The organism is Xaviernesmea rhizosphaerae (assembly GCF_001938945.1).
Classification (GTDB): domain Bacteria; phylum Pseudomonadota; class Alphaproteobacteria; order Rhizobiales; family Rhizobiaceae; genus Xaviernesmea; species Xaviernesmea rhizosphaerae.
This window is the reverse complement of record NZ_MKIO01000047.1, coordinates 1-111419: the sequence shown is the minus strand read 5'-3', so window position 1 is coordinate 111419 and position 111419 is coordinate 1. Positions and strand designations below refer to the sequence as shown.

The following is a 111419-nucleotide window of genomic DNA, read 5'->3' as shown; positions in this document are numbered from 1 at the left end:
CGGCTGACCGGCGCCAAGCTCGCCGGCCAGCTCGGCTTCGACCAGGCCTTCCTCTACCTCACCCGCATCGAGGGGCTGGACCTGTCCCAGGCGAAGGGCCTGACACAGGAACAGGTCGATCTCGCTTGCGGCGACGCCAAGACAAAGCTGCCAACGGGCCTGACTGCTCCGGGCGGCTGGCCCTGCGCGGACGATCAATAGCCGGCAATCGTTCGCGCAATCCGGATCAGAAGCCCTGAAAGAGGAAGTCAAGGGCGGCGGTGATGTCGTCACCCCGCTGCTTCAAATTGGCGATCGTCGCGCTGACGGCGCGCTCTGGCACCGTTCCGATGAATTGCGTGGCCATCAGGTAGGACGTTCCATCGACCGTGATCATCGGATTGAGACGCGCGATGGGATATGCCAACGCTCCCAGCGGCAGGAGAGGAACGACAACACGCGTATCCAGGCCATCAAGAAGAGAGGATTGAACGTCGACCACAAGTGCGCCGTCTGCCTTCATCTGATAGACATCGAACCGCGCCATCGGAACACCTCCAGCCAAAGCACCCCTTCACCGGCCACAATAGGCAAAGCGGTCGAATAGCGCTGACCCGGTTGACTTTAGAATTGGCGATACCGCGCCAGTGGCAGGCCATGTTTGGCGACATAGTCGTTGCATGCAGCAATCGCCTCAGCATTCTCGATCCGCCAGAGACGCTCCTTCTCCGCCTTCACGGCCTGGGCGACACCCTCGGCGGCCGCGCGGGGCACGTCGATCTTCAGCGCCTCGGCTTCTGCCAGGAGGCGCTCGTCCAGAGCGAGATCGGCGGTTCTGATGGCTTGGGTCATGCGGGATCTCCCAGAGCGAACGGCGATAAGGCCGGGCTTCAAGGCGAGGCCGGCCTTATCGGGCATTGCACATGATAAACCGATCCTGACGGCCCGGAAAGACCGGCGCGTCAGGCCGCGACCGTCTCGTCGTCGACAGGCGCCTCGGGCGCGTTCTTCTTCAGCGATTCGATGCAGTTCTTGGCGCTGGCCTTGGACGCATAGCGTTCCGACTGCACCATCACCTCGCCATTGGAGGCCCGGAAGCGGACGATGAACTGGTCCTTGCTGTCGGCGATCTCGAAGCGGTAGCCTGAGCCCGTCTCCTCGCGCGTGAGGTCGACGACGGCGGCATCGGGCACATTCTTCTTCAGCGATTCGATGCAGTTCTTCGCGCTGGCCTTGGACGCATAGTTTTCCGACCAGACCATGACCTCGGCATTATAGGCGAACTGCACGCGAAACTGGCCGTTCGCCGCCTTGACGATCTTGAACTTGTGCATGGCAACCTCCCGGAGAAGCGGCAGGACGCGGATGCCCTGCCGGCCTCGGGGACAAGCCTGACGAAATCAGGCGACAAGATCAAGAAGAAGCTGAGAGCTTCCTATTCGTCGCCCATCTTCAGCGCAGCGATGAAGGCTTCCTGCGGAATTTCCACCTTGCCGAACTGGCGCATGCGCTTCTTGCCTTCCTTCTGCTTTTCCAGAAGCTTGCGCTTGCGGGTGGCGTCGCCGCCATAGCATTTGGCGGTCACGTCCTTGCGCAGCGCGCGCACGGTCTCGCGGGCGATCACCTTGCCGCCGATGGCGGCCTGGATCGGGATCTGGAACATGTGCTGCGGGATCAGGTCCTTCAGCTTCTCGCACATGGTGCGGCCGCGCCGGTCGGCGGCGGAGCGGTGGACCAGCATCGACAGGGCATCGACGGGCTCGCCATTGACGAGGATCGACAGCTTGACCAGGTCGCTCTCGCGATAGTCCGAGAGATTGTAGTCGAAGGAGGCATAGCCCTTCGAGATCGACTTCAGCCGGTCGTAGAAGTCGAACACCACTTCGTTCAGCGGCAGGTCATAGGTCAGCATGGCGCGGCTGCCGACATAGGTCAGCTCGGTCTGGATACCGCGGCGGTCCTGGCAGAGCTTGAGGATGCCGCCGAGATATTCGTCCGGGGTCAGGATCGTCGCCTTGATCCAGGGCTCGCGGAACTCGCTGATCTTGACGACATCGGGCATGTCGGCCGGATTGTGCAGCTCCTTCTCCGTGCCGTCGGTCATTGTCAGCTGATAGACGACCGAAGGTGCGGTTGCGATCAGGTCAAGGTCGAACTCACGGCTCAGGCGCTCCTGGATGATTTCCAGGTGCAGGAGGCCGAGGAAGCCGCAGCGGAAGCCAAAGCCGAGCGCGGCCGAGCTTTCCATTTCAAAGGAGAAGGAAGCATCGTTGAGGCGCAGCTTGCCCATGGCCGAGCGCAGCTCTTCGAAGTCGGCGGCATCGACGGGGAAGAGGCCGCAGAAGACCACGGGCTGGGCCGGCTTGAAGCCCGGAAGGGCTGCGGCCGTCGGCCGCTTGTCGTCGGTGATGGTGTCGCCCACACGGGTGTCGGCCACCTCCTTGATCGAGGCGGTGATGAAGCCGATCTCGCCCGGGCCGAGGCTGTCCATGGCCACCATCTTCGGGGTGAGCACGCCGACGCGCTCGATCGTGTAGCGGGCATCGGTGCCCATCATGCGGATGGTCTGGCCCTTGGAAAGCCGCCCCTCGATGATGCGCACGAGAACCATGACGCCGAGATAGGTGTCGTACCAGCTGTCGACCAGCAGTGCCTTCAGCGGCGCGGCTTCGCCGCCGTCGCTCTTGGGCGCCGGCAGGCGATTGACGATGGCTTCGAGCACGTCGGGAATGCCGAGGCCCGTCTTGGCCGAGATCAGAACCGCGTCGGAGGCGTCGATGCCGATCACTTCCTCGATCTGCTGCTTGATCCGGTCAGGCTCGGCGGCCGGCAGGTCGATCTTGTTGAGAACGGTGACGAGCTCGTGATTGTTGTCCATCGCCTGATAGACATTGGCCAGCGTCTGCGCTTCCACGCCCTGGCTGGCATCGACCACCAGCAGCGAGCCTTCGCAGGCCGAGAGCGAGCGCGAGACTTCATAGGCGAAGTCGACATGGCCTGGGGTGTCGATCAGGTTCAGAACATAGGTCTCGCCGTTGTTCGCCTTGTAGTGCAGGCGCACGGTCTGGGCCTTGATGGTGATGCCGCGCTCGCGCTCGATATCCATGCTGTCGAGCACCTGCTCGCTCATCTCGCGCTCGGCCAATCCGCCTGTCGTCTGGATCAGCCGGTCGGCAAGGGTCGATTTGCCATGGTCGATATGGGCGACGATGGAAAAATTGCGGATATGGTCGAGGGGCGTGCGCGTCGTGGTGCTCATGGGGGCGGCATATAGCAGCGCATATCCCGGGCGCAAAGCGGGAAATGCCGGGCTTCCGGGCTTCTTCGCCCTGTCCCCGCCCGATGCCGCGGCAGGAATCCCGCAGCGATCCGCTTGACTCCACCAAAAGAGAATTTATTCTCTTATCATGGAATTGGGCAAGGACACCTTTGAAGACAGCATCGACAGCCGCTTGGGCGAGCGGCTGAAGGCGCTGCGCCAGGCGCAGCGGCTGACGCTGGACGCGCTGGCCGAGCGCGCCGGCGTTTCCCGCGCCATGATCTCGCGCATCGAGCGCGGCGAGGCGAGCCCGACGGCGCAGCTGCTCAACCGCCTCTGCGCCGCGCTCGACACCACCCTGTCGCGCTTCTTCGCGGAGGAGGAAACGCAGGAGGATCCGCTGTCGCGGCGCGACCGCCAGCGCGTCTGGCGCGATCCGGCCACAGGCTATCGCCGCCGCTCGGTCTCGCCGGAGCGCACGGGCTCGCCCGTCGATGTGATCGAGGTGGAGTTTCCGCCCGGCGGACGCGTGGTGTTTGATCCCCATGTGTTCGACAGCGGCGTCAGCCAGCATGTCTGGATCCTCGAAGGGGCGATGCGGCTGACATCGGGTGAGACCACGCATGCGCTGCAGGCGGGCGATTGCCTGTTCATGCGGCTGAGCGACGGCCAGATCTTTGAAAACCCTCATGCCGAGCCGGCGCGCTATGCGGTGATCCTGCACCGGCACGAAACCTGACCATCTCCCCCTTTTCTCAAGAGGCCTTCATGCCATCCTCGCCCTCCTCGGCCGCGCCGTCCACTGCGCCTTCCAAAGACCTTGGGGCCGCCGAGCGGCTCACCCACTTGTCCGCAAAGGAGGCGCTGGCCGCCCTTCCCGATCTTGCCGGGATCCTGCTCGATTGCATCGACGGCGGCGCCTCCGTCGGCTTCATGGCCGGCTTCTCGCAGGCGGAAGCCGAAGCCTATTGGCGGGAGGTCGCTGCCGGCGTTGACGCCGGTGCCATCGTTCTTCTCGGCGTGGAGTGGGCGGGCCATATGGTCGGCACGGTGCAGCTCGGCCTGAAGCAGCCGCCCAACCAGCCGCATCGCGCGGATCTCAAGAAGCTGCTCGTTCACCGTTCAGCCCGTGGCGCCTGCCTCGCCCGCCGGCTTCTGGCGGCGGCGGAAGCGCGGGCGCGCGATGCGGGCAAGAGCCTGCTGGTGCTCGACACGGCGACGGGCAGCCCAGCGGAGACACTTTATGAGAAGCTCGGCTGGAGGAAGAGCGGCGTGGTGCCGAATTACGCGCTCTGGCCCGATGGGCGCTTCTGCGACACGACCATTTTCTACAAGGCGCTCTGATCCGCTTGCCGGCGCGCGGCGATCGATCGCACATCGCGCAAAAGACGCGGCCCGAAGGAATTTTCCGTCACGCCATGATCACGCCATCGTGCAGGGTTCATCTTCCCGCCGCAATCGATGCTATGAACGGCCATGTATCCATCGGGGGACCCTTGATTCGATGATGAAGAGAATTGCCATCCTGGCCGTTGCGGCCGTCTATCTTTCCGGCTGCACGACTGTCGATCCCTATACGGGCGAACAGAAGATGTCGAACACGGCCGGCGGCGCGCTGATCGGCGCGGGCCTGGGCGCTGCCACCGGCCTTCTGATCGGCAAGGATGCGCGCGGCCGGCGCAATGGCGCCCTGATCGGCGCCGGCATCGGCGCGCTCGGCGGCGGCCTGATCGGCAAGTACATGGACAACCAGGAGTCGGAGCTGCGCGCGCAGTTGCAGGGCACCGGCGTGTCCGTGACCCGCGTCGGCGACCGCATCGTCCTGAACATGCCGTCCAACGTCACCTTCGCCACCGACCAGGATCAGGTCAATCCGGGCTTCTACGCCACGCTGAACTCGGTCGCGATCGTTCTGAACAAGTTCAACAAGACCCTGATCGACGTCGACGGCCACACGGACTCCGTGGGCAATCCCGCCTATAATCAGGGCTTGTCGGAACGCCGCGCCGCCTCGGTCGCCAATTACCTGGCCAGCCAGGGCGTCGACCAGCGCCGCATGTCGGCCATCGGCTACGGCCAGGAGCGCCCCATCGCCTCCAACGCCACCGAAGCCGGCCGCGCCCAGAACCGCCGCGTAGAAATCTCCATCGCGCCGATCCAGGAAAACTGATCAGGCGAAGGCCATCGGTCACACGTGCGAAAACCGGCTCGAAAGGGCCGGTTTTTTCGTGCGCGCCTCACGCACCTTTCGGCGGATAGGCATGGACCTGCCCGCGAAAATCGCGCACCAGCATGCCGCCCTCCCCATCCGGCTGAACGGAAGACGCGGCGATCACCGCCTTGCCGTGGCCGCCGGGGATATCCAGCACATAGGTCGGCTGGCAGAGGCCTGAAATGCGGCCGCGCAAGGCGGCGACCAGCGCCTGGCCCTCCTCGATCGTCAGGCGGAAATGGCTGGTGCCCGACGCGAGATCGGGATGGTGGAGGTAATAGGGCGTGACCCGGGCCTCGACGAAGCCGCGCATCAGCGCCGCCAGCACCTCCGGATCGTCATTGACGCCCTTCAGCAGGACGGACTGGCTGACCAGCGTGAGGCCGCCCTCGGCAAGGCGCGCAAGGGCCGCGCGCGCCTGAGGCGTCAATTCGCGCGGATGGTTGGCATGCAGTGCGACATAGACGGTCTTGCCGCTTTCCTTCAGCGCCGCGATCAGGGCGGCATCGATGCGGGCGGGCTCGACCACCGGCACGCGGGTGTGGAAGCGCACGATCTTGACGTGCTCGATGGCTGCCAGCCGGCGCATGAGATCGGCGAGGCGGCGGGGCGACAGCACGAAGGGATCGCCACCCGTGAGGATGACTTCCCAGATCTCCGTGTGATCGGCGATATAGGCGAAGGCGGCTTCGAGCGCGGCACCCGACAGCGTTCCTTCTCCGCCGGGGCCGACCATTTCCCGGCGGAAGCAGAAGCGGCAATAGACCGGGCAGACATGCACCGCTTTCAGGAGCACCCGGTCGGGATAGCGATGGACGATGCCTTCGACGGGCGAATGAGCATGGTCGCCGATCGGATCGGCGCGCTCCTCGGGGAGTGTGTCCAGTTCCGCCGCCTGCGGAATGAACTGGCGGGCGATAGGGTCCTCGGGGTCTGAGGGATCGATCAGCGCGGCGATGTCGGGGCTGACGGCCAGCGCATAGCGGGCCGTGACGGGGGCGAGCGCGGCGTGGTCGGCCTCCGGCACAAGGCCGGCCTGTGTCAGCGCGGTGAGCGTGGTCAGCGTCGCGGCGGCCATCAGGGGGCAAGCTCCGGCTGGTCAGGCTGGTCCGCCGGATCGGCGACAGGCGCCCAGAGCACCTCCTCGATCCGCCGCGCGCCCGAGGCCAGCATCACCAGCCGGTCGAAGCCCAGCGCGGCGCCGCTCGCCTCTGGCATGCGCTCCAAAGCCTTGAGGAAATCCTCGTCGATCGGGTAGGTCTCGCCATAGATGCGCTGCTTCTCGGCCATCTCGATCAGGAAGCGGCGGCGCTGCTCGGCGGGGTCGGTCAGCTCGCCAAAGGCATTGGCCAGTTCGACACCGCAGGCATAGAGCTCGAAGCGCTCGGCCGTGCGCGGATCGCCGGCGCTGCGCCGGGCGAGCGCGGCTTCCGACACGGGATAGCCATAAAGAATCGTCGCACGGCCGAAGCCGAGCCGCGGCTCGATCCGCTCCACCAGCACCCGGCTGAACAGATCCGCCCAGAGATCGTCCGGCGCCACGCGCAGCCCGGCCGCCTGCAGGGCGCGCGACAGCGCCTCGCGGTCGGTCTCCCCCGTGGGGGAGACGGTGGCCAGCAGATCGATCCCGGCATAGCGCGCGAAGGCTTCCGCGACGCTTAAGCGTTCCGGGTCGGCGAAGGGGTCGCATTCTGCGCCGCGCCAGCGCAGCATCTCGTTGCCGGCGGCCTCGGCGGCTAGCGCCAGCAGCCGGGCGCAGTCGGCCATCAGCTGATCATAGGCCTCGCCGACGCGATACCATTCCAGCATGGTGAATTCGGGATGGTGCAGCGGCCCGCGCTCGCGGTTGCGCCAGACATGGGCGAAGCAGGAGATCTTCGTCTCGCCGGCAGCCAGCAGCTTCTTGCAGGCAAATTCCGGCGAGGTGTGGAAATGCATGGGATGGCCTTGGCCATCCGGACCGATGGCGCGGGTGGAAAAGGCGTGCAGATGGGCCTCGTTGCCGGGAGAGATCTGGAGCGCGGCGGGATCGACCTCGACGAAATCCTGGCGTGCGAAGAAGCCGCGCAGTGCCGCCTGGATGCGGCCGCGCGCCATCAGGAAAGGCCGGCGGTCGGCATGCCGGTCGCGGCTCCACCAGGGCGAGATTGCGGCCATGATCGTTCAACTCCTTCACCGGCATCGCGCCCCGCACGCAAGGGGGGCGAGGCCCTGACCACCGGGCGTCTGACAGCGCTTTTTTGCCGGCTTTCGGATCTCATACGGGCGGATCGGCCCATCTTCCTGCGGCCAGACCCCGCTTTCGCCGCGAGACAGCTGGCCTTTTTGCTTGAGATGGGGTAGGTGCGGCCCGAAACCCTGGGCCCGAACGCCCGGGCAAGGCGCCCGCGCCGTCCCGTCGGCCCTGTCGGCCGCTTCCTAGACGGTCGGGCCGCCAGAGACAAGTATTCGCGAACACGACAATTCTGAACAAGGAAGACTTATGGTCAAGGTCATCGCCTCCTCCGTGCGCAAGGGGAACGTCCTCGATGTCGACGGCAAGCTCTATGTGGTGCTGACGGCGCAGAACTTTCACCCGGGCAAAGGCACCCCGGTCACGCAGGTCGATATGCGCCGCATCTCCGACGGCGTGAAGGTGTCCGAGCGCTACCGCACCACCGAACAGGTCGAGCGCGCCTTCGTCGAAGACCGTCCGCACACCTTCCTTTATGAAGATGGCGAAGGCTTCCACTTCATGAACCCGGAAAGCTACGACCAGCTGGTCATGAGCTCCGACGATATCGGCGACCAGAAGGCCTATCTGCAGGAAGGCATGGTCTGCACCCTGTCGACTCACGAAGGGGTGGCGATCGCCATCGAACTGCCGCGCCATGTCACGCTCGAAATCACCGAGACCGAGCCGGTCACCAAGGGCCAGACGGCGTCTTCGTCCTACAAGCCGGCCATGCTGTCGAACGGCGTGCGCACGCTGGTGCCGCCGCACATCACCGCCGGCACGCGTGTGATCATCGCCACCGAAGACGGCTCCTATGTCGAGCGCGCCAAGGACTGATGGTCTGCAGCTGAAAAATTGACGAACGAAAGGGCGCTGCCGCAAGGCCGCGCCCTTTTCTTGTTCTCGCTGTTTCGCTCTCTCTGGCAAGCCGTAGCTCACCTCTCTGGCAAGCCGTAGCTCAGTGAGACGACAGCTCGGGATAGGCCTCGGCGGCCTCGCCCTCGCCGCCCTTCAGCGCCTCATAGCCTTCGAGCGCGACCGCAATCGGATCCTCTACACCCACGCCGCCTTCATGGCTGACCTTCACGCGCGAACCATTGTCGCGCACCAGCGTCGCCTCGCCGGAAAAGCCCTGCTTCATCAGCCAGTCGCGCGGCGCCATCAGGCGGATGCGCACGCTGCGCGTTTCGTCCTCGTCGCGCGCCATGATCACCTCATATGATACGGGCTGCGACTGGCCGTTGATTTCAAGGATACCCTTGCCATTGCCTTCGGCATCATGTGTCAGCATCGCCATCTCCTCTTCAAATCTCGTGATGGTCATCGAGCCCAGCGTCGAAGCGCCTGTGCAACGCGGCCCGCATAGGCTCCAAACGGACGAAAGCCGCCTTTGTTCGAGGCGGCTTTCGTTTCAATCCCGATTTACCGGGCCCGATGTACCGGCCGGTTAATGCCTGACGGCTCGACCCACGGCGATCAGCAGGCAAGCGCCGATGAAGCCGATGACGAGATAGGCGAGCCAACCGGCGAAGGAGAGGCCGGCGAAGGACAGGATAGCATTGAGGACGACAGCGCCCAGAATACCCAGGATAATGTTCATGAACAGGCCCATATTGGACTTCATGAACTGTTCCGCCATCCAGCCTGCGAGACCGCCGATGATGATTGCTGCGAGCCAGCCAACGCCATTTACATCCATGATCGTCTCCCTTGGTTCAAAAGATCTACTTTAAAACTTCGCCGGCTAGTGGTTGCTCGGCGTTGTTCTTGTGCTGGTAACGACCGGGTGGATTTTTTGTTCCCTCCGCCTGCGATCCTGCTCCTTTTTCCTCGGGCGGCAGACGGGCGGCACGGCGAGCGGCAGATGGGCGCGAGACCCCCAGCTAGGAAAGCCCTTGCCATTTTCGCACCGCGATATAGATTAGAATTATTCTAAACTAACGGATCCCCGTCATGCTGACGCAGCTTTTCTCCGGCGCCCGCCGCCGTCCCTTGTCGTCCTTGAGCGAACAGGAAGTGCTGGCGCTCGCCATCGCCTCCGAGGAGGACGACGCCCGCATCTACCTTGCCTATGCCGACCAGCTGCGCGCGGCCTATCCGCATTCGGCCAAGGTCTTCGAGGACATGGCCGAGGTGGAGAACACCCACAAGAACATGCTGATCGACATGCATCGCCGCCGCTTCGGCGAGCGCATTCCGCTGATCCGGCGCGAGCATGTGCGCGGCTTTCTCGAGCGCAAGCCAGACTGGCTGCAGAAGAACCTTTCGCCCGACGCCATCCGCCGCGAGGCGGAGCTGATGGAGCAGCAGGCCTATCGCTTCTATGTCGAGGCGGCCAAGCAGACATCCGATGCCGGCACCCGGGCCCTGCTGCACGATCTGGCTCTGGCCGAGCAGGGGCACGAGGACATCGCCCGCATGCTGGACGAGCGCCACCGCCCGGAAGAGGTGCGGGAGGAGGAGCAAGAGACGGCCCATCGTCAGTTCGTGCTGACCTATGTGCAGCCGGGTCTTGCCGGGCTGATGGACGGCTCGGTCTCCACCCTGGCGCCGATCTTCGCCGCCGCCTTCGCCACGCAGGACACCTGGCAGACCTTCCTGGTCGGCCTCTCCGCCTCCGTCGGCGCCGGCATCTCCATGGGCTTCACCGAAGCCGCCCATGACGACGGCAAGATTTCCGGGCGCGGCTCGCCGCTCAAGCGCGGGCTCGCCTGCGGCATCATGACGGCGCTGGGCGGCCTGGGCCACACCCTGCCCTACCTCATCCCGAACTTCTGGACCGCGACGATCGCCGCCGTCATCATCGTCTTCTTCGAGCTCTGGGCGATCGCCTTCATCCAGAACCGCTATATGGAAACCCCGTTCCTGCGCGCCGCCTTCCAGGTGGTTATCGGCGGCGGCCTGGTTCTGGCGGCCGGCATCCTGATCGGCAGCGGCTGACAAGCGGCGCGGCAGGCCCATTTACGAAATGCAAAAAGGGCCGGCGGTTGCTGAACCGCCGGCCCTTGTCCGTTTGAAGTGTCCGTTTGAAATACTCACATCTGCCGTGCGGCAGAGGGGCTGGCCGGCTTAGCGGCCGACCGAACCGACCATGACTTCGTCGCCATTCTCGATGGTGACCCAGCGGCCCGTGTTGAACGAGGCCTGGCGCTTGAGATAGCGATACGGCGTCTTGGTCCAGATCTTTACCTCGTCATCGAGGTTGTCGAGGATGAAGTCGCCCTGCGCGGTGCGCACGGTCAGGACGGCATGACCCTCGCCATCAGGCTTGCGCACCACCGTCATCAGCAAGTCGGCGGGCGAAAAGCCCCGCTCCAGCAGATCGCGGCGCTTCAGCAGCGCATAGTCTTCACAGTCGCCGGCGGTTGTCGGATAGGTCCAGAACTCCTCGCGGCCATAAAGCTCCATGTCGGTCATCGGGGTGATGGCATGGTTGACGCTGGAATTAATCTCGCGAATGAGCTTCCAGCCATATTCCGTCACGCGCGGCGGCGGCGAGGAGGGCGAGGTGATCGAGCATTCGCTCTGATGCGTCTGGCAGAATTCGTAATGGCCGATGGGCTGGGAGGTGACGCTGCCGGTCTGCATCCACAAGCTGCCATTGGCCGGCGCCGGAATGGCCGCGCCTGCGGACAGGACGAGGGCGGCGAGTGCCGCTGCCACACTGAAAAGCCCCTTGATCTGCGCCATGCGCGTCCCCTGTGGCGAAGCGCCCGCGGAAAAACCCCGCGCGGACCACTCCGCTTGCCTGTGACATTGACGACAGCTGGTGAGACGCCTCATGCGCTCGCTGTTCTAATCGTTAAGAAAACGTTAACCGGCAGGGGCAGCCCAAGTCAATTGCGGCAGCGCGGCACGTTAAGACATGGTTAAGATTTGCGGCGAAACCGCATCAGATTCGCGCCTTCTGATAAAAGATGAGAAGAAGCTATCTTTTTGATATAAATTGTTTTTCTCGAAAAATTCGGCAGCTTTCCGCAGGCGCGGCCGCCACAATGTGGCAGAGCCTATCCCCAGGGATCGCCAGGCCTGCGGCCGGCAAGCAGCACTGGCCGTTAAGCTCTATGGCAGCGCGGCGAGAGGCGCGCCGGCAAGGGAAGCCGGCTCAGGAGAGCCGGAGCCAGCATGGTCCGCCGGATGCCGCCGCGGCTGCGTCCAAGCTTATAGAGGCAGAAGAGGCCGCTCAGGCCTCCGTCAGCATGGCCGAAACGGCGGCCAGGATGCGCTCGATATCCTCGGGGCGCGACAGGCGATGGTCGCCATCGCGGATCAGCGTCATCACCACATCGTCGCAGGCCAGATGCTCCATCAGCTTCAGCGCATGCGCATAGGGCACATCCGGATCCTTCATGCCCTGGAGCACATGAACAGGGCAGCCGGTTTCGATCGTGCCGGTCAGGACGCGATTGTCCCGGCCGTCCTCCATCAGCTTGCGGGTGTAGATATAGGGGTCCGCCCCGTAAGCCGAGGGCTCCTCGAAATAGCCCTTCTCGTCGAGCGCGCGGCGTTCGGCTTCGCCGAGCTGCGGCTCGATCAGGTCGCTGGTAAAATCCGGCGCCGGGGCAATCAGCACGAGGCCGGCCAGCCGCTCTGCCTGACCGTGGCGGCGAAGTTCCTCGGCAAGGCGCAGGGCGATCCAGCCCCCCATCGACGAGCCGACCAGGATCATGCGGCCGATCCCGGTCGTGGCAATCACGCCCTCGGCCTCCTCCCGCCAACGCGAGATCGTTCCCTCGGCAAAGGCGCCGTCGGAGATGCCATGGCCGGAATAGTCGAAGCGCAGGCAGGCAAGCCCCTTCGCCCGGGCGAAGCCTTCGAGCTCCAGCGCCTTGGTGCCCTCCATGTCCGAGCGATAGCCGCCAAGCCAGACGATGGCGGGCTTTTCCGGGGGGGGATTGGCGGCCTCCGTCGCGGGGAGGAAGCGATAGGCGATCTCGCGCGATTCGGCGCCCTCGCCGACGAGGACACGGGAAACGGGCGGCGCTGCGATCTCGGCCATGGGATGAGGGGTCCTTTCGTAAGGTTTTTTCCATCTAAACGGAATTACAGCGCGGTGACAGAGGGTGATTTTCCTCCCGGAAGATGCTATATACGCGCCTTGACGATTGAACGGGCAGCGTGACGGCCTCACGGACCGGAAAACGCCGATGCCCTGATCGACCAAAATCCTTCAACAATGCGAGGAGAATACGACCATTCGCAGACCCTTTAAATCGGACGCACCGGTCAAGGACGGCCCCCGATCCAACAAGGAAATCCGGGTTCCCCGGGTGCAGCTCATCGATGCCGAAGGCGGCAACCAGGGCATCGTTCCGACCGACCAGGCGCTCCGCCTTGCGGAAGAGGCCGGTCTCGATCTCGTCGAAATCTCGCCCAACGCCGAACCGCCGGTGTGCAAGATCCTCGACCTCGGCAAGCTGAAATACGCGACCCAGAAAAAGGCCGCCGAAGCCCGCAAGAAGCAGAAGATCATCGAGATCAAAGAGATCAAGATGCGTCCCAACATCGACACCCATGATTATGAGGTGAAGATGCGGGCGATGAACCGCTTCTTCGAAGAGGGCGACAAGGTGAAGGTGACGCTGAAGTTCCGTGGCCGCGAAATGGCCCACCAGGAACTCGGCATGAAGCTTCTCCTGCAGGTCAAGGAAGACACGACCGCCATCGCCAAGGTGGAAGCCGAGCCCAAGCTCGAGGGACGGCAGATGATGATGGTACTCGCACCGCGCTGATCGCGACACGGCCCCCGCCGACCTGCAGGGCTCACGCGCAAGAGGCTTGCCTTCAGAAGGACGAAGCCTCTTGGCAAGAGCCGCGCCGCAAGATTGCGTGCGCTCTGTCGACCGGCGATGTCAGGAACGACGAAGAACAGCAAGGCCGCTTGCAGCCCGACCGGCGCTGCGGGCGGCCTTTCGCATGTGCGGGACCTCGGCACTTTCGCAGGACCTCGGCGGATTTGACGGCGGCCCCGTCGGGCCATGCCTTGGCGCCCAAGGCTGCAAGGAATCGCACCGAACCCGGTTGCGCTTTCTCCCGGCTTCGGCTACAAGCCGCCGTCCGAACGGTCCGGCAGGGCATGCCGTGGCCGTTCTTTACGCTGGAGCCGGTCTCGTCAACCGGTTCGACACGAAGAAGAATGGAGTAGCAAAATGCCCAAGATGAAGACGAAATCCTCGGCCAAGAAGCGGTTCAAGATCACCGCGACCGGCAAGGTTCTGGCAGCTGGCGCCGGCAAGCGCCACGGCATGATCAAGCGGTCCAACAAGTTCATCCGCGACGCCCGCGGCACGATGGTTCTCGCCGAAGCTGACGGCAAGAAGATCATCAAGAACTACCTGCCCAACGGTCTCTGAGACCTTCAGGCTTTTTGGATTTTAAGGAGATCATTCCATGGCACGTGTAAAACGCGGCGTTGCAGCCCACGCCAAGCACAAGAAGACGCTGAAGGCCGCCAAGGGCTTTTACGGCCGTCGCAAGAACACCATCCGCGCCGCCAAGGCCGCCGTCGATCGTTCGCGTCAGTTCGCCACGCGCGACCGCCGCGCCAAGAAGCGCAATTTCCGCGCCCTGTGGATCCAGCGCATCAACGCCGCCGTCCGCGAGCATGGCCTGACCTATGGCCGCTTCATCGACGGCCTGAACAAGGCCGGCATCGAAGTGGACCGCAAGGTTCTCTCTGACATGGCCATCCACGAAGCCGCTGCCTTCGGCGCGCTCGTCGAAGCCGCCAAGTCCGCGCTCGCCTACCTCAAGGACACGGGCACGGCCAACGAGTTTGAAAGCGCGGTTCGCTAAGACCAGCGCTTCCCAAGCTATCGTCACTTTTTGGGAAACCCGCGCTGGCGCTGAGCCGGCGCGGGTTTTTTCTTGGATCACGGCAGGACGGGCAGGAGATGCTCCAAGGGCTGAAGGATGCGGATGTCGAGACGATGCTGGCAGCGCTTGCCGGCTCGTCCCGGCGCGTCCAGCGCGTGGCGCTGTCCGACCGGACGATCTGGATCAAGCGCTATGGCCGGCGCGCGCCCTGGCGTGGGCATCATCTGCGCCTCATCGCCGCGCGGCTCGGCCCGACCGCCCGCGCGCTCGCCCCTTCCCCGCGCGTTCCGGCCGAGGCGATGGTCGCGCGGGAAATCCGCCAGATCGACAGGTTGACGCGCGCCGGCTTCCGCACGCCGGAGGTGCTCTATCGCAGCCCGACCGCGCTGGTCCTGTCGGATCTGGGTCCGAACGTGCTCGGCCAGATGAAGGCCCTGCGTCTGATCGATGCGCAGGGTCACGACGCGCTTCTGGTCCGCTCGGCTGGCGAACTCGGGCGCCTTCATAGCGCGCGGCTCTGCCATGGGCGACCGCATCCGCGCGATTTCTCGCTCGGCGCGGAGGGGTTCGGCTTCATGGATTTCGAAGAGGATCCCGTTGCCGTCATGCCGCTGCCGCTGGCACAGGCGCGCGATCTCTGGCTCCTGTTCCTGCAGGTGGCGAGCCGTGCCCTCCTGCCGGAGACACGGTGGCAGGCGCTCTGCGCCTGGCGGCAGCACCGGCCGCAGGACGCGGAGACTGCGCTTGCCCGCCTCGTGCCGATGTTTGCCCGCGCCCTGCCGCTCGCCCGCCTGGTCGATCGCCTCCGCCAGGGCGCCGATATCACCCGCTTCATTCTGGCGACCGATTTCCTTCGGTCCGCCCTTCTCACCCCGATAGACCACCCTTGCGGCCATAACGGCCAGAACAGGTTCCCCTCATGAGCGATCTCGCGCTTCTGGAAAGCACCCTGCTGAACGACATCGAGACGGCCGCCGACGAAGCGGCGATCGAAGCCGTGCGCGTCGGCGCCTTGGGCAAGAAGGGGTCGGTCTCCGACCTTTTGAAAACGCTGGGCACCATGTCGCCGGAAGAGCGGCAGACGCGCGGCGCAGCGATCAATGCGCTGAAGACGCGCGTGAGCGACGCCATCGCCACGCGCAAGGCCGCGCTGAAGGATGCCGCCATCGCCGAGCGGCTGGTGCGCGAAACCCTCGACGTGACGCTGCCGGTGCGCTCGTCCCCGGCCGAGCGTGGCCGCATCCACCCCATCAGCCAGATCGTCGACGAGATCACCGCGATCTTCGCCGATATGGGCTTCTCCATTGCGGAAGGGCCCGATATCGAGACCGACTATTACAACTTCACCGCCCTGAACTTCCCCGAGGGCCATCCCGCGCGCGAAATGCACGACACCTTCTTCCTGCAGGCCGGCGGCGACGGCAATGAGCAGAAGGTGCTGCGCACGCATACCTCGCCGGTGCAGGTGCGCACCATGGAAGCGCAGGAGCCGCCGATCCGCATCATCATTCCCGGCAAGACCTATCGCCAGGATTCGGACGCCACCCATTCGCCGATGTTCCATCAGGTGGAAGGCCTGGTGGTCGACAAGACGGCCAATGTCGCCAATCTACGCTGGGTGCTGACCGAATTCTGCAAGGCCTTCTTCGAGGTGGAGGACATCACCATGCGCTTCCGGCCGTCCTTCTTCCCCTTCACCGAGCCCTCCTTCGAGGTCGATATCCAGTGCGACCGCTCCTCCGGCCCGATCGTCAAGTTCGGCGAGGGCAAGGACTGGATGGAGATCCTCGGCTGCGGCATGGTCCACCCGAACGTGCTGCGCGCCGGCGGGCTGGACCCGGATGTCTACCAGGGCTTCGCCTGGGGCATGGGCCTCGACCGCATCGCCATGCTGAAATACGGCATGCCGGATCTGCGCGACTTCTTCAATGCGGATGCCCGCTGGCTCAGCCACTACGGCTTCCGCCCGCTGGATATGCCGACGCTGTTCGGGGGGCTGAGCCAGTAAAGACAGCTGCTTTCGCTCCAGCCCATTGGCAGAGGTCCAGCAGCATCCAATTTATTTGTGCCCACAAATAAAGAGTTGTGGTAGAGATGGATCTCGAATGGGATGAAGAGAAACGCCAGAAGACGCTGCGTGAGCGTCGGATCGACTTTGCGGACGCGCCGCTTTGATGGATCCTGCAGCGGCCTTGACCGTCATGGATTCACGCGAAGACTACGGCGAACATCGTTTCGTATCCCTGGGCAAAATCCGCGAACGCCTGCACGTGATGTGCTGGACCATGCGCGGCAGCAAGATGCGGATCATCTCTCTGAGGAAGGCCAATGAGCGAGAGCAGAAAATCTTTTCCGATGCAAAACGAGATCCGTCCGCCGCTCACTGATGCGGAGGGCGAGGTGCGCGAAGTGACGGCAGAAGATCTGTCGGATGCCCAGCCGATGCAGGGAAGCTTCGCTGACATCGCCCAGGCTTTAGAGCGCAGCCGTGGCCAACGAGGCCCGCAAAAAGCACCCGTGAAAGAGCGTGTGGGCCTTCGGCTGGACAAGGACGTGATCGAGCACTTCCGCAAGACGGGGCCTGGCTGGCAAAGCCGGATCAATGCCGTTCTGGCCGATTACGTAAAAACTGGCCAGCAATAGGCGATACTCGCGAGGGCGACGAGGAACGACCGGCTGGCCATGGGGCTCACCCATCCAGCACTTTGAACGACAAGACCGTTGTTCGGGAAAATGTCCTGCAGCGGCGAACCCAGCTTACGGCGTTGAGCACATCGCGGCCCATGCCATTTTCGAAACGAGAACGAACCGATGAAATTCACCCTTTCCTGGCTCAAGGATCATCTTGAGACCGACGCCACGCTGGACGAGATCTGCGAACGCCTGACCGCGATCGGTCTCGAAGTGGAGGATGTCGATGACAAAGCGGCATTCAAGCCCTTCCTGATCGCCAAAGTGGTCTCGGCCGAGAAGCATCCGCAAGCCGACAAGCTGAAGGTGCTGATGGTCGATACCGGCGCCGGCCAGCCGGTGCAGGTGGTCTGCGGCGCGCCCAATGCGCGCGCGGGACTCGTCGGCGCCTTTGCCGCGCCCGGCACCCATGTTCCCGGGCTCAATGTCACGCTCTCGGTCGGCACCATTCGCGGTGTCGAAAGCCGGGGCATGATGTGCTCGGAGAAGGAGCTGGAAATCTCCGACGACCATAACGGCATCATCGAGCTGCCGGAGGATGCCCCCGTCGGCACCAGTTTCGCCTCCTATGCCGGCATTGACGATCCCGTCATCGAGATCAACCTGACGCCGAACCGGCCGGACTGCACCTCGATTCACGGCATTGCCCGCGATCTCGCCGCCGCCGGCCTCGGCCGGCTGAAGACGACGCCTGCTCCGGCGCTCCCGCTTTCGGGCGAGACACCGGTCAAGGTGACGCTCGATCTCGACGATCCCGCGCTCTGCCCCGGCTTCGCGCTGCGTCTCGTCAAGGGTGTGCGCAACGGCCAGAGCCCGGACTGGATGCGCCGCCGGCTGACCGCGATCGGCCTGCGCCCGATCAATGCGCTCGTTGACATCACCAACTACATGACCTTTGACCAGGGCCGGCCGCTGCACGTCTTCGATGCCGCCAAGGTCAAGGGCGATCTCACCGTGCGCCGGGCGAAGGAGGGCGAGACCGTGCTCGCACTCGACACCCGCGAATACAAGCTCTCGCCGGCCAATGTCGTCATCGCCGACGAGAACGGCGTGGAATCGATCGGCGGCATCATGGGCGGCGAGCATTCCGGCTGCGACGAGACCACGACCGAGGTGCTGATCGAATCGGCCCTGTGGGATCCGATGAACATCGCCAAAACCGGCCGCAGCCTCGGCATCATCACCGACGCCCGCTACCGCTTCGAGCGCGGGGTCGATCCGGCCTATATGATCCCCGGCCTCGACCGCGCGACCGCGCTGGTGCTTGAGCTGTGCGGCGGCAGCCCTTGCGAGGCGGTCATTGCCGGCAGCGGCGAGACGGCGGCCAGGGTGGTGGACTTTCCCTATTCCGAGGTCAGCCGCCTGACGGGCCTGACGATCGAGCCGGCTCAGTCGCGCACGATCCTGGAAAAGCTCGGCTTCACGGTCGAGGATCAGGGCGCGCGGGCACGCGTCACCGTCCCCTCCTGGCGGCCGGATGTCGAGGGCAAGGCCGATCTGGTGGAAGAGGTCATGCGCATCCACGGCGTCGATCGCATCCGTCCCGTGGCCCTGGAGCGGATCGATGCCGTTAATGGCCGTATCCTGACGCTCCTGCAGATCCGCACCCGAGCCGCCAAGCGGGCGCTGGCCGCACGCGGCATGCTGGAAGCCGTCACCTGGTCCTTCATCCCCAAGGACCAGGCCGAGCTGTTCGGCGGCGGCAAGCCGGAGCTTTCGCTGGTCAACCCGATCGCCGCCGACATGTCGGACATGCGCCCCTCGCTGCTGCCAGGCCTTTTGACAGCCGCCCAGCGCAATGCCGACAAGGGCCATGGCGATGTCGCGTTGTTCGAGGTTTCGGGCACCTATGAAAGCGACAAGCCGGAAGGCCAGCGGCGCGTGGCCGGCGGCTTGCGCCGCGGCACGGCCAGCCTTGCCGGCGCCGGGCGCTCCTGGTCGAACGGGCTGAAGGGCGGCGGCAAGCCGATCGACGTCTTCGACGCCAAGGCCGATGCGCTGGCGGTGCTGGAAGCCTGCGGCGTGCCCATGGCCAATGTCCAGATCGAGGCCGGCGGCCCGTCCTGGTACCATCCGGGACGCTCGGGCACGATCAAATACGGCCCGAAGATCACGCTCGGCTATTTCGGCGAATTCCATCCCAAGGTTTTGGCCGCGCTGGATGTCTCGGGCGCGCTAGCCGGCTTCGAGGTCTTCGTCGATGCGCTGCCAGAGCCGAAGAAGAAGGCGACCCGCACCAAGCCGGCGCTCGATCTCTCGCCCTTCCAGGCCGTGCGCCGCGACTTCGCCTTCGTGGTCGACCGCGCGGTGGAAGCCGGCGCGATCCTCAAGGCCGCCTCGACCGCCGACCGCAAGCTGATCGCAAGCGTCAATGTCTTCGACGTGTTCGAGGGCGGAGCGCTTGGCGAGGGCAAGAAGTCGGTGGCAATCGAAGTCACGATCCAGCCGGCCGAGCGCACGCTGACGGACGAGGACTTCGAGGCGCTCACCGGCCGCATCGTCGCCAACGTCACCAAGGCCACAGGCGGCACGCTGCGCGCCTGAGGCCCTTCGGCAGAACCGAACAAGGCCCGGCGGCTCGCCGCCGGGGTCGACTGTCTCAAGGGGCGCAGCCTCGGCCTGCATCATTGCACGCCGGACCGCGACCTTCGGTCACGCCGCCGGCAGCTCCAGCGCGCGGCGGTCGAGAATGCGGTCGATCAGCCCCCATTCCAGCGCCTGCTCGGCGGTCATGAAGCAATCTCGGTCGAGCGTGCGCTCGACCTCCTCCTCGCTGCGCCCGCAATGCTGTGCGTAGAGCCGGATCATGCGGCGCTTGGTCTGCTGCATTTCCTCGGCATGGATCATGAAATCCGACGCCTGCCCCTGGAAGCCGCCGAGCGGCTGGTGGACATGCAGGCTGGCATTGGGAAGTGCTGCGCGCTGGCCCGGCTCGCCGGCCATCAGCAGGAAGGAGCCCATGGAGCGGGCCGTGCCCATGCACAGCGTATGCACCGGCGGCCGGATGTAATGCATGGTGTCATACATGGCGAGGCCAGCCGTCACCACGCCGCCGGGTGAGTTGATGTAGAGATGGATCGGCCGCGTCGGATCCTCCGCTTCCAGAAACAGGAGCTGGGCGCAGACGAGCGCGGCCACCGTGTCGTTCACCTCGCCATTGAGGAAGATGATCCGCTCGCGCAGGAGCCGGGAATAGATGTCGAACGACCGTTCCCCCCGGCTGGACTGTTCGACGACCATGGGGACAAGTTGCATCGCTTCGCGCATCGGCGAATTCTCCTGCTGTTGGAGTGTAAGCTGTCGGGAACGCGGTCAGGCGGCGCTCAGCAGGGCCGCTCTGTTGGCATTGGCCGCCACCGGGCCGGCCGCGCGCGGCCTGGCCAGTTCGTGAAGGATGCGGATATGCGTGCCGCCATCCTCGCCCGGCGTCAGGCGGATCGTCACATGGCTCTCGAGGAAGGGCGGCGTGCGCTCGCGCATCCTGTAGCGCATCGTTTGACCGGGAACCACCTCCACCCCGTCCGGCTCCATCAGATCCCCTGAGGGAAGCCATTGCGCACGCAGCGCCGGGATGCTCAGGGCGCGCCAGACTTTCGGCAGCGGTGCATCCAGCGTCTCCTCGAACAGGAGAGCGGCATCCACAGGGGTGTCCTCGGTCATTGATCCATCTCCCGCAACAGGGTCTTGAGCGCGTCGATTCGCTCGGGCCAGTAGGCGCGGTAACGGGCCAGCCATTCGGCCATCCGCGCCAGCCCCTCCGGTTCGACCTGATATTCGACGAAACGGCCCTTGCGCGCCTCCCGCAGGAGCCCGGCCTTGCGCAGCACCGCAAGGTGCTGCGACATCGCCGGCTGGCTGATCGCCATGCCCTCGCGCAGCGCGCTCGCGGTGCGCCCGCCCTCGGCCAGCTTCTCGAAAATCCTGCGCCGCGTCGGGTCGGCCAGCGCCTTGAAGAGATCGTCCGTCATCATGTGCTTGAGATAAGCGCAGACTTATGCGTTGTGCAAGCGATTTTCGCGCGATCGCACTAAGGGCGGCTGGCTTGACATCATTCGATGGACAGGCACACTGTTGATGCTGATCGTCTGGATCAGGCACCGCGAAAGACCATTCTCTCTCGAACGACCGGGGGTCCCAATGCGCCGACTCACTTCTCACGAACTTCACATCCGACTTTCTGAGAAGCTGAGGCATCATGCGCAGTTTGAATTTGGGCATCCTCGCCCATGTGGACGCTGGCAAAACCAGTCTGACTGAACGACTTCTTTTCGATGCAGGCGTGATCGATCGCCTCGGGAGCGTCGATAAGGGCAGCACGCAAACGGACACGCTGGCGCTTGAGCGTCAACGCGGGATCACCATCAAGGCGGCGGTTGTCTCGTTCAAGATCGGGGACCGTATCGTCAACCTGATCGACACACCCGGCCATCCGGACTTCATCGCGGAAGTCGACCGGGTTCTCGGTCTGCTTGACGCGGCGATTGTCGTCGTTTCCGCCGTCGAAGGCGTGCAGGCGCAGACGCGGGTTCTGGTGCGTGCGCTTCAGCGCCTGCGGGTGCCCTTCGTGTTCTTCATCAACAAGATCGATCGCCGCGGGGCAGACGTTCCGGCGGTGATCGCGGCGCTTCGCTCTGCGCTGCCCGTGCGCCCGATTGGCGTGTCGCGTGTCATCGAAGCGGGCACGAAAAACGCCCGGGCCGAACCGCTCGATCTTCGAGATCCCGCACTCTTCGACACAGCTTGCGAGGCGATGGCGGATCACGATCCCGATCTGCTTGCGGATTATCTCACGGCGCCGCAGACCCTGACCGCGCAACGCCTGCAGGACGCCCTGCGCGAGCAGGTTGGTCAGGGACTGCTGCATCCGAGCTTCGCCGGCGCGGCGATGACAGGCGTCGGTGTGCCGGCGCTGATGTCCGCCATCGCTACGATCCTGCCGGCGCCGCTTCGCGATCCCGCCGCTGCCGTAGAAGGAACGATCTTCAAGATCGAGCGCGGCTGGGGCGGAGAAAAGCTGGCCTATGTCGCCTTGACCTCCGGCACGATTGCGCTGCGCCAGACACTTTCCCTGCCGAGAGGTCCTGAGCGGGTCACTGTAATTCAGGTCTTTGACAATGGGCAGACCCGTCCGGCCTCCTGCCTGCAGGCGGGGCAGATCGGCCGGATCTCGGGTCTGTCCCATGCGCGCATCGGCGACAGCGTGGGAGACATGCGCGACTCTGCCGTCAAAACGGCCTTTCCGCCGCCGACGCTCGAAGCGAAAATCGTGGTCGCCAGAGCCGGCGACCATGGCGCCCTGTGGGTGGCGCTCAGCCAGCTTGCCGAACAGGATCCCTTCATCGCCCTGCGCAAGACAGCGGACACGGGCGAAATCTACCTGTCGCTCTATGGCGAGGTGCAAAAGGACGTCATCCGCGACACGCTGCTGGCCGATTTCGACCTTTCGGTCGCGTTCGAAGAGAGCACGATCGTCCATGTGGAACGGCTGCTCGGCATTGGCACGGGCCTCGAACTCATTTTCAGGCCGCCCAACCCCTTCCTCGCCACGGTCGGCCTGCGCGTCGAGCCGCGCAAGGAGGGCGCCGGAAACAGTTTCGCGCTTGAAGTGGATGTCGGCCAGATGCCGGCGAGTTTCTATCGCGCCGTGGAGGAAACCGCGCTGGAAGCCCTCGAAGACGGCCTCTTCGGATGGCCCATTGTCGATTGCCACATCGCCATGACCGATGCAAAACACACCTCCCCCTCCAGCACAGCCGGCGATTTTCGCCAGTTGACGCTCTGGGTGCTGGCCAAGGCGGTGCAAGAAGCGGGCACGGTTGTCTGCGAACCCGTGGAGCAATTTCGGCTGGAAGCGCCAAGCAACGCCTTTCACACCTTGCTGACCGTGCTGGGCAAGGCCGGGGCTGCCGTGACGCATTCGGCAGTGGAGGGCGAAACCCTGTTGCTTGAAGGCACGATCGCTTCGGCGCGCGTGCAGGGCGTCCTGCGGGAGCTTGCGGGCCTCACCGCCGGCCAGGGTCTGATGGAAACGACGTTTTCCCATCATGCCCCGGTCTCAGGTCCGCCGCCCTCCCGCGCACGCGCGGGCTCCGCGCCATTCTTGTCCCATAGAACAAGTTTGCCCATTCCATGAGACGGGCGCCTTCCTACAAAAGGCTCCCGCCACAGGAACCCGCACCCCATGCCCCAGTTTCCCTTCGTCACGCTCGATGTCTTCACCGAACGCCGCTTCGGCGGCAATCCGCTGGCGGTCGTCACCGATGCCTGGGGGCTCGATGGCGCGGCGATGCAGGCGATTGCGGCGGAGTTCGGCTATTCGGAAAGCACCTTCATCCTGCCGCCCAAGGACCCGGCCAATACGGCCGAGGTGCGGATCTTCACGCCCACCATGGAGATCGGCTTTGCCGGCCATCCCAATGTCGGCACGGCGCAGGTGGTGGCCGAAAGGATCCAGGCGGAGACAGGGGCGCTGCCGGACCGGCTGCGCTTCGAGGAGGGCGCCGGGCTGGTGATCGTGGAGATCCTGAAGGCCGGCGACGGGACGCTTGCCGGCACGCGCATCACCGCGCCGCAGCCGCTCATGCTGGGAGGCGAGGTCGATGTCGAGACGGTCGCGGCCTGCATCGGGCTCGGTGCGGAGGCGATCAGGACGGACCGCCACGCCCCAGTCTTTGCCTCCGTCGGCCTGAAATTCGTGATCGCCGAACTGGGCAGCCTGAAGGATCTGGCCGCCGCCCTGCCAGATATGGCCGCTTCGCGCCGGGCGCAGGCGCTCCATGCCGAGGAGACCGATCATTTCCCGATCTTCCTCTACGTGCGCGAGGAGAGCGCTCCCGACGCACCGATGGCCATCCGCGCCCGCATGTTCGCGCCCCTGGACAAGATCCCGGAAGACCCTGCCACCGGCAGCGCCTCCGGCGCACTCGGCGCGCTTCTCGCCACGCTGGACCCGCGCGCGGATGCGTGGATCGAGGTCCGCATCCGCCAGGGGGTGGAGATGGGCCGCGAGAGCATCATCGATGTCGCGGCCGAGAAGCGGCAAAGGGTGGTCGAACGCGTCACCATTGCCGGGCGCAGCCTGCGGGTGATGGAGGGCTTCATCACAGTCTGACGACCCCTAGAGCATCGGACCGAAAAGTGGGAACCGGTTTTCGGAGAAATCCGATGCAAAAACAAAATCCTAGATCACCAGACTGCGTATGATTTTCAGTCCGATGCTCTAGAGCCGGAGCACCTGCCTCCGGCCTGTGCCATCACACCCGGCTGGGCAGCACCCGGTCCGGCGGGCGGTGGCCGTCGAAGAAGGTACGGATGTTGATGATCACCTTCTCGCCCATGTCGATGCGGCTCTCCAACGTGGCGGAGCCCATGTGCGGCAAAAGCACGACGCGGCCTTCGGTGGCCAGCTTGAAGAATTTCGGGTTGATCGCCGGCTCGTTCTCGAACACATCCAGCCCGGCGCCGGCGATGCGGCCCTCGCGCAGGCACTTGATCAGCGCGGTTTCGTCGACGATGCCGCCGCGCGCGGTGTTGACGATGTAGCTGGTCGGCTGCATCAGCTGCAGGCGCCGGGCCGAGAGCAGATGGTAGGTGGCCGGGGTCGAAGGGCAATTGACCGAGACGATATCGACCCGGGCCAGCATCTGGTCGAGGCTGTCCCAATAGGTCGCCTCCAGCGCCTCCTCCGTCTCGGCGCTGACGCGCTTGCGGTTGTGATAGTGGATCGACAGGCCGAAGGCTTTGGCCCGCTTCGCCACCGCCGTGCCGATGCGGCCCATGCCGACAATGCCGATGCGCTTGCCGGAAATGCGCCGGCCGAGCATCCAGGTCGGCGACCAGCCGGCCCATTCATGGCGCCGGTCGGTCAGCACGGTGGCGCCCTCCGTCAGCCGGCGCGGTACGGCGAGGATCAGCGCCATGGTCATGTCGGCCGTGTCTTCGGTCAGCACGTTCGGCGTGTTGGTGACGGTGATGCCCTTGGCGGCGGCGGCGTCCACGTCGATATTGTCGACACCATTGGAGAAGCTGGCGATCAGCTTCAGCTGCGGCCCCGCCTGCTCGATCAGCGCGGCATCGATCCGGTCGGTGACGGTGGGCACCAGCACGTCGGCGCGCTGCACGGCCGAGACCAGTTCGGGCTGGCTCAAGGGCCGGTCGTCAATGTTCAGCTCCGCCTCAAAAAGTTCACGCATCCGTGTCTCCACCTGATCCGGCAGCTTGCGGGTGATGAAGACCTTGGGCTTTTTCTTCGCAGTCATGGCGGATCTGTCCGGTCTCGTGTTGACGGCTTGTTAACCAGGATCGGTAATGGTCACGTAACGGCGCATTGTCTAGCAGACCGCCTCGCGAACTCAATCAAAACTCTCGACGGCGTCTGGACCCGCGCCGTGGAGCGCGCCCTATGACGGGTCGCCCTTCGGGGCGAACCTGCCGGCAGGCGGAGGACCGCGCGAGAGGCAATGGGCCGAACGTGGTCTGATTTTGACATTTGCCGTCAAGGGCGCTGCGACCGGTGGCAAATGTCGAAATCAGACCGCTGGAGCCGCATCACGGGCCTCCGCTCCATGAGGGACGGCGGCTGCGGATGCGCGAGATTTGCAAGGCGCGCGACGGCGGCCCCTCAAGGGGCGCGGCCGGCAGCGTCGATCGAAAGTGGATGTCCATGCGCCGGATCCCTGTCATCTTGCTGAAAGGCACCGTGCTCGCCGGCATTCTGCTGGGCGGGATTGTTTCGCAGGCGCCGCTGGCCAAGCCGGCCGCCGCCCAGGCGACGCGCGGCGCCAGCGGCCTGCCGCTGCCCCGCTTCGTCAGCCTGAAATCGCGCAGCGTCAATCTGCGCGTCGGCCCGAGCCTCGATTACGCCGTTTCCTGGCGCTATCTCAAAGCCGGCATTCCGGTGGAAATCATCCAGGAATACGAGAACTGGCGCCGCATCCGCGATGCCGAGGGCACGGAAGGCTGGGTCAACCAGGCGCTGCTTTCGGGCGAGCGCACGGCGCTGACCGCGCCCTGGATGCGCGGCAAGGGCTCGGGCGTCTTCGTCAACATGCGCCGGGAGCCGGCCTCGGGCGCGGGCATCGTCGCGCGGATGGAGCCGGGCGTGATCGTGCATGTGCGCGAATGCAATGGCGACTGGTGCCGTGCCGAGACGCAAGGCGTCAGCGGCTGGATCGCCCAGAACGAACTCTGGGGCGCCTATCCCGGCGAGGCATTCAAGTAGGGCACGCGCCCCGGGAATTGACGCGGCCGGCCGGGCGGATGCTCCGCTAGAGCATCGGACTGAAAACAGTCCTCAGTGCGATGCTTTAGCTTTTTGTTTTTGCATCGGATTTTTCCGAAAACCGATTCCCGCTTTTCGGTCCGATGCTCTAGGCCGGATCACAGATCATCAGAGCAGGCCGGCACGCTCGGCTTCGGTCTTGAGCGAGACCATGGGCCGCGGCCCGATCTGCTGGATGACGATGCCGGCGGCAAGGCTGCCGAGCCGGCCGCAATCGGCCAGGCTGCGCCCGGCGGTGTAGCCGAACAGGAAGCCGGCAGCATAGAGATCGCCCGCGCCGGTCGTGTCCACCAGCTGGGCGATTTCAAGCGGCTCCACCGGCACGCGTTCGCCATCCTTCAGGATCACCGAACCCTCTTCGGACATGGTGACGACGGCCAGCTTGCAATCGGCCGCAATCGCCGCGAGCGCCGCCTCGAAATCCTCGGTCTCGTAGAGCGCCAGCGTCTCCGCCTTGTTGGCGAAAACGATATCCACCGTGCCTGAGCGCATCAGATCGAGGAACTCGGCGCGGTAGCGGTGAACGCAGAAACTGTCCGAGAGCGTCATCGCCACTTCGCGGCCATGGGCATGGGCGATGCGGGCGGCGGCGCGGATGGCATCCTTGGCGCGCGGCGGATCCCAGAGATAGCCCTCGAAATAGGTGACGGCGGAGGCGGCCACCACCTCCTCTTCGACATCGTCGGGCCCCAGCTCCACGCAGGCGCCGAGATAGGTGTTCATCGACCGCTCGCCATCCTCGGTCACGAAGATCATCGAGCGTGCGGTCGGCGGCGCTTGCGTCAGCGGGGCGGTCTTGAAGTGAACGCCCTGAGCGCGAATGTCATGGGCGAAGATCTCGCCGAGCTGGTCGTCGCAGACCTTGCCGAAATAGGCGGCGCGGCCGCCGAGGCTGGCCACACCGGCCGCCGTGTTGCCGGCGCTGCCGCCCGAGGCTTCCACGGCCGGACCCATGCGGTCATAGAGCAGCGTGGCGCGTTCGGCGTCGATCAGATTCATGGCCCCCTTGATGATGGCGTTTTCCTCAAGGAAGGCATCCTCGCAGCGCGCGATGATATCGACGATGGCATTACCGATCGTCAGCACGTCGAAACTGGTCATTCAATCCGATCCGCTCTTGGGCCGCCGGTGGTGCCGGCCATGGGGAAACTTCTTTCGCGCTAGCGCATAATCACGGCGGAGGGAATCCCTTTGTTTCGCCGGCATACGCATTGCTTCACCGCCGCTGGCGCAGGACGCAGGCCGCGCCCCGCCGCATCCCCCACCGGCCGCCCCCCCGGCACGACACGCCGCCCGCAGGCGGACCCAGGCCAGAATTTGCAGGGCGTGGCCCGGACCGGAATGCTTGCCTGCAACGGGCTCGCCATGTCATGCCTGCGGCATTGCGGGAGGAGCGGCGCAACAACCGCTGCAGGCTGGCCGGGCGGCGTCGCTTCGGCATCGGACTGCCGTGGAACAGGAAAGGCACGGGGCCTTTTCCGTGATTCGGTTTTCACGGGAAACACCCCGCGTGACAGAGGCAGGCATGACCGGTTCGGTTCAGGACGCACGCATCCCCATGCGGCTCACTCTCATTCTGGCGGCGGCCTGCGGGCTGATCGTCGCCAATCTCTATTACGCCCAGCCGCTCGTCGGGCCGATCAGCCGCGATCTCGGCCTGTCGCCGGCCGCCAGCGGCCTGATCGTCACGCTGACGCAGATCGGATATGGTCTCGGCCTGCTCCTGATCGTGCCGCTCGGCGATCTCATCGAGAACAAGCGGCTGATCCTGACCATGCTGCTGCTGGACGCCCTCGCCGTGCTCGGCGCCGGTCTGTTCAATCAGGCTGCGCCCTTTCTCTCCGCCGCTCTTCTGATCGGCCTGTGCTCGGTTTCGGTGCAGATCATCGTGCCCTATGCATCGGCCATGGTGGCGCCCGAGGCACGCGGCCGCGTGGTGGGCAATGTGGTGAGCGGGCTTCTGGTCGGCATCATGCTCGCCCGGCCGGTCTCCAGCCTGATTGCCGGCATCGTCTCCTGGCATGCGGTCTTCTTTCTGTCCGCAGCCGTTCTCCTGGGCCTCGCTTTGCTTCTCGCCCGCACCCTGCCGGAGCGCCGGCCGGCGGGTAGCCTCGGCTATTTCGCGCTGCTTGCCTCGATGAAGGATCTGGCGCTGCACACGCCCGTGCTGCAGCGGCGGGCAGCCTATCAGGCCGGCCTGTTTTCCGCCTTCAGCCTGTTCTGGACGGTGACGCCGCTGGAACTGGCAGGTCCCGAATTCGGCCTGTCGCAAAGCGCCATCGCGCTCTTCGCGCTGGCGGGGGCAGCCGGCGCCATCGCTGCGCCGATCGCCGGGCGCCTTGCCGACCGGGGCCTGAGCCGGATCGCCACGCGCGTGGCGCTGGTCATGGCGACGCTGTCCTTCGCCCTGACCTATCTTGTGCCCTCCGGCTCGCTCGTCTCGCTGGCGCTGTTCACGCTCGCCGCGATCCTGCTCGATGCCGGGGTCTCGACCTCGCTGGTGCTTGGACAGCGGGCAATCTATACGCTGGGCGAGGCGGAGCGCGGCCGGCTGAACGGGCTGTTCATGGCCACCTTCTTCCTGGGCGGGGCGCTAGGCTCGGCCGCGGGCGCCTATGCCTATGCCCATGGCGGCTGGCTCGCCGCCTCGCTGCTCGGCCTGGCGCTGCCCGCCGCAGCCTTCCTCTTCTCGCTGACGGAGAAGCGGTAGAGCGTCACCCCACGCTCTGGGCTTTACGGCTGCCCTTCATCCGCCGCAGCATTGGCGCCCGTCCATTCGACAAGCGGCGCCGGCACGTCGCAGCTCTTCTCGTCCGCCTTGCACAGGTCGGCGATGATGCAGCGCTCGCATTCCGGCCGGCGCGCCTTGCAGACATAGCGCCCATGCAGGATCAGCCAGTGATGGGCGTGGAAGAGGTAGTGGTCGGGAATGACCCGGATCAGGCGTTCCTCCACCTCGTCCGGCGTCTTGCCGGGTGCGAGCTTCAGCCGGTTGGCAAGGCGCAGGATATGGGTGTCGACAGCCAGCGTCGGCTGGCCGAAGGCCATGGAGAGCACGACATTGGCGGTCTTGCGCCCTACGCCGGGCAGGCGCACCAGTTCCTCGCGCGTGCGCGGCACCTCGCCGCCGAAATCGCGCACCAGCATTTCGCTGAGCGCAATCACATTTTTGGCCTTGTTGCGGTAGAGGCCGATGGTCTTGATGTAGTCGCGGACCTTCTCCTCGCCCAGCGCCAGCATCTTTTCCGGCGTGTCGGCCACGGCAAAGAGCGCGCGGGTGGCCTTGTTGACGCCGACATCCGTGGCCTGGGCCGAGAGCGCCACGGCGACGACCAGGGTGAAGGGGTTCACATGCTCCAGCTCACCCTTGGGCTCGGGCCGCTGGATGGAGAAGCGGCGGAAGATCTCCTCGATCTCCGCGCGGCCATAGGCCGTGCGTACCCGCGTCTTCGCCGCCCCGCGCCGCGGCGCCGGGCGGGCCTTCACCTTCGGCGGAGCCTTGACGGCCTTGTCGGCGTCGGCAGGGCCGGTAACGGGTGACAGGGTCTCTGAGGGGTCGGAAAGGGCGGTGTTCTGGGTCGTGATCTTGGCCATGCTCCCTCATACAGGATCGTCCCGCCGCCCGCATCGCCGTTTTGATCAGGGCCGGCAGAGAGCCCTGTCCGTCATCCACCGCAGCACAGCGAGACGATGCGCCCTCCCTCTGCTGCCGTCTCCCTCACCTTCTTCTGATGGCTCCCCGCAAAAGCCGCGCGCCGAGGCCGGTTCTCGTCTATGCTGCCGGGCCATGATCGCCAGCACGCGCGCGGACAATCCCAGTGAAAGGCCGGTCTTCACGGCCGAGCTCAGGCCCCATCGTTCGCTGGGGCCCAAGGGCACGCGCGTGCTGCTGGTGCTGGCGATCCTCCTGGGCCTGGGCCATGCGACGCTGTTTCTCGCCATCGGCGCCTGGCCTGTCCTGCCCTTCTTCGGGCTCGATATTCTGCTGCTGCTCGGCGCGGTGTGGATGAGCCACCGGGCTGGGCGCCGGCGCGAGGAGGTCAGCATCTCGCGTGTCGATATCCGCCTGCGCAGCTTCTCGCCTGAAGGCGCCATGGTCGAGCATCGCTTCAATCCGCTTTCCGCCCGGCTGGAGATTGCCCGCCATGCCGAGATCTGCATCACCGCCCTGCACATCGCCGAGCGCGGCCGCATGGTGCCGGTCGCCAGCTTTCTCAATCCGCAGGAGCGGGAAAGCTTCGCCGCCGCCTTCTCGCAGGCGCTGGCCCGCGTCAGACGCTGAAGCTGCTTGGCCAAGAAACGGGTGGCGAGCCCCGCGCGGTGTCTTTACGCTGCCCCCCTGATCGATGCTCGGAGAGACCCTTATGACGCTTGCCGCCACGCTTGACACCGAAATCCTTCCCGGCGCCGGCGATTACGAGACGGTCTGCCGGATCATCGAACGCCTGACGCTGGACTATCGGGCGCAGCCGGGCCTGGAGGAGCTGGCCCGCCAGCTCGGCCAATCGCCGACCGAACTGCAGAAGACCTTTTCGCGCTGGGCGGGCCTGTCGCCCAAGGCCTTTCTGCAGGCGGTGACGCTCGACCATGCCAAGCGCCTGCTCGGCCAGGAGGGCCTGCCGCTGCTCGAAGCCAGCATCGAGCTCGGCCTGTCCGGGCCCGGCCGGCTGCACGATCTCTTCGTCACCCATGAGGCCATGTCGCCGGGGGAATGGAAGGCGCGCGGGGCGGGGCTGACGATCCGCACCGGCTTTCACCCCTCCCCCTTCGGCCAGGCGCTCGTGATGATCACCGAGCGGGGCCTGGCGGGGCTTGCCTTCGCCGATGCCGGGGGGGAGGCTGCCTGTTTCGAGGATATGGCGCGGCGCTGGCCGGAGGCCCGCTTCGTCGAGGACGGACCGGCGACCGCGCCCTATGTCGGCCGCATCTTCGACCCCGCCCGCTGGCGGCCGGAAGAGCCGCTGCGGGTGGTGCTGATCGGCTCGGACTTCCAGGTTCGCGTGTGGCAGGCGCTGCTCGACATTCCGCTCGGCCGGGCCGAGACCTATTCGGCCATCGCCGCGCGCATCGGCAGCCCCAAGGCCTCGCGCGCGGTGGGCGCGGCGGTGGGGCGCAATCCCGTCTCCTTCGTCGTCCCCTGCCACCGCGCGCTCGGCAAGGGCGGGGCACTCACCGGCTATCACTGGGGCCTAACGCGCAAGCGCGCCATGCTCGGCTGGGAGGCCGGGGCGCTCGGCGCGTGAGCGAGTTGCACGCGAACACGAAAAAGCCGGCCCCTCGCGAAGCCGGCTTTTCTGTTCCTAGAGCATCGGACTGCACATCTTGCGCAATCCAATGCTCTAGGATTTTGTTTCCGCATCGGTTTTCTCCGAAAACCGGTTCCCACTTTTCGGTCCGATGCTTTGGTGTGCAATGGCTCAGTGCGCGCCGGACATATCGCCCAGCACCGTCTTGGTGGCGACGCTGGAATCGGCGTTGAGCGTGTAGACCATCGGCACGCCGGTGGCGAGGTTGAGCTTGAGGATCTCCTCGCGGCTCAGGCGGTCGAGAACCATCACCAGCGCGCGCAGCGAATTGCCATGGGCGGCGACCAGAACCTTCTGGCCGGAGAGCACGCGCGGCAGGATATCGGTCATGTAATAGGGCCAGACGCGGGCGCCGGTGTCGCGCAGCGATTCGCCGCCGGGAGGGGCGATGTCATAGGACCGGCGCCAGATATGCACCTGCTCCTCGCCCCACTTGGCGCGGGCATCGTCCTTGTTGAGGCCGGAGAGATCGCCATAGTCGCGCTCGTTCAGCGCCTGGTTGCGGATGGTTTCCAGATCGCTCTGGCCGACCGCGTCGAGCACGAACTGGCAGGTCCGCTGGGCGCGGGTCAGCGCCGAGGTGAAGGCGATGTCGAACTTGATGCCGGTTTCGGCCAGCGCCTTGCCGCCGGTCTTGGCCTCTTCCACGCCAAGCTCGGTCAGATCCGGGTCGCGCCAGCCGGTGAAGAGGTTCTTCAGGTTCCAGTCGCTCTGGCCGTGACGGACGAGCACAAGGGTTCCGCTCATGAATGACTTTCCTTCGAGGTGTTGACGGTTAAAGCTTGAAGTCCGGCCTGTCGCCCTCACCCGCCGGGAGGCGCGGGAAGGGTCAGTTCAGTCCGAGAACGTCGGGCATCGTATAGAGGCCGGGCTTTTTGTCACGTGCCCAGAGCGCGGCCGCAACCGCGCCGCGGGCAAAAATCGCCCGGTCCGTGGCGCGGTGCGACAGGATCACCTCCTCGCCCTCGCCGGCGAGATAGACCGAATGCTCGCCCACCACCGAGCCGCCGCGCAGCGTGGCGAAACCGATCGTGCCCTCGGGGCGCGGGCCCGTATGCCCATCGCGCACGCGCACGGACTGTTCCTTGAGGGAAATCGCCCGGCCGCGCGCGGCCGCATCGCCTAGAAGCAGTGCCGTGCCCGAGGGGGCATCCACCTTGTGGCGGTGGTGCATTTCCAGGATTTCGATGTCCCAGTCGCGGGCCGGCAGAGCGCGCGCCGCCGTCTGCGTCAGCGCGGCCAGGAGCGTGACGCCGAGGCTCATATTGCCCGACTTGACCAGCCGCGCGTGGCGGGACGCCGCCTCGAACGCCGCATCGTCGGTCTGCGAGCAGCCGGTGGTGCCGATGACGTGGACGATGCGCGCCTGGGCCGCAAGGCCGGCAAAATCGACAGAGGTTTCCGGCTTCGTGAAGTCGATCACGCCATCGGCATCGAGAAAGGCCTTGAGCGGATCATCGGTCACCGCCAGGCCTATGGGCCCCAGGCCGGCCAGCTCGCCGGCATCCCGGCCGACAAAGGCCGAACCGGAACGGGCGACCGCTGCATGCAGCACGACGCCGGGCGTCTGATGAATGACGCGGATCAGCGCCTGGCCCATGCGGCCGGCGGCGCCCGTGACCACGAGCTTCATATCGGACAGGCTCATCGGGCTTGCTCCTCGCTGGCGGGCTTTTCGATTGCGGGCGTTTCGCTGGGAGGCGTTTGCTTGGCCGGCGTCTCGCCGGTCGATGCATCAAAGGCAGCGGGATCGGAGGCAGGGCCGGACGCCGCAGAGGACGGCGCGAGTGGCGCCTGAAGATTGTGCAGACGGGCATAAAGGCCCTCGCGGCGCCCGGCGAGCGCATCATGCGAGCCCTCCTCGACCACCATGCCGTCGCGCATCACCACGATCTTGTCGGCATTGACAATGGTGGACAGGCGGTGGGCGATGACGACGACGGTGCGTCCCTCCATCGCATGGTCCAGCGCCTTCTGCACGGCGGCTTCCGATTCCGTGTCGAGCGCGGAGGTGGCCTCGTCGAGCAGCAGGATCGGCGCGTTGCGCACCAGGGCGCGGGCGATCGATAGGCGCTGGCGCTGGCCGCCCGAAAGCGTCACGCCGTTTTCGCCCACCGGCGTGTCATAGCCCTGCGGCTGCGCCAGGATGAAGTCATGGGCATAGGCGAGCCGGGCGGCTTCTTCCACCTCGGCATCGCTCGCCCCCTCGCGGCCATAGCGGATATTGTCGCGGATCGTGCCTTCGAACAGATAGGGCTGCTGCGAGACATAGGCGAGCTGGGCGCGCAGCGAGGCCTTGGTCACGTCGAGAATATCCTGTCCGTCGATCAGGATCTGGCCAGCGGTGGGATCATAGAAGCGGGGGATAAGGCCGATGACCGTGGTCTTGCCGGCGCCCGAGGGGCCGACCAGCGCCGTGGTCTTGCCGCCCTCGGCCGTGAAGCTCACACCCTTGAGGATCATGTCGCCGCCTTCGGCATAGGAGAAGGCGACATCGCGGAACTCGATGCTGGCCATGCCGACATGCAGCGCGGTGGCGCCGGGTTTGTCGCGCTGGTGGGGCACCGTATCCAGTACCTCGTAGATCATCCGCGCATTGACGACGGCGCGCTCCAGCGAGACCTGCAGGCGGGCAAGCCGCCGGGCCGGGTCATAGGCCATCAAAAGCGCGGTGACGAAGGAGAAGAAGGCGCCCGGCGGCACATTGTCATAAATCGCGCGGAAGGCGGCATAGGCCAGCACGCTCGAGATCGCCAAGCCGGCAAAGGTCTCGGTCATGGGCGCGGTGCGCTCCGACAGACGCGCAATGCGGTTGGCGCGGTTTTCGGCGCGGTCGATGATCGATTCCACCTTGCCGCGCAGCTGGTCCTCCATGGTGAAGGCCTTGACGATCGAGATGCCCTGGATCGTCTCCTGCATGGCGCCGAGCACGTGGCTGTTGATCTCCACCGATTCGCGCGTGGCCTGGCGCAGCCGCCGCGAGACATAGCGCAGGCCGAGCAGAAGCGGCGGCGCCACCACGAAGACGATCAGCGTCAGCAGCCAGTCCTTGGAGATCATCACGCCGATCAGCGCGATCAGCGTCAGCAGGTCGCGCGCGATCGAGGTGACCGTCATGTTCAGCACATCGCGGATGCCCGAGACGTTCTGGCTGATCTTGGCGGAGATACGGGCCGAGCGGGTGTCGGTGTAATAGCCGACCGACAGCGCCATCAGATGGGAATAGAGGCGGCGCTGATAGCTGGCGACGATGCTGTTGCCGATCTTCGACAGCGCCACGGCCTGGCCATAGGTGGCGAAACCGCGAATCAGGAAGGAGAAGAAGATGGCGGCGCAGATGATCAGCACCATGTCGGCGCGCTTGTTGGCGAAGGCCTCGTTGACGACCGACTCCATGATCCAGGCGGCAAAGGCGGTGGAGCCGGCGATGATGCCGAGACAGATGATGGCGAAGACATAGCCCTTGATGTGGGCCCGGCCATTCTCGGCCACGACCCGCTTGAGCACGCTCGTGATCGTCTCGGCGTCAACGGCGGGCTGCTTGATCTTTTTGTCTTTCAATGCGCCTATCCTTGAGGGCTTGCGGGCCTTGAGAGCTTGCCGGCGGGCGGGCCGCCACAGCATCCTGAACGCGCCGAGCGAGACGATGGGACTGGACAGGCTGACGGGCGGGGCAGCGCGTACCGGACGGACCGGCCGATTGCTTCGGCCACGATGTCCCCGGGCGCTTGCTTCAGGCGCGCTCCGTCTGCCAATCCCAGCCTTCCGTCCCGCGAAAGACACGCTTGGTCGCCGCTCCTATAATCGCTTGGCTTGGATTTGGCGAGTCTTGCGCCAAGGCCTTCGGCATGCACCCGGCAAAGGGTTTGCCGATTCAAGGGCCCGCTCGTTCAAGGGCCCGCACGGGCAGGCCCTTTGGATCGCGGATGGACGAGCCGGCGCTTAAGGCCGCCAGCAGCGGCCTTCCGTGGTCAGGCCGAAACGCTGCGGCGCGCGGGCATAGGCCGAAAGCCCGGAAAGGGCGGCGGCAGGATGAGTGACGACGAAGGTCGGGATCGTCTTCAGAAGGGCCGAATGCGGCGCCTTGTCCTCGAAGCCCGCGCGGAATTCGGGGCCCTGCAGCGCCGGCAGGATCTTCTGGGCGATGCCGCCGGCGAGGAACACGCCGCCGCGCGCCATGAACACCATGGCCATGTCGCCGGCGATGCGGCCGAGATAGGTGGAGAACAGCTTCAGCGTCTCGTCGGCTGCGGCATCTTCATGGGCGAGCGCGGCCTGGGTCACTTCGGCCGGATCGGCATAGAGGGCCGGCTTGCCATCGGCCGCGCAGATGGCGCGGTAGAGATTGAGCAGGCCGCGGCCGCAGATGACCTGCTCGCCGGAAATGCGCCCCTCGATGGTTTCCAGATGCGGCCAGATGGCAAGATCGCGCGCCGTGCGCGGCCCGAGATCGACATGGCCGCCTTCGCCGGGAACCGGAAACCAGGTCTGACGCGCATGGACGAGGCCGGCGACGCCGAGGCCGGTGCCCGGCCCGAGAACGGCGCAGGAATGGTCCGCCAGCACTTCGCCGCCGCCGACCTTGACCCGGTTCTCGTCCGACAGATCGGCGATCGCCAGAGCCTGGGCCTCGAAATCGTTGATGACGATCACTTCCGTCAGATCGAGCGCCGCAATCATGTCAATTGGGCGGATGATCCAGCCGGCATTGGTCAGCGGGATCTCGTCGCCCTTGATCGGGCCGGCAACCGCGATGATGGCCGAGCGCGGGCGCGCCATGTCCTTGGGCAACACGCCGGAAATCAGCGCTTCTTCGATGCTCTTATAGCCGCCGGTGGGAACGATCGGAAACAGATGCGGCTGCGACCCGGCATCGGGGATCAGGCCGAAGCGGGCATTGGTGCCGCCGATGTCGCCGATCAGGATCGGAAAAGCGAGGCCGGCGGTGAGGTCTTCGTCGGTGGGCAGGGACATGGGCGGTTCCGTGAAGTGGGACTGGCTTAAGCTCTATCAGGACTGTGCGAAGACGATCAACTGCTCGGCCGTGGCGCGGTTCAACGCCATGGGAATGTCGTAAACGGTGGCAAGCCGCATCAGCGCCTTGACGTCGACATCATGGGGCATGGCCGTCAGCGGATCGGTGAAGAAGATCAGCATGTCCACCTCGCCGGTCGCGATCAGCGCGCCGATCTGCTGATCGCCACCCAGGGGACCGCTCTTCAGCCGCGTGACCACAAGGCTCGGACAGGCCTCCTGCACCCGGCCGCCGGTCGTGCCGGTGGCGACGATGCGGTAGCGCGCGAGGACAGCCTCATGCGCGCGTGCGAAATCCGCCAGGTCCTGCTTCTTCTGGTCATGGGCGATCAGTGCGATGCATGGTGTATCGGCCATCCCGTTCCCCTCCCGGCGGCCATGCCGAACAGCGGCCACCTCGACATAAGTCGGTTGAGACCACAGCTTCTAATCGTTTTAAAGCGTCTGTCGAGGGGGATGGCGCACGAAAGAGCGCCGGCAGCGGCAGGCTACCGGCGCTTTTTACCCATAATCTAAAAAGCAGACTATATTACTCCTCGCCACCTTCGGCGTCGGGCACGCTGGCCGGCGGCACCAGGCCGGACTTGACCGGCGCGGGCTGGACCTTCACGCCAGCCGCGGCGGGGGCGGCCAGAACGGCGGAGCAGGCCTTCGGCAGGTCGGCGAGCGTGGTGAAGCGTGGCTTCACCGGCTTCTGGTCCGGCGCGGGCTTCGGCTGGGGCTTCGGCTTGGCCCAGGGCTCGGGCGTGAACCACCAGGCGAGCGACTTGTCGCAGCCATCGCCGGCGGCCACGGCGGCCTGCGGCTTGCAGGATGTGTCGCCGGCAGGGCATTTCAGGCGAATGTGGAAATGCTCGTCATGGCCGTACATCGGCCGAATCTTGCCGAGATTGCTGCGGTCGCCGGTCCAGGTGTCGCAGAGCTTCTTCTTGATCGCCGGATTGACGAAGATCCGCTCCACCTCCGGCTGGGCCGCCGCTTTCAGCAAGAGCTTGGCATGGGTGGGCGTCCAGCGCTGCGAATCGACGGTGAGGAACTTCGACTTGTCCAGCATGGAGGCGAAGGGATAGGTCTCGCGCGCCTCGGCCGAGAGCGTCTTGGCCGGCATCGGCCGGAACCAGATGTCGACGTCGAGTCCGATCTGGTGGGAGGCATGGCCGTTGAGCATCGGCCCGCCGCGCGGCTGCGACATGTCGCCGACCAGGACGCCGCGTCCCCAACCCAAGCTGGCCGCCTGACCCGAGAAGCGCTCGATGAAGCTGACGAGTTCCGGCGTGCCCCAGCGCCGGTTGCGCGACAGGCGCATGGCCTGCCAGGTCGGCCCGTCCGCCGGCATTTGCACGCCGCCGGCGAGACAGCCCTTGGCATAGGAGCCGATCGGCGCCGTGGCGCCCGCAGAGGGCAGCGTCACCGCGCCGAAGAGCTGCTTGGCCGGCGTGGGATCCTGGGCATGGGCAGACAGCGGCAGAAGCGCCGCAACGAGGGCGCCGGCAAACAGGTGGCGGAAGGAGCGGGAGGATCGCAAGGCCATGGGGAATATCCGATGATCGGCCGGCCTCTGTCCTCAGAAGCCGGGCGCAAGCCCGAGGGAATCGACGCCTGCGCGCCGTGCTTTCCTCCTGCTAGAACATCGCCTTTGTGTCAGACTTGCGTCATGCGCGCCGGCGGGGCGGCAAAAGCAGTCAGGCACAATACATTTGCAGCTATGGAGATTTGCCCGCGCGCAAGCGTGATCGGGCATTGCAGCATGCGGCCTGTCTTTTGCCGCAGTTTCCCCTATTCTGCCGCATGTCGATTTGATGACGCCCGCCCCCTGGTTGCCGCCATCTGACAGATGACTGCCGCCCCATAACATGGAGAGATGTTTGGCCCCGACCGCCCTGCTCGACCGGATGACGCTGCGCGTGAGACGTCCTTTTGCCTGCCTTCTGCAGGTGCTCGCACTTGGAGCCACCATCGCGCTCGGTGCCGCGCCGGTGCTGGCGCAGGATGCGGCAGGCCAGACCGGGAAACAGGCGCAGACGGGCGGGCAGGCAGCGGCGCCGGTCTGGCGCCACGGGCTGTCGATGGTCGGTCCGCTGAAATATGCCGAAGGCTTCCAGCGCTTCGACTATGTCAACGCCGCAGCACCTCAGGGCGGCGAGGTCAGGCTGAACATCATGGGCAGCTTCGACAGCACCAATCCGCTGCTGGCCAAGGGCGATCTGGCCGTTGGCCTCGTCGGCCCCGCCGCGGATGCCTCGGGAATGTCCATGGGCCTGGTCTTCGAAACGCTGATGAAGCCCTCGATGGACGAGATCTCCTCCACTTATGGGCTGATCGCTGAGGCCGTCTCCTTCCCCGAGGACATTGCCTGGGCGAAATTTCGCCTGCGCGCCGAGGCCCGCTGGTCCGACGGCACGCCGATCACGCCGGAGGATGTGATCTTCAGCTTCGAGCAGACCAAGGCGCTCAATCCCCAGAGCGAATTCTACTACAAGCATGTGGTCAAGGCCGAGAAGACGGCCGAGCGCGAGGTGACCTTCACCTTCGACGAAACAGGCAACAAGGAGCTGCCACACATCCTCGGCGGCCTCCTGATCGTGCCCAAACTGTGGTGGCAGGGCCAGGGGCCCGATGGCAAGGCACGCGACATCTCCCGCACCACGCTGGAAGCGCCGATGGGCTCGGGCCCCTATAGGCTGGTATCGATCGCGCCCGGCTCGGCGCTGCGCTACGAGCGTAACCCGGATTACTGGGGCAAGGATCTGCCCGTCAACATCGGCCAGAACAATTTCGCTGCGATCAGCTTCACCTATTTCGCCGATCTCGACGTGGCCTTCGAGGCCTTCCGCTCCGGCAATGCCGATTATCGCTGGGAGAATTCAGCCCGACGCTGGGCGACCGCCTACGACTTCCCCGCCGTCAAGGATGGCCGGATCGTGCGCGAATCGCTTGAGAACGACAACCGCAACTCCGGCGTCATGGTCGGCTTCATCTACAATCTGCGCCGGGACAAATTTCAGAACCCGAAGCTACGCGAGGCGCTGAACTATGCCTTCGATTTCGAGGAGCTGAAACGGACGATCTTCTTCGGCCAGTATGACCGGATCGACAGCTTCTTCTACCGCACGGAGCTGGCCTCCTCGGGCCTGCCCCAGGGCAAGGAGCTGGAGATCCTTCAGGGCCTCAAGGATCAGGTTCCGGCCGATGTCTTTACCAAGCCCTATCTGAACCCTGTCGGCGGCGACCCCACCAAGATGCGCGAAAATCTGCGCCAGGCGATCGCGCTTCTGAAAGAGGCGGGCTACGAGCTGAAGAACAACCGCATGGTCAATGTGAAGACCGGCGAGCCGCTGACCTTCGAGATCCTGCTCGACGGCAACACGATCGAGCGGGTCGCCCTGCCCTTTTCCCAGAACCTCAAGCGCATCGGCATCGAGGCCAGCGTGCGCTCGGTCGATTCCGCGCAGTTCACCAACCGCTGGCGCGGGCGCGATTTCGACATGCTCTATCTGGGCTGGGCGCAGTCGCTCAATCCCGGCAATGAGCAGACGGAATATTGGGGTTCGCAAGCGGCCGCACGCGAGGGCTCGCAGAACTTCTCCGGCATCAGCAATCCCGGCGTCGACGCGCTGATCCGCAAGGTGATCTTCGCGCGCGACCGCGAGGAGTTGGTGGCCGCGACCCATGCGCTCGACCGCGTGCTGCTCGCCCACCACATCATCGTGCCGACCTATGCCTCGAAGAATTCCAACATCGCCTATGCCAAACGGCTGAAGCACCCGGACCCGCTGCCGGAATATGCCGTCGGCTTCCCGGCGCTGTGGTGGTCGCAGCCGTAATCCGCCCGCGCCCGCCCTTCACAAAGACAGCCTCGTGAAAGCTTGGACCGCCAGTGTCGGGGACTCCTGTCCTGGGCGACACGGGTGGCCGATCCCTCCGGCCCGGCGGGAGGCTCGACGAGAACAGGCGGCGCCGCTGCGCGAGCGCCCCGACCGAGACAGAAAGACACGACATGACCCGCCCGGCCGCACCATGGATGTTGAAACCGCACGCCGTGCCTTTGGCGCCTGAAGGCCATCGCCATCTGCCCGCCCCGGCTGTCAACCCGGAGCGGCCCTGCTGATGGGCGCCTATATCCTGCGCCGTCTGGCGCTGATGATTCCCACCATCCTCGGCATCATGGCGATTTCCTTCGTCGTCGTGCAATTCGCGCCCGGTGGTCCGGTGGAACAGGTCATCTCCGACCTCTCCGGCCAGAGCGGCGACCGTCTGTCGGGCGGCGGCAATGATTTCGGCGCTTCCGCCATGGATGAAGGCGGCGGCCAGTATCGCGGCGCCCAGGGCCTCGACCCGGAATTCATCGCCAAGCTCGAAAAGCAGTTCGGCTTCGACAAGCCGCCGCTCGAACGCTTCCTGACGATGATGGGCAATTATATCCGCTTCGATTTCGGCGAGAGCTTCTTCCGCAACACGCCCGTGATCGACCTGATCCTCGACAAGATGCCGGTGTCGATCTCGCTCGGCGTCTGGATCCTGATTCTCTCCTATGCGATCTCGATTCCGCTCGGCATCAAGAAGGCGGTGGAGGACGGCTCGCCCTTCGATGTCTGGACCTCGGGCATCATCATTGTCGGCTATGCGGTGCCGAGCTTCCTGTTCGGCATCCTGCTGATCGTGCTGTTTGCCGGCGGCTCCTTCTTCAACTGGTTTCCGCTGCGCGGCATCGTCTCGGACAATTTCGCCGATCTTTCCTGGTGGCAGAAGATCCTGGACTATCTCTGGCACATGACGCTGCCGCTGGTGACGCTGCTGCTCTCGGCCTTCGCCACGACGACGCTGCTCACCAAGAATTCCTTCATCGACGAGATCCGCAAGCAATATGTCGTCACCGCCCGCGCCAAGGGCCTGTCTGAGCGGCGGGTGCTCTATGGCCATGTGTTCCGAAATGCCATGCTGATCGTCATCGCCGGCTTTCCGGCCGCCTTCATCTCCGCCTTCTTCACCGGCTCACTGCTGATCGAATATATCTTCTCGCTCGATGGGCTGGGCCGGCTCGGCTATGAATCGGTGGTCAAGCGCGACTATCCGATCGTCTTCGCCACGCTCTATATCTTCTCGCTGCTCGGCCTTGTCGTCAGCCTGCTCTCCGACCTGATCTATACCTGGGTCGATCCGCGCATCGACTTCGACCGGAGGGATGTGTGATGAACGCGATGGTCTCCGATCCGGCAATCGTGGCGCCGATCCCGGACGGCGGGCGCCGGCGCGGCCTCTCGCCCGTCAGCCGCCGCCGCTGGGAGAATTTCAAGGCCAACCGGCGCGGCTACTGGTCGCTGATCCTGTTCCTCATCCTGTTCGGCCTCAGCCTGTGCGCCGAATTCATCGCCAATGACAAGCCGATCCTCGCCTCCTACAAGGGCGAGCTGCTCGTGCCTGTTCTCATCGATTACCCGGAAGAAAAGTTCGGCGGCTTCCTCGCCCAGACCGACTATCGCTCCGACTTCATCCGCGCGGAGATCGAAGCGAATGGCTGGATGATCTGGCCGCCGATCCGCTATTCCTACCGCACGGCCAATTCCAACGTGCCGCATTCCGCGCCCACCGCCCCCTTCTGGCTGATGAGCCCTGAGGAGCGCTGCGCCGGCTATGCCGGCGGCGTCAGCGATCCGCAATGCATCCTCGGCAATCTTAACTGGCTCGGCACCGACGATCAGGCGCGCGATGTCGCCGCGCGGATGATCTATGGCTTCCGCATTTCCGTGCTCTTCGGTCTGGCGCTGACCTTGCTTTCCGCCCTCATCGGCGTCACGGCCGGCGCCATCCAGGGCTATTTCGGCGGCTGGACCGATCTGTTGATGCAGCGCTTCATCGAGATCTGGTCGTCCATGCCGGTTCTCTACATTCTCCTGATCATCGCCGCGATCCTGCCGCCCGGCTTCTTCGTTCTGCTCGGCATCATGCTGCTGTTCTCCTGGGTCGGCTTCGTCGGCGTGGTCCGGGCGGAGTTTCTCAGGGCGCGCAATTTCGAATATGTGCGAGCGGCCCGCGCGCTTGGCGTCGGCAATGCCACGATCATGCTGCGCCATCTCCTGCCCAATGCCATGGTGGCGACGCTGACCTTCCTGCCCTTCATCCTCTCGGGCTCGATCACCACGCTGACCTCACTGGACTTCCTCGGCTTCGGCATGCCGCCGGGCTCGCCCTCCCTCGGCGAGCTGATCGCCCAGGGCAAATCCAACCTGCAGGCGCCCTGGCTGGGGCTCACCGCCTTCGTCGTCATGTCGGTGATGCTGTCGCTCCTGATCTTCATCGGCGAGGCCACCCGCGACGCCTTCGACCCGCGCAAGACCTTCCGATGAGGGCGAAAGCGCGTAGAATAGGCCCGGCGCGGCCGGTCAACCGCGTGGGCACAGGAGCGGCATCATGAACAAGATCGTGCGTGAGCATTACCCTGCCTCGAAACTGCCGGAGGATCTGCGCGAAGGCCTGCCCGAGGGCGCGATGGTGCGCATCGTTATCGATGAGGTGCCGGATGCAGCGAGTTCGGACGAGGCACCGAGCACGAGAGAAAATCTCGAACGCATCGGGAAAATTCAGGGGTCGCGCTTCGCAGTGCTTGACCGGATCGCCTCGCCGCAGTCCGCTCCCCGCAATGCTGAAGACACACTTGAAGCCATTCGCCGCCATCACGCCTCCGGAGCGGAATCCGTCTCCGTGGAGGAGGCAGTGCGCCGTATCCGTGCCCTGCGCGATGAATGGGACGATGAATGACCGCATCGACGCCGATCTATCTCGATACCAATGTCCTGATCCTGTTGCTTGAAAGTCAAACGCCTGAAAGCAAAGCATTGCAGGAATTGCTGAAACGGTCTCGCGACCATGAAACGCCGCCCTTTATCACCAGCGCGTTGACCTTCTCGGAGCTGCTCGTTCGGCCCTACCGCCTCGGGCAAACCATTATCGCACAGGAATATCGGTACTTGTCGCACGGCAATGCTTGGCTCTCCGTAGCGCCTGTGACAGCCTCAATCCTTGATGTCGCTGCACTTCTTCGGGCTGAACGCAGAGCCTTGAAGCTGCCAGACGCAATTCACGTAGCCAGCGCGCTCAGCGCGGGCTGTAGTCATTTGATGACAGCCGATACCGGCATCGGCCCCGTATCAGCTCTGACGCACCCTCTTGTTGGCGCCATCCAGATCGAACCTCTCACTCTCCTGCGTCCCGATCTGCCCACCCTGACCAGCCTCCTGCAAAGCATCGCCCCATGACCGAACCGCTTCTTTCCGTCCGCAATCTTTCCGTCGCCTTTCACCAGGGCGGGCGGACCGCGATGGCGGTCGAGGGGGTGTCCTTCGACATCCTGCCCGGCGAGGTGGTGGCGCTGGTGGGAGAATCGGGGTCGGGCAAGTCGGTGACGGCCAATTCGATCCTGAAGCTCCTGCCCTATCCGGCCGCCAGCCATCCCGCCGGCGAGATCCGCTTCAAGGGGCGCGATCTCCTGGCGGCGCCCGAGCAGGAGTTGCGCGCCGTGCGCGGCAACGACATCACCATGATCTTCCAGGAGCCGATGACTTCGCTCAATCCGCTCCACACGATCGAGCGGCAGATCGCCGAGATCCTGACGCTGCATCAGGGGCTGGAAGGCCCGGCGGCGCGGGCGCGCGTGCTGGAGCTCCTCAACCAGGTCGGCATTCGCGAGCCGGAAAAGCGGCTGGCCGCCTATCCACATGAACTCTCCGGCGGCCAGCGCCAGCGGGTGATGATCGCCATGGCGCTGGCCAACCGGCCGGACCTGCTGATCGCCGACGAGCCGACCACCGCGCTCGACGTCACCGTGCAGGCGCAGATCCTGGCGCTTTTGAAAACGCTCAAGGATGAGCATGGCATGTCCATGCTCTTCATCACCCATGATCTCGGCATCGTGCGCAAGATCGCCGATCGCGTCTGCGTGATGACCAAGGGAAGGATCGTCGAAACAGGGCCGACGGCGGAGATTTTCGCCAATCCGCAGCATGCCTATACTCGCCATCTTCTCGCCGCCGAGCCGAAGGGCGAGCCGCCGGTGGCCGATGCGGCGCGGCCCGTCGTGATGGAGGGCAACGAGGTCAAGGTCTGGTTTCCGATCAAGGCCGGCTTCCTGCGCCGAACGGTCGATCATGTGAAGGCCGTCGACGGCATCGACCTCACCTTGCGCGCCGGGGAAACGCTGGGGGTCGTAGGCGAATCCGGCTCCGGCAAGACCACGCTCGGTCTGGCGCTGACCCGGCTGATCGGCTCGAAGGGGCGCATCGCCTTTCTCGGCCAGGAGATCGGCGGGCTGAATGCCGGGGGCATGCGGCCCCTGCGCCGGCGCATGCAGGTCGTCTTCCAGGATCCCTTCGGCTCCTTGAGCCCGCGCATGGCCGTCTCGGACATCATCGCCGAGGGGCTGCAGGTGCATGAACCCTCGCTGTCTTCCGCCGAGCGCGACCGCAGGGTGGCGCAGGCGCTGGAGGAGGTCGGGCTCGACCCCGCCACCCGCTGGCGCTATCCGCACGAGTTCTCCGGCGGCCAGCGCCAGCGCATCGCCATTGCCCGCGCCATGGTGCTCAAGCCCGAATTCGTGATGCTGGATGAGCCGACCTCGGCGCTCGACATGAGCGTTCAGGCGCAGGTGGTCGATCTCCTGCGCGATCTGCAGGCGCGCCACGGGCTCGCCTATCTCTTCATCAGCCACGATTTGAAGGTCGTGCGCGCGCTCGCCAACGAGGTGATCGTCATGCGCGGCGGCAAGGTGGTGGAGCAGGGCCCCTCCCGGCAGATCTTCTCCGCCCCGCGCGAGGACTATACCCGCGCGCTGATGGCGGCCGCCTTCAACATCGAGGCGGTGGAAAGCGCCACCGTCAGCCAATAGAGCATTGGACCCAAAAAGTGGGAACCGGTTTTCGGAAAAATCCGATGCAAAAACAAAAATCTAGAGCATCGCACTGAGTACTATTTTCACTCCGATGCTCTAGGCCGGCGATAGCTTGTGGGGCCGCCATAGAGCCGCTCGACCCGTTCGATGGCATCGATGAGCGGCTCGCGCGCCACTGTCATGGAATGGCCGTTGGCGTGCAGGATCGTGGTGTCGTCCTCCATGATCGCCACATGCCCCTTCCAGAAGACGAGGTCGCCCCGGCGCAGCGCCTCGCGCGCGATCGCCTGGCCGAGACCGGCCTCCTGCATGTCGGTATCGCGCGGCGCGGCCTGTCCCGCCATCATCAGGCAGAGCTGGACGAGGCCCGAGCAATCGATGCCGAAGCCCGAGCGACCGCCCCAGAGATAGGGCGTCTCCAGAAACCGTGCGGCCACCGCGACATAATCGGGCGCCGGCGGCGCCTCCAGCGGCGCGACATGGGCCGCCACCACGGCGCTGCCATCCGGCAGGGTGCGGTAGAGCGTGCCGCGGGTGGAATGCTCGCCGACAAGCGTCAGCCGGCAGCCCATGGAAAGCGCCTGCACCGTCGGCAGGCGCAGGTCCGGGCCGGAATAGACGAAGCTGCGCGGGACGGTGACGATATGGGTCGGCGCAGGGCCATCGCTCACCACGGCATAATCGGGCACATAGCCGACATAGCCATCGCGGTCGGCCTTGATCCAGGCCCAGCCCTGGGCAACATCGAGGATGCGCAGTGTTTCGCCGAGCAGAAGCTCGGTATCGGTGCCGGCGAAAAGATCCGGCGTCGACCGAAGCTGGACCACCGGGACGGTGATCATGCCCGGATTGCCTTCGACGAAGGCGAGCGCTTCCACCCGGCCGCGCAGAGCCTCCTCGGCAAGGTCGGGACGATAGGCGTGAAGGCGGCGGTCTAGTAGGTCGGACATCGGCAGGTCGGGCATGGGATCTCACATCGGGGGAAGGGTCCGCCCGCGATCTATGATGAGGTCGCCGAATTTTTCAAGGTAAAGCGCGCCGGCGACCGTGCGCTTGATCACGACGTTGCGCAGGTCGCGCTCATCGCGCGCGCGCGTCACCAGCCCGAGCGCCCCCATGGTATCGAGCGCGCGGGTGATCACAGGCTTGCTGACGCCGAGCGTGGCGGCAAGGCCGCGCACCGTGTGCGGCGGCGGCTTGAGATAGATGTGCAGGAGAATGGCCATCTGCCGGAGCGTCAGGTCATGGGGATCGACATGCACCTGCTCCAGCGACACGTCGTGCCACAGCGTGAGCGCCTGTGTTGCGGAGAGATCGACCGGCATCAGCTTTTCGCAAGAAGGAGGAAGGTCGTTAAGACTAGATTGAGACAGGTTACCGATTGCTTTGCGAAAGAGGTTAATGCGCACTCAACCCGTGCGAAAACTGCCCATTCCTCCCGACGGCGCCTAGCGAAGATTGGCCAGCAGCCTGTCCACGCGGGCAAGATGCGCCTGCCGGCGCTTCAATGTTGATGCCTCGATGCCATGGAGCGTCAGCATGCGAAAGCGGGCCTGCGGCGCGCAACCGCTCAGAATCCCGCGCTTGAGCAGACGTCGGACCGGCTCACCCATCACCAGCCGCGCCATCCACCAGGGCGATCCCGTCGAACTCAGCGCCACGAGATGGCGCAGCCCTTTCAGCTTCGGGCGGATCGGTCCGCCCTCGATCGTTTCAAAGGCGACGCCCGGCGCCAGCACCCGGTCGAAATAGCCCTTGAGGATCGCCGGAAAATCGAACCACCATTGCGGAAAGACCAGCACGAGGATCTCGGCTTCGGCCAGCTGCGCCGCCATCGCCTGGCAGTCGGGCGAGGCACCCGTCGCCGTGGCATGGGTGCGTCGTTCCTCGACCGTCAGGCGCGGATCGAAATTCTCGGCATAGAGATCGAGGCAGGAGACCTGATGGCCGGCGCGGGTCAGCGCCGCCTCGGCAGCCCTCGCCACCGACGCCGCGAAGCTTTCCGGCAAGGGATGGGCAAGAACGATAAGAGCCTTCATGCCGCTGTCTCCGGTGATCCGTTCAGGGGTGATCGGTCAGGGGTGATCCGCTCAGAACAGGCTCCCCTGCGGGGTCTCCTCCTCCGCCTTGCGCTTGCGGCTGCGGGCGGGCTTCGCCGGTGGGGCGGCGTCAGCAGAAGGCGGGGCGGCAGGTTGAAGGTCGGGCGGGATCAAAGCGTCCTCCTCGGTCAAAGCGGCGAGGCTGCCATCGGCAAATTGCAAGGTCACGGCCCGGCCGGGCCCGGTTTCCGCCGCCGTCTTCAGCGGCGCGCCGGCCTCGTCGCGCACCAGCACATAGCCGCGGCCGAGCACGTTGACATAGGAGAGCGACTGCAACATGCGGTCCTGCGCCTGGATCAGGCCGCGCAGGCGGCGCAGATCGGCTTCGACCGCGCGCTCGCCCTTAGCCGAGAGCGTCACCACCCGCTCCCGCGCATGGCGGATCTGGCCTGTCGCGCGCGCGGGGAAGCCACGCAGGGCGACGTCTGCCGCCGAAAGCCTGCGACCGGCACGCTCGCCGATGCGCTCGACCAGGCGTTCGGCCAGCGCCATTCGCTCGGAGACATGCCGGCGGCGGTCGCGAAGGCGGACGGAGACCAGCTCCGGGCGCAGATGGGCGCCGACGCGCTCGAAGCTGCGCCGCTTGGCCGCCGTGTTCATCTGCAGCGCCCGGCCAAGCCCGGCGGCGGCCTCATCGAAGCGGCGGCGCGGCAAGGCCAGCAGCTGGTCGAGCGAGGGCAGCGCGCGGGCGAGCGCGCGGGCAGCCTGGCGGCGATTGTCCATCTGCCGGCGCATGGCGGCTTGCAGCCGGGCGCCGAGACCCGAGACGAGGCTTTCCAGCTCCGCCCGGACCGGGACCGCCATTTCCGCCGCACCCGTCGGCGTTGGCGCACGCCGGTCGGCGGCATGGTCGATCAGCGTCCAGTCGGTCTCGTGCCCGACGGCCGAGATGAGCGGAATGCGCGAGGCGGCGGCCGCGCGCACCACGGCCTCGTCGTTGAAGCCCCAGAGATCCTCCAGCGAGCCGCCGCCGCGCGCGACGATCAGCACATCCGGCCGGGGCATGGGGCCATCTGATGTCAGCGCGTTGAAGCCGGCAATGGCGCGCGCCACTTCTTCTCCCGACCCCTCGCCCTGAACGCGCACCGGCCAGACCAGCACATGCAGCGGAAAGCGATCGTTGATGCGGTGGAGAATATCGCGGATGACGGCGCCGGTCGGCGAGGTGACGACGCCGATGATGCGCGGCAGGAAGGGCAGCGGCCGCTTGCGCTCCGGGTCGAACAGGCCTTCGGCCGCGAGCTTGCGCCGCCGTTCCTCCAGAAGCGCCATCAGCGCGCCGGCGCCGGCCGGCTCCAACGTCTCGATCACGATCTGATATTTGGACGAGCCGGGGAAGGTGGTGATCCGCCCGACGGCGATCACGTCCATCCCCTCCTCCGGTTTGAAGCGGAGCCGGCTCATCGTCCCCTTCCAGACGACGGCATCGATGCGCGCCTTGTCGTCCTTCAGGGTGAAATAGGCATGCCCGGAGGAATGCGGCCCGCGATAGCCGGAGATCTCGCCGCGCACGCGCACCTGATCGAAGGCCTGCTCCACCGTGCGCTTGATCGCGCCGGAAAGTTCCGAGACCGAGAATTCCGTGAGGTTGGACGGTGCGTCGCTGTCGAAAAGCAGACCCATCGGCATGCAGCTCCTGTCGGCGGCCCTCTTGCCGCCCGCGCCCGCGCCAGGCACCGAAGGGCATGCGCGCGGGAAAGCTGCGACAATAGGGGCTTACGACGCATATGGCAAAGTGCGGGCGCCGTCACCCACCGCTTTTCCGCCGGCCATGGGCCTGAGAACGCAGGAGACAGGCAAAAGACCGGTATTTGCCGCAAAGCCGCTTAAGGGACGGGCGTCTGGCCGGAAGGAACCTCCCCGCCCGGATCGATGCGGGGAAGATGAGCGGCCACAGAGCTGACGCTTCGGACTGCCTGAGCGTTTCAGTCCGAAGCTCCGTTGCGAAAAACCAGGATTCACCCGAAGGAGAGCTTCATGCCCGACCGCTTCAATGCCCATGCCCCCTCCATGACCGGCCCGGCCACGCGCGGCTTCGCGATTACGCCGAGCGACAGCGCGGCGCTGCCGGAGATCACCCGCGCGGTTTATGTCGGAGTTTCCGGCACGCTGGCGCTGCGGCTCAGCGAGGGACAGACGGTGACGCTCGCCAATGTGCCGGCCGGCTCGATCCTGCCGCTGCGCGCCGATCTCGTGCTGGCCACCGGCACCACGGCCGGCGGCCTTGTCGGCCTGCTCTGAAGCTTGCGGGCCGCGAAGGCGCAGGCGCGCGCCGTCGCGGCCATTCCGAAGGGCTCAGACGGCTTCCCAGCCGTCCTTCTCGCTCGCGCGGTAGATGGCGTCGATCAGCGCCTGATTGGCGCGCGAGCTTTCCAAGGACACGACCGCATCGCGCGCACCGGCCACGGCCTTCACGAAGGCTTCCGCCTGCAGCTTGTACTGGCGCGAATCGGGGAAGCGGAAGATCTGTGACTGGGCATGGTTCTGGCTGGAAAGCTCCAGCTCCTCCGCGCCATAGCGGTTGGCGTTGAAGGGCGACTTGACCTCGATGACGCCATCCACCCCGTGGAACACCATGACCTGGCGCGCCGCCATCTGGGTGGAAATATAGAAGGACAGTTCGAAATCGCCAAAATCGGCACGCACGCTCGAATAGATGTCCGTGCCGAAGGCAGGATCGCGCTCGGTTGTCGCCTGGACGCGCACAGGCTCGCACCCGGTGACGAAGCGGGTGGTGATGGTCGGATAGACGCCGATATCGGGCAGGCCGCCGCCGCCGAGCTCCGGCTTGTTGCGCATGTTCTCGGGGTCGCGGTTGAAATAGCTGAAGGCGCCCTGGACATGGCGCAGCCGGCCGATGGCGCCCTCGGCGATCAGGCTTTTCACCTGGGTCCAGACGGGGCTGTAGGTGACCATATAGGCTTCGCTGACCACCACGCCATTGCGGTCGCGCGCGGCGATGATCGGGTCAATCTCCTCGGCCTTCAGCGCGATCGGCTTTTCGCAGAGCACATGCTTGCCGGCATCGGCCGCCTTGATTGCCCATTCGGCATGGTCCGATGTCGGCAGCGGAATGTAGACGGCGTCGATCTCGGAACTGGCCAGCAGCTCTTCATAGGAGCCGAAGGCATGGGGCACGGAGAAGCGGTCGGCAACCGCCCGGGCGCGCGACAGATCGCGGCTGGCAATGGCGGTGACCACGCAGCCCTCGGCATCCTGAATGGCGGGGATGACCTGGTCGCGGCCGATCTTGGCCGTCGAGAGAATTCCGAAACGCAGCATGTCCTGTCCTCCTTCATGACGCGGCGCATTGGGCATGGCAGGCGGTGCCAAGGCAAGCCAAAGCGCGCGCGAGGGCGCGCTTTTCCCGTCGGCATTTCTGGCCCCGCGAAGGGGCCGCGCCCGAACGCAGGGTCCATTGTCGTAAATTTTTCATTGCGGCAAGGCTTGCCGCTAATCGATTTAAGACCCATGCTTTCCCACTGACAGAGCAAGTGAGGTTCACGGATGGAAAAGCGCAGGCTCGGCCGCACCGGCCTTTCGATCGCGCCGCTGGTCTTCGGCGGCAATGTCTTCGGCTGGACCGCCGACGAGGCGACCTCGTTCCGCCTGCTCGACGGCTTCGTCGACGCCGGCTTCAACGCCATCGACACGGCCGATGTCTATTCTTCCTGGGCGCCCGGCAACCAGGGCGGCGAATCGGAAGCCGTCATCGGCCGCTGGCTCAAACAGTCCGGCCGTCCGCGCGACGCGGTGGTGATCGTCACCAAGGTCGGCTCGGATCTCGGCGAGGGCCGCAAGGGGCTTTCGCGCCGCTGGATCCTCGAGGCGGTGGAGGCCTCGCTCACCCGGCTCAAGACCGACCATATCGATCTTTACCTCTCCCACTGGCCGGATGCCGAGACACCCTACGAGGAGACGCTGTCGGCCTATGATGCGCTCCTGACCTCAGGCAAGGTGCGCCATATCGGCGCCTCCAATCTCGATGCCGCGCAATTGCGCGAAGCGCTTACTGTGTCGCGCGACAAGGGCCTGCCGCGCTACGACGTGCTGCAGCCCGAATATAATCTCTATGACCGCGCGAGCTTTGAGGGGGCGCTGCGCAATCTCTGCATCGAGGAGGAGATCGGTGTCATCAGTTATTTCGCGCTCGCCCGCGGCTTCCTCTCGGGCAAATACCGCTCGCACAAGGATCTCGGCCAGTCGCCGCGCGGCACCAGCATCGACCGCTATCTGAACGGGCGCGGCATGCGCATTCTCGGCGCGCTGGATGCCGTGGCGGACAAGCATGGCGCCAAGCCGGCGGAGGTGGCGATCGCCTGGGTGATGGCCCGGCGCGGCGTGACCGCGCCGATCGCCAGCGCCACCAGCCAGGAACAGCTCGACAGCCTGATCCGCTCGGCGCAGATCACGCTCGACGACGAGGATTGCCGGGCACTGAACGAGGCGAGCGAATAGGCGCTCCGACGCCGGCCCGCGCAGAGCGCGCTTCTCATACGGCTTCCGGTCTGATCAACCGGAAACCGCATCAGTCCAGTACCTTGCTCATCTCCACGGAGGTGACCCTGTCATAGCCGGGATGGGCGTTTTCCGCCGTGCGGACGAAGCCCCAGGCCGCGAAGGTCTGGTGGTTGCGGACAAGCTCGATGCGGGTTTCCAGCCTCAGCCGCCGCAGCCCGGTCTCGCGGGCGATCGCCTCCGCCCGCAGGAGCAGCGCCCGGCCGATGCCGCGCCCCTGCACCTCGGGCGCAATCGCCAGCTTGCCGATATAGAGCGCGTCGGGCTCGGGGCGGAGGAAGGCGCAGCCGATCAGGGCATCGCCGGCCCCTCGATCAAGCGCCACCAGCCCGATCTCGTCGCGCACCTTCTGGGCCAGGTTCTCCACCGTCAGCCGATGGGCGGAAGAGGGCGGATCGATCACGCCATCCATGGAGGCGAAGGCGGCACGGATCAGCGCAAGCAGTGCGTCGTGGCGAGTGAACCCGGAATCGATGCGGACAAGGTCGATCCCACCCCCGACCCCATCCATTATCACGGGGCGCTCCGCCGGCGGCGATAGCGGATGGTCTCGAAACGGGCGGCCAGGCCGTCATACATCAGCAGGCGGCCGATCAGCGGCTCGCCGGCGCCGGTCAGCAGTTTGATCGCCTCCATGGCCTGCAATGTGCCGATCACGCCCGTCAGCGCGCCCATGACGCCGGCCTCGGCGCAGGCGGGCACCACCCCCTCCGGCGGCGGCTCGGGGAAGAGATCGCGGTAGCGCGGCATCCGCGTGCCGTCCGCCGCTGTGGCATAGGGGGTCAGCACCGTCAGCGAGCCGTCGAAACGGCCGACTGCGCCCGTCACCAGCGGCTTTTCCAGCCGCTCGGCGACATCGGCCACCAGATAGCGGGTGGTGAAATTGTCGGAGCCGTCGATCACGAGATCATAGGCGCCGATCAGCCGCTCGGCATTGTCCGCCGTCAGCCGCTCGGCGTGGGCGATAAAGGCGACATGCGGATTGATCGCGCCGACGCGATCGGCCGCGCTCTCGACCTTGGGGCGGTCGAGATCGGGGGTGGCGTGGATCACCTGGCGCTGGAGGTTGGAAAGCGAGACACGGTCGTCATCCGCGACCCCGAGCGTGCCGATGCCCGCGGCAGCCAGATAGAGCAGCACCGGCGCGCCGAGGCCGCCGGCGCCGATCACCAGCACCCGCGCCGCCTTCAGCCGTTGCTGCCCTGCCCCGCCGATTTCGGCCAGAAGCAGATGGCGGCGATAGCGCTCGATTTCCTCGGAACCCAGCCGACGGTCATCGGCAGCGGAAGCGATGGGAGAGGTCATGGGCTCACCTGTCCGTTGGCGACATGGAAGAAGCGGGCGCGTGCGCCGAGCGCGGAAAACATAGCCGCATCCGTGCCGGTCATGAAGGCCTGGCCGCCGAGCCCGTCGACCAGATCGAACAGAGCGGCGCGGCGGCGCTCGTCGAGATGGGCGGCGATTTCGTCGAGCAGCAGCAGCGGCGCATGGCCGGTCATATCCGTAACCAGCCGGGCATGGGCGAGGATCAGGCCGACCAGCAGCGCCTTCTGCTCGCCGGTGGAGCAGCGGGCGGCCTCCATGTCCTTGGCCCGGTGGCGGATGAGGAGGTCTGAGCGGTGCGGCCCTTCCAGCGCCCGGCCGGCGCTCGCATCGCGCCAGCGCCCGCCTTCGAGGCGATCGACGAATTCCTCTTCGAGATCGATGGCGGGACGGTGATCCTCGCCGTCGAGAAAGCCTTTCAGTGCCAGGCCGGCAGCCGGAAAGGCGCCGCCCTCGTCCATGCCCCTTACGATCAGCCCTTCGAGCAGCGCGATCATCTCGCGCCGGGCGATCGCCATGGCGATGCCGAGCTCGGCCATCTGCCGCTCCAGCGCGGAGAGCCATTGCGGATCGGGCCGGGGATCGGAAAGCAGCTTGTTGCGCGAGCGCATGGCCCGCTCATAATCGCTGGCGCGCCGGCCATGCTCGGCATCGAGCGAGAGGACGAGGCGATCGAGAAAGCGGCGGCGGTCGCTGGCGCTGCCGGTGAAGAGCCCGTCCATCGCCGGCGTCAGCCAGAGAATGCGGCTATGGTCGAGCAGCTCGTCCACCGTGCGCGCCGGTGTACCATTGACGCGCAGCCGGCGGGATTGCCCCTCCTCGACGCCCAGCGTGCCCGTGCCGATTTCCGCCTCGCCCGCCATGCCGGAAAGAGCGGCGAAGACCGAGAAGCCATCGGGAGATTCCTTGCGCGCCACCTCGCCATAGGGCGCGCGGCGCAGGCCACGGCCGGGCGAAAGGAAGGAAACGGCTTCGAGCAGATTGGTCTTGCCGGCGCCATTGTCGCCGGTCAGCACCACATGGCGCTCGTCGAGCGCGAGCGACAGCGTGTGGTAATTGCGAAAGTCGGTGAGCGCCAGGCGCTCGATATAGACCTTCTGCGGCATGTGCCTTCCACGTCCCGCGCGGCGCGGCGCGCTCTTTTCGACCGGCGGGATGCGCATCGGTGCGGCGCGCCCGATCGCGCGCCGCACCTGACGTTTACGCCCTTGAGATCAGCCCTCGAAGAATTCCTTCATCCGGGTGAAGAAGCCCGTCGATTCCGGATTGTTGTCCTTGGAGGAAATCTCCTCGAACTCTTTCAGCAGCTCGCGCTGGCGCTTGGTCAGCTTCTGCGGCGTCTCGATCTGGATCTGGATGTAGAGATCGCCGACCTGCGAGGACCGCAGCACCGGCATGCCCTTGCCCTTCAGGCGGAACTGCTTGCCGGCCTGCGTGCCCTCGGGCACGGAAACGCGCGACTTGCTGCCGTCGAGCGTCTGCACGTCGAACGTGCCGCCCAGCGCCGCCGTGGTCATGGAGATCGGCACGGTGCAATAGAGATCCGCGCCGTCGCGCTGGAAGAACTCATGCGGCTTGACCGACAGGAAGATATAGAGATCGCCCGCCGGACCGCCGCGCACACCGGCCTCGCCCTCGCCCGACAGGCGGATGCGGGTGCCGTCCTCGATGCCCGAGGGAATGTTGACCGAGAGCGAACGCTCTTCCGTGACACGGCCGGAGCCATGGCACTTGGTGCAGGGATCGGGGATCACCTGGCCGCGGCCCTGGCAGGTCGGGCAGGTGCGTTCGATCGAGAAGAAGCCTTGTGCGGCGCGCACGCGGCCGGAACCCTGGCAGGTGCCGCAGGTCTTCGGGCTGGTGCCGGGCTTGGCGCCCGAGCCGGAACAGACATCGCAGGTGATCGAGGTCGGAACCCGGATCTGCGCCGTCTTGCCGGTGAAGGCTTCCTCCAGCGAGATTTCCATGTTGTAGCGCAGATCCGCGCCACGCTCGCGTCCGCCGGCTGAGCGCTGGCGCTGGCGGCCGCCGCCCATCATCTCGCCGAAGATATCCTCGAAGATATCGGAGAAGCCGCCTGCGCCCATGCCGGCGCCGGCGCCACCGAAACCGCCCGGCCCCATGCCGCCCTGCTCGAAGGCCGCATGGCCATAGCGATCATAGGCCGCGCGCTTCTGCGGGTCCTTGAGCGTCTCATAGGCCTCGTTGATTTCCTTGAAGGTCTTTTCCGCTTCCGGATCGCCCGGATTGCGGTCCGGGTGATATTTCATGGCGAGCTTGCGGAAGGCGCTCTTCAGTTCTTTTTCGTCGGCCGTCTTGGCGACGCCGAGCGTTTCGTAAAGATCCCGTTTCATCCGTTGAGCAAGTCCCGTTGATGTGGTGCGGCAGGCCGGCGGCGGTTCCCTGCCTCACGAAAATTTTTCTCGCAACAGGATTTAGTGAAGCTTCTGCTGCGATGCCATAGCTTCAGGCCCGGCGCGTGCATTTTTGTCGAAAAAGGCGCATCTGCCCGGCCCGCGGCGCAAACACTACCCGGCAAAGCTTTCGCCGGCATGGCCGATGACGGTCGGCGCGCGACCGCGGCCTGTCTTGAGGCCGGGAATCAGCCGCCCTCGACAGCATCTCCGAACGAAAAAGGGGTGCGGTCGCCCGCACCCCTTCCCGTCCTGAAGCTCAGGCGATCACAATCAGGCCGACTTCTTGCGGTCGTCGTCCTTGATCTCTTCATAGTCGGCATCCACGACATGGTCGCCGTCGCGGGCCGCATCACGGGCCGCATCCGCATGGGCGGCATCGCTCTGGTTGGCCTCGTACATGGCCTGACCGAGCTTCATGGAAGCTTCCATCAGCGTCTGCGTCTTGGCCTTGATGTCCTCGCCGTCCGGCTCGGATGCCTCGACCGCACTCTTCAACGCAGCGATCGCGTCGGAAATGGCGTTGCGGTCGGCTTCGGTGACCTTGTCGCCATAGTCCTTCAGCGACTTTTCCGAGGAGTGAATCAGGCTTTCGGCCTGGTTCTTGGCTTCCACGGTATCGCGGCGCTTCTTGTCGGCCTCGGCATTGGCTTCGGCGTCCTTGACCATCTTCTCGATGTCGGCGTCGGACAGGCCGCCGGAGGCCTGGATGCGGATCTGGTGCTCCTTGCCGGTGCCCTTGTCCTTGGCCGAGACCTGCACGATGCCGTTGGCGTCGATATCGAAGGTGACTTCGATCTGCGGAATGCCACGCGGTGCCGGCGGGATGCCGACCAGATCGAACTGGCCGAGCAGCTTGTTGTCGGCAGCCATTTCGCGCTCGCCCTGGCTGACGCGGATGGTCACGGCGTTCTGGTTGTCTTCGGCGGTCGAGAAGACCTGGCTCTTCTTCGTCGGGATCGTCGTGTTGCGCTCGATCAGGCGGGTGAAGACGCCGCCGAGCGTTTCGATGCCGAGCGAGAGCGGGGTCACGTCGAGCAGCAGAACGTCCTTGACGTCGCCCTGGAGAACGCCGGCCTGGATGGCGGCGCCGAGTGCGACGACTTCATCCGGGTTGACGCCCTTGTGCGGCTCCTTGCCGAACAGCTGCTTGACGACTTCCTGCACCTTCGGCATGCGGCTCATGCCGCCGACCAGAACCACTTCGTCGATCTCGGAGGCCGAGACGCCGGCATCCTTCAGCGCGGCCTTGCAGGGCGCGATCGTGCGCTGGACCAGATCGTCCACCAGGCTTTCGAACTTGGCGCGCGACAGCTTCATCGTCAGGTGCTTCGGACCAGAGGCATCCGCCGTGATGAAGGGCAGGTTGATTTCGGTCTGCTGCGAGGACGACAGCTCGATCTTGGCCTTTTCAGCGGCTTCCTTCAGACGCTGCAGGGCCAGCTTGTCGTTCTTCAGGTCGATACCCTGGTCCTTCTTGAACTCGTTGGCGAGATATTCGACCAGGCGCATGTCGAAGTCTTCACCACCGAGGAAGGTGTCGCCATTGGTCGACTTCACTTCAAAGACGCCATCGCCGATTTCGAGCACCGAGATATCGAAGGTGCCGCCGCCAAGGTCGTAGACCGCGATGGTCTTGCCGTCCTTCTTGTCGAGACCGTAAGCGAGCGCTGCCGCCGTCGGCTCGTTGATGATGCGCAGCACTTCGAGGCCGGCGATGCGGCCGGCATCCTTGGTGGCCTGGCGCTGGGCGTCGTTGAAGTAGGCCGGAACGGTGATGACCGCCTGGGTGACCTTTTCGCCGAGATAGGCTTCGGCGGTTTCCTTCATCTTCTGAAGGATCATCGCGGAGATCTGCGAGGGAGACTGGGCCTTGCCGCCGGCTTCCACCCAGGCATCGCCATTGTCGCCCTTGACGATCTTGTAGGGCACCAGGCCCTTGTCCTTCGTCACGGTCGGGTCGTCATGGCGCCGGCCGATCAGGCGCTTGACGGCGAAGAGAGTGTTTTCGGGGTTGGTCACAGCCTGGCGCTTTGCCGGCTGGCCGACCAGACGCTCGCCATCCTCGGTGAAGGCCACCATGGACGGCGTGGTGCGCGCGCCCTCGGCATTCTCGATCACCTTGGCGTCCTTGCCGTCCATGACGGCGACGCAGGAGTTCGTCGTTCCCAGGTCGATACCAATTACTTTAGCCATATCGTCATCTCCTTGCAGCGGGCTGTCGGAACCCGGTCAGGCGTTCATAAGACAGCCCCTCGGGGGGTCTTGGGATTGCAGATGCCACAGCCATCCGGCGTGGCGATGGGGGGTATATAAGGACGTGTTTTTCCCACTGCAAGGCGGCGAAAGATCCGGTTGAGGGCAAAAGAACGCGGATTTTTCCAGCACGCCCCTGATGATGCGCAACGCGCAGCAGAGGGGTCCACGATCTGCGCCGACGACGCTTGCGCGAGGCTTTCGCGCCGTGCCGGGCGTCGCCGCATCCGACACCCCTTCCTCCCGGCGCGGGCGAAGAGGTGCTGCATCCGCCAGCCAAACTCATCCGCCCGTGAGGAAGTCGAGAAGCGTGTTGCGCCGCGGCGCAGGCGGCGGAGCTCCGCCGACATCGGCAGGAGGAACCGGGCCGGAGGGGTCGAAGCCGCCCCAGCCATCGCCGCGCGGCGCGCCGCTCCCGGCACTGCCGGCCTGCGGATCGGGCATGCCATCGGCGCCGGGAATGCCCGAGACCGTCTCGCCCGAAACCGGCCCGCCCGGCGACACAGCCCCGTCCGGAACGGCTGCGACCGGCTGACCCGCGCCGGGATCGAGCATGGGCGTGACGGCATCCGTACCAAAGAGCGGGCGCGGCGTGAGGCCGCGATGGGCCACCGTCATGAATTCGGCCCAGGCCTTGGCCGGAAGGCCGGCCCCGGTCACCTTCTTCATCGACTTGCCGTCATCGTTGCCGAACCAGACCCCGGTGGTGAGATCGGCGGTGAAGCCGACGAACAGGGCATCGCGGAAGGACTGGGTGGTGCCGGTCTTGCCGGCCACCTGCCAGCCCTTGATCTGCGCATTCTTGCCGCTTCCGTGCTGGACAACGCCGAGCATCATCTGGTTCATTTCCGCGACCACGGCCGGATCGAGAACGCGCGGCGGGCTGTCATAGCTGTTCTCGTAGAGCACCTTGCCATCGGTCGAGGTCACCCGGCGGATGATGTGCGGCGTGGCCTTGAAGCCGCCATTCATGAAGGGCGCGTAGGCCGAGGTCAGTTCGAGCAGGCTGACCTCGGAGGTGCCCAGCGCGATCGAGGCATTGTTCTGCAGCTCGGATTCGATGCCAAGGCGATGGGCGAGCTGAATGACGTTGGAGGGGCCGACCTGCATGACCAGCTGCGCCGCCACCGTGTTCAGCGAATTGGCCAGCGCATAGGCAAGCGTCACCGGCCCGCGATATTTCTGATCGTAATTTTCCGGTGTCCATTTGCCGATGCGCACCGGGCCGTCAACGATGGTCGAAACAGGCGTGCTGCCGGCCTCCATGGCCGTGGCGTAGACGAAGGGCTTGAAGGCTGAGCCCGGCTGGCGCTTGGCCTTGACCGCGCGGTCGAACTGGCTCTCGGCATAATCGCGCCCGCCGACGATGGCGCGGATGGCGCCGGTACCATCGACCGAGACGAGCGCGGCCTGGGAGGCGCCGAGCTTGCCGCCCTCCTTCTTCAGCACGTCGTTCAGCGCCTTGTCGGCCGCCTTTTCCAGCGTCGAATCCAGCGTCGTCTCGACGACGACATCTTCCTTGATCGGCCCAATGAGCTTGGTCAGCTCATCCATCACGAGATCGGCCGCATAATATTGCGCCCCAGACCAGAAGCTGCGCGCCTTGGCCGGCGGCTGCGACATGGCGGTCTTGACCTCCTCGTCGGTGATCAGCCCCTGCTCGCGCATGGTGCCGAGTACCACCTGGGCCCGCGCCTCCGCCGCATCGGGATCACGCGCTGGCGACAGGCGCGAGGGCGCCTTCAGCAGGCCGGCCAGCGTCGCCGCCTCGCCCAGATTCACGTCGCGCGCCGACTTGTTGAAATAGCGCCAGGACGCTGCCTCCACCCCATAGGCATTGGAGCCGAAGAACATGCGGTTCAGATAAAGGGTGAGGATCTGGTCCTTGGTGTAGGTCTGCTCCAGCCACAGCGCCAGCAGCACCTCCTGCACCTTGCGCTCCAGCGTGCGTTCCGGCGAAAGAAACAGGTTCTTGGCAAGCTGCTGGGTCAGCGTCGAGCCGCCCTGCACCATGCGGCCGGAGGTGAGATTTGTCACGAAGGCGCGGGCAAGGCCGAGCGGATCGACGCCGAAATGGCTGTAGAAGCGCTTGTCCTCGATCGCCATCACCGCCTGGGGAATGAAGGGCGACATGTCCTGCAGCGCCAGCGCCTCGCCGCCCGTCGTGCCCCTGTTGGCCACGACATCGCCCGCCAGATCGAGAATCTTGACATTGGCCGGGCGCTCGGGAATGGCCCAGCTGTTGGCGCTGGGCATGCGCAGGCCGAAATAGACCACCAGCGCCACCACGGCGATGCCGCCCCAGATGCCGGCCACCACGGTCCAGTAGACCAGCGCCCGCAGCCAGGCGAGCGGGGCGAAGCCACCGCGCTGTGCTGCGCGGCGACGTGACGGCTTTTGCGGCTTTTGCTGCTTGCCGGCAGGCGCGGCGCGCGGCGCAGCACTCTTTGCTCCGCTTGGTCCCTTGGCCGCACCCGTCTTTCCGCCAGCGCTCAAGCGTTCGCCCGCCACCATGTCGAGGCGGCTGTCATCCTGTGCGCGATCCTGCGCGAAGGACGGTTCGATCTTCTGCTTGTCGGGACGCTTGGAAGCCATGAAGAGGCGGTCTGTCTCCTTGAGATCATGGCGATCCCGCCAGGCGGCTGGGGCCCGGACGGGTCAGCAAGATCGTCGTCAAAATTCAAGCGGGATTTCCGGCGGAGCTTCAGCGGCCCTGCGCCATCCACATCATGAGGTCTGCCGGCCTTTTAGCGCGCGAGCGCCGTCGGCAGCATGCCGGCTCCCTGGACTTTAAATGCGGCATTTTAACGAAACGTTAATCGTCTACTCAACCAGAACGATTATCGCTCAACAAAAGAATAAAACGCCGACGAAGGAACGAAGTCAAGACGAGCCGCGTTGTGGCGTCCGAAAGTCGAAAGTGAAAGAGGAGAGAGACCATGAAGACCCGCATTCTTATTGCTACGGCCCTGCTTGCAGGCATGACGTCTACTGCAGCTTTTGCACAGGATAGCGCCGTGACCGGTGCTGCAGGCGGCGCGGTAACTGGCGCGATTGTTGGCGGCCCGGTGGGCGCAGCCGTCGGTGGTGCCGTCGGCCTCGTGGCCGGCGCCGCGATCGATCCGCCGCCGGAGCGCGTGGTCACCTATGTCCAGGAACAGCCGGTGGCCCAGTCCGTCGTCGTCGAACAGCCGGTGGCCGTCGGCAAGCCCATTCCGAAGACCGTCGTGCTGACGCCGGTGCCGGAAGACGAGCGCTACGCCTACACTGTGGTCAATGAGCGCCGCGTGATCGTCAACCCGCAGAACTACACGGTCGTGCGCGTTCTCGACTGACGCCACAGATAGCAGTGTTTTTGCTAAAGGGGGGAGGTCCATGGACCTGCCCCCTTTTGCATGTGCCCCGTTTTCAAACCGTCCTGCGCCATTAAAGGGCAAAGTCGGGGCCGAAATTGCGGGCGATATTGCGAACTCTGCGGGAAGGCGCGGGAAAGCCGGCACATGGTCTTGCCCGGCTGCCTGCTTTCTGTGACAACGGGCTTCGAGCTCAAGAGAAAGCCGGCCCGCCGCCGTCGTCCAGGAGACCCGCCGTCCGCGCCCGGGCGAAGGGACCCCATGTCATGGTGCCAAACGCGCGCATGGGGCGCGCGCATGGGGACAGACCTGCCCATGGTGACGGAGACAGAGGCCGCTTCCCTTGAACTTTCGCACCGCGAGGAGCGCAGCGCCCTGGAGCGAGGCCTCCTTTCGATGCCGTTTCAGGCGAAGCCGTCCTGCGGCGCGTCTGCCTGCCCACATTGGATCCCGTTGCAGAGGAAGGTCCCGCCATGGACGGCGTCACCGTCATCAATCATCCCCTTGTCCAGCACAAGCTGACCATCATGCGCAAGAAGGACACCTCGACAGCGAGCTTCCGCCGGCTCCTGCGCGAGATCTCCACCCTGCTCTGCTATGAGGTGACGCGTGATCTGGAGCTGAAGCAAGAGACCATCGAAACGCCGATGACAACCATCGAAGCGCCGGTTCTCGAAGGCAAGAAGCTGGTCTTCGCCTCGATCCTGCGCGCTGGCAACGGCCTTCTGGAAGGCATGCTGGAACTGGTGCCCTCCGCCCGCGTCTGCCATATCGGCGTCTATCGCGATCACGACACGCTCGAAGCCGTGGAATACTATTTCAAGGCGCCGGAAAGCCTGGCCGAACGGCTGACCATCGTGGTCGACCCGATGCTGGCAACCGGCAATTCCTCGATTGCTGCCGTCGAAAAGCTGAAGGAACGCGGGGCGCGCAACCTGCGCTTCCTTTGCCTGCTGGCCGCACCTGAAGGCGTGCGCAACTTCCAGGCCGCCCATCCCGACGTGCCAATCTACACCGCCTCGATCGACAGCCACCTGAACGACAAGGGCTATATCGTCCCCGGCCTCGGCGACGCCGGCGACCGGATGTACGGCACGAAGTAATAGCAGCCAAACGATGCCGACGCGTCACGGAAGGACGCGCCGGCCCTTTTGGTTGTCGATAGGCATCGGCGCCTTACCCCGTGATCCGCGACAAGATCATGTTTCGCGGCGCTGGCTCCGCCTCTGCGATCTGGTAGCAGGCCTGGAATTCGGCCATGGCGCGCTCGGCCGCCGCATCGCTCGCCGCATGGACGAAGGCGAGCGAATCGCCGGCCTCGACCTTCGTGCCGAGCGGCGGGATAGCGGAGAAGCCGACGGCAGGATCGATGGCGTCCGCAGGCGAAAGACGCCCGCCGCCGAGCCGGATGACGGCCATGCCGATGCCGCGCGCTTCGCAAGCCGCAAGCCAGCCGGAGGCAGGCGCTGTGATCGGGCGCACCACCGGCGCTGCCGGCAGATAGGCGGAGGCCTTCTCGATGAAATCGGCGGGTCCGCCCAGCCCGTGAACCATGGCGGCGAAGCGCTCCAGGGCAGCGCCGGAGGCCAGCGCGCGGGCGGCCTTCTCCGCACCCTCAGCCGCGTCGGCAGCCAGTCCCGATGACATCAGCATCTCGGCCGCCAGCGCCAGCACCAGCGTCTCGATCCGGCTGCCGGCCTTTTCGCCCCGCAGGAAGGCCAGCGCATGGGCCACCTCCAGCGCATTGCCGGCAGCATCGGCCAAGGGTTCGTTCATGTCGGTGATCAGCGCGGTGGTCTTCACGCCCGCGCCATTGGCGACCTCGACCAGCGCCCAGGCCAGTTCCTCCGCCTCGCCTTGCGTGCGCATGAAGGCGCCGCTGCCGGTCTTGACGTCCATGACGAGGGATTGCAGCCCGGCCGCAAGCTTCTTCGACAGGATCGAGGCAGTGATCAGCGGCAGGGAATCCACCGTCGCCGTGACATCGCGGATGGCATAGAGCCGCCGGTCGGCCGGCGCCAGATCCGCTGTCTGGCCGACGATGGCGCAGCCGACATCGCGCACCAGAGCGGTCAGGCGGGCAGGTTCCGGCGCAATATCATAGCCGGGAATACTTTCCAGCTTGTCGAGCGTGCCGCCGGTATGGCCGAGGCCCCGGCCCGAGATCATGGGCACGGCCAGCCCGCAGGCCGCGGCGATCGGCGCCAGCATCAGCGAGACATTGTCGCCGATGCCGCCGGTCGAATGCTTGTCAGCCACCGGCCGGTCGATCGGATCCCAGGACAAGACGCGGCCGCTGTCGCGCATGGCGAGCGTCAGCGCCACGGTCTCCTCGCGCGCCATGCCGCGGAAGAAGGTGGCCATGGCGAAGGCCGCCACCTGTCCCTCGCCGATCGAGCCATCGCTCATGCCCTCGACGAAGGCGGCGATCTCCTCCGCGCGCAGCACGGCGCCGTCACGCTTGCGGCGGATGATCTCCTGCGGGAGCGCGCGCATCGTGTGAGCCTCAATAAGCTGCATTCGGCACGGCGGACTCGCGCCCGTCGAGCACGGCGAGGATATCGCCGAGCAGGCCGGAGGCGCCGAAGCGGAAGGTGGAGGGCATCGGCCAGTCCGGGTCGAGAATGGTGGCGGCGAGCTTCAGATAGAGCTGGGCATCGGCCACCGTGCGCACGCCGCCGGCCGGCTTGAAGCCGACCTTGCCGCCCTGTTGGCGAATGGCGTTCAGCATCAGGTCCGCCGCTTCCAGCGTCGCATTGACCGCGACCTTGCCGGTGGAGGTCTTGATGAAATCAGCGCCCGCGGCAATCGCCAGATCGCTGGCACGGCGGATCAGCGCCTTGTCCTTCAGCTCACCGGTTTCCAGAATGGTCTTGAGCGTTACCGGATGCGGCGCGGCCGCGCGCACCGCGGCGATCATATCGGTCACCGCCTGCTCATCGCCTGCGATCAGCGCGCGATAGGGAATGACGAGATCGATCTCGTCGGCACCATCGGCCACGGCCTGCAGCGTTTCGGCCACCACCGCATCCACCGGCAGGTCGCCCGAGGGAAAATTCACCACGGTGGCGATGCGCACGGGGTGCTGCGGCCCGAGCTTGGCCCGGGCCTGGGCGACGAAGCGCGGCCAGATGCAGATGGCGGCAACTGTGCCATAGGGCGTCACGGCCTTGTCGCAGAGCGCATCGATCGCCTCCGGCGTCGTGGTCTCGCCAAGGTCGGTGAGGTCGAGAAGCGAGAGCGAGAGCGCGGCGATCTGGCGGTTGTTGGCATCCAGCATGTTCAGGGTCCATTTCTTCATCGGGCAGAGCCGGCCTGCCCGAAAGCGCGGCCCGGCGATTCGCCGCCGCAGCATAAAGCAGATGCTCCGCCGCGAAACCGCCGGTCGAGACTTTTTCCGGAGCGGGTCACGGAGACGGCTCTGTCGCTCCGGCCGGGCCGTGATCCGCGCGCCGGCAGGCAATGATCAGAGATCGCCGGAGGCCAGCATGGCCAGGAGGATGCGGCCGAGCGTCTCGCCGCCCTTGGGCGCCATTTCCTTGGTTTCGTCGTGGCTGAGTTCCGCCCCGGTCATGCCGGCCCCGTAATTGGTGATGACGGAAGCGGCCAGGACCTTCAGGCCGAAATAGCGCGCCAGGATAACCTCGGGCACGGTGGACATGCCCACGGCATCGGCGCCGAGAATGCGGGCCATGCGGATTTCGGCGGGCGTTTCAAAGTTCGGGCCTGAAAACCACATATAGACGCCGCTCGGTAGAGTGAGGCCGAGGCTTTCGGCAGCGGCCTCCATGCGCGCGGCGAGCCCGGGATCATAGGCATTGGTCATGCCGACGAAGCGGCCATCCCCTTCGACGCCGATGAGCGGACTGCGCCCGGAAAAGGCGATGTGGTCAGCCGTGCGCAGCACCGAGCCGGGCGTCAGATCCTCGCGCACGGAGCCGGCGGAATTGGTGAGGATCAGGTTCTCGATGCCGAGCGCGGCGAGGGTCTCGATCGGCGCGCGCATCGCATTGGCATCGCCGCTCTCATAGAAATGCACGCGGCCGGACAGCACGATGACGGGCGCTCCGCCCGCGCGCGCCACCACCAGCTCGCCGGCATGGCCCGAGACGCGGCTGACCGGAAAGCCCGGCAGATCGGCATAGGAGATCCGGTGCACGACCTCCAGCGCCTCGACGAAGCGGCCGAGGCCGGAGCCGAGCACGATCCCGGTCTTCGGCTTCAGCGGCGCCACATGCGGGCGCAGGTGATCGATGGCCGCGCTCATCCGATCGTGTCCGTGGCGAAGGCATGCGGCAGAAGCTCGTCCATGCGCATGCGCTTCTGCACGCCTGCCTCGTCGCAGAGGAAGACCAGCGTGTCGGGCCCGGAAAACTCGGCCAGCCGCTGGCGGCAGCCGCCGCAGGGCGGGCACAGCGCCAGCTTCTCGGCGACCACGGCCACGGCCTTGATGCGTTTGCCCCCGCCCATGACCATATGGCTGATCGCCGTGGTCTCGGCGCACCACCCTTCAGGAAAGGACAGGTTTTCGATGTTGGCGCCGGCATAGGTCGCCCCGTCTTCGGCCAGGATCGCCGCACCCACCGGGAACTTGGAATAGGGCGCATGCGCCTTAGCCATGGCCGCGCGGGCGGCGGAAAACAGATGGTCTTCCATGGTCTCAACGTTCCTTCACATAGGGCACGCCGCCGGCCTTGGGCGGGATCGCCTTGCCGATGAAGCCGGCCAGCAGGATGACGGTCAGAAGATAGGGCAGTGCCTGCATGAATTGCACCGGTACCTGGCCGATCAGCGGCAGCGGATTGCCCTGCAGCCGGATCGACAGCGCATCGAGAAAGCCGAAGAGCAGGCAGGCGAACATGACGTTGACCGGCCGCCACTTGGCGAAGATCAGCGCGGCGAGCGCGATATAGCCCTTGCCGGCGGTCATGCCCTTGACGAAGCCGGCAGTCATGGCAAGCGAGAGATAGGCGCCGGCAAAGCCGGTGAGGATGCCGCAGCAGATGACAGCGCGGTAGCGCATCCAGACGACGGAAATGCCGGCCGTGTCCACAGCACCGGGATTTTCCCCCACCGCGCGCAGGCGCAGGCCGAAGCGCGTGCGGTAGAGCACCCACCAGCTCAAGGGCACCATGGCGAAGGCGAGATAGGTCAGCAGGAAGTGACCCGACAGGAGCTGCGCATAGATTGGTCCGATGACCGGCACATCGCGCAGCGCCTCGACAAAGGGCAGGTCGATCGTCTGGAAGCGTGCCCCGCCCGAGAGCGCCGGCGTGCGCCCGCCCTGACGGAACCAGGCCTCGCCCAGGATGACCGTGGCGCCGGCCACGACGAAATTGATGGCGACGCCGGAGACGATCTGGCTGCCGCGCTGGGTGATGGACGCATAGCCATGGACCAGCGACAGGGCGACGGACACGAGGATGCCGGCGACAAGCCCGAGCCAGACCGAGCCGGTGACGGCGGCCACCGCGCCGGCGGCGAAGGCCGAGCCGAGCATCTTGCCTTCCAGGCCGATGTCGAACACGCCGGCGCGCTCGGTAAACAGACCGGCAAGGGCTGCAAACAAGAGCGGCACCGACAGGCGGATGGTCGATTCCAGGATGGCGATGAGGGAGACGTAGAAATCCATGGCCATCAGGCTCCCTTGGCTTGGCTGGCTGCCGGCGCGCGCGACGCGAGCCCGGCGAAGAGGCGGCCGATGGCGGGGCGGAACATGTTTTCCAGCGCGCCGGCAAACAAGATCACCAGGCCTTGGATGATCACGATCATGTCACGCGAGATCGCCGGCATTTCAAAGGCGATTTCAGCGCCGCCCTGATAGAGCATGCCGAAGAGAATGGCCGCCGGGATGATGCCGGCCGGATGGGAGCGGCCCATCAGCGCCACGGCGATGCCGACGAAGCCGGCGCCCTGGACGAAATCGAGCTGCATGCGCGCCTGCTCGCCCATGATCGGGTTCAGCGCCATCAGGCCTGCCAGCGCGCCCGAGATCATCATGACGACGATGGTGATGCGGGTTTCGCTGATGCCGGCATAGCGCGCGGCCGACGGGCTGTGGCCCATGGTGCGCATCTCGAAGCCGAAGCGGGTGCGCCAGATCAGCACCCAGCAGGCGAAGGCGGCAAGCAGCGCCAGCAGGAAGGAGATGTTGAACGGGGCATTGCCGATGTTCAGCCCGAACAACGACATCAGCCAGTCGAGCTTCGGCAGGCGGCCGCCGGCCTCGAAGGTGCGCGTCTGCGGCGACATCGACCCCATCGGCTTCAGCACCTTGGTCAGGAGATAGACCATAAGACTGGCGGCGATGAAGTTGAACATGATGGTGGTGATGACGATGTGGCTGCCGCGCTTGGCCTGCAGCCAGCCGGGCAGGAAGGCCCAGAGCGCGCCGAAAAAGGCCGCCCCCAGCGCCGCAATCGGCAGCACGAAATACCAGGGCAGGATCCGGTCCAGCCAGAGACAGGCCAGCGCCACGCCGATGCCGCCAATATAGGCCTGGCCTTCGCTGCCGATGTTGAACAGGCCGGCATGGAAGGCGACGGCCACCGACAGGCCGGTGAAGATGAAGGTGGTGGCGTAATAGAGGGTGAAGCCCAGATATTCGCCGCGCCCGAAGGCGCCGGTCACCATGTAATAGGCGGCATTCAGCGGGTTTTCGCCGACCAGCAACACCACGAGACCCGCGACCAGAAAGGCGACCAGAAGGTTGATGAGCGGGATCAGTCCATAGTCCACCCAGCCGGGCAGCTTGGCATAAGGGGTGCTCATTGAGCGGCCTCCATCTTTCCGTCGATGCCGGCCATCAAGAGGCCGAGTTCGCCTTCCGCCGCATCCGCGCCCCGCTCGCCGACGACGCGGCCGGCGAACATCACGAGAATGCGGTCGGACAGCGCGCGGATCTCGTCGAGCTCGACAGAGACGAGCAGCACGGCCACGCCCTGGTCGCGCATCTCGATGATCCGCTTGTGAATGAATTCGATCGCGCCGACATCGACGCCGCGCGTGGGCTGGCCGATGATCAGAACATCGGGTCCGCGCTCCATCTCGCGCGCGAGCACGATCTTCTGCTGGTTGCCGCCAGAGAAATTGGCGGTCTTCAGCCTTGGATTGGGCGGGCGGATGTCATAGCGGCCGATCTTTTCCTCCGCCTCGCGGCGGATGGCGGGAATGTCGAGAAAGGGTCCCCGGCCATAGCGCGGCTCGCGGTGATAGCCGAGAATGGCATTCTCCGCCTCCTCGAACTTCAGCACGAGGCCGACGTGGTGGCGATCCTCGGGCACATGGGCGAGGCCGCGCTGGCGAAGATCCGCCGGGTCCGCCTTGCCGGTCACGTCCACCGCCGTGCCGTTCAGCATCACCCGGCCGCCGGCCGCGCGGCGGATGCCGGAGATCGCCTCCAGAAGCTCGGACTGGCCGTTGCCGGCAACGCCGGCAATGCCGACGATCTCACCGGCTTTCAGCTCGAAGGACACATTGTCGACCATAGTGACGCCACGGCCGTCGCGCACGGTGAGGTTCTCGACCTTGAGCTTGACGGCGCCGGGCGAGGCCGGCCCCTTGTCCACGCGCAGGAGCACGCGGCGGCCGACCATCAGCTCGGCCAGCTCCTCCACCGAGGTCGCCTTCGTCTGCCGCGTCGCCACCATCTCGCCGCGGCGCATGACGGAGACCTCGTCGGTGATCGCCATGATCTCGCGCAGCTTGTGGGTGATGAGGATGATGGTTTTGCCCTGGGCCTTGAGCTGGGCGAGAATGCGGAAGAGATGGTCGGCCTCCGGCGGCGTCAGCACGCCGGTCGGCTCGTCCAGGATCAGGATGTCGGCCTTGCGGTAGAGCGCTTTGAGAATTTCCACGCGCTGCTGCAGCCCGACCGGCAGTTCCTCGATCAGCGCATCCGGATTGACCTCCAGCGCATATTCCCGCTCCAGCCGCTTGAGCTCGACCCGCGCCTTGGCGATGGAGGCGTTGAGGATCTGGCTGTCCTCCGCCCCGAGCATGACGTTTTCCAGAACGGTGAAATTGTCGACCAGCATGAAGTGCTGGTGCACCATGCCGATGCCGGCGGCGATCGCGGCATTGGGATCCTTGATCGTCACAGGCTGCCCGTCGATCAGGATCTCGCCGGAATCGGCCTGGTAAAAGCCGTAGAGAATCGACATCAAGGTCGATTTTCCGGCCCCGTTCTCGCCGATGATGCCGTGGATGGTGCCCTTGCGGACCTTGAGATCGATCGCCTTGTTGGCGTGAACCAGCCCGAAACGCTTGTCGATGCCCTTGAGCTCGATGGCGATATCGCTCATGACAGCTCTTCTCCGCTGCGCGCCGTCCGTCCGCCTTGCCCCGCGTCGTCCGGACCCTTATCCGATGAAAGCAATAAGAAGGCTTATCCTGGCAACGGCAAGCGGAAGCCTTGATTTTTTAGAGGATAGCGTTGTTCCGCCCGACAGGTCACAGGCCGCCGATCCCGGCTTTGCCTCTGCCCGCAACGGCGCGCCGCCAGCTGTCTTGAGACAGGAAGGACCGTGAGATGATGACCGAAGCCGACCGCATCCAGGCGCTGGAGGAGACCGTCGCCCATCAGAACCGCACCATCGAGGAGCTGTCCGAACAGCTTGCCGAACAATGGAAGACGGTCGAGCAGATGCGCACCAAGCTAGAGCGGCTGACCGAACGCTTCCTCACTCTGGAAGAACAGACGCTCGATGCCCCTGCCATCACCCGGCCGCCGCACTACTGAGCGGACCGCGGATGAACACCCCCCAGCCTTCGGGATCGTGACAGGAGCGCCCCGCGCAGGCCGCAAAGGCCGCGCGGGGCATCCCCTTCGTCAGTAAGGGCAGGCCTCGTCGGTCATGTAGTCGTGGACCTTGACCGTGCCGGCGATGATGTCGGCCTTGGCCTTCTCGACGGCGGCGGTCATTTCGGGCGTCAGCAGCGCCTTGTTGTTGTCGTCGACGGCATAGCCGACGCCATCTTCCTTCAGGCCGAGAACCGAGATGCCGGGCTCGAATTTGCCGTCGGCCGCGCTCTTGAACGAATTGTAGACGGCAACGTCGACGCGCTTGAGCATCGAGGTGAGAACCTTGCCCGGCTGCAGGCCGTTCTGGTTGGAATCGACGCCGATGCCGAGCTTGCCGGCATCCGCAGCGGCCTGCAGAACACCGACACCCGTGCCGCCGGCGGCATGATAGACCACGTCGGAGCCTTGAGCGAACTGCGACTTGGCGATTTCACCGCCCTTGACCGGGTCGTTCCAGGCTTCCGGCGTGGTGCCGGTATAGGCTTCCAGCGTCTTCACGTCCTTGCCGGTCGACTTGGCGCCGCCGACATAGCCGCAGGCGAACTTGTGAATGAGCGGGATGTCCATGCCGCCGATGAAGCTCACGGTCTTGGACTTGGAGGCCATGCCGGCGAGAATGCCGACGAGATAGGACCCTTCCTGCTCCTTGAAGACGATCGACTTCACGTTGGGCTGCTGCACCACCATGTCGATGATGGCGAATTTGGTGTCGGGATATTCGGCCGCGACCTTGTCCAGCGCGGCCGCCCAGTTGAAGCCGGCCATGACGATCGGCGAGTTGCCGTCGCCGGCGAAGCGGCGCAGAACCTGCTCGCGCTGCGCGTCGTTGGCGATTTCAAACTCGCGATAGGCCGTGCCGGTTTCGGTCTTGAACTTCTCGGCGCCGTTGAAGGCGCCTTCGTTGAACGATTTGTCGAACTTGCCGCCAAGATCATAGATGATCGCCGGCTTGACATCGGCCGCGAAGGCGGCGCCCGACATCAGCGAAAAGGCCAGGAGACCGAGGAGAGTTTTTTTCATCGTTGAGCCCTGTTGTTCTAAGGATCCTGTATTTGGCCACGCCGGAAGACAGGCGAACCCCTCGGTCGCCTGACCTGGCATCCCCCGATCCCGATGGAACGGACTGGCGAAACCGCGTGCCCAGCCATGCGGACTTCGCGCGTCAGGGGCGCTGGCTGGCCGGCATCCTTGCATGGCTCCTAACAAAAAACATCCGAAATTTTTTCTCAACTGGTCAAAAAAATGTCGCTGCCCCCGAAAGGGCAGCATGCTTTTTGTCGACAGCAAAGGATCAGAATTTTTTGCTGAGCTTCAGCGTGACCGTCCGCCCGGCGCCATAGCCGCAGGTGTAGATCCCCTGGCAGCCGGCGACATAATCCTTGTCGAACAGGTTGGCGACGTTGAGCGCGGCGCCCCATCCCTGCTTTTCGTAGCGGATGGCGGCATCCACCACAACCGCATCCGGCACCGCGAACTGGTTGAGATTGTCGGCGAAGGACTTGCCCTGATAGCGCAGCCCCGCGCCAAGGCTCATGCCCTCGGCTGCGCCGTCGGTCACCAGATAATCCAGCCAGAAGGCGGCCTGATGGGTGGGGATGAGATAGGGGCGCTTGCCGACGAGATCGGCGTTGAGATCCCTGGTGATCTCCAGATCCGTATAGGAATAGGAGGCGAGCGCCCGCCAGTTCTGCGTGAGATTGGCCTTGGCCTCGAACTCGAAGCCGGTCGAGGTCACCTCGCCCAGCTGCTCCTGCAGAAAGTCCGGCCGGGTGAGCGCGACATTCTGCTTGACGATGTGGAAGACGGAGGCCGTGATCAGCGCATCGGCCCAGCCGGGCGCATATTTGATGCCGCCCTCGATCTGATGGCCTTCTTCCGGCTTCAGCGCCCCGCCATCATAGGCCGTGCCGATCAGCGGATTGAAGAAGGTCGCGGCACTGACATAGGGTGTCAGGCCGCTGGCAAATTCATAGGCGAGACCGGCGCGGCCGGTCGTGGCGCTGTCATCGGCGGAATAGCTTGTGCCGATCCGCGCATCGGACTCCGTCTTCACCCAGTCCTGCCGGCCGTTCAACGTCACCAGCCAGCCATTGCCGAAGCGGATCTGGTCCTGGGCATAGAGGCCGAGCTGGCTGAGCGTCAGCGTCTGGTCCAGATAGGTGCCGTTGATCGGCGGCTGCGGCAGGCCATAGACCGGATCGACGGGATCGATCGGCGTCGCCGCCGCCGGCCAGGCCGGCACCGCCTGGGTCTGGTCGATGCGGTAATGCTTGTAGTCGAGACCGACGAGCACCTCATGGGCCAGCGGACCGGTGGCGAAGGTGCCGGTCAGCCGGTTGTCCGCCGCGAAGGAATGGACCGCTGTGTCATGCTCGAAACCGATGCGGTTCAGCTGGTAATAGAGGGGGCTCGCCGGATCGGTGGTGTTGACGTAGCCATAGGGGTAGAACATCACCTCGTGCTTATCGAGATGGGCATAGCGCAGGCTCTGGCTGAACTGCCAGCCATTGTCGAATTCATGGGTGACTTCGGTGCCGATCAGCTGCTGGTCGGCACGGCCGGTATCGAGATCAGGCTCGCTGAAGAAGGCATCCCGGTCGATCCGACCATAGGGCGCGCGGGTGACCGTGCCCTCATAGGGCAGGAAGCCATTGCCTGTATGGCGCTGCTTGAAGCTGGAGATCATCGCATAGACGGTCAGGCTTGTCGCGTCATCCGGCCGATAGGTGACCTGCGGCATCAGGAAGCCGCGCAGGTCGTTGCTGTAATCGGTCTCCTGCTCGCCGCCGGCGATCTTGCCGGTCACGCGGTAGGTGACGGCACCAGCAGCATCCGCCTTATCGTTGACGTCGAAGCCGAAGAAGGCATTGCCGAAATTGTTGATGCCGATTTCCGCTTCCCGCGTGGTGCCGTCCTGCGGCCGCTTGCGCACGAGATCGACGATGCCGCCAGGATTGGCGCCGCCATAGAGAACCGAGGCCGGCCCCTTGAGCACATCGACGCGCTCCAGCGCATAGGCATCGATCTGGAAGCCGCCGAAACCATAGGAATAGAGATTGAGCCCATCCAGGAAGACGCCGGACTGGGTGGCATCGAAGCCGCGCAGATAGAACCAGTCCGTGTCGGCATCCGTGCCGAAGGGCTGGGTGGTGACCCCGGGCGTGTAACGCAGGGCCTCGTCGACCTTGGTGACCACGCCGCGATCATCGAGCTCCTGACGGCCGATGACGGAGACGGATTGCGGCACGTCGGCAAGATCGGCGCCGGTTTTCGAGCCGGCGGCGCTGGTCCTGGGCACATAGCCTTCCACCGGGCCGGTGCCTGTCGCATCACCCCTGCCCCGGGCGGTGATGGTGTCCAGCACCGTCGCCTGTCCCTGCTTCTCCTGCGCCTGCCCGCTCAAAGTCTGCGGCGCCTCAGTCTCCTGCGCCATGGCAGGGCCCGCCACGGCCAGAACCAGCCATGCCACGCCCGTCTTCCAGATTTCGACCTGCCGCTTGTTCATCGTCCCGCATCCGCTCATTCGACCAGGGCCGCGTTCGGCCCGAATTAAGATGAGCGCATAACTCAGGAATAAAGGCGGTGCTTGTCGTTTCCTGCGATTTTTGCGCGATCCTGCGATGGCCGGAGATCCTTCCCGCGACTGTGGCGCAGGCGGCACAGCTGCCCGCAGATGAACAGCGACAGGAGCGGGCGCGAAGGCCGCCCGTCCTTGGCGCCAAGCGTTCAGGTGTCCCGGTGCAGGCGGGCCCAGCGGGCAGGCGTGGTGCCCGAGAGATGGCGGAAGGCGCGGGTAAAATGCGCCTGGTCGGCAAAGCCGGTCTCCGTAGCGATCTCGCTGATCGACAGCCGGCCCGCCTTCAAAAGGGTCCTTGCGCGCGCCAGCCGCGCCTCCATCTGGTAGCGATGCGCGCCCATGCCGGTCGAGGCCTTGAAGGCATGGCAGAAATGCGAGGGCGACAGGCCGGCGAGACCGGCCAGCTCCTCCAGCCGGATGGCACGCTGGCAATGGGTCTCGATGAAGTCCACGACCCTGCGCAAGGCCCAGGGCGCGAGCCCCGCGCGCATAGGCGCCGCCGGAGCCGGCAGGCGCAGAAGGCCGATCAGCAGCGCCAAGGCGAGGCTTTCGGCATAAAGCGGCAGCAGAGGCTGCGCCGCCTCGCATTCGACGGCCAGGAGACGGGCGACAGGCAGCAGCTCCGGGCTCGGCTGCAGAAGACGCGGGATCGACAGCGCGCGGGGATCGGTCCCTTCGCCCAGACGCTCGGCCAGCGCCTCGCGGCCAATATGAAGATCGAGATGGCGCAGCGTCCTGACGGCGCGCATCTCCCCGCGCAGACCAAGTCCTGCCGGCACATAGGAGAGGCTGGGGGAAAGGTTCGGCCCCGCCTCCGCCGCTTCCAGGCCCGGCGCCGACAGCCGCAGGCTGCGCCGTTCGTCGCCGGTGGCCGAGAGGACGATGAAGAGGCGGGGATCCTCGCCCAGATAAAAGCCACCGGCCTCGGGCGCGCAGGCGACATCCCAGAGATCCGCCGTCATGCCGGGGAAACTCAGGCGCTTGAGCCCGCCCAAAATGCTGAAGCCTTCGATGCGATTGTGCATGCGCGGCTGAAAGCCCATGCCGACCGTCCTTCACACCTGACAAAGCGGCACGGGCCGCCCTGAAAACTATTCTTATAAAGTCAGGTTTATCGCGAAGGACGTCGCGGTTCAATTGCCAGCCCCGCATGATCGTCGGCAGCCAGAGGGCGGACGATCATGGCCCGCGCATAGCGGCACATGGCAGCCGCGCAGGCATCGTCTCGCAGCGGACCGAGACGGGGAACCGGTTTCCGAGAAATTCGATGCAAGCGAAAACGTCGAGCATCGGACTGGATTCAGTCCGATGCTCGGTGCGACAGATCTTACAGGGCGCAGGACACGCCGGTGCCGCGCAGGCCGCAATAGCCGCCGGGATTCTTGGCCAGATATTGCTGGTGCTCTTCTTCGGCAAAGAAGAAGGGGCCGGCCTGTGCGATCTCGGTGGTGATGCGCGCCGGGCGGCCGGCTTCGTCGAGCGCGGCCTGATAGGCGGCGCGCGCGGCCTTGGCTTCCTCCAGATCCGCCGCATCCTCGACATAGATGGCGGAGCGATAGGTGGTGCCGACATCATTGCCCTGGCGCATGCCCTGGGTCGGATCATGCTCCTCGAAGAAGGTCTTGAGCAGCGCCGCAAAACTGACCTTGGCAGGATCATAGACCACGCGGACGACTTCGGTATGGCCGGTCAGCCCGGTGGTGGTCTCGCGATAGGTCGGGTTCGGCGTATAACCTCCGGCAAAGCCGACCGCCGTGACATAGACCCCCGGGATCTTCCAGAACAGACGCTCGGCGCCCCAGAAGCAGCCCATGCCGAGCAGCACGCTCTTCAAGCCCTGCGGATAAGGGCCATGCAGCGGCTTGCCATTGACGAAATGGATGTCCGCCGTCGCGATCGGCACCTCGCGCCCCGGCAGGGCAGCACTCGGCGCCGGCATTTCGATCTTCTTGTTGAACAGCTCGGAAAACAGCATGGCACAAGCCTTTCTTGTTTCTCGTGATTTCATCGGGATCGGGCGATCCGGTCCTTGCAAAAGATAAAAGCACACAGACGGGATCAGCGAACGGAAAGACGATCCGGCATCGATAGCCCGCTCCTCCTCCAGCCCGGCGGCACATCGCCGGCCCCTTGCCGCCCCCAACCGATCATCGGCGTCAGGCCGGCAGGATTATCAGGACCGAAAGCCTCATCCATGGAGCCATCATTCTGCCGGGCATCGCACGCGGGGTGTCCGGTCCCAGGGTTCAAGCAGCCGTCCGGCCGCCTCTTCCCTTTTCAGACCATGTCAGGCGAAGGAGGCACGCGCCGGCCGGCGGCGATAGCCGATCATCCAAAAGAGAAGCGACACGCCGCAGAAGACGATCGACGCCGGCTGCGACAGCGCCCATTGCAACAGCGGATCGATGGCACTGATTTCCGGATGCGGCCGCTCCAGCGCCTGAACAAGCACCAGCCCGGACTGTCCAAATCCGGCCAGAGCCTCCGCCAGCGGCATGAACAGCGGCGCGCCGATCGCCACGGACTGCAGCGCGTCGACCGTGGCCAGAACGACGGCAAGCACCAAAGCGAGGAAACTCATCACCCGCATCAAGAACCGCATCGCCTTTGCCCCTCGCCTGGTCCGCCCGACTGCCGCCACTTGCCAGAGATAGGAGCGCATCCGCCGCCAGACAATCCCAAGCCTTTGCGCGTCCACGATCAAAGAGTTCAAAAACTTGTCACGAAGCAGTTGATCTCGCCGAGATCATCGGTATATATCCGCCCGTCCGCCGGGGAACCGGCCGAACGGGTGCCAGCCACCCGCCTTGCCCCCTTTCAACCAGGGCCGAGGATGACAGGATGGACAGGTGGCCGAGTGGTTGAAGGCGCACGCCTGGAACGCGTGTATACGTGAAAGCGTATCGAGGGTTCGAATCCCTCTCTGTCCGCCATCTCACCTTGATTTTCCTACAGAATTTTAAGCGTTTTGAGCGCCACCCTAATCCGCACCCTAACTCGGCGCGGCCGTCACCGAAGCCTTCTCCCTGCCCGCGTCGGTTCAGCGCAGTAATTATGCGCCATCCCGGATGTATGTCACACGTATGTCACCCAGAATTCCTTCATAAAACTAGTTGCATACTGGAGACATACATATGACATACGTAAAATCAATGACTTAGCATTATTTCTTGATTGACAAATCTAGGCATTACAGACACTTTACTCCAAGAAATGGAGAAAGATGATGCTGAGCCGCAATACCACTTCGCCTACCGCGCGCGCTGCTGAGGCTTACAGCCAGCTGCGGCCGGTGATGACCATTCCAGAAACAGCTGAGTTCTTTCGCGCGTCTCGCGGCCACATCTACAATCTGCTTCGGCGCGGAGATCTCGATGCGGTGAAGGTGGGCGGGCGTACCTTGGTTCGCCGGACAGACGCCGAAGCGCTGATCGATAGGTCGGCAGGTGCCTTTCGTCCGGGCCCCAAACGAAAGCGCCGCAAAATGGCTCTTAAAGCGGCCGAAGTGGACATTTTCGGGTGAACCCGATGAAGATCCGCGGAAGGACGAAGCGGCGTCCCAAAGTTCGCGAGATGTCCGCGCCGTTGCTCTTCGGTCTTTACCCACCGAAGATCAGCGACATTCCGCCCGGTGCCACCATAAGGCCCGGTTGCCTCCTGCTGCACATATCGACGATGCCGGTTTTCGGCCGAAACCGAGACGAGACCAGGTTCTACAATTTCCCGGTCTACCTGCCGCCACCGTTCAACACGCCGAGCCAGAAGAACGCGCTGCTAGCGTTTGAGTACATGCGTGCGACAAGCCCAACGGTGCGCAAGGCCGTCGAGGAGCTGCAGGTATTAGCCCGGACGCCCGCGTCTCGCGCCTATGCGCGCCAGCATCCTGAGATGTCCATAAAATGAAGCCGGTGCGCTCGGCAAAGCGCAACCGGCCGTTAGGAAATAAAAATGCTAGATCAACATATCGCGAAAATGCCGCGCCATCAACCTGCATCTAGTAGCTTGGGCACTAGTTCGGATTTCCAGAAATGGCGCGCTACCCAATCGCCATCACCGGCGCCGCGCACCTCGACCGCGATCACTCTTGTCACAAGTGCGGCGAGATTGACGAAAGCCTACAGTATGGATGGTACTGGCGGCATCAAGAAGGAAGCGGCTCCTGGGCTATATGCCGGCAGTTTTCGGAAAGTTCGTCTTGAAGGCACGCCCAAAGAGGTTCTTGGAGGCCTTGAGGCGCAGCTACAGTCGCTGACCAGTAAGCAGGCCATCATCTGCGCCCCGCCGCGCGTCGGCCGTGACGAATGGCAGATCACAACCGCCCGCCAGGGTCTTGAGGAGGGTTATCTCTCTCGGACGCAGGAAAACTTCGAAGCCCTTAACGGACCCGCCATTTTCGGGATGGATTTCGATAGCGCTGAGTTTCCGGAAGCGCTCCTTGGTGCACTGAAAGAGGCCGGTTCTATCTCTCATGCGCTCGCGTCTGTGCATCCATCATTCGGGAAGGCTGCATTCCTCAGGAGGAACTCTGCGTCCGCTGGCGTCGGCGTCGGCGTCGGCGGTAAGAAAAGTCTGACCTCAAGTCATCACCGCTACTATGTCGTGCCCGACGGCAGGCTTATCCCGGAGTTTGTCAGGAACCTTGCGGATCGGCTCATGCTCGCGGGTTTTTTGTACGGCAAGATCACCGCAAGCGGCCACATCCTGCCACGAACGCTCTTTGACACGTTCGCATCATCGGACAGCAGTCGCCTATTTTATGAAGCGGATCCCGTCTTGCAGGACGACAAGCTGCGAGCTTTGCCGAGGCCCTGTGTCGTCCAGGATGGAGGAATGCTCGACCTTGCTTCACTTCCTCCTCTCAGTGCCGAAGAAGCGTTCCGCCTGAGGGTATTGGTCAGCGAAATGGAAGCGGATCTTGCCGCGCCGGCAAAGGCGATTAGGGCGGCGTATATCGAGCAGCGAGTTGCTGACCTGGTCGCCAGGCGCGGCATCTCTCCTGAGAGTGCGCGGCGAAGTGTGCAATCAGCCACCGAACGGCATGTCCTGGACGAGCATTTCGAGATCTTCTTCGATGATGGAAGCAGTGCAACCGTCAGGGAGATCATCAATGACCCGACGCAATTCCACCGGAAGTCATGCGCTGATCCGCTTGAACCCGATTACGGCGGCGGGCGTGCAGTCGCCATGGTGCTCGCTTCAACAAGGCCTTTCGTCATCAACTCGTTTGCCCATGGTGGCGCCCGCTACGACTTGGCGCCTCAGCTGCAAATGTTCGAAGACCGGGAAGAGGCTTTGCCACTAGAAAGCCTGTTCAGGGAACGTTCTGAAGAGGATCCGTCTCAACACATAGGTCAACCCGGCCTGAAAGTGGTGACAGACAGGATCGAACCCAAGGGCATCCCGCCCCGGGAATGGGTCGTGTTTCCACGGCTGCCTCTCGGCGACGTTGCCCAGTGCGTCGGCGAACCGGGGGTATCGAAGTCAACACTCGCGCTGCGCGATGCGCTTGCGGTTTCCAGTGGATCGGAGCCGGTGCTTCGCGGCGTTGATGAGACCGGGGCGCCAATCAGCCCCGAAAGGCTTCACCTGGCGGGCCCGGTGATCATCTACAACGCGGAAGATCGCCTAAGCGAGATGGAACGCAGACTGGCGGCGTCACAGCGGCATTTTGATGTAGCCAAACCGAAACACCCCATCATTCTGTGGAGCGGAGAGGATGGCACGAAGCTCACAATCATGCAGCGGGACAACGATCGATCTGCAATGAAGCGAGCGCCCGGCGCGGATCTTCTTGAGCGGATTATAGACCAATACAAGGCTGTTTTGGTGGTCCTTGATACGCAGATCAGCCTAACGGCCGGCGGCCACGAGAACAGTAATGACGACCAGGACGCGCTTCTGCAAGAGCTTGCCTGGATTGCAGCCCGATCACGATGCGCGATCGAAGTGGTCCATCATACGGCCAAGCACACCCGAAACGCAGCGGGTGACATGGGCGCAGGCCGCGGCGGCTTTGCGGCTGTCGGGAAGGTCCGCTCTGCTTTCACTCTAGTCAACGTCACAGGCGAAGCGGAAGACGAAAGGGCGTGGGGTGTCAGCTCAGCAGACGGCCTTATACGGCTCGACTATGCGAAAATCAGTCATGACCGAAAGCCCAGCGTTCCGCTCGTGTTCAAGCGAATGAGCGTCTCGGTGGGAAATGGCTGTGGCGTTCGACCGGGTGCGGCCGGCGCGCTGTTTGATGACGATCCGCGCGCGGCGCTTCAGGCGGCTGGTGATTTCGCTCCCGTTCTGGATCTCGTGAAGATCGAGGCCCGCACGAGAAAGAAAGTGGATGGATCCAAGGCGGAGGCGATCGCAAGGATCGCGCACGACCTGCTAGCCGAGAACAACACTCTGCCGCTTCCGGGTCTTTGGGAGGCAATCGGCGCTCGCGCCAGAGAGCAAGGCATCTTCGAGGGCAAAGCGCGGAATGTCGTTGTCGGTGAAATAACGAGCGCGTTGGGCGGCGGCGGCGTGCAATTCACGTTAGGGTCGGGACAAGTTGTCCTGATCCGCGCCCTAAAACGATCTTCTGCGCAAACAGCGTGCTGGTACATCGACCGATCGGCGAAGGCTGAGGATGGCGCGCAGTGACGCTTGTCGGCCTTATCGTCAACTTGTCGGCGACAAGAGGAAAATTCAAGCCAAACAACATGTTAAGGCTGGTTCTGCCTCCGCTTGTCGGCTTGTCGGCAGAAGTGAAGCAACAAGCAAGAAAAAAAGCCAATGAAATCAACGCTTGTCGGCTTGTCGAGCTTGTCGCCCCTACGGGGAACGCTGCCGCCGACAAGCGGCGCTCTCCGTGCTCCCGTTGGAGTGGGATTTCGGGACAGGATGTCTCGCGGCACCTCCTGGACGATACCTTACGTACCCCTAAACCAAAAACAGCAGGTGGGCTCACGTGATTAAGACGCACGCCAAAGACGGCCGGCGGATCAGCTCTTGGGTGAGATCGGCAAGGTTCAAGGTCGTCGCCCGGAAGGCCCTTGCGGACTGGAACAGCCAGCGGCACACAAAGCCGAAGTGCGGAGCTCATGCGAGAACGACCGGCGAGCCTTGTAAGCGCATTGCCTTGGAGAACGGCAGGTGCCACGCCCATGGAGGGCGAACACCAAAGGGAAAGAACTGGCACAAACCGAAATGGCCCGATGCTGACCGCCCGGACGCCATGGATCGTTTGACCCGGAAGCTGCGGGACCAGAAAAATGCACAGCAGAAACGCGCGGCTCGCCTGGCAGCCATGACGGCCGAAGAGCGAGAGCGGCACGATGCATGGCAGCGTTCGCACCAGCCCGGCCCTAAAGGCGCGCGCGCGGCAGCGCGGCAACAGCGTCTCGTCGCGAAGGAAATCGCCACAGCATTGGCCACACCCAAACAGGTCGGCCCGGAGGTCACGCGCATCCAAGCCGAGATTGCCCGGCTGGAGGCCTTGGCCGCGGCGATCGAGCAACATGATATTTTTGGATAGGAGACGGGAACATGACGAACCGCCGAGGGGTCGACACGAAGCGTCAGGTCAAGGACCTCTTACAAACAGAATTGCCGAAGGTGTACCGTATCGCGCTTGATCTTGTGCAGGACAAACGCGTAGCGCCTTCCGCGCGGGCGAAGCTGATCAGCGACCTTTTCCGCGCCGCCGGTCTCTATGCCGACACGGACGACGACCGCCAGAAGGAACCGCATGAGATGACGGCCGGCGAGCTGGAGCAAGCAATTCGCGATCTTGAAGGAAAGACCCGACCGACCCTGTTCGACTGATGCCGCGGCCCAGCTTCCGCGCCGCCGGCAATTCGGCCGGCGCGATTTCATGAAGATTTAGGCTTGCGTCGGTCTGGTCTCAGTAGCACGGCGATCGCCGCCCAGCGTCTCGCTTCCATTGGAGCCTGGGCGGCTCGTCGCTCGGCGTCCCGTCGCTCCCGCTCGCGCTTCTTCTCATCTATGTACACGGCCAGGTCCGCCTCGTCGATCAAAACGGGGCGCCCTGGGAGATAGGCGAGCTTTCCGGCGAACCGGAGCCGCTTGATTGTAGACGTGCTGCATTGGAGGATTTGCGCGGCTTCCGGCTCGGTCAGGAGTTTCATTTCTTCAGCCCCAGCACCTGAGCGAGCGCCCATTCCCGCGCCTCATCCGTCCTTGCGGCGATTTCGTTTGAAGGCCTTCCATGCTCTCGTCCAATCCGCTTTTGCCCGCTGATGAAGGCATCAAGATCGCGTTCGTCGATCAAAACGGGGCGCCCTGGGAGATAGTCGAGCTTCCCGGCGAACCGGAGCCGCTTGATTTTCGACGTGCTGCACCGCAGGCGCTCGGCGACTTCAGGTTCTGTTAGCATCATGATTGAGTTCCCGACGCGACGTTTGGCAGAGTGTGAGTGCTCAAGCTCGTGTATGTCAAATCCACCATTTCGGCCGACAAGTTCGGGCGCCAGGGTGACGACTTGCGGAAGGCGCTGGCGTTGGGGTCATTGCCCCCAGGCTTTTAGCGCATCATCTGCCCCTCTAGGATCGGCCTTGATCCGCAATACCGTCTGGCGCGTTAAATTCGTAGCTTTCGCGATTTCTGACGTGCCGGCCTGCTTCTCAAGCATCGTAAGCACCGTCTCCAGATCCGTGCGGCTATAGCTTGGCTTTCTGCCTTTGTAGACCCCAGGCCGGTCCGCCTCGCGAGCGTGGTCAATCCCGGCCCGTTGCGCTTCCTTGATAGCCTCGGCTTGGGCTTGGGCCATAGCCGCCATGAAACAAACCATGGCGTCTCTAATCGCCATTTCCATGGGCTGCTTTGTGGCACCGTCAAAGGTCAGGTTGTTAATGACCGTGCGAATGATGACGCCGCGCCGAATGAACTCCCGGATGTTGTCGGTGACGTCGCTGTAATTTCGCCCAAGGCGATCGACCCAGCGCACGACAAGAATGTCCCCGCTGCGCAAGATGTCGAACAGACGCCGCCCCTGAGGACGATCAGCAAGCGGCACGGTTACACCTGAGACGCCCTGATCGCTCAATACCTGGTCGATTTTGAACCCGGCTTGCCTAGCCTGTGTCTCTTGGTGGGCGGCCGTCTGTTCGGATGTGCTCACCCGGCAGTACAGTATCGTTTGTGCCATTATACACCTCAGTGAACAGAGAATTCGGACAGGACAGCGGCACAGCGTGCGCGCATTGCCCGCCACTGTGAGTGTTCCTGTATCCCGCGCAACTCCTCCATAGCGAGATATGCAGTGCGGCGGTCGTTGCGCATCATCGCTTCACGAAGCTCGGTCTGAACCGCCGAAAAGATCTTGAATTCGTTCGTCCTAAATTCGTTTTGCATGTGCCACCTTAGATGTACGTATGGATAGTGTACGAACTATGATATGTCCGTTGATTTGCGTCAAGCCCATACATACACTTTTTAAGCCCCGATCTGCCATGTCCGCACGAGCATACTGATGCGGACAGCGTGATGCGCTATCGCCGGTCAGCGTCTGGGCAAAGTCACCGCAATGAACCCGCGCGGCCGGATCCTAGGGTGGTCGGACCCCACCCCCTGGCCCAGTCCAAACGCAGCGGCCGAAGCCGCAGCAGGAGCCCATATAAAAATTGCGGCCGCCCCAACTTTGGGACGCTTTGGCGCGAATGGCGGCTTTGCCGATGAGCAGAGGCGTGCTATAGTTTTTTCAATCGCGAATACGGCGGAACTCGCGGACCCGCGCAAACCATGCCAGCCTCACTGCTGGCGAACGTCAACCGACTTCAAGCTCTGTCGCTGGTCTTTTTGCCTGCGCTTGAAATCGACGTTTATGGGTGCGCTACGTGTCCGATCGCGATCTAACCAAGTCCCTCCTTTCGACTGTGTTGCACAAGCTGCGCCTGGTCCGACACGCTACGGATCCCGTTGCGCCCGTCGTTTCGACTTATGAGATCGAGTCAACAATCGGCAAACTTCAGGCCCAGATTTCGAACGCCAATATCCTTGGTGGAGGGGCCGTCTGATGGTCACGAAGGCAACCCGGTTCCAGAACCGCCGTACGTCCACCCCTGGCAAGGTGTTCACCAGCACCGAACTTCTGGAAGCCGAACTCGGCGTGAATACGGCCGACAGGAAGCTGTATTCGAAGGATGCGGCCGGGACTGTTTTTCAAGTCGCTGGGCAGGGCGGCAGAAATCCGGGCGATTATCTGCAGTTCGAAAACTTCGACGGTGCCGGTTTGCAGGGCGTCGCTATTAAAGACGGAGGCCGGCTTTGGGTGAAGAAGGACAATGCTGCCGTCAATGACTTCGCCGATGTATGGATCACACGCGACATCAAGACCACTACGCCCGGACTGGGAACAGCCGGGCAGGTTAGCTCCACGATGCGCATTGATCATGCAATCCGGAAACCAATCGATAGCTTCGAGTGGGCTTTCGTCGTCAACATGCTTTATCAGCCGGATGCCGGCGCCGCTGCTCGTGCGGGCGAGCATTGCGCGGTGTATCCCCGCGTCGAGAAGCGCGGCGACGGACGGGTGTGGTGTGTATGCTCCGAATATCGTGACTTTACAAGCAACCCGACGACCGGCTCTGTGAACATGGAAGTCGGCTGCGGTGCGACCGGCCCGGATCCGAACAATCAGCGGATTGGCATCCATTTGGTCATCGGGTCGGCAAACGATACGGCAGGGACCAATATCGTCAGCGACGGGATCGCGATCTTCGCGCAGCCCGGCTATGCGCAGTCCAAGCGCCACATCCGTCTCCAGGGACAGGCCGGCGTCGGCGTCGACATGCGTGAACTCGATACGGTCTATTCCGATATCGGCGTGGCGATGGCCACCAATCAGTTCATCAAGTGGTCCGACACGCAGAGCACGCCTTGGCGCGGCAGCATCGGCTTTTCTGGCATCAACAAGACAATGGCCCTCGGCGGCGTGCCCGTTAACCAGGGTCTTGTCACCGAGGACCGTAGGTTGACGCTCGAAATCAACGGGGTTCGCTATGACATCAATTGTGGTCTTTCGACCACGTCGCCGTGAGGACAGGAAATGAAGATCCCGCCCGAGACGATCGAGATTGACGGAGTGGTGTATCGAACAATCGTTCGCCACCCGGAAGTCACCAGTGACGGGAAACAGAGGTGCTTTCGCTGCGGGCAGATCTCCGAACTTCCATATCACGACCCGGATATTTGCTCGGCCAGCTTTCCGCCGCGTCGAGATATGACCCCACATTAAAGAGCGAAACGGATAAAAGATCTGCGGGATCCGAACAACGTCTCAAGCGTCAGCTTGCTGCGCAGTCTAAGCTCGACCCCACAGCCGATTACGCAACGAGGTGAGGTCATCCACTCATTGCTGCCATGCAGCAACGCTGTATAATGACAGAACGATGACACTCACCATTCTTCGCACTGCCGCCTGGACAGCTCTCGCCGCCATCATCTTCGTTACGGTGTCTCCAATCGGCTGGAGACCGCATGATGTTATGCCCGTCAATTTCGACCGCGCTCTTGCCTTTACGATCATGTCAGCGCTCTTTGTTGCTGCCTATCCTCGTCATAGCGTCGCTATCGGGATCGCTCTTATCGTCTGCGCGGGGTTGATCGAATTGCTTCAGTTTTTCTCACCGACGCGTCATCCTCGATTCATTGACGCGTTCGTGAAAGCGACAGGAGCCTTGGTCGGCGTGCTCATCGGATCCACGTACAACATGATTGAACGCCGCGGCAGGACGAAGTCCGTGTGAGCTGGCGCGCAGGCTCAAACTGGCAACCCGAATGCGATCAACTAGGAGTGCTCCAGAACGACCAGCAGCCGTCGACGGCCCTGGAGGCACTTGCATAGGGCGCCCGTCACGCTCGCGGGACGCACATGATCCGTTCGCTCAAATTCCGGACCTCCGATTGAATTAGCTTACCGACATTGCAGCCGAGGCTTCGTTTCGGCTATCTCCGATTTCTATTAGAACAAAATGGGAACATGGAGATCTACGATGAAGCCGCTTTCACTGCCGAAAATTGAGCCTGATGTGATTGAAGACGTTTTGGCTTGGCATGGCGGGGACGCTCGGACCGCAATCTTCGCGCTCCTCAATGACTGCCAGCATCTCCGGCTGCAACTGGCGTTGACTGAGGCGGCGGCAAGCAGCGGCTTCACCCGTGGCTGGCGTCCACGCTTCGACCGGCAGGACAATGCCTGAAGGCCGCAAATCGCGTCACCCTGGCATTCTGGCAAAGGCGCCGCGGTTGTCGACAGCGAACGAGTTCGGCGCGTTGATCCGGGTGCGGTGCCACGGGTGCAGGACACGGCGCCACTACCGACCACTCGACCTCATCGCGGTCTTCGACAACATCCCCGTACTTGATTTGGCGCCGCGCTTCCGGTGCCAGAAGTGCTCCTCTGCTGAATTCGTGCAGGCGGAAATCTGGCTTCCATGGCCGAACGAATGGCCGGGGCTTGAGATCCGAGAGCTGGTGCGGGTCGATACGGTTCGGCGTCCGGTCTGGAAAGACGTAAAGGTCTGAATGATTACGCCTTGCCAGGATCAAGCCGCGGATCCCGGCAAGGCGTCCAACAGTCAAGAATAGCCCCTTATGCAAAAGGCTAAGCGCGCATCATTAAGACACCGTCTGAGGACCGACGATATAAGCCCTTGCTCGGCACCCCTGCGCTAGCAGCGGCAGCGTCGTCAGCATACGAACCCACGCCATTCAGAACCACCGGCCCGCCCAAGAGGACGTTACCGCCTTCTGGATTTAATGCCAGGGAAGACGTACCGACAGCCGTGCGAGATTGAATCTTTGCGCCGCCATAGTCGTTCTCAAAGTAGGTGTCGACCAGCCGGATATCGCCGTTAAAGCTCGCCCGCTTTCTGTCGGAAACGACCCTTACCTTTGTGCCGCCTTGCGCTGCGGAGCTCACAACAAAACTATTCGTTCTCGCAGGCGATGCACGGACAACATCTCGCGGCTCTCCTACGCCAAGCTTTCCGTCAGCAGTCAAAGTCAGGTGCTCATAGAGGCCATTGGCATCGTAGCTGAGCGCCCCACCAATGATCAGCGGCATCTCGCGAGGGACTGCGCCGTTAACAAAACCTTGAAGGTCAATTTTCATCTCGCCCTTATCCGTGACACCGATGAAGGCATTTTCCTCCCGACTGCCCATCAATGACTGAGTGCGCAATCCGGACGCAAATTCGATGTGAGTTTTCTGGATAAATGCGATGTTATCCTGATTCCCGAGGTTCGTATCGATCTTCAATTGGCGCGGATCGATAATCTGAGTCACAGAATACCATGTGTTCCCAATTTTTAGCTTGTTCGATCGGGTATCATAAAAGAAGCTGAAGAAGAAATCACCGTCGATGAAGATGATGCTGTTGCCGCGAATATTGCAGGCGCCACGACGAATATCATAGGTGTAGCGCCAAGTTCTCTCTGTATTCGCAGGGAAATTAACGGCGCCACCGGATGTCGTACTGAGGGAAAACCCATCACTTCGGATGCTGGCAATAAGGTATCTATCCAGGCCGAACCCGATGAAATCTCCGACTGCGACATAATCGCTATAACCGTCAAATGAGCCATAGGTGAAAACCACATTTGGCGTGCCGGCCTGCCCGGTTCCTGTGCCTATTGGCAGATTGGGATACAAGTTAAGTTCGGTGTAGCCGGCTGTTTTGGGACGAGCGGCCCAGCCTGACGGCGATGAAGACCACATAACTATGCCATTGTTATTTTTCCCCTCTCCTCCCAACAGGATGCCGCCGCCACCGACTTCGCCTCGCATCGGCGTGCAAATTCCAGCGGCGTGCATTTTACCTTGTTCTTCTTTTCTCCCGGACAACCACGCGGAAAATATCCGACCCGGCCCGCAAAAGAGCCCGTTTTCCAACGCGCGATCAATAAGGCTATTGGCAACAAGATATTGCCCCGCCGGGATATAAACCGGCTTTCCTGATGACATTGCCGATAGTATCGCTTGCGAATTGTCCGTCCCTGTCTGGTTCGCAATATTGTAATCCGAGACAAGCCCGTCAGGAATGACGATAAAAGGATACTGATCTGCGCTTACTGCGGCCTGCGACGCGGAAACTGCATCGGATTGATCGGGCCCGTCTGAAATCCCGCCAGGAGAGACACCCACTCTCGTGGCCTCCCGATGCCGATCGTTCGGATTTCGAATAAGCTTCACGCTTCCTGTTAGACCTTCTCGAAAGACCACTTTCGCATCGCTCGCAACACCTTCCGTATAGGTTGCGGTGACGGTGAAGTCCGATCGTTCGACCCCATTATGAAAAACCGACAAATCGCTATTATTGAATATGAGAAATTCGGCACGAAACGTGCTCGTAGGAGTCGTCGGATTATACTCGGAAATCTTTAAATCGCGATCTAAGGCTGCCATCGTTCCTACCGCTCCTCGTTTCGTTGCGAGGGGACATTCGCAGGATCTTTTGAACAATGCACGCAGCGTGACCGCCAAGCTGGTATTAGCGATAACGCATGGTATAGCCAGCTCGAAGCGCCTTAAATTCTGGGATGTGCCCGCCCCTCGCCTTCGAGCAAGACGGCCGCCGGAGGCAGATCAAACTGAACCACACCGGCCCGCGGGCGCGGCAAGCGACCGTCTGGAGAGCATCCAGCTGTGAGAAAATTCGCCGCTCGATAGACGCCGACACCTATGACACCCTGCAAAAGCATGGGAAGCGCTGGGAGGGCGGAATGTGCAATCTGTACAATGTGAGCACCAATCAGGAGGCTTTGCGGGCCTTCCGCCAGGCCCTCGATCGTCTCGGCAACCTTGAGCCGTCGATCGATATCTACCCCGATCGCCCGGCGCCGGTCCTGCGACGTACACAGGACGGCGAGGCTTGGGATCGACTGACATGGGGCATGCCCACGCCGCCGTCGATCCTGGGCGATAAACCGGACACAGGCGTCACCAACATCCGCAACGTCACATCGCCGCACTGGCGCCGCTGGCTCGGGCCGGAGAACCGTTGCGTCGTGCCCTGGACGAGTTTTTGCGAATGGGAAGACACCAAGCCGAAGAAGCGCAAGCGTTGGTTCGCGATCAACGATGACAAGCCCCTCGCCTTCTTCGCCGGCATCTGGACGGATTGGAAAGGGACGCGCGGATCCATGAAGAATCCACGCGAAGGAGAGCATCAGCTCTTCGGCTTTCTGACGACAGAACCGAATGCGGTGGTCAAGCCAATCCACCCTAAAGCCATGCCGGTCATTCTTACCACGGCAGAGGAGGTCGATGTCTGGATGCGGGCAGACTGGTCCGAGGCAAAGGCGCTTCAGCGGCCGCTGCCGGATGACGGGCTGGGGCTTTTCCCGGCGGAAGGCTGATCATTCTTCCGCGCGCTCGGGGCAATTGCGCCGACCAGCTCCCCATTGCCGCCAGATACTGTATCTCGCTCCACACATTCCGATCCCGATGAAGACGCGGACGGCCTACTTTTGTCGTGCATGCAAAAAGCGGGGCGATGATAGCCCACTCTCGAAAATGGAGAGCTTAAGATGACCGGTCGGTATGAAAAACTTCCCTACTGGCCCGCTGCCCTGAACGCCAAGATAGCGGCGACGCTTGGGCGGGCGAGGATGATGGCTGCCAGACATAGAGAATGCCGTCAGGCCTAACGGCTCTCAGCTTCGCTCGTCTGGCCTCATCGAGATGAAGTCCAGATCGACGCTGTAGCTCTCTTTAATATCGCGGCCCGAGAACTCGTCGAGCGTCCCGACAACGATGAACTCGTCCTCTTTGATAAAGTCTTCCGGCCAGTCCCACTTCCCAGCTTGGGTATCGAGTTCTTTGCGGATAGCCTGACGCGTGGTCTCCCTTTCTTTGTCGCGGTTCACGACAGCGAGAAATCCGATAACCGAGCCCTTGCTTTCCAGATCAGGATTTCCGCGAACACGGAACTCGTCGATCGCCTTGTAGATGTTGCCGTTTGCCCCGCTTGACTTGTGTGCCTCGCGTGCCCGCTTTCTCAGCTGTCTAAGCGGACCGTTGCTGAGCCAGTCCGGGAATGCGAAACGGCCGTAACGTCGTTCGAGCGATTGCTGAAAAACACTCCTCGCCGCATCATCTGAGAATCCGTCGCGTCGCTCCAGCAACAGCAGGGCGCGCTTATGCACCGTCGCGGTCATGCCAAAGTCGACCACATGGTCATCTGCCACGGCTAGATCGAGCTTGCCGTAGGCAGGCGTCACACCTGCATGTACCTCCTTCAGGACATCAGGAGGCACGACGACGATCGGGCAGATCGATACGTATTCCTTGCGTTTGCCATAATTCACGATATCGCAGGTCTGTGTGATCACGATCCAACCGCAGGTCTCGATAGTGCCGACGTCGAGGCCTTCGTCGTCGGTCTCGAAGATCAACGGAATATGGTTTCTCTGGAGCGTGAAGTCACCTTGACGCCAGCGCCCCAGAGCCTTGTATTCCTCATCGGTCAGAACATCCGCCGCGCCATCAGAGTCTGCCATATGCCCGTCTATCTGGTCTTGAGTTTCGTTCTCTTGATTACCTTATTGGGAACGAAACCAGCGCTACGGTCAACATCCTCGTCATCTACGGCGGCGATACGGTCTGTCCAGTGATCCTGGCGTCCGCTCGGCTTCTGCGGCTGCATCTGTGTCCATGTGGCCGTCGGCCTTCCACGTCCCTTGCCCGCAAGTCTCCTGGCGACCGAAAACTCTCTTGCCACAATCATGGAAATGACCGAACGACCCGCGACTTCACCTTCGAGAACCGAAACGGTCTCGGCCTGGCTTCCTCGATCGATGTAGGCGAGCGTCTCGTGAAGTTGCGCGACGTCACGGGCGTTCTCCAGCTTGACCGGTTCGCCTTGCGTCCAGTTATAGACGGTCTGACGCGTACAGCCGAGCAACGTGCCGATCCTCTCCCAAGAGAATCCCGTGATCCTCTTGATGGTGGCGAGGTACATCGGGACGTTCTTCTGGTCGTCGGCGACGGTGAGCACATTCGCGCGAGAGGCAGTGCCGCTAAGGAGCGGCGTTCCAGCGGTCGGCAGCGCGACGATCGTCGAAGAGCTGGAAGTCGCGCGCTGTGCGATGACCGCGAGATTTCCTAGAGATTGATCGTCCATGATGATCAGGTTGAAGGAACCCCCGTGTGACGAGGAGCCTCTGCCCCATCCTAAAGGTTTGCTTCTCAAGGCTGACATCAGGCATCCTTTCCGAATTTCGCGAGGAAGTGATCATTCACACACCAGCGAAAGAAATTATAGGCTCGATTGGCCAGCTCGTGAGTGATGCCTGCCACTTTATTCGTATCGTATTCCAGAAGTTCCGATTCGTAACCAATGTAGGAATCGACATCGAGGAACCAGGAAGCATTTTCGACGGGAGGCATGATCTCGGGATCATGGGTCCCTTGTTCAGGCAGATGTCCCCATCTTGCCAAGACCATCCCCTCTTTCGATCTCGCCTCTAGTTCCGACACCATGTGGCGCACATTCGGCAAACGTCCCGAGACTTCCGACATATGCCGTTCCAGCAAGTCATCCACGTTCAGTCCGCCTGTGACCTGAACTTGATCAACGTACCGAATGCCGATCCGGGCGACATGGCTCGGAGCCACGGTCTCGGCTAGATGGCCGAGAAGCTCCCGGTACCGATCGGCAAAGTCGTTTCCAGATTCGTACTTTTTCGTTTCGAGCGACATGAAGTTGGGGGTTAGAGAGACACGCCAGACGTTAGCCGCATCGAGAAAACGATATACGACGGACGGTGACATCGACACGCCAGTCGGGCCTAAGACTATATTCTGCGTGCCCTCTTCGACGAACCTCGGATAGCGCTTCCTTATAGCCTTCTGAAAACCTGAGACAAATATCCGATCAGGATTGACCGTGACGTCGGGAAACCGAACCTGGGCGATCACCCTGACCAGGGGCGCGGACTTCAACGGAATATGATCAATGAAATCACCCTGTAGCGGATCGAATGTTTTGCTCATATCGCGCTGCCTCTTCGCTGATGGCCCATGTTATAGCGATGTAAAGTACGACGTAAAGTGGGATAATGAGCGGCAAGTTTCAACATTCCATCAAATCGCCGATTATTACCTTTACGTAAGAAAATTACGGCGCAAATGCCAGGAACCCTGAAGGTTTGTGACAGGACGTATTTTTATAAGGCAGGAAATGGATAATGCAGTTTCAGTTACCGCCAGTGAACACCGACCTCGTCCTCGCCAATAGCCGCCTCCGAGTTCACGCTCGACGGCAACCTGATCGGCGACGTCGGGGAAGCTGCGGCGGCCGAGCGGTTTGGCCTCAAGCTGTCACCGCGCAACGGCACTGGTATCGATGGTCATGCGCCTGACGGCCTTCGGCGCGCTCGGCCGGCAAGTCATGGCAGTCTGAAACACAGGAACAGTTTCAGGTTTTTTCAGGTGCGAGGTGAGGTTTTGTGAAGTCCTTCCTGCGGCCTGCATTCAGGACTGCTATTGCCAAGGTGGGCCGCGGCCGCAAGCTGATGCGCCGCAGGACCTCAATTGACCGAGAGCGCGCCATAGACCCTGGCGTCCAGTCGCGGCCCCGCATCGGCCATGAACGCCAGCGCCGCGTCCTTGTGGCGCACAGCGAATTCGAGAAAGGACCGGTGAAGCTCAGGCTGGGCCATGGCTTCTGACGTCGCGAGATTCTGCAGGAGCAATTGAACCACCTTCATCAGCGCAGACGCTTCCGCCAACGTTCGGTATGGCGCCTTGTCGATCATGTCGAGCGCGCCAATCATGACCCTTTGAACATTCTCGCCGCGGTCACTGCGCGCATTGTCCTGTGCCTTCGCCCCGGCAGTCCGCAAATGCACCGAACGCCTGCGCGATCTGGCGGTAGGGGTCCGCCACCTCGGCCGGCGTGACGGACGATTGCGGCCCGCGCTTGCCTCGCGTGAACAGGAGATAAAATTCGGGAAAAACAGGATATTTGCAACTGGGGGTGGACTTCATACACGCATCAAATTTATAGGAATTTATAGATTGGCATCTGGCGCTTGCAATCATAGGGTCTTGGAAACGCTGGAGCTTTGCGGAGCACTTGCTCGTTAGGGCGCTATGCAGTTGATAAGCCGTCGCCAAGGGTCTTCGCATGTTGCTCAAGTTTTCACTTGTAATGACAGCCGCCTGGCTCGGCATCTCCGTCTGTCAAGCGTCGGCCACGCTTGCGTACACCGTTCAACAAACAGACGCGGGCACCAAGTTCGTTATGGTGGAGGGCACATTCGAGTTTTCCGACGATCTGACGCAGCTGCGCGATCTGCTCATTCGGGAGCATCCTTCCTTCATCGGGTTTGACAGCCCCGGCGGCAACGTGGCGAAGGCCATTGAGCTGGGCCGCATGATCAGGTCGTTTGGCTTGATGACTTTTCAGGTCCGGAAGGCAGAGTGCGCCTCAGCGTGTTCGCTCGCCTTTTTGGGTGGAACGGCACGCTCCGCAGAGCCTGGCTCCATCGGTGTCCACAAGTCCTCCTTTAGCGACCCCCAAGGCATGCATGTCGACGACGCCGTATCCGCGGTTCAGCAGACTACGGCCGAGATCATCGGATACATGTCCGAAATGGGAGTCGACCCCGGCCTGCTGCAGCTCTCGCTCTCGTATGACAGCAACGACATCCGCTATCTTTCCGGCAGCGAAATGAGGAGGTTCAGGGTAACCACTCAGGATACGCCCGTGAGAGTTGCCGAGAAGGCTCCAGACGCTAGACCTGCCGTTAGTGCTCCCCAGCCAGGCCAAGCCGTGAAGGCACTTCCTTCGCTTAACGTACCTATCGCCCGCGACGGCATTGTCCGGCACCCAAAGGGAGTAGCGCCTTTAAAGGCGACGGAAAGCGTAGACGCCAAGACCGTAAGCCAGTTCGGCAATGGAACGAAGGTCGATATCTTGGATGGTCGCGGCGACTGGTACCGGGTATCGAGCGGAGGCAGGGTTGGCTACCTTCATTACACTTGGGTCCGCGTGGCACAGTTCGAGGAGGGCGAAGGAGATGGGCGCTACGTCCAGGTCAAGAGCTTTAGCTCCCTTAATGAGGCTACGGCTTTTGCTCACAGGTCGTCGGTGCCTCTCGCTGTTCATCTCGCTGCGAATGGATGGTTTGCCGTGACGTTGAAGGACGTTTACGCAGCACAGGAGGCGAAGGACGTCGCTGGAGCCCTTAAGGCGCACGGGGTGATCGCAAAAGACTCGATTGTGACGCTTGGAAATACATATGTGAGAAAGGTCTGCTGTGACTGATCTCACGAAGATGGTTCCGCGGAAGAGATGGGGACCGGCACGAAATGGATGTAAGCTACTGATCGGTCTGTGCGCCGCCATGCTAGACGTTGGCGTCGCATCAGCTGCACTCACCTACGAGCGGCTCACCTTGGACCAGGTAGGACGTCTTCTTGTCATTAAGGGCGAGTTTGAGCCGTCCGACGATCCGATGAGGCTGGTCGCAGAGTATGCGCAGTTCCAGCCGACACTCATTACATTCGACTCGAACGGTGGAAGCGTCGTTGCCGCAATGAAAATGGGGCGCGCAATACGAGCGCTTAACGTGAATACCATACAGATCCGCTCATCACAGTGCGCCTCCGCCTGTGCACTTGCATTTCTCGGAGGCGTCAAGCGGTCAGCCGAAGCCGGATCAATCGGCGTCCACCAGGCCTTTTTCTCCGACGACGTGGGCGTAGATCAGAAAACTGCAGTCGCAACGGTTCAGGCATTGACGGGAGAGATTATCGGGTATCTGTCAGATATGGGCGTCAGCGCCAAGCTGCTACAGCTCAGCCTTTCAATCGAAAGCTCAGACATGCGCTACCTCACCAGCGCGGAGATGCGTGAGTGGGGGATTGTGACGGTCGACGCTGCGCCTGCTGCTGCCCAAGCTGGTTTCGTGTCTGTAGTACCGGCACCTGGCTCCTCGTCGTCGCCTCCATCAGAGCAGGCCGCGAATTTGCCTGCCGCTTCAAGCCCTGCCGATCGCGCCGTGGAATTCGTTCGCCGGTATCACGATGCATGGTCGGACGGGAATTCTACTGCTCTTACCTTCATGCGAGGCGCCTATGAAGATCAAGTTGACTTCTATGGCAAAGTCGTTGGAAGGGACGTTATCATAAAGGAAAAGACGACCTTCGCCCAACGTTGGCCCGAGCGGATATATAGCTTGAAGTCAGGCTCAGAAAGCGTTCGGTGCGCCGAAAATTGCAATGTCTCCGGTGTGGTCGAGTGGTTCGCTCGCAGCAGGGAAAGGGCGAAGACCTCATCCGGCATGGCAGAGTTCTCGTTTGTCTGGAATCCCACAAGTGGAAAGATCGAGTCGGAGAGCGGAAAGGTGCTCGCTACCGATAAGGGCGCCAAGGCGCCGGATCGGGTGATCAACCAGTGGCATGTCGAGAACAGTAAGTGCCGCGGGAGCACGAACGCCGACAGCCCCAAGACGCAGCAGGCGTGCAAGCGGCGAGAAGAAGTGGGGGCGATGCTTGACCGGATTGGCTGGTGCTATGGCCACAAGGAGGAGTATGGCTACCAGATGAGATGGCACGTCTGCGATGCCAACTCGAACCGTCCACAGTAAGCTCATCGAGGACCATGAAGTCGAGGCGGAACACTGTGTCGTCATTGCATCGCTCAGCACACCGAAACCGCCAAACTCAACTAGGTAGAGACACTTACCTATCTCTTGGACGTTCGCACCAAAATCTTCAAGGGCATCCCAACAGCCAGGTTGATGACCTATTAGCCCTGGGCCTAACCGCTTACTATTGAGCACCGCGCTTAGCGGCCACCCAGATCCCGGACGCGGGTGACAAGCCCTCAAGGACGGACTCAGTTTTGAAGGTTCACCCGCCAGCACATAAATTCCTACTCAGATTTTAGAGGCCGGTCTCCTTTCAGCGACTCGACTCCTTCTTTCTGGAGCTAGATGATCGTCTTGACTATTGTATTGTTGGGGAGGGGCGAGGTGTCAGGAGAAGCAAAAGTTAGATGGGGAGTTGAAACCCCACGAGGTTTTTTTGAGCTTTTCTCCGTGATGCAACGGCCTGCTGACGATCTTTTGATAAACTTCCGTTCTGCCGACAACCACGAGGATCATGATGGTACCGACGTCGGAATAGTTGCCGAACGAATTAGCGTGCACCCGAGTGACGACAGCTCCGGCACCACCATCAAATATACAGGTCCCTTAGCCGATGGACGATACCAAACAGCATCAGCTTTCATTGAAGGCCCGAAGCAGCGACTCCTTTTCCCGCTTTGGGCACAGTACGTGCCTAGGCTGGACAAAAAATACGCTGCCAACCCTCGATCAAAAGATCAGTTAATCAAATTGGGATGCTATGATGATCGCAAGACCTGCATGGTGTTTACCGTGTTTATCTCACACACGAATCGTCCGGTTCCTCTCTATCCAGATCGCTGGGGCAACGTTACAGTACACGACTTTCGCCGTTTCAGAGTGCTGGTCTATTCAGCGTTTATACCCTTTCTTTCGCTCCCCGGTTATGATTTTTCTTTAGTCGCAACTAGCCCTTTGCAGGTGACACAGTCTCCGCAGAAGCCCCAGAGTGGTGGCGCTATCTCATGTACCGACCAGGAGGCACAAATGCTTATTGACTGGTTCGCTACATCTATGTTGCGGAAGTACAATACTCGTCTCGCTAAGCTTGTGGAAAGTTTTCCAACCGGAAGCACCAACATCGCGAACGAAGACGCTTCAAAAATGACTTCAATGCTTTTAGTCGCGCCTCTTGAAGATCTAGAAGCGTCGCAAGATCAGCTTCCACTCATCTTCATTCCCAGCTTACCAGCGACGCAAGGCGCTGAGGGCTTCGTCGTAAGTATCGGGAGTAAGGCCGTAGGGAAGGTCTACCCGTGTTGATCAGTGACACGTTGATCAACTATTAGGGGAAGGTTTCCTTCGCAGCGACTGTGCAAATCGCTAACCACCAGAGACCTTGGACGCGGCCGGCCGCCGCTGTGGCGCTAGGAGCGCCGCGTCTCGCGCCGGCGGCTAGGATGGATACGGGAACTGGGCAAACTCCTCATACAGCGGCGGGTCGGTGTACGTCGGCGGCAATTATCGGAAGAATGGAACGTATGTGCGCGGGCATAGCCGAAGGCGATGAACGCCGAGAGTCTGGTTCGGGCCGTGGAGGCCTTTGCAGCCGGCGCCTCTAACCTTCGTATAGTCTCACCGGCCGCATATCGTGCTGCCTTTGACCTCACTGCTGCGACGGCGATGCATGAAACAATCGACAAGTTTTTGTCTCTGGTCCAGGGCCGGACGTATCGGCGGTCGTTTCACAGGCAATGACCGGCAAACAGTTGTGAGCGTTGGCCCTGACTATGGCTTCATCGCTTCAAACCGGCAGATTTCTGCACGCGCCACTTCGTTGTGTGCCGACGATCTTCCAGCTATCCGCCGTGCCCCTCCGATCTGCCAGAACGGTCTAAACAAGCAACTGGCACTGCACCGACCTCGTGACGGCCGGCGTGACGTCGGTCGCCGGCAGCGTCATGAACACGGGCGACGTCCGGAAAACGAACACGCGGCCGCCCTCGATCGGGTAGGCATCATCGGGCAGCATTCCCGTCCTTGCCTGGAATTCCGCCATGGTCGCGCCATTGTAGGCGTTGAGCCTGTCATCAAGATCGGCATTGATCTTTGCGTCATGCTCTTCAGCCGTCTGGCAGCCGGCCAAAATGCCCAAAAGCAAGATAAGCCTAACCCGTCTCATTCACCCACCCCGCTGCGCCTTCAATTGAACCACGTTGCCTCCCTTGCGGGGCTCGCAATAGTTCGCCCATGCGACCATCAGCTTGCGGCGCTTTTCCAGGGCATCGCCGCGCCGATATGCCCGCTCGGTTTGATCACCGACAACGTGCGCCAGCGCAGCTTCCGCCACCTCACGGGGAAAGGCAGTCTCTTCGCCCGCCCAATCGCGGAAGGAGGATCGGAAGCCGTGAACTGTGAAATCCACATTCATCCGCCGCAGCAGCATATCCATGGCCATAACCGAAAGCGGGCGCCCTTCCCTCTGGCCTGGAAACACGTAGGTGTCCGGACCGGCGTTGAGGGCCGAAAGTTCCGTCAGGATCTCGATGGCGCGAGCCGTCAGCGGAACGCGATGTTCCCGCCCGGCTTTCATCCTATCCGCCGGTATGACCCAAAGCGCCGCTTCAAGGTTGATCTCTCGCCACGTCGCGCCGAACGTCTCGCCACTGCGAGCCGCCGCCAATATCGTGAACTCCAGCGCTCTCGCTGCAATGCCGTCACGGGTGCGAAGGTCCGCGAGGAAGGCCGGTAGATCCTCATAAGGCATGGCGGCATGGTGGCCACGTGAAAGCTTCCTGCGCTTGGGCAACAGGTTCGCCAAATGCCCGCGCCAAACAGCGGGGTTCTCGCCGGTGCGATGTCCTTTCGCCTTCGCCGCATCCAGGACGCGCTCAATACGTCCACGGACCCGGCTCGCCGTTTCCGGCTTGGTGAGCCATATCGGCTTCAGCACCTCCAGAATGTCTGCCGTCGCTATCCGGTCAACCGGCTTTGCCCGCAGCGGCGCGGCATAGACCTTCAACGTCATCTTCCATTGGTCGAGATGCTTTGCGTTGCGGAACTGCGGCGCCATCGCGTCAATAAAGTCGTCCGCTTCCTCGCCGAACGTAGGAACGGCCACCGGCGCGTTCCGCTTCGCTTCTATCGGATCGACGCCGGCTTGAAGATTGGCGCGTGCCTCGGCAGCGAGCTCCCGAGCACGGGCAAGCGTTACGGCGTTCAGGCCGCCAAGGCCCATCTCGCGAAGGCGATCGTCGCGACGGTAGAGGAAAACCCATCGCCTGGCACCACTCTTGTCAACGACCAGATACAGCCCGCCGCCGTCACCGTGGCGGCCAGGCTTCTTTATCGCGGTGACAGCGCGAGCGCTCAGTTTGTTCAAAGAAAGAGCCATTTTCGCCCCAACATTTACCCCAACAGGTGACCGAATTCTAAGCCATTGAAGGGTAGAGCGAAATATGGAGTGAGTCACTAAGTTATTGACTTATATATATACTTTTGATCATAGGTGATAACCATTTTGCAACAGTATGGCGGACTCTCTGTCCGCCACCCTCATTTCACCGACGTCTCTGAACACCCAACATTTTTTTGGGACGCCTCAGCCTGAACGGCTTGTCGACGTGATGATCGGTTCCTACTCACCCGAGCCCAGCATGGAACGGTTCACAGGCAGGTGCGCGGCTTCTGCGATTGAGCTCCAGGCCTTTTTTGACCGGAAGCCGAACAACGCCAGATGCATCGAAGCAAAGATTGAAATCGTGCCGATGCGGCGGGGGAGGCTTGTCGCCCCCGCCGCAATTATGAGCTTTACTGGCAGCGCAGATGCGCCGCGATGGCCTTGGCAATGGCGATGTTGGCCTCAGCCGAGAGATGCACCCAGTCGGGCGTGAAGACCGGAGCCCCAGGTGTCAGCGCCTGCCGGGGATCGATCACGAGAAGATCCTTCTCGCGGCCAAGCGCACGGACCACCTCGCGATAGGGCGCGATTCGGGCGTCGGCCTGGGGATCGCCGATCGGCGGCGGCACAAGCAGCAGCACCTGCGCGCCCTGCGCCTGGCGGCGCTCGATCATCAGCCGCATGACCGCGTGGAACATGTCCAGCGAGACGATACCGGTCGGTGCCCCGCCATAGTTCAGCGCATCGTTGGAGCCATACATCATGATGACGAGATGATCGCCCGAGACAGCCTGCCAGCGCACGAGACCATCCACCGAGCGATCACCGGGAAAGCCGCGGTTCACCACGCGCGCACACCCCCCAAGAAGTTCGGCCAGCGTTTCGGGATAGGGATGCTGGCTGCGGGGGAAGGTGGCGCCGTTGATCTGGGTTTGGCGGCCGGCGGGCGAGGCGTCCATGCCATAGGTCAGGCTGTCGCCTTCCGCGGAGATGGAACCACCGGCCGGAATCCGGATCTGGTCCGGCGCCGCCTGTGCCATCTGCTGCAGGGCGCTCAAGGCCAAAAGGACGAGCACAAGCCTGGACAGCATTTTGCCTTGAAAGGCGGCTGGCGCAGAGGGGCGGCGGGCAAAGATCGCTTGAGCCGCCGTTTTCCGGACGAGACGCATGAAGAGGGCTCGACGTGCCATGGGTTGCATTCCTATAGAGCCGGCTTCTGATAAAGCCGGCGCAGCCGGAGGGCCGGACGCTCGATATAGATCCAGGAAATCAGCGCGAAGCTCGCGGTAAGAACCACCACCAGCGGCGCGATGAGGGCAAAGGACACCACGCGCGATCCGCTGACCATGGGAACGATCAGGGCGACGAGCATCTGGGTGATCGGGAAGCCATAGAGATAGATCCCGTAGGACAGGTCGTGCTTCATGATGCGATCGAACCAGTCAAACCGCATCATGCCGATATAGACGGTGCAGTAGGCGAGAAAGACACCGCTTAACGGGCCGAGCACATTCATCACCGTCATGACGTAATAGGCGGCGGCGGCAACGAGAAACAGCCCGCCATGCAGGGGCAGATGCCGCGCGATCAGCCGGAGATAGACGCCGACGAGAAAGAGGAACACGATGTACCAGCCGGCGAAGCGCGTCGTGTCCTGGCGCACATTGAACATTTCGGGATTGAGGTAGTTCCACAGCGTCATGGCGAGGATGATTACCAGGGCGATCGCCGACATGGCCCGGCGGTAGCGTCCCTGCGGCGCGAACAGGCCGAGCACCATCATCGACAGCATCAGCACATAGCACCACAACTCCCAGGGCAGCGTCCATAAATTGGCATTGACCATCAGCGGCCAGGGATTGGTGACGAAAACGCCCGGAAGCTCGAAGGTGACATGGCCGAGAATATTGCCGAAATAGCGGAAGAACTGGCCGTTGGAGAGATAGTCCTGAAGCGGCAGATGGGTGAAGATCGGCCCCAGGATAAGCGCGCAGAGCGTGACCTCGACGGCCAGAGCCGGCACGATCCGCAGGACACGATTGCCGACGAAGGAGGGGATGTTGCTGTTGCGCATGGCGCTGCCGGCAACCAGAAAGCCGCTGAGAACGAAGAACATGCCGACGAGCGAGAACAGACCCGGCCGCAAAAGCTCCGTGACGATGTCGGACAGATGCATGCGGTCCATCGCCCAGAGACCCGTGCCCTTGAGGCTTTCATAGCCGTCACCCGGCACGGCTTTGGGCAGGAACACCGCCATTCCAGGCTGGCTTTCGTCCTTGACGAGCTCCGCACGGCCGAACAGACCGAACACCGCCACGCGGCAATGATGCAGCAGGATGGCCAGCGCCAGCGCATGCCTGAGAAGATTGAAGCCGGGCCCAATCCATCTGTTTTCTTGGAGTTTGTCTTCGACGGAAATCATCACGGATCGGGAGCCCAAGGCTAGGAGTGAATTGGTCTTGCGGGACGCGCGGTGGATATAAGCAGCCCGTCTCGCAACGCACAAGCATTCATCGATCCGTGCCGCGGCTCACCGCTGCCTCCGATCCGCCATGGCGACATAGATGGCTTCGTAAGAACTAACCACATCGTCGAAGGAGCGTCTGAGCGCGCGCTGTTCGCCGAGCGCGTGATGCGCCCGCGTGAGAAGGGAGCGGTCCTCCACCAGGCGCCGGATCGCGCTGGCCATGCTTTCAGGCTCCGGCTCGGAAAGCCATCCCGTTCTGCCGTCATCGAGGTTTTCCGGAATTCCGCCAAAAGGGGTCCCAATGGCCGGCCGGCCGGCGGCCTGGGCTTCGATCAGCACGAGCGGGCCCGGCTCATGCCAGATCGATGGAACGGCAAGAACTTGAATTCTTTGATAAAAGCTTGGCGGCGCAACATAGCCGAGAAATTCGATATCGACCCCGGGCGCGACCTGCCTGAGCTCTGCCTGCTCCTCGGGCGTTGATTTTCCCGCCAGAAGCAGGCGAACGGATCCTGGTTCGAGCCGGCTGACGGCCTCCAGCAGCAGGCGGATACCCTTTTCCGCCGAGAACCGGCCGATGTAACCGATGATCAACGGACCATCGGTCGTTGGCAGGGGGGAATAGGCAATTGATTCATCCGGTGCATGGCGGATGACGTGCTGGACGGCCCCGGCGAACAGGCCTTCCTGCCGGTGGATATCCAGCGTCTTCGCGCTGACCCCCACAACCGCATCGACCAGCGCCGTCCGGCGCCGGCGCACGGACGTGAGCAGCGCACAGGATCCGCAGGTCGCTTCGCAATCGTGCCCTTTGTTGAAGCGGGAGCAGCGCGGGCATGTGAGATAATAATCGTGCAATGTGTGCACGATCGGCAGGCCCTTTGCCTTCGCCACCTGCCAGACATCCGTGCTCAGACCGTTGAAGGTGTGCGAATGGAGGAGGTCGGGCCGGAAGGCGTCCAGACAGTCCGCCGTGGCGGCCGGCGCGCGATAGCGGTCGTCGATTGCATGCCAAGCCAGGCGCAGCAGCGGGTTTGCGGGCTGCCGGAAAGGCGGGAAGAGATTGCGCACCGGCAGGTAGCGCACAAGGATGCCATCCACCGTCTCCGTATGCACCCGGTCGTCCGGCGACACGCGCAGAATCAGGATCTCGTGCCCGCGCGCGCGCAAGGTCTGCGACAGCTGCCGGACATAGATCTCCGCACCGCCGACAACCGAGGGCTGAGCCGGGGTGGGATAAAGCGCATTGGTGATGGCGATCCGCATCGATAAGCTTCTCCTTGGCCGCATGACATACGGCTATGCCGATCACCGCGGCTCATCCCGTCCTCGCGAAGGCCCGCGAACGCGTGTCCGGACTTTCGGTCTAAGAGAAGTCGCTGCGGCTTTGTGTTGCGTTCCGCCCGCGTCAGGGCAGGCTCGCCTTTTCGGCGAGCGGTCTGGGGCCCGGCTGATCGAAGGTGCGGTTGAGGAAGCGCGTAATCGGGCGCTCCACCAGCAGATGAACCAGAAGAGCGACGATCACCGTCAGCAGAAGCCCGAGCCAGAAAATGCCCGTCAGGGACAGGCCCATCTTCAGGCCGAGCGCTCCCAGGAGCTTGATGGTGAACGGATGGGTCAGATAGAGCGCGTAAGAGGCGTCACCGCCCAGCGCGAGAAAACGGCTGAACGCATTGTTCGGCGCGGAAGGGCCGAGAATGGCGGCCGTGGCGATCACGATTGCGGGAATGCCACCCGTTACGAGCCTGGGCACGACCTCGTAGCTTCCTGTCTGGAAGAACAGAACCGCAAGCCCGAAACCCATCACGATCAGCGCGATCATGGCCACGATGCCGAGCCGCCTGTTGCCGAGAAAGGCCATTGCCAGGACGATACCCAGAAGAAACTCGCCAATGATCGTGTCGCCCCAGAACCGGATCATCCAGAGATCGGCGGGAACGTGGGGCGCGATCAGCATCAGCGCGCAGAAGCCGGTGAACATCGATGTCAGGCCAAGGCGCCGCGGCAGAAGCAGCGCGAAGGCGAAGACGACATAGAAGAACATCTCGAAATTCAGCGTCCAGCCCAGAGACAAGAGCGGCCCCATCTGGCCGTCGGCCCTCGGCCAGGGAATGAAGGCATAGGAGGCGATGATATGCGCCGGATTCAAGCCGTCATTTCGAACCAGCTGACCCGCTATCAGGATCGAGAGCAGCATCAACGTGGTGCAGATCCAGTATAAGGGCACGATGCGGATCAGGCGCCGACGCAGGAAGCGCGCCGGACTGCCCGGCCGCGCAAAACGGTCATGCATCAGATAAAACATGATGAAGCCGCTGATGACGAAGAAGATGTCGACGCCCACGCCCCAGTCGAGAGGATGGAACAACGCGAAAGGGCGGCCACTGGTTTCGCTGATGTGCTCGACCTCGATGCCGACATGGGCAACGACCACAAGAAGCGCCGCAAGGAAGCGCAGGATCTGCACATTGACGAGATAGCGAGAAGCCATTGCGGATCCTGTCTGCGGCAGAGAATGTTCGGCCGGGCGCTTGGAGGCGCGTTGCGCCGGGGACGGTCTTGCGGCGCACTATAAATTTTTGACGGCATCAAAACAATCTGGAACCGACGGATGCGGGCCTTTCCGGCATCGCCAACAATGTCCAGACATGATAAAAAATAGGTATTTTTTCTTATTTAGGTTCTAATTCCTTCAACCTCCCCGGATGACCGCCGCCTCGTATCCTTCACCCGTCACCAGGAGGACGCCATGATCTCAATTGCAATCGCTTTCACCGGACCTGCGACCACGGCGGTCGCTGCCCGTCAAAATACCGCTGCGATGACACTCGAGCTGACCGGCAAGCAGCCTTCTGGGGACCACACGCTGCTCTCGGGCCTGGGCCCGGACGCGGCACGTTTCACCCTTAAAGGAAGGTTCTAAAACCATGGCCGGAGAAATCGAACAGGCGGATATCCGCGCGCTGACCCATGTGCTGGGGCATGACGAGCAAGGGCTTTTCGGACGCAACACCATCGGCAGCATCATCGCACCGCGCTCGCTCAACATCATCGCGGCGATCGGCGACAGCACGGTCGAACAAATGCATCTCGATAGCGGCGTCTATCGCAACCGCTCGGCTTATAACCACTTCTTCATCGGCAATGCGCTGGCCGGCAACCCCGTCGCCAGGGCCTATAACTTTGGCAAGTCGGGCGAGCGCACCGACCAGACGCTGGCGCGGCTCTCGGCCGCACTGGCGACGGATGCCGGCGTACTCTACATCAGCGAGGGGATCAACTCTATCGCCCAGGCACCCTACACCCATGCCGTCAGCGGGGCGACAGTCGCAGCCGACCAGGTCGGTGCCCAGGCCTTTGCCGACACGTTGACCAAGGTCGATGCAGCGCTGGCCAAGGGCATGCGTGTCATCGTTGTGCTGTGCCATGGCGCCGCGAACTATACGGCCGCACAGATCAAACAGCTCGTGATCTACAATGCCGCGCTGCGCCGTCTTGCCGAACTGCGCCCCAATGTCTGGCTGCTCGACGCGCCGTCCATCCTGCACGATCCCAGCACGACACCGAATAGCCTGGCCTTCCGCACAGGCTATATGCGCACGGGCGAGGCGACGCTGGTGCATGAATCTGCCACGGGCGCCTATTTCGTCGGAAAACTCTTTGCCGGCGTCCTACGCAATATCCTGCGTCTCCTCCCGCGCAACAGCGTCGACGGTTCCAATCAGCGCGTCAACGGGCTGCAGCTCGTCAACAACCCGTTGTTCAACGCAACCTCGGGAAATGCCGGCACCATGGGCGCCGGCGGCTCCCTGGCATCCGGCACTTCGGCGCTTCCCTTTGAATGGAATTTCCGGCGTGTGACCGGCGACAGCACGACGACCTTTACGGTCGGCGTCGAGCCGAATGCGGAGGGGAACGGCAACGACGTGGTCATCACCTACAACGTCACCACGGCCGGCGGCGGCGTGCGCATCAATCAGGATCTCGCCGGCACCAGCCCGAATGGCGATTACTGGCCTCCCGGCACGATGCTCCAGGCTTTCGGCAAGACGACGGTGATCGCGGGCGCCACAGGGCTTGCCTCCGTGCAGCCGATGATCGAGATGAACGGCACGCTGAACGGGGTGAGCACCACCCAAGTCACCCATGCTCTACTGAATGATACCTCGCATGGACTGTACCCCTCGACGGAGGGCTTCTCCATGGATCACGCCTCGGAAGTCCTGACGGTACCGGCCTATAGCGCTCGTGCCTATCTCTCCTTCCGGGCGCTGGAACTGGTCTGCGCGACGGCGGGGACCGGCACGGTGCGGGTCAACATGCCGCAGCTCGCGGTGCGCTCGACCCTCATCATGTAAAGACAGCCTCGGCCACGGCAGGGAAGCACCGCCTCCCTGCCGTGGCCCGGCGTCTCGCGTCGATCCCTCATTCACCGGAGGGTGGAACTGGCAGAAAATCGACCGTATTTTCCTGCAATTTCAGAACAGTAAGGCGCCCGGAGCGATAGCAACCCGTATCGATCCCGATGCGCCCCTCTGCGAAGATCGGTTCCTTGACCACGGTATGTCCGTGCACCACAGTCACTGGCAATCCCGGCCCGGTGGACAGAAAGGGCTCGCGGATCCACAACAGGTCTTCTTCCGTCTGGTCTTCCAAGGGGATGGACGGCCTGATCCCGGCATGGACGAAGAGATGTTGGCCATAGGCAAGGAAGACCGGCAGGCCGGCGAGGAAATCCACGTGATCGGATGGAATCAGGCGCAGCATGGCCTCGCTCAGGGCGGGCAAGCCGCCGCTGTGCAGGAGCTTGGTGGCATCGATCCCGTAGGAACGAAGCGTTTTGTCGCCCCCCATCTCCAGCCAGTGTCGATGCTTTTCGGGACGACGAAGGAAACGAAGGAACAGATCGTCGTGATTGCCGCAAAGGGCGATGCGCTGCACTGAAGGCGGTGTCGGCTGCCGTAGATGTTCTATGACCTGTGCGGAATGAGGGCCTCGATCGACATAGTCTCCCAGAAGCACGATCGTGCCCGCACGATTTTGACGAGCAAGGTCTGCGAAGATACACAGCTCCGCTGCCCGCAAGGCTTTCAGGCATCCATGCACATCGCCGATCGCATAAAGAACATGTCTTGGATCAATTTGCGGGAGAAAAAGCCTGCTTCGCCTGTCTGACGCGGCTCGAGATTGCGACCGTCTAAATCCCGCAAGGCCGTAAAGCAGGCGTGTGATGTTCATGGCCTGCCTTGCACCGTAACGCCCAAAGCGTCAAGGACCGGTGACAAACCGCCCGGGTCCAAGGCATAGCGTGAGCATGCAGCACGTGACAAAGCAACCATTCCTTAGCGCATCGGGGTGAAAAGCGGCTCCCGCTTCCCGCTCCGATGCGTTAGCTTTGATGGACGTCCAGAGCACGCGGAACACACCGACAACTCAGGCTCATCCTTGCCTTAATTCCAGGAAGAGAGACGCTGGAGCTCAACCCTTCTGGTAATAAGCCGAATAGGCCGCGTGATAATATTCGTCGGATCCTTCAGTGGCATAGAGCCGCATCTTGTCGAGATCGACCTTGTTCATGACCACACCAAGGCATTTGTCGGCGATCGCCTGTTCGGTCCTCAGCGTGTTGCGAACAAGCCGGCGTGAAGTCCGACCCCACTCGATCACGTAAAGGAAGCCGTCGATGCGCGGCGCAGCAGCACGCGCATCCACGACCGGCCCGAGCGGCGGAAGATCCATGACGATATAGTCATAATGGTGCGACAGCTTCTGCAGAAGCTCGCCCATGGCTGCCGATGCCAACAATTCAGAGGAATGCGGCACGCGCTGGCGAACAACCGCCGGCAGGAAGGACAGCCGTGTCGTCGGATTGACCAGCATTGCCTGCATGGGGTCCTTGTCGGCCAGCAGAACGTCCAGCAGTCCCACCGTCGCATGTCGACCGATCGCACGCGTCAGTCCGGGATTACGCAAGTCTGCATCGATCAACACGGTGCGAGCACCCTGGTTTGCCAACAGCTCAGCGAAATTGATCGAGATTGTCGATTTTCCTTCGCCGGGCAGCGAGGAAACAATGCCGATTGTTTTGCAGTTCTTCCCCGTGATCGACATGTCCGCGGAGATCTTGGCGCTGCGCAACGCCTCGGCGAAAGCCGAAAGTGGATGATCCAGGACATAGTTTGAAACGGCGTTGCCCTTGCTGATCAGGCGGGGATCGGCAGGCGCGCCCGCCTGATCGGCATTACTATCCCCCTTGAGCAGGGGCGCATTGCCGAGGAACTCCAAGCCGAGTTCCGACCGAACCTGCGTCCCGGTCCGGAAGAAGCGATCGCGAAACTCACGCAAGGCCCCAATACCGGTTCCCACGGCAGCGCCCATGACCAGAAAAACGGCAAGAACGAGGGGTTTTTTCGGGAAGCTCGCCTTTTCCGGCGGCATGGCGCGCGAAATGATACGGTCCTCAGTGACGGGGAAGGTCTGCTGCTGGATCGCAACCTGATAGTTCTGCAGGAAGTTTTGGTAGAGATTGCGATAGGTCTCGTTTTCCCGCTCCAGCTCGCGCAGCTGCACCTGCGTCTCGTTGGCGCTGGCGCTGACAGAACTGGCCTGGGATACGCTGTCCTGCAGGCTCTGCTCCCGTGCTTCGGCCACCTTGAGGTCGCTTCTGTAGCTCTCTGCGATGCGGTTCAGTTCCTCGAACATGAGCCGCTTGTATTCCGCCATTTCGGCCCGGAGGCGAACTGCCTGCTGGTGATCCGGGCCAAGCTTCTTCGAAATTTCGCCTTCCATTTTGGCGGCATCGAGATATTTCTTGCGAAGTTCCGTGGAGACGGAGCTGTCGAGAACGTCTGTCACGATCGCGTCGGATTGACCGTTTGACAGAATGCTTTCGATGCGCGCCAATCGAGCCCGGGCCCGCGCGGTCTCGGACTGGGCTGTGATCAGGGCAGTGTTGAGTTCCGTCAATTGCTGCTCGGACACCAGCTGCGTGCCCGTCGAGACGAGATTGTTGGCGGCCCTGAAGCGCTGCACGGCCATATCGCTCTCGAGCACCTTCTGGCGCAGTTCCACGACACGCTCTTGAATCCAGTCACCGGCGCGCCGGGCGGAATCATATTTCGAGTTCAGCTTGTCGAGAACGTAAGCATCCCCGATCGCATTGGCCACGCGTGCGGCAAATTCCGGCGATGGAGAGGTGAAGCCGACATTGAGCACATAGCTCTTTCCGACACGCACAACCGACATATTGTCCGACAGCTTCTTCAGGGCATCCTGACGCAGCTTCTCCGGCGAGTTGTCTTCCGGCTTACTGCCCATCAGGGCGGTGATTGCCGCACGAACTGGCGCGAGCAGCGTGCTGATCAAGGAAGGCTTCTCCTTCATGAAGAAGGGATCCTGATCGAGCTTGAGCTTGTCAATCACCGCGTTGCCCACGGCTTCAGAATTCAGCACTTCGATCTGACTCAAAAGCGCGTTCTCGTCTTCGACGATGCTGCCATTGCCGTTCATCGCCAACTGCTCGACGAACTGGTTCTTCATGCTGCCAATCAGCAGGCTCGTCTGCGCGGTGTAGAGCGGCAGTGCTGTCACCAGATACGCGATACCGCCGGCAACAGCCAAAAAAACGCAAATCGCGACGACACGCCACTGGCGTCGCGCGATGCCGAAAATCCAATCCAGCTCCATCGCATCGAAACGATTGTCTGCAGGCCTGACCGCCGGGGAACCGTTGGAAAAATCACGGTGATGAATCTGCACTGTCACACCTCGTTGACGTCGTTCGGCGGCGTCGGCCGCGGCAAGCCGCACTGCATGCGTGCGCACCTTCTATCTTTCACGCTTTCACGGCTGAAGCGAAGCGCACAGCTCTCCAATCCCAGCCGCTATCTGTGTAACATCATCCAGGGATCTTTATCCGTCGCCCGGGCCAACTTGTCGATAAGATTCGCTTCGACAACGACACGCTCCCTGCATGCGCAGCCGCGAATGTGTCGGCCACGGCTGACCGGCATGCGCGAGCCCTGTCCGTCCCGCCGCCCCGGCTCACGCCGCCTGGTCTTGCGCTCACAATCTTATTCGCTAGCAAATGCAGGCTCACATGCGTACCCATAAACCGCATCGCTTCTTGAAATCGGCATAGCAGATTTTTGCTGCACTGCAAACGCCGTATTGGCAACCGCTTTTCCAAAACGATAGGATGCCGGCCTTTCTGGCGGGGGCCTGCTTTTACTACCACATCCTGGCAGATCTTTCTCTTGCCGCGCACGAAAAAAAATGGTGCAACGCGATAGCTTCCCGTCACCATGAGAGCTGTCTGAAAATGGAGTTGCACATGGAGGTTCGCGAGACACCTCTCAGCAAGATCAAGGCCGACCTGAAAATGTTCGCGCAGCGGGAGAGGAAGAGGCTTTCCTTTCCCTTCGCCTTGCGCATGTTTTTGCTTACACCCGGTTTCCAGTTCGTCTTTTCACTGCGCCTTCAGGAAATGGCAGCGCGCATCCCGCTTATCGGCCGGCTGCTGCGGCGGATCATCTGGTGGGCAAGCTGCCTTTGCTTCAGTTCGGAGATAGCCATTGGGGCGACAGTCGGTGGCGGATTTTATACGCCTCACCCGTTCGGGATCGTTGTCGGCACCGCGACGATCGGACGCGACGTGACAATTCTCCAGAATGTGACCATCGGGCGAACCTCGCCGGATTCGGAGCACGATGCGATCATCGGCGACGGCGTGCGCATTTATGCCGGCGCCGCCGTTCTGGGCGCGATCACGTTGGGCAGAAATGCGGTCGTGGCCGCTAATTCCGTGGTGCTCAAAGACGTGCCTGACGATTGCGTGGCGATCGGCGCCCCCGCAACGATCCGCCCCAGAAAGAGCGCGCCAACCTCCACCGCAGCTCAGCCGTCCGAGCTGCTGCCGAGCGCTTCACAGGACGTGTGAGGCGCGGCCTGCCCACGCGTGCGCGTCGATGGATGGACGACAACGACGCGCTGCCGGCCCAGAAAGAGGACGCATTGCGGCCGAGCAGATTCTCGTGCACCTGCAGATGCAGCGAGGGCAGCCGGCTGAGGCGCCGTCTTCGTACATCAAGCCTGTGTGGCGAGCAGACAACACGACGCCAGAAAGCGTTGCATTCTTGTCACAGGCTCCGGCGTAGCTTGCGGGTCGGAGATTGTTGTGATTTAGCAACTGGCGCTCTGAGAATTTGCCGTTCTTGCAGCTGCAAAGGCTGGTTTTTCTTGGTGATCCTGCGCGCTATGCCGCATGAAGGCCTTAGGAAGTTAGGGGCATCGATGCTTATGTACAGATTCTGGATCCTGATGGGCGTGTCCTGCCTGACCCTGTCCGGCTGCACGTCGACGCCGACGGCCGGCCCCTCCTTTGGCCGGGTCGAGGCGCAGGCATCGGTCAAGGTCAGCTCGCCGAACAAGGACCGTCGCGCCGGCGTCGATTACGCGCTTGTCGACATCAACAAGACCGTCCTGGCTCTTCTGCAGTCGATCACCACGGCCGACAGCTTCCGCGGCTTCGGCGCCGGCCGCGGCCCCGCCCCCAATCTCCCGCTCGGCCCCGGCGACGTCATCCAGGTTTCCATTTTCGAAAGTCAGTCCGGCGGCCTGTTCGTGCCCGCCGATGCCGGCTCCAGGCCGGGCAATTACGTGACCATGCCCAACCAGACCGTGGGCAAGGATGGCACCATCACCATCCCCTATGCCGGACGCATCCCGGTCGCCGGCCGCAGCGTCGAGGCCGTGCAGAGCGACATCCAGAAACGCCTGCAGAACCGCGCGATCGAGCCGCAGGTGGTCATTTCCAAGATCTCCACCAAGTCGGCTCAGGTCGCCGTTCTGGGCGATGTCAACGATCCCGCCAAGATCGAGCTCAACGAGGGCGGCGACCGTATCCTCGACCTGCTCTCCCAGGCCGGCGGCCTGTCGACGCCGGGGATCGAGACCTATGTC

At 63.3% G+C, this 111419-nt stretch carries 111 protein-coding genes and 1 tRNA gene (1 of these 112 running past the window's edge); 50 read left to right on the top strand and 62 right to left on the bottom strand.

Translation table 11 applies throughout. The features are described 5' to 3' along the window. A protein-coding gene (locus tag BJF92_RS23765) for a pentapeptide repeat-containing protein (protein WP_245294879.1) crosses the window boundary here: on the top strand, positions 1–201 show its 3' portion. 537 nt of this gene lie to the left of the window's left edge; only the last 201 of its 738 coding nucleotides appear in the window; its start codon lies beyond the left edge, outside the window; its stop codon occupies positions 199–201. A gap of 25 nt (positions 202–226) precedes the next feature. Here BJF92_RS23765 and BJF92_RS23760 read toward each other — a convergent pair whose 3' ends face one another. The 4 genes from BJF92_RS23760 to lepA all read right to left on the bottom strand — a co-directional run bounded on the left by BJF92_RS23760 (position 227) and on the right by lepA (position 3238). Further along, positions 227–526: a CcdB family protein gene (locus BJF92_RS23760; RefSeq protein ID WP_075637235.1), complete on the bottom strand. Its 300-nt coding sequence runs from the start codon at positions 524–526 to the stop codon at positions 227–229. Positions 527–603: 77 nt separating this feature from the next. Then, complete coding sequence (locus tag BJF92_RS23755; RefSeq protein ID WP_075637281.1) at positions 604–831, bottom strand: type II toxin-antitoxin system CcdA family antitoxin; 228 nt, start codon at positions 829–831, stop codon at positions 604–606. 110 nt (positions 832–941) lie between these two features. Further along, entirely contained in the window at positions 942–1313 is a 372-nt protein-coding gene (locus BJF92_RS26495; RefSeq protein WP_075637234.1) for a YegP family protein, read from the bottom strand. 101 nt (positions 1314–1414) lie between these two features. After that, the gene (gene lepA / locus BJF92_RS23745; protein WP_075637280.1) at positions 1415–3238 is read right to left on the bottom strand and encodes a translation elongation factor 4; all 1824 of its coding nucleotides are present in this window, start codon (positions 3236–3238) and stop codon (positions 1415–1417) included. 148 nt (positions 3239–3386) lie between these two features. Here lepA and BJF92_RS23740 point away from each other — a divergent pair, with 148 nt between their 5' ends. The 3 genes from BJF92_RS23740 to BJF92_RS23730 all read left to right on the top strand — a co-directional run bounded on the left by BJF92_RS23740 (position 3387) and on the right by BJF92_RS23730 (position 5408). Next, positions 3387–3977 carry a helix-turn-helix domain-containing protein gene (locus tag BJF92_RS23740; protein ID WP_075637233.1) on the top strand — a complete coding sequence of 197 codons (591 nt, stop codon included), beginning with the start codon at positions 3387–3389 and terminating at the stop codon, positions 3975–3977. Positions 3978–4006: 29 nt separating this feature from the next. Then, positions 4007–4582, top strand: a complete 576-nt coding sequence (locus BJF92_RS23735) for a GNAT family N-acetyltransferase (RefSeq protein ID WP_078058359.1) — start codon at positions 4007–4009, stop codon at positions 4580–4582. 160 nt (positions 4583–4742) lie between these two features. Then, a complete protein-coding gene (locus BJF92_RS23730) occupies positions 4743–5408 on the top strand; it encodes a YiaD family glycine zipper/OmpA-like lipoprotein (protein ID WP_075637231.1) in 666 nt (221 codons plus the stop codon). A 67-nt stretch (positions 5409–5475) separates the two neighbouring features. Here BJF92_RS23730 and BJF92_RS23725 read toward each other — a convergent pair whose 3' ends face one another. Further along, positions 5476–6528 carry a lysine-2,3-aminomutase-like protein gene (locus BJF92_RS23725; RefSeq protein ID WP_075637230.1) on the bottom strand — a complete coding sequence of 351 codons (1053 nt, stop codon included), beginning with the start codon at positions 6526–6528 and terminating at the stop codon, positions 5476–5478. Continuing rightward, on the bottom strand, positions 6528–7607 hold the full coding sequence (gene epmA, locus BJF92_RS23720; protein ID WP_075637229.1) for an EF-P lysine aminoacylase EpmA: 1080 nt from the start codon (positions 7605–7607) through the stop codon (positions 6528–6530). The genes BJF92_RS23725 and epmA overlap by 1 nt, the downstream gene beginning before the upstream one ends. Positions 7608–7932: 325 nt before the next feature. Between epmA and efp the strand changes: the two genes are divergently transcribed. Continuing rightward, positions 7933–8502: an elongation factor P gene (gene efp / locus BJF92_RS23715; RefSeq protein WP_075637228.1), complete on the top strand. Its 570-nt coding sequence runs from the start codon at positions 7933–7935 to the stop codon at positions 8500–8502. A gap of 121 nt (positions 8503–8623) precedes the next feature. On the opposite strand, the gene BJF92_RS23710 is transcribed toward efp, so the two are convergent. Further along, positions 8624–8956, bottom strand: coding sequence for a hypothetical protein (locus BJF92_RS23710; RefSeq protein WP_143524186.1), 333 nt, complete (start codon positions 8954–8956; stop codon positions 8624–8626). A gap of 156 nt (positions 8957–9112) precedes the next feature. After that, positions 9113–9364 carry a GlsB/YeaQ/YmgE family stress response membrane protein gene (locus BJF92_RS23705; protein ID WP_075637226.1) on the bottom strand — a complete coding sequence of 84 codons (252 nt, stop codon included), beginning with the start codon at positions 9362–9364 and terminating at the stop codon, positions 9113–9115. A 254-nt stretch (positions 9365–9618) separates the two neighbouring features. On the opposite strand from BJF92_RS23705, the gene mbfA reads away from it, so the two are divergent. Next, positions 9619–10605 (top strand): iron exporter MbfA, encoded by a 987-nt coding sequence (mbfA, locus tag BJF92_RS23700; protein ID WP_075637225.1) that lies wholly within the window; start codon positions 9619–9621, stop codon positions 10603–10605. Between the two features lie 129 nt (positions 10606–10734). Here mbfA and BJF92_RS23695 read toward each other — a convergent pair whose 3' ends face one another. After that, entirely contained in the window at positions 10735–11355 is a 621-nt protein-coding gene (locus BJF92_RS23695; RefSeq protein WP_075637224.1) for a transglutaminase-like cysteine peptidase, read from the bottom strand. Positions 11356–11848: 493 nt separating this feature from the next. Further along, positions 11849–12664 (bottom strand): alpha/beta hydrolase, encoded by an 816-nt coding sequence (locus BJF92_RS23690; protein ID WP_075637223.1) that lies wholly within the window; start codon positions 12662–12664, stop codon positions 11849–11851. A gap of 196 nt (positions 12665–12860) precedes the next feature. Here BJF92_RS23690 and infC point away from each other — a divergent pair, with 196 nt between their 5' ends. The 8 genes from infC (at position 12861) to pheT (ending at position 19716) form a co-directional block, all read left to right on the top strand. Continuing rightward, positions 12861–13397, top strand: coding sequence for a translation initiation factor IF-3 (gene infC / locus BJF92_RS23685; RefSeq protein WP_075637222.1), 537 nt, complete (start codon positions 12861–12863; stop codon positions 13395–13397). A 417-nt stretch (positions 13398–13814) separates the two neighbouring features. Beyond that, entirely contained in the window at positions 13815–14018 is a 204-nt protein-coding gene (rpmI, locus tag BJF92_RS23680; RefSeq protein WP_075637221.1) for a 50S ribosomal protein L35, read from the top strand. A gap of 37 nt (positions 14019–14055) precedes the next feature. Further along, a complete protein-coding gene (gene rplT / locus BJF92_RS23675; RefSeq protein ID WP_075637220.1) occupies positions 14056–14460 on the top strand; it encodes a 50S ribosomal protein L20 in 405 nt (134 codons plus the stop codon). A 98-nt stretch (positions 14461–14558) separates the two neighbouring features. Continuing rightward, positions 14559–15404 carry a BUD32 family EKC/KEOPS complex subunit gene (locus BJF92_RS23670; protein ID WP_075637219.1) on the top strand — a complete coding sequence of 282 codons (846 nt, stop codon included), beginning with the start codon at positions 14559–14561 and terminating at the stop codon, positions 15402–15404. Beyond that, positions 15401–16489, top strand: coding sequence for a phenylalanine--tRNA ligase subunit alpha (pheS, locus tag BJF92_RS23665; protein WP_075637218.1), 1089 nt, complete (start codon positions 15401–15403; stop codon positions 16487–16489). The genes BJF92_RS23670 and pheS overlap by 4 nt, the downstream gene beginning before the upstream one ends. A 193-nt stretch (positions 16490–16682) precedes the next feature. Beyond that, positions 16683–16868, top strand: a complete 186-nt coding sequence (locus BJF92_RS23660; RefSeq protein ID WP_245294881.1) for a BrnT family toxin — start codon at positions 16683–16685, stop codon at positions 16866–16868. Continuing rightward, entirely contained in the window at positions 16810–17124 is a 315-nt protein-coding gene (locus tag BJF92_RS23655; RefSeq protein ID WP_198931585.1) for a BrnA antitoxin family protein, read from the top strand. Before BJF92_RS23660 ends, BJF92_RS23655 begins: the two co-directional genes overlap by 59 nt. A gap of 168 nt (positions 17125–17292) precedes the next feature. After that, on the top strand, positions 17293–19716 hold the full coding sequence (gene pheT / locus BJF92_RS23650; RefSeq protein ID WP_075637216.1) for a phenylalanine--tRNA ligase subunit beta: 2424 nt from the start codon (positions 17293–17295) through the stop codon (positions 19714–19716). 108 nt (positions 19717–19824) lie between these two features. On the opposite strand, the gene BJF92_RS23645 is transcribed toward pheT, so the two are convergent. The 3 genes from BJF92_RS23645 to BJF92_RS23635 are packed head-to-tail and all read right to left on the bottom strand — an operon-like array spanning position 19825 to position 21143. Beyond that, positions 19825–20439 carry an ATP-dependent Clp protease proteolytic subunit gene (locus BJF92_RS23645; RefSeq protein ID WP_075637215.1) on the bottom strand — a complete coding sequence of 205 codons (615 nt, stop codon included), beginning with the start codon at positions 20437–20439 and terminating at the stop codon, positions 19825–19827. A 45-nt stretch (positions 20440–20484) separates the two neighbouring features. After that, entirely contained in the window at positions 20485–20832 is a 348-nt protein-coding gene (locus tag BJF92_RS23640; protein ID WP_075637214.1) for an SRPBCC family protein, read from the bottom strand. After that, entirely contained in the window at positions 20829–21143 is a 315-nt protein-coding gene (locus BJF92_RS23635; protein ID WP_075637213.1) for an ArsR/SmtB family transcription factor, read from the bottom strand. The genes BJF92_RS23640 and BJF92_RS23635 overlap by 4 nt, the downstream gene beginning before the upstream one ends. 224 nt (positions 21144–21367) lie before the next feature. Between BJF92_RS23635 and BJF92_RS23630 the strand changes: the two genes are divergently transcribed. After that, positions 21368–23305, top strand: coding sequence for an elongation factor G (locus BJF92_RS23630; RefSeq protein WP_075637212.1), 1938 nt, complete (start codon positions 21368–21370; stop codon positions 23303–23305). A gap of 48 nt (positions 23306–23353) precedes the next feature. Further along, a complete protein-coding gene (locus BJF92_RS23625) occupies positions 23354–24283 on the top strand; it encodes a PhzF family phenazine biosynthesis protein (protein WP_075637211.1) in 930 nt (309 codons plus the stop codon). Between the two features lie 142 nt (positions 24284–24425). Here the strand turns inward: BJF92_RS23625 and BJF92_RS23620 are convergent, their stop codons facing one another. Further along, positions 24426–25430 carry a 2-hydroxyacid dehydrogenase gene (locus BJF92_RS23620; RefSeq protein WP_075637210.1) on the bottom strand — a complete coding sequence of 335 codons (1005 nt, stop codon included), beginning with the start codon at positions 25428–25430 and terminating at the stop codon, positions 24426–24428. Positions 25431–25756: 326 nt separating this feature from the next. On the opposite strand from BJF92_RS23620, the gene BJF92_RS23615 reads away from it, so the two are divergent. Beyond that, complete coding sequence (locus BJF92_RS23615; protein WP_425356486.1) at positions 25757–26392, top strand: SH3 domain-containing protein; 636 nt, start codon at positions 25757–25759, stop codon at positions 26390–26392. A 168-nt stretch (positions 26393–26560) separates the two neighbouring features. Here BJF92_RS23615 and BJF92_RS23610 read toward each other — a convergent pair whose 3' ends face one another. Continuing rightward, the gene (locus BJF92_RS23610) at positions 26561–27553 is read right to left on the bottom strand and encodes an adenosine kinase (protein ID WP_075637209.1); all 993 of its coding nucleotides are present in this window, start codon (positions 27551–27553) and stop codon (positions 26561–26563) included. Between the two features lie 424 nt (positions 27554–27977). Between BJF92_RS23610 and BJF92_RS23605 the strand changes: the two genes are divergently transcribed. Beyond that, positions 27978–29162 (top strand): MFS transporter, encoded by a 1185-nt coding sequence (locus tag BJF92_RS23605; RefSeq protein WP_075637208.1) that lies wholly within the window; start codon positions 27978–27980, stop codon positions 29160–29162. A 23-nt stretch (positions 29163–29185) separates the two neighbouring features. On the opposite strand, the gene nth is transcribed toward BJF92_RS23605, so the two are convergent. Then, positions 29186–30046 carry an endonuclease III gene (gene nth, locus BJF92_RS23600; protein ID WP_078058358.1) on the bottom strand — a complete coding sequence of 287 codons (861 nt, stop codon included), beginning with the start codon at positions 30044–30046 and terminating at the stop codon, positions 29186–29188. Between the two features lie 193 nt (positions 30047–30239). Here nth and BJF92_RS23595 point away from each other — a divergent pair, with 193 nt between their 5' ends. Both BJF92_RS23595 and BJF92_RS23590 read left to right on the top strand, forming a co-directional pair. After that, a complete protein-coding gene (locus BJF92_RS23595) occupies positions 30240–30734 on the top strand; it encodes a DUF2244 domain-containing protein (RefSeq protein ID WP_075637207.1) in 495 nt (164 codons plus the stop codon). 82 nt (positions 30735–30816) lie between these two features. Further along, entirely contained in the window at positions 30817–31695 is an 879-nt protein-coding gene (locus BJF92_RS23590) for a methylated-DNA--[protein]-cysteine S-methyltransferase (RefSeq protein WP_075637206.1), read from the top strand. Between the two features lie 174 nt (positions 31696–31869). Here the strand turns inward: BJF92_RS23590 and BJF92_RS23585 are convergent, their stop codons facing one another. The 6 genes from BJF92_RS23585 to mepA form a co-directional block, all read right to left on the bottom strand. After that, the gene (locus tag BJF92_RS23585) at positions 31870–32505 is read right to left on the bottom strand and encodes a 2,3-bisphosphoglycerate-dependent phosphoglycerate mutase (protein WP_075637205.1); all 636 of its coding nucleotides are present in this window, start codon (positions 32503–32505) and stop codon (positions 31870–31872) included. An 82-nt stretch (positions 32506–32587) separates the two neighbouring features. Next, positions 32588–33406 carry a 4-hydroxy-tetrahydrodipicolinate reductase gene (gene dapB, locus BJF92_RS23580; RefSeq protein ID WP_075637204.1) on the bottom strand — a complete coding sequence of 273 codons (819 nt, stop codon included), beginning with the start codon at positions 33404–33406 and terminating at the stop codon, positions 32588–32590. Continuing rightward, positions 33403–35319, bottom strand: coding sequence for an ABC transporter ATP-binding protein (locus tag BJF92_RS23575; protein ID WP_245294878.1), 1917 nt, complete (start codon positions 35317–35319; stop codon positions 33403–33405). Before BJF92_RS23575 ends, dapB begins: the two co-directional genes overlap by 4 nt. A 381-nt stretch (positions 35320–35700) precedes the next feature. Then, positions 35701–36726, bottom strand: a complete 1026-nt coding sequence (locus BJF92_RS23570; RefSeq protein ID WP_425356488.1) for a glucokinase — start codon at positions 36724–36726, stop codon at positions 35701–35703. A gap of 42 nt (positions 36727–36768) precedes the next feature. Continuing rightward, a complete protein-coding gene (locus BJF92_RS23565) occupies positions 36769–37149 on the bottom strand; it encodes a methylglyoxal synthase (RefSeq protein WP_075637202.1) in 381 nt (126 codons plus the stop codon). A gap of 172 nt (positions 37150–37321) precedes the next feature. After that, on the bottom strand, positions 37322–38323 hold the full coding sequence (mepA, locus tag BJF92_RS23560; protein ID WP_075637201.1) for a penicillin-insensitive murein endopeptidase: 1002 nt from the start codon (positions 38321–38323) through the stop codon (positions 37322–37324). A 361-nt stretch (positions 38324–38684) separates the two neighbouring features. On the opposite strand from mepA, the gene BJF92_RS23555 reads away from it, so the two are divergent. The 6 genes from BJF92_RS23555 (at position 38685) to BJF92_RS23530 (ending at position 45670) form a co-directional block, all read left to right on the top strand. Further along, the gene (locus tag BJF92_RS23555; RefSeq protein WP_078058363.1) at positions 38685–40616 is read left to right on the top strand and encodes an extracellular solute-binding protein; all 1932 of its coding nucleotides are present in this window, start codon (positions 38685–38687) and stop codon (positions 40614–40616) included. Between the two features lie 283 nt (positions 40617–40899). Then, positions 40900–41982 carry a microcin C ABC transporter permease YejB gene (locus BJF92_RS23550; protein ID WP_075637200.1) on the top strand — a complete coding sequence of 361 codons (1083 nt, stop codon included), beginning with the start codon at positions 40900–40902 and terminating at the stop codon, positions 41980–41982. A gap of 8 nt (positions 41983–41990) precedes the next feature. Continuing rightward, positions 41991–43136, top strand: coding sequence for an ABC transporter permease (locus BJF92_RS23545; protein WP_139790698.1), 1146 nt, complete (start codon positions 41991–41993; stop codon positions 43134–43136). Positions 43137–43200: 64 nt separating this feature from the next. Next, positions 43201–43548 carry a hypothetical protein gene (locus tag BJF92_RS23540; protein WP_075637198.1) on the top strand — a complete coding sequence of 116 codons (348 nt, stop codon included), beginning with the start codon at positions 43201–43203 and terminating at the stop codon, positions 43546–43548. Next, complete coding sequence (locus BJF92_RS23535) at positions 43545–44045, top strand: type II toxin-antitoxin system VapC family toxin (protein ID WP_075637197.1); 501 nt, start codon at positions 43545–43547, stop codon at positions 44043–44045. The genes BJF92_RS23540 and BJF92_RS23535 overlap by 4 nt, the downstream gene beginning before the upstream one ends. After that, on the top strand, positions 44042–45670 hold the full coding sequence (locus tag BJF92_RS23530) for an ABC transporter ATP-binding protein (RefSeq protein WP_075637196.1): 1629 nt from the start codon (positions 44042–44044) through the stop codon (positions 45668–45670). Before BJF92_RS23535 ends, BJF92_RS23530 begins: the two co-directional genes overlap by 4 nt. 86 nt (positions 45671–45756) lie before the next feature. On the opposite strand, the gene BJF92_RS23525 is transcribed toward BJF92_RS23530, so the two are convergent. From BJF92_RS23525 to xseA, 4 genes are all read right to left on the bottom strand, one after another. After that, entirely contained in the window at positions 45757–46623 is an 867-nt protein-coding gene (locus BJF92_RS23525; protein WP_075637276.1) for a C40 family peptidase, read from the bottom strand. A 21-nt stretch (positions 46624–46644) separates the two neighbouring features. Continuing rightward, entirely contained in the window at positions 46645–46998 is a 354-nt protein-coding gene (locus BJF92_RS23520; RefSeq protein ID WP_075637195.1) for a MarR family winged helix-turn-helix transcriptional regulator, read from the bottom strand. Positions 46999–47121: 123 nt separating this feature from the next. Beyond that, on the bottom strand, positions 47122–47712 hold the full coding sequence (locus BJF92_RS23515) for an NAD(P)H-dependent oxidoreductase (protein ID WP_075637194.1): 591 nt from the start codon (positions 47710–47712) through the stop codon (positions 47122–47124). A 51-nt stretch (positions 47713–47763) separates the two neighbouring features. Next, entirely contained in the window at positions 47764–49395 is a 1632-nt protein-coding gene (xseA, locus tag BJF92_RS23510) for an exodeoxyribonuclease VII large subunit (RefSeq protein ID WP_075637193.1), read from the bottom strand. Positions 49396–49749: 354 nt separating this feature from the next. On the opposite strand from xseA, the gene BJF92_RS23505 reads away from it, so the two are divergent. Then, complete coding sequence (locus BJF92_RS23505; RefSeq protein ID WP_075637192.1) at positions 49750–50013, top strand: spike base protein, RCAP_Rcc01079 family; 264 nt, start codon at positions 49750–49752, stop codon at positions 50011–50013. A 54-nt stretch (positions 50014–50067) separates the two neighbouring features. On the opposite strand, the gene BJF92_RS23500 is transcribed toward BJF92_RS23505, so the two are convergent. After that, the gene (locus BJF92_RS23500) at positions 50068–51054 is read right to left on the bottom strand and encodes a Gfo/Idh/MocA family protein (protein WP_075637191.1); all 987 of its coding nucleotides are present in this window, start codon (positions 51052–51054) and stop codon (positions 50068–50070) included. 225 nt (positions 51055–51279) lie between these two features. On the opposite strand from BJF92_RS23500, the gene BJF92_RS23495 reads away from it, so the two are divergent. After that, positions 51280–52230, top strand: a complete 951-nt coding sequence (locus BJF92_RS23495) for an aldo/keto reductase (protein WP_075637190.1) — start codon at positions 51280–51282, stop codon at positions 52228–52230. A 70-nt stretch (positions 52231–52300) separates the two neighbouring features. On the opposite strand, the gene BJF92_RS23490 is transcribed toward BJF92_RS23495, so the two are convergent. From BJF92_RS23490 to BJF92_RS23465, 6 genes are all read right to left on the bottom strand, one after another. Continuing rightward, entirely contained in the window at positions 52301–52801 is a 501-nt protein-coding gene (locus tag BJF92_RS23490; protein WP_075637189.1) for a GNAT family N-acetyltransferase, read from the bottom strand. 2 nt (positions 52802–52803) lie between these two features. Beyond that, positions 52804–53595 (bottom strand): molybdopterin-synthase adenylyltransferase MoeB, encoded by a 792-nt coding sequence (gene moeB / locus BJF92_RS23485; protein WP_075637188.1) that lies wholly within the window; start codon positions 53593–53595, stop codon positions 52804–52806. Continuing rightward, positions 53592–54719: a DNA replication/repair protein RecF gene (recF, locus tag BJF92_RS23480; RefSeq protein WP_075637187.1), complete on the bottom strand. Its 1128-nt coding sequence runs from the start codon at positions 54717–54719 to the stop codon at positions 53592–53594. The genes moeB and recF overlap by 4 nt, the downstream gene beginning before the upstream one ends. 108 nt (positions 54720–54827) lie before the next feature. After that, on the bottom strand, positions 54828–55967 hold the full coding sequence (dnaJ, locus tag BJF92_RS23475) for a molecular chaperone DnaJ (protein WP_075637186.1): 1140 nt from the start codon (positions 55965–55967) through the stop codon (positions 54828–54830). 333 nt (positions 55968–56300) lie between these two features. Beyond that, positions 56301–58223, bottom strand: coding sequence for a molecular chaperone DnaK (gene dnaK, locus BJF92_RS23470; protein WP_075637185.1), 1923 nt, complete (start codon positions 58221–58223; stop codon positions 56301–56303). Positions 58224–58565: 342 nt separating this feature from the next. Then, entirely contained in the window at positions 58566–60878 is a 2313-nt protein-coding gene (locus tag BJF92_RS23465; protein WP_075637184.1) for a transglycosylase domain-containing protein, read from the bottom strand. 344 nt (positions 60879–61222) lie between these two features. Between BJF92_RS23465 and BJF92_RS23460 the strand changes: the two genes are divergently transcribed. Together BJF92_RS23460 and upp are read left to right on the top strand one after the other, a co-directional pair. After that, positions 61223–61618 (top strand): DUF1236 domain-containing protein, encoded by a 396-nt coding sequence (locus tag BJF92_RS23460; protein ID WP_075637183.1) that lies wholly within the window; start codon positions 61223–61225, stop codon positions 61616–61618. 491 nt (positions 61619–62109) lie between these two features. After that, a complete protein-coding gene (upp, locus tag BJF92_RS23455; RefSeq protein WP_075637182.1) occupies positions 62110–62739 on the top strand; it encodes a uracil phosphoribosyltransferase in 630 nt (209 codons plus the stop codon). Positions 62740–62812: 73 nt separating this feature from the next. Here upp and deoA read toward each other — a convergent pair whose 3' ends face one another. The 7 genes from deoA to BJF92_RS23420 all read right to left on the bottom strand — a co-directional run bounded on the left by deoA (position 62813) and on the right by BJF92_RS23420 (position 69939). After that, positions 62813–64132 carry a thymidine phosphorylase gene (gene deoA, locus BJF92_RS23450; protein ID WP_075637181.1) on the bottom strand — a complete coding sequence of 440 codons (1320 nt, stop codon included), beginning with the start codon at positions 64130–64132 and terminating at the stop codon, positions 62813–62815. Between the two features lie 10 nt (positions 64133–64142). Further along, the gene (gene deoC / locus BJF92_RS23445) at positions 64143–64916 is read right to left on the bottom strand and encodes a deoxyribose-phosphate aldolase (RefSeq protein ID WP_075637275.1); all 774 of its coding nucleotides are present in this window, start codon (positions 64914–64916) and stop codon (positions 64143–64145) included. A gap of 186 nt (positions 64917–65102) precedes the next feature. Then, on the bottom strand, positions 65103–65903 hold the full coding sequence (locus BJF92_RS23440; RefSeq protein WP_075637180.1) for a purine-nucleoside phosphorylase: 801 nt from the start codon (positions 65901–65903) through the stop codon (positions 65103–65105). Continuing rightward, positions 65900–66292, bottom strand: a complete 393-nt coding sequence (locus BJF92_RS23435; RefSeq protein WP_075637179.1) for a cytidine deaminase — start codon at positions 66290–66292, stop codon at positions 65900–65902. Before BJF92_RS23435 ends, BJF92_RS23440 begins: the two co-directional genes overlap by 4 nt. A 4-nt stretch (positions 66293–66296) precedes the next feature. Then, complete coding sequence (locus BJF92_RS23430) at positions 66297–67268, bottom strand: ABC transporter permease (RefSeq protein WP_075637274.1); 972 nt, start codon at positions 67266–67268, stop codon at positions 66297–66299. A gap of 5 nt (positions 67269–67273) precedes the next feature. Then, complete coding sequence (locus tag BJF92_RS23425; protein WP_075637178.1) at positions 67274–68407, bottom strand: ABC transporter permease; 1134 nt, start codon at positions 68405–68407, stop codon at positions 67274–67276. Further along, positions 68404–69939: an ABC transporter ATP-binding protein gene (locus BJF92_RS23420; RefSeq protein ID WP_075637177.1), complete on the bottom strand. Its 1536-nt coding sequence runs from the start codon at positions 69937–69939 to the stop codon at positions 68404–68406. The genes BJF92_RS23425 and BJF92_RS23420 overlap by 4 nt, the downstream gene beginning before the upstream one ends. Positions 69940–70166: 227 nt before the next feature. On the opposite strand from BJF92_RS23420, the gene BJF92_RS23415 reads away from it, so the two are divergent. Then, positions 70167–70376, top strand: coding sequence for a SlyX family protein (locus tag BJF92_RS23415; protein WP_075637176.1), 210 nt, complete (start codon positions 70167–70169; stop codon positions 70374–70376). A 90-nt stretch (positions 70377–70466) separates the two neighbouring features. Here the strand turns inward: BJF92_RS23415 and BJF92_RS23410 are convergent, their stop codons facing one another. From BJF92_RS23410 to BJF92_RS23390, 5 genes are all read right to left on the bottom strand, one after another. Then, positions 70467–71459, bottom strand: a complete 993-nt coding sequence (locus BJF92_RS23410) for a BMP family lipoprotein (RefSeq protein ID WP_075637175.1) — start codon at positions 71457–71459, stop codon at positions 70467–70469. 271 nt (positions 71460–71730) lie between these two features. Continuing rightward, positions 71731–73944 carry a TonB-dependent siderophore receptor gene (locus BJF92_RS23405; RefSeq protein WP_075637174.1) on the bottom strand — a complete coding sequence of 738 codons (2214 nt, stop codon included), beginning with the start codon at positions 73942–73944 and terminating at the stop codon, positions 71731–71733. Between the two features lie 221 nt (positions 73945–74165). Further along, positions 74166–75059, bottom strand: coding sequence for a helix-turn-helix transcriptional regulator (locus BJF92_RS23400; protein WP_075637173.1), 894 nt, complete (start codon positions 75057–75059; stop codon positions 74166–74168). 284 nt (positions 75060–75343) lie between these two features. Then, the gene (msrA, locus tag BJF92_RS23395; protein WP_075637172.1) at positions 75344–75991 is read right to left on the bottom strand and encodes a peptide-methionine (S)-S-oxide reductase MsrA; all 648 of its coding nucleotides are present in this window, start codon (positions 75989–75991) and stop codon (positions 75344–75346) included. A gap of 312 nt (positions 75992–76303) precedes the next feature. After that, positions 76304–76618 (bottom strand): hypothetical protein, encoded by a 315-nt coding sequence (locus tag BJF92_RS23390; protein WP_075637171.1) that lies wholly within the window; start codon positions 76616–76618, stop codon positions 76304–76306. Between the two features lie 241 nt (positions 76619–76859). Here BJF92_RS23390 and BJF92_RS23385 point away from each other — a divergent pair. From BJF92_RS23385 to BJF92_RS23360, 6 genes are all read left to right on the top strand, one after another. Continuing rightward, a tRNA-Ser gene (locus BJF92_RS23385) sits at positions 76860–76949 on the top strand. A 293-nt stretch (positions 76950–77242) separates the two neighbouring features. Beyond that, complete coding sequence (locus BJF92_RS23380; RefSeq protein WP_078058362.1) at positions 77243–77539, top strand: helix-turn-helix domain-containing protein; 297 nt, start codon at positions 77243–77245, stop codon at positions 77537–77539. Then, entirely contained in the window at positions 77536–77919 is a 384-nt protein-coding gene (locus tag BJF92_RS23375) for a hypothetical protein (RefSeq protein ID WP_143524184.1), read from the top strand. The genes BJF92_RS23380 and BJF92_RS23375 overlap by 4 nt, the downstream gene beginning before the upstream one ends. Positions 77920–78120: 201 nt before the next feature. Then, positions 78121–80652 (top strand): AAA family ATPase, encoded by a 2532-nt coding sequence (locus BJF92_RS23370; RefSeq protein WP_158032265.1) that lies wholly within the window; start codon positions 78121–78123, stop codon positions 80650–80652. A gap of 574 nt (positions 80653–81226) precedes the next feature. Next, complete coding sequence (locus BJF92_RS23365) at positions 81227–81526, top strand: hypothetical protein (protein ID WP_075637168.1); 300 nt, start codon at positions 81227–81229, stop codon at positions 81524–81526. An 11-nt stretch (positions 81527–81537) separates the two neighbouring features. Beyond that, positions 81538–81816, top strand: coding sequence for a hypothetical protein (locus tag BJF92_RS23360; RefSeq protein WP_139790694.1), 279 nt, complete (start codon positions 81538–81540; stop codon positions 81814–81816). 47 nt (positions 81817–81863) lie between these two features. On the opposite strand, the gene BJF92_RS23355 is transcribed toward BJF92_RS23360, so the two are convergent. From BJF92_RS23355 to BJF92_RS23345, 3 genes are all read right to left on the bottom strand, one after another. After that, positions 81864–82139, bottom strand: a complete 276-nt coding sequence (locus BJF92_RS23355; RefSeq protein WP_075637166.1) for a helix-turn-helix domain-containing protein — start codon at positions 82137–82139, stop codon at positions 81864–81866. Continuing rightward, a complete protein-coding gene (locus tag BJF92_RS23350; protein ID WP_245294877.1) occupies positions 82136–82390 on the bottom strand; it encodes a helix-turn-helix domain-containing protein in 255 nt (84 codons plus the stop codon). Before BJF92_RS23350 ends, BJF92_RS23355 begins: the two co-directional genes overlap by 4 nt. A gap of 126 nt (positions 82391–82516) precedes the next feature. Continuing rightward, on the bottom strand, positions 82517–83158 hold the full coding sequence (locus tag BJF92_RS23345) for a recombinase family protein (RefSeq protein ID WP_075637164.1): 642 nt from the start codon (positions 83156–83158) through the stop codon (positions 82517–82519). A gap of 867 nt (positions 83159–84025) precedes the next feature. Between BJF92_RS23345 and BJF92_RS23335 the strand changes: the two genes are divergently transcribed. The 4 genes from BJF92_RS23335 (at position 84026) to BJF92_RS23320 (ending at position 86535) form a co-directional block, all read left to right on the top strand. After that, positions 84026–85048 carry a hypothetical protein gene (locus BJF92_RS23335; protein WP_075637162.1) on the top strand — a complete coding sequence of 341 codons (1023 nt, stop codon included), beginning with the start codon at positions 84026–84028 and terminating at the stop codon, positions 85046–85048. A gap of 352 nt (positions 85049–85400) precedes the next feature. Then, positions 85401–85757: a VanZ family protein gene (locus tag BJF92_RS23330; RefSeq protein ID WP_198931584.1), complete on the top strand. Its 357-nt coding sequence runs from the start codon at positions 85401–85403 to the stop codon at positions 85755–85757. 246 nt (positions 85758–86003) lie between these two features. Then, positions 86004–86210 (top strand): dehydrogenase, encoded by a 207-nt coding sequence (locus BJF92_RS23325; protein ID WP_075637160.1) that lies wholly within the window; start codon positions 86004–86006, stop codon positions 86208–86210. Between the two features lie 46 nt (positions 86211–86256). Further along, positions 86257–86535 (top strand): hypothetical protein, encoded by a 279-nt coding sequence (locus tag BJF92_RS23320; RefSeq protein WP_078058355.1) that lies wholly within the window; start codon positions 86257–86259, stop codon positions 86533–86535. 79 nt (positions 86536–86614) lie between these two features. On the opposite strand, the gene BJF92_RS25420 is transcribed toward BJF92_RS23320, so the two are convergent. Then, complete coding sequence (locus BJF92_RS25420) at positions 86615–88417, bottom strand: pectate lyase family protein (protein WP_143524183.1); 1803 nt, start codon at positions 88415–88417, stop codon at positions 86615–86617. A gap of 317 nt (positions 88418–88734) precedes the next feature. Here BJF92_RS25420 and BJF92_RS23310 point away from each other — a divergent pair, with 317 nt between their 5' ends. Then, the gene (locus BJF92_RS23310; protein WP_075637158.1) at positions 88735–89370 is read left to right on the top strand and encodes an SOS response-associated peptidase; all 636 of its coding nucleotides are present in this window, start codon (positions 88735–88737) and stop codon (positions 89368–89370) included. A 297-nt stretch (positions 89371–89667) separates the two neighbouring features. Here BJF92_RS23310 and BJF92_RS25845 read toward each other — a convergent pair whose 3' ends face one another. The 3 genes from BJF92_RS25845 to BJF92_RS23295 are packed head-to-tail and all read right to left on the bottom strand — an operon-like array spanning position 89668 to position 92008. Then, positions 89668–90513 carry a hypothetical protein gene (locus BJF92_RS25845; protein ID WP_075637157.1) on the bottom strand — a complete coding sequence of 282 codons (846 nt, stop codon included), beginning with the start codon at positions 90511–90513 and terminating at the stop codon, positions 89668–89670. Positions 90514–90521: 8 nt separating this feature from the next. Beyond that, the gene (locus BJF92_RS26190; RefSeq protein WP_245294876.1) at positions 90522–91214 is read right to left on the bottom strand and encodes a hypothetical protein; all 693 of its coding nucleotides are present in this window, start codon (positions 91212–91214) and stop codon (positions 90522–90524) included. After that, positions 91214–92008, bottom strand: a complete 795-nt coding sequence (locus BJF92_RS23295; protein ID WP_075637156.1) for a TIGR04255 family protein — start codon at positions 92006–92008, stop codon at positions 91214–91216. Before BJF92_RS23295 ends, BJF92_RS26190 begins: the two co-directional genes overlap by 1 nt. Positions 92009–92248: 240 nt before the next feature. Here BJF92_RS23295 and BJF92_RS26490 point away from each other — a divergent pair, with 240 nt between their 5' ends. Then, the gene (locus tag BJF92_RS26490) at positions 92249–92467 is read left to right on the top strand and encodes a DUF6998 domain-containing protein (protein WP_425356487.1); all 219 of its coding nucleotides are present in this window, start codon (positions 92249–92251) and stop codon (positions 92465–92467) included. Positions 92468–92544: 77 nt separating this feature from the next. Here the strand turns inward: BJF92_RS26490 and BJF92_RS23290 are convergent, their stop codons facing one another. Together BJF92_RS23290 and BJF92_RS25410 are read right to left on the bottom strand one after the other, a co-directional pair. Beyond that, positions 92545–92745 carry a hypothetical protein gene (locus BJF92_RS23290; protein WP_158032264.1) on the bottom strand — a complete coding sequence of 67 codons (201 nt, stop codon included), beginning with the start codon at positions 92743–92745 and terminating at the stop codon, positions 92545–92547. A 70-nt stretch (positions 92746–92815) separates the two neighbouring features. After that, a complete protein-coding gene (locus BJF92_RS25410; RefSeq protein ID WP_143524181.1) occupies positions 92816–93004 on the bottom strand; it encodes a hypothetical protein in 189 nt (62 codons plus the stop codon). A gap of 139 nt (positions 93005–93143) precedes the next feature. On the opposite strand from BJF92_RS25410, the gene BJF92_RS23285 reads away from it, so the two are divergent. The 3 genes from BJF92_RS23285 (at position 93144) to BJF92_RS25405 (ending at position 96915) form a co-directional block, all read left to right on the top strand. After that, entirely contained in the window at positions 93144–94286 is a 1143-nt protein-coding gene (locus tag BJF92_RS23285) for an SH3 domain-containing protein (protein ID WP_078058354.1), read from the top strand. A gap of 130 nt (positions 94287–94416) precedes the next feature. Next, a complete protein-coding gene (locus BJF92_RS23280; protein WP_245294875.1) occupies positions 94417–95610 on the top strand; it encodes a COG3904 family protein in 1194 nt (397 codons plus the stop codon). A 348-nt stretch (positions 95611–95958) separates the two neighbouring features. Continuing rightward, on the top strand, positions 95959–96915 hold the full coding sequence (locus BJF92_RS25405; protein WP_143524180.1) for a hypothetical protein: 957 nt from the start codon (positions 95959–95961) through the stop codon (positions 96913–96915). A gap of 571 nt (positions 96916–97486) precedes the next feature. On the opposite strand, the gene BJF92_RS23270 is transcribed toward BJF92_RS25405, so the two are convergent. The 6 genes from BJF92_RS23270 to BJF92_RS23245 all read right to left on the bottom strand — a co-directional run bounded on the left by BJF92_RS23270 (position 97487) and on the right by BJF92_RS23245 (position 103950). Beyond that, on the bottom strand, positions 97487–97753 hold the full coding sequence (locus BJF92_RS23270) for a hypothetical protein (protein ID WP_245294874.1): 267 nt from the start codon (positions 97751–97753) through the stop codon (positions 97487–97489). 21 nt (positions 97754–97774) lie between these two features. Further along, entirely contained in the window at positions 97775–98986 is a 1212-nt protein-coding gene (locus BJF92_RS23265; RefSeq protein ID WP_075637152.1) for a tyrosine-type recombinase/integrase, read from the bottom strand. 416 nt (positions 98987–99402) lie between these two features. Then, the gene (locus tag BJF92_RS23260) at positions 99403–100083 is read right to left on the bottom strand and encodes an SGNH/GDSL hydrolase family protein (protein ID WP_075637151.1); all 681 of its coding nucleotides are present in this window, start codon (positions 100081–100083) and stop codon (positions 99403–99405) included. Between the two features lie 110 nt (positions 100084–100193). Further along, positions 100194–101414: an acyltransferase family protein gene (locus BJF92_RS23255; protein WP_143524179.1), complete on the bottom strand. Its 1221-nt coding sequence runs from the start codon at positions 101412–101414 to the stop codon at positions 100194–100196. A 108-nt stretch (positions 101415–101522) separates the two neighbouring features. Then, positions 101523–102725: a glycosyltransferase family 4 protein gene (locus tag BJF92_RS23250; RefSeq protein ID WP_075637149.1), complete on the bottom strand. Its 1203-nt coding sequence runs from the start codon at positions 102723–102725 to the stop codon at positions 101523–101525. A gap of 142 nt (positions 102726–102867) precedes the next feature. Next, on the bottom strand, positions 102868–103950 hold the full coding sequence (locus BJF92_RS23245; protein WP_078058351.1) for an acyltransferase family protein: 1083 nt from the start codon (positions 103948–103950) through the stop codon (positions 102868–102870). A 258-nt stretch (positions 103951–104208) separates the two neighbouring features. Between BJF92_RS23245 and BJF92_RS25675 the strand changes: the two genes are divergently transcribed. Next, positions 104209–104382, top strand: a complete 174-nt coding sequence (locus tag BJF92_RS25675) for a hypothetical protein (protein WP_158032263.1) — start codon at positions 104209–104211, stop codon at positions 104380–104382. Between the two features lie 4 nt (positions 104383–104386). Then, positions 104387–105817 carry an SGNH/GDSL hydrolase family protein gene (locus BJF92_RS23240; RefSeq protein ID WP_075637148.1) on the top strand — a complete coding sequence of 477 codons (1431 nt, stop codon included), beginning with the start codon at positions 104387–104389 and terminating at the stop codon, positions 105815–105817. A gap of 67 nt (positions 105818–105884) precedes the next feature. Here the strand turns inward: BJF92_RS23240 and BJF92_RS23235 are convergent, their stop codons facing one another. Together BJF92_RS23235 and BJF92_RS23230 are read right to left on the bottom strand one after the other, a co-directional pair. Beyond that, positions 105885–106697 (bottom strand): metallophosphoesterase family protein, encoded by an 813-nt coding sequence (locus BJF92_RS23235; RefSeq protein ID WP_078058350.1) that lies wholly within the window; start codon positions 106695–106697, stop codon positions 105885–105887. Between the two features lie 240 nt (positions 106698–106937). After that, the gene (locus BJF92_RS23230) at positions 106938–109145 is read right to left on the bottom strand and encodes a polysaccharide biosynthesis tyrosine autokinase (RefSeq protein ID WP_075637147.1); all 2208 of its coding nucleotides are present in this window, start codon (positions 109143–109145) and stop codon (positions 106938–106940) included. 511 nt (positions 109146–109656) lie between these two features. Between BJF92_RS23230 and BJF92_RS23225 the strand changes: the two genes are divergently transcribed. Together BJF92_RS23225 and BJF92_RS23220 are read left to right on the top strand one after the other, a co-directional pair. Next, positions 109657–110397 carry a serine O-acetyltransferase gene (locus tag BJF92_RS23225; protein ID WP_075637146.1) on the top strand — a complete coding sequence of 247 codons (741 nt, stop codon included), beginning with the start codon at positions 109657–109659 and terminating at the stop codon, positions 110395–110397. 353 nt (positions 110398–110750) lie between these two features. Further along, positions 110751–111419: polysaccharide biosynthesis/export family protein (locus BJF92_RS23220; RefSeq protein WP_210187607.1), on the top strand; the 669-nt coding region annotated here is incomplete at its 3' end.

What these genes read in the sequence shown, in the direction of transcription:
- BJF92_RS23260 (WP_075637151.1), bottom strand. Translation starts at nt 100,083, where the DNA reads ATGCTGTCCAGGCTTGTGCTCGTCCTTTTGGCCTTGAGCGCCCTGCAG.
- BJF92_RS23705 (WP_075637226.1), bottom strand. Translation starts at nt 9,364, where the DNA reads ATGGATGTAAATGGCGTTGGCTGGCTCGCAGCAATCATCATCGGCGGT.
- rplT (WP_075637220.1), top strand. Translation starts at nt 14,056, where the DNA reads ATGGCACGTGTAAAACGCGGCGTTGCAGCCCACGCCAAGCACAAGAAG.
- BJF92_RS23235 (WP_078058350.1), bottom strand. Translation starts at nt 106,697, where the DNA reads ATGAACATCACACGCCTGCTTTACGGCCTTGCGGGATTTAGACGGTCG.
- BJF92_RS23430 (WP_075637274.1), bottom strand. Translation starts at nt 67,268, where the DNA reads ATGGATTTCTACGTCTCCCTCATCGCCATCCTGGAATCGACCATCCGC.
- BJF92_RS23735 (WP_078058359.1), top strand. Translation starts at nt 4,007, where the DNA reads ATGCCATCCTCGCCCTCCTCGGCCGCGCCGTCCACTGCGCCTTCCAAA.
- BJF92_RS23465 (WP_075637184.1), bottom strand. Translation starts at nt 60,878, where the DNA reads ATGGCTTCCAAGCGTCCCGACAAGCAGAAGATCGAACCGTCCTTCGCG.
- BJF92_RS23365 (WP_075637168.1), top strand. Translation starts at nt 81,227, where the DNA reads ATGGATCGTTTGACCCGGAAGCTGCGGGACCAGAAAAATGCACAGCAG.
- BJF92_RS23730 (WP_075637231.1), top strand. Translation starts at nt 4,743, where the DNA reads ATGATGAAGAGAATTGCCATCCTGGCCGTTGCGGCCGTCTATCTTTCC.
- BJF92_RS23265 (WP_075637152.1), bottom strand. Translation starts at nt 98,986, where the DNA reads ATGGCTCTTTCTTTGAACAAACTGAGCGCTCGCGCTGTCACCGCGATA.
- xseA (WP_075637193.1), bottom strand. Translation starts at nt 49,395, where the DNA reads ATGGGTCTGCTTTTCGACAGCGACGCACCGTCCAACCTCACGGAATTC.
- mbfA (WP_075637225.1), top strand. Translation starts at nt 9,619, where the DNA reads ATGCTGACGCAGCTTTTCTCCGGCGCCCGCCGCCGTCCCTTGTCGTCC.
- BJF92_RS23645 (WP_075637215.1), bottom strand. Translation starts at nt 20,439, where the DNA reads ATGCGCGAAGCGATGCAACTTGTCCCCATGGTCGTCGAACAGTCCAGC.
- dapB (WP_075637204.1), bottom strand. Translation starts at nt 33,406, where the DNA reads ATGAGCCTGTCCGATATGAAGCTCGTGGTCACGGGCGCCGCCGGCCGC.
- BJF92_RS23230 (WP_075637147.1), bottom strand. Translation starts at nt 109,145, where the DNA reads ATGGAGCTGGATTGGATTTTCGGCATCGCGCGACGCCAGTGGCGTGTC.
- BJF92_RS23760 (WP_075637235.1), bottom strand. Translation starts at nt 526, where the DNA reads ATGGCGCGGTTCGATGTCTATCAGATGAAGGCAGACGGCGCACTTGTG.
- BJF92_RS23240 (WP_075637148.1), top strand. Translation starts at nt 104,387, where the DNA reads ATGGCCGGAGAAATCGAACAGGCGGATATCCGCGCGCTGACCCATGTG.
- BJF92_RS23295 (WP_075637156.1), bottom strand. Translation starts at nt 92,008, where the DNA reads ATGAGCAAAACATTCGATCCGCTACAGGGTGATTTCATTGATCATATT.
- BJF92_RS23590 (WP_075637206.1), top strand. Translation starts at nt 30,817, where the DNA reads ATGACGCTTGCCGCCACGCTTGACACCGAAATCCTTCCCGGCGCCGGC.
- BJF92_RS23690 (WP_075637223.1), bottom strand. Translation starts at nt 12,664, where the DNA reads ATGGCCGAGATCGCAGCGCCGCCCGTTTCCCGTGTCCTCGTCGGCGAG.
- BJF92_RS25420 (WP_143524183.1), bottom strand. Translation starts at nt 88,417, where the DNA reads ATGGCAGCCTTAGATCGCGATTTAAAGATTTCCGAGTATAATCCGACG.
- BJF92_RS23255 (WP_143524179.1), bottom strand. Translation starts at nt 101,414, where the DNA reads ATGATTTCCGTCGAAGACAAACTCCAAGAAAACAGATGGATTGGGCCC.
- recF (WP_075637187.1), bottom strand. Translation starts at nt 54,719, where the DNA reads ATGCCGCAGAAGGTCTATATCGAGCGCCTGGCGCTCACCGACTTTCGC.
- BJF92_RS23490 (WP_075637189.1), bottom strand. Translation starts at nt 52,801, where the DNA reads ATGGATGGGGTCGGGGGTGGGATCGACCTTGTCCGCATCGATTCCGGG.
- BJF92_RS25410 (WP_143524181.1), bottom strand. Translation starts at nt 93,004, where the DNA reads ATGAAGTCCACCCCCAGTTGCAAATATCCTGTTTTTCCCGAATTTTAT.
- BJF92_RS23655 (WP_198931585.1), top strand. Translation starts at nt 16,810, where the DNA reads ATGAGCGAGAGCAGAAAATCTTTTCCGATGCAAAACGAGATCCGTCCG.
- pheT (WP_075637216.1), top strand. Translation starts at nt 17,293, where the DNA reads ATGAAATTCACCCTTTCCTGGCTCAAGGATCATCTTGAGACCGACGCC.
- BJF92_RS23670 (WP_075637219.1), top strand. Translation starts at nt 14,559, where the DNA reads ATGCTCCAAGGGCTGAAGGATGCGGATGTCGAGACGATGCTGGCAGCG.
- BJF92_RS26190 (WP_245294876.1), bottom strand. Translation starts at nt 91,214, where the DNA reads ATGTCAGCCTTGAGAAGCAAACCTTTAGGATGGGGCAGAGGCTCCTCG.
- BJF92_RS23355 (WP_075637166.1), bottom strand. Translation starts at nt 82,139, where the DNA reads ATGAAACTCCTGACCGAGCCGGAAGCCGCGCAAATCCTCCAATGCAGC.
- BJF92_RS26495 (WP_075637234.1), bottom strand. Translation starts at nt 1,313, where the DNA reads ATGCACAAGTTCAAGATCGTCAAGGCGGCGAACGGCCAGTTTCGCGTG.
- BJF92_RS23285 (WP_078058354.1), top strand. Translation starts at nt 93,144, where the DNA reads ATGTTGCTCAAGTTTTCACTTGTAATGACAGCCGCCTGGCTCGGCATC.
- BJF92_RS23640 (WP_075637214.1), bottom strand. Translation starts at nt 20,832, where the DNA reads ATGACCGAGGACACCCCTGTGGATGCCGCTCTCCTGTTCGAGGAGACG.
- deoC (WP_075637275.1), bottom strand. Translation starts at nt 64,916, where the DNA reads ATGCTGGATGCCAACAACCGCCAGATCGCCGCGCTCTCGCTCTCGCTT.
- BJF92_RS25845 (WP_075637157.1), bottom strand. Translation starts at nt 90,513, where the DNA reads ATGGCAGACTCTGATGGCGCGGCGGATGTTCTGACCGATGAGGAATAC.
- BJF92_RS23605 (WP_075637208.1), top strand. Translation starts at nt 27,978, where the DNA reads ATGACCGGTTCGGTTCAGGACGCACGCATCCCCATGCGGCTCACTCTC.
- BJF92_RS23335 (WP_075637162.1), top strand. Translation starts at nt 84,026, where the DNA reads ATGGTCACGAAGGCAACCCGGTTCCAGAACCGCCGTACGTCCACCCCT.
- BJF92_RS23435 (WP_075637179.1), bottom strand. Translation starts at nt 66,292, where the DNA reads ATGGAAGACCATCTGTTTTCCGCCGCCCGCGCGGCCATGGCTAAGGCG.
- BJF92_RS23400 (WP_075637173.1), bottom strand. Translation starts at nt 75,059, where the DNA reads ATGGGCTTTCAGCCGCGCATGCACAATCGCATCGAAGGCTTCAGCATT.
- BJF92_RS25675 (WP_158032263.1), top strand. Translation starts at nt 104,209, where the DNA reads ATGATCTCAATTGCAATCGCTTTCACCGGACCTGCGACCACGGCGGTC.
- deoA (WP_075637181.1), bottom strand. Translation starts at nt 64,132, where the DNA reads ATGCGCGCGCTCCCGCAGGAGATCATCCGCCGCAAGCGTGACGGCGCC.
- dnaK (WP_075637185.1), bottom strand. Translation starts at nt 58,223, where the DNA reads ATGGCTAAAGTAATTGGTATCGACCTGGGAACGACGAACTCCTGCGTC.
- BJF92_RS23545 (WP_139790698.1), top strand. Translation starts at nt 41,991, where the DNA reads ATGGTCTCCGATCCGGCAATCGTGGCGCCGATCCCGGACGGCGGGCGC.
- BJF92_RS23550 (WP_075637200.1), top strand. Translation starts at nt 40,900, where the DNA reads ATGGGCGCCTATATCCTGCGCCGTCTGGCGCTGATGATTCCCACCATC.
- BJF92_RS23635 (WP_075637213.1), bottom strand. Translation starts at nt 21,143, where the DNA reads ATGATGACGGACGATCTCTTCAAGGCGCTGGCCGACCCGACGCGGCGC.
- upp (WP_075637182.1), top strand. Translation starts at nt 62,110, where the DNA reads ATGGACGGCGTCACCGTCATCAATCATCCCCTTGTCCAGCACAAGCTG.
- BJF92_RS23540 (WP_075637198.1), top strand. Translation starts at nt 43,201, where the DNA reads ATGAACAAGATCGTGCGTGAGCATTACCCTGCCTCGAAACTGCCGGAG.
- BJF92_RS23740 (WP_075637233.1), top strand. Translation starts at nt 3,387, where the DNA reads ATGGAATTGGGCAAGGACACCTTTGAAGACAGCATCGACAGCCGCTTG.
- BJF92_RS23350 (WP_245294877.1), bottom strand. Translation starts at nt 82,390, where the DNA reads ATGATGCTAACAGAACCTGAAGTCGCCGAGCGCCTGCGGTGCAGCACG.
- msrA (WP_075637172.1), bottom strand. Translation starts at nt 75,991, where the DNA reads ATGCTGTTTTCCGAGCTGTTCAACAAGAAGATCGAAATGCCGGCGCCG.
- BJF92_RS23710 (WP_143524186.1), bottom strand. Translation starts at nt 8,956, where the DNA reads ATGCTGACACATGATGCCGAAGGCAATGGCAAGGGTATCCTTGAAATC.
- BJF92_RS23530 (WP_075637196.1), top strand. Translation starts at nt 44,042, where the DNA reads ATGACCGAACCGCTTCTTTCCGTCCGCAATCTTTCCGTCGCCTTTCAC.
- BJF92_RS23310 (WP_075637158.1), top strand. Translation starts at nt 88,735, where the DNA reads ATGTGCAATCTGTACAATGTGAGCACCAATCAGGAGGCTTTGCGGGCC.
- BJF92_RS23585 (WP_075637205.1), bottom strand. Translation starts at nt 32,505, where the DNA reads ATGAGCGGAACCCTTGTGCTCGTCCGTCACGGCCAGAGCGACTGGAAC.
- BJF92_RS23615 (WP_425356486.1), top strand. Translation starts at nt 25,757, where the DNA reads ATGCGCGAGATTTGCAAGGCGCGCGACGGCGGCCCCTCAAGGGGCGCG.
- BJF92_RS23345 (WP_075637164.1), bottom strand. Translation starts at nt 83,158, where the DNA reads ATGGCACAAACGATACTGTACTGCCGGGTGAGCACATCCGAACAGACG.
- BJF92_RS23325 (WP_075637160.1), top strand. Translation starts at nt 86,004, where the DNA reads ATGAAGCCGCTTTCACTGCCGAAAATTGAGCCTGATGTGATTGAAGAC.
- BJF92_RS23245 (WP_078058351.1), bottom strand. Translation starts at nt 103,950, where the DNA reads ATGGCTTCTCGCTATCTCGTCAATGTGCAGATCCTGCGCTTCCTTGCG.
- BJF92_RS23410 (WP_075637175.1), bottom strand. Translation starts at nt 71,459, where the DNA reads ATGAAAAAAACTCTCCTCGGTCTCCTGGCCTTTTCGCTGATGTCGGGC.
- mepA (WP_075637201.1), bottom strand. Translation starts at nt 38,323, where the DNA reads ATGGCCTTGCGATCCTCCCGCTCCTTCCGCCACCTGTTTGCCGGCGCC.
- BJF92_RS23415 (WP_075637176.1), top strand. Translation starts at nt 70,167, where the DNA reads ATGATGACCGAAGCCGACCGCATCCAGGCGCTGGAGGAGACCGTCGCC.
- efp (WP_075637228.1), top strand. Translation starts at nt 7,933, where the DNA reads ATGGTCAAGGTCATCGCCTCCTCCGTGCGCAAGGGGAACGTCCTCGAT.
- lepA (WP_075637280.1), bottom strand. Translation starts at nt 3,238, where the DNA reads ATGAGCACCACGACGCGCACGCCCCTCGACCATATCCGCAATTTTTCC.
- BJF92_RS23380 (WP_078058362.1), top strand. Translation starts at nt 77,243, where the DNA reads ATGCTGAGCCGCAATACCACTTCGCCTACCGCGCGCGCTGCTGAGGCT.
- BJF92_RS23330 (WP_198931584.1), top strand. Translation starts at nt 85,401, where the DNA reads ATGACACTCACCATTCTTCGCACTGCCGCCTGGACAGCTCTCGCCGCC.
- BJF92_RS23525 (WP_075637276.1), bottom strand. Translation starts at nt 46,623, where the DNA reads ATGTCCGACCTACTAGACCGCCGCCTTCACGCCTATCGTCCCGACCTT.
- BJF92_RS23620 (WP_075637210.1), bottom strand. Translation starts at nt 25,430, where the DNA reads ATGACTGCGAAGAAAAAGCCCAAGGTCTTCATCACCCGCAAGCTGCCG.
- BJF92_RS23725 (WP_075637230.1), bottom strand. Translation starts at nt 6,528, where the DNA reads ATGGCCGCCGCGACGCTGACCACGCTCACCGCGCTGACACAGGCCGGC.
- BJF92_RS23500 (WP_075637191.1), bottom strand. Translation starts at nt 51,054, where the DNA reads ATGCTGCGTTTCGGAATTCTCTCGACGGCCAAGATCGGCCGCGACCAG.
- moeB (WP_075637188.1), bottom strand. Translation starts at nt 53,595, where the DNA reads ATGACCTCTCCCATCGCTTCCGCTGCCGATGACCGTCGGCTGGGTTCC.
- BJF92_RS23595 (WP_075637207.1), top strand. Translation starts at nt 30,240, where the DNA reads ATGATCGCCAGCACGCGCGCGGACAATCCCAGTGAAAGGCCGGTCTTC.
- BJF92_RS23440 (WP_075637180.1), bottom strand. Translation starts at nt 65,903, where the DNA reads ATGAGCGCGGCCATCGATCACCTGCGCCCGCATGTGGCGCCGCTGAAG.
- BJF92_RS23425 (WP_075637178.1), bottom strand. Translation starts at nt 68,407, where the DNA reads ATGAGCACCCCTTATGCCAAGCTGCCCGGCTGGGTGGACTATGGACTG.
- BJF92_RS23505 (WP_075637192.1), top strand. Translation starts at nt 49,750, where the DNA reads ATGCCCGACCGCTTCAATGCCCATGCCCCCTCCATGACCGGCCCGGCC.
- BJF92_RS23420 (WP_075637177.1), bottom strand. Translation starts at nt 69,939, where the DNA reads ATGAGCGATATCGCCATCGAGCTCAAGGGCATCGACAAGCGTTTCGGG.
- dnaJ (WP_075637186.1), bottom strand. Translation starts at nt 55,967, where the DNA reads ATGAAACGGGATCTTTACGAAACGCTCGGCGTCGCCAAGACGGCCGAC.
- BJF92_RS23555 (WP_078058363.1), top strand. Translation starts at nt 38,685, where the DNA reads ATGACGCTGCGCGTGAGACGTCCTTTTGCCTGCCTTCTGCAGGTGCTC.
- nth (WP_078058358.1), bottom strand. Translation starts at nt 30,046, where the DNA reads ATGGCCAAGATCACGACCCAGAACACCGCCCTTTCCGACCCCTCAGAG.
- BJF92_RS23520 (WP_075637195.1), bottom strand. Translation starts at nt 46,998, where the DNA reads ATGCCGGTCGATCTCTCCGCAACACAGGCGCTCACGCTGTGGCACGAC.
- BJF92_RS23360 (WP_139790694.1), top strand. Translation starts at nt 81,538, where the DNA reads ATGACGAACCGCCGAGGGGTCGACACGAAGCGTCAGGTCAAGGACCTC.
- BJF92_RS23695 (WP_075637224.1), bottom strand. Translation starts at nt 11,355, where the DNA reads ATGGCGCAGATCAAGGGGCTTTTCAGTGTGGCAGCGGCACTCGCCGCC.
- BJF92_RS23250 (WP_075637149.1), bottom strand. Translation starts at nt 102,725, where the DNA reads ATGCGGATCGCCATCACCAATGCGCTTTATCCCACCCCGGCTCAGCCC.
- BJF92_RS23405 (WP_075637174.1), bottom strand. Translation starts at nt 73,944, where the DNA reads ATGAACAAGCGGCAGGTCGAAATCTGGAAGACGGGCGTGGCATGGCTG.
- epmA (WP_075637229.1), bottom strand. Translation starts at nt 7,607, where the DNA reads ATGGCCGCAATCTCGCCCTGGTGGAGCCGCGACCGGCATGCCGACCGC.
- pheS (WP_075637218.1), top strand. Translation starts at nt 15,401, where the DNA reads ATGAGCGATCTCGCGCTTCTGGAAAGCACCCTGCTGAACGACATCGAG.
- BJF92_RS23625 (WP_075637211.1), top strand. Translation starts at nt 23,354, where the DNA reads ATGCCCCAGTTTCCCTTCGTCACGCTCGATGTCTTCACCGAACGCCGC.
- BJF92_RS23660 (WP_245294881.1), top strand. Translation starts at nt 16,683, where the DNA reads ATGGATTCACGCGAAGACTACGGCGAACATCGTTTCGTATCCCTGGGC.
- BJF92_RS23755 (WP_075637281.1), bottom strand. Translation starts at nt 831, where the DNA reads ATGACCCAAGCCATCAGAACCGCCGATCTCGCTCTGGACGAGCGCCTC.
- BJF92_RS23460 (WP_075637183.1), top strand. Translation starts at nt 61,223, where the DNA reads ATGAAGACCCGCATTCTTATTGCTACGGCCCTGCTTGCAGGCATGACG.
- BJF92_RS23390 (WP_075637171.1), bottom strand. Translation starts at nt 76,618, where the DNA reads ATGCGGTTCTTGATGCGGGTGATGAGTTTCCTCGCTTTGGTGCTTGCC.
- BJF92_RS25405 (WP_143524180.1), top strand. Translation starts at nt 95,959, where the DNA reads ATGATCGTCTTGACTATTGTATTGTTGGGGAGGGGCGAGGTGTCAGGA.
- BJF92_RS23565 (WP_075637202.1), bottom strand. Translation starts at nt 37,149, where the DNA reads ATGGCCGATACACCATGCATCGCACTGATCGCCCATGACCAGAAGAAG.
- BJF92_RS23225 (WP_075637146.1), top strand. Translation starts at nt 109,657, where the DNA reads ATGCCGGCCTTTCTGGCGGGGGCCTGCTTTTACTACCACATCCTGGCA.
- BJF92_RS23515 (WP_075637194.1), bottom strand. Translation starts at nt 47,712, where the DNA reads ATGAAGGCTCTTATCGTTCTTGCCCATCCCTTGCCGGAAAGCTTCGCG.
- BJF92_RS23630 (WP_075637212.1), top strand. Translation starts at nt 21,368, where the DNA reads ATGCGCAGTTTGAATTTGGGCATCCTCGCCCATGTGGACGCTGGCAAA.
- BJF92_RS23495 (WP_075637190.1), top strand. Translation starts at nt 51,280, where the DNA reads ATGGAAAAGCGCAGGCTCGGCCGCACCGGCCTTTCGATCGCGCCGCTG.
- BJF92_RS23610 (WP_075637209.1), bottom strand. Translation starts at nt 27,553, where the DNA reads ATGACCAGTTTCGACGTGCTGACGATCGGTAATGCCATCGTCGATATC.
- rpmI (WP_075637221.1), top strand. Translation starts at nt 13,815, where the DNA reads ATGCCCAAGATGAAGACGAAATCCTCGGCCAAGAAGCGGTTCAAGATC.
- BJF92_RS23535 (WP_075637197.1), top strand. Translation starts at nt 43,545, where the DNA reads ATGACCGCATCGACGCCGATCTATCTCGATACCAATGTCCTGATCCTG.